Raw genomic sequence first — 115,343 nt, 5'->3', positions numbered from 1 at the left:
TCGTTACCGCATTAATAAGTCCTCCGAAAGAGGTTACAGCACCTCCATATAGAGTTCCTGCCGGTCCTTTAATAACTTCTAAACGTTCAATGTCAGCAGGATCAATCTCTCCATTAGTGGTTGCAGGAAGACCATCTACCATTGATACTTTTGTGGGAAATCCTCTAAGGCTATAGTAGAAGCTTCCGTCCCCGGAACCCCTTCCCGGACTCCCCTGCATTTTTACCATCCCTGGCACATTTTTTAAAACTTCTGAAATGTCATAAGTAATCTGTTCCTTCAGTAATTGCTGGTTGATACTCGTATAAGCCTGCGGATTTTCTAAATTCCTTAATGGCATTTTAGAAACCGAAGTACTGTCTTTATCCAAAAATTTATTTCTGCTGAAAGCATATACGGTGATTCCTTCAATAACATTGTTTTCTGTTGAAGTATAGATGGGTGGAATTTCATAAACATCTTTCTCAATGCGGATTTGCTCGCGCATCAATTCGATATCATTTAAAACCACCTGAAGAGTATATTCTCCAGGTGGCACATTATCAAAATAATATTCTCCTAAATTGTTTGTCTTTGATTGATATGAAGTATTTACTATTCTTAAAAGTGCATTTTTTACCGGCACTTTCTCAGACAGCATGACCTTGCCGTTTACCCTTTCATTTTGCTGAGCATCAATAAAATGAGGAAGTAAGACAAAAGCTAAAAGTAATATAGGGGTTTTAAATGTTTTCATGCTGTAAGTTTTGTAACAGGGGATAGTTTATTTTACCGTTTTGTGATAATGGAAATGACTCTATGTGTTCGGTGCGGACGTATTGAGGATTAATGCGCAGCTTATTTTTAATAATTTCAGTGATGGCCTGGGGATCAATCTCCGGATTGTCATACAGCACAATGATTTTTTTGTCATTGGAATTCAGGCATACAAACGTATTTCCTTCCAGCTCATTTTTAAGAATAAATTCTACCTCATCCAGATTAAGCCGTATTCCGAAAAGCTTCATGATACGTTTTATTCTTCCTGTGATAGAGTAAATTCCGTTGTCTTCTTTTTTTGCAGTATCTCCTGTACGCAGTACTGCAGGCTGTTCGTAAGAACTAAGGTCTTGAAGCGTATGGGCATAGCCTCCAAAAATACTGGCATGTGAGAACAACAGTTCATCGGTATCAGGATCTATGCTGAAATTCCCACCATATACAGGAGTACCAATAGAAGTTTCTTCTTCCAGAAGACCATCTGTGGTAAGATAAGCCATTCTTCCACCTGCTTCCGTCTGACCATACTGTGCAAAGAATTGTTTTTCAAATTCAAGGCAATACGCAAAGATGGTTTTTCTCAGCTCACCATTGATCACCCCTCCTGTATGAGTCAGGTATCGTAAACTTTGACTGTCTTTTCTGAAGAAGCCTATCCTGTTAAGGTTCTCGTATAAAAATGGAACTCCTCCCAAGGTACTGTATCCATATTCCTCCATTTCATCCCAGAATGCCTTTTGCATAATATCTTTATCCGTACATACCATTCTTCCGGCACGCATACAGTTGGTCGTAAAAATAGAAAAGCCATATACAAAATTGATGGGTACATTCAATGGTACCACATCAGATTCCAGAATAGGCATATACTGAAGGATACTCACGGCATTCTGATACAGATTTTCATCCGATAACTTAACGAGTTTGGGAATTCCTGTAGTTCCTGAAGTACTTAAAAGAAGCTTAATTTCCGGATGGATCGTAATCTCACTTTGGTAATCATCTTTCATAAAGATTTTTACCGTATCAGAGAATGCTCTGATACTATATCCTTCTACCTCATCTCTGGATGGATCAAAGATATATTTCGGACGGTATTCTGCCTCCATCCGGTCTTTGAATTCCGAATGCAGTTTCTGTCCCAATAAAGCAATCGTATGGGCTGTTCCGTAAAAATTGAGAAGAACCTCAATACTGGAGAGCTGATTGTCATTGTACAAAAAGATCAATCCTTTTTCTACAGGATTCAAGCCTAAAGACCGATACAGCGTTCCAACCGGTATGGTATTACCGGTGGAAGCATCTGTAAGCAACAAGTTCTTGTTGGCAATTACATTTTCTAAAATTTTCATATACTTAGTTTTCTACGAATACATCGTATTTTTTCATTTTTTCACGGATCTTTCCGACGTTACCCATCTCAAGGATATCATTAAAATCAAACTTGATCTGATAAAACTGCTCCAGTGCTTCTACAATAAGCAGATGGGACATAGAATCCCATTCCGGAATTTCCTGATAGGTAAGATTTTCATCTACCAATTCTTTTTTTATAGCAATTGCAGAGGCAATTATTTCATAAAACTCTTCTGTTGTGTTCATTTTAAATTTTTATAGTTTTCCATTTACCGTTTTTGAAAATCATTAGGAAAAGTACAGCCAGTACGATTTCTGAAGAAACAATAGCTGTAAATATTCCCTTTAGTTCCCATTGAAGCCTTACTCCCAGCAGATAAGCCAGAGGAAGCTGAATAATATAGAACATGATGATATAGAGAAGTGTTACCTGCATGATGTTACCGGCTGCATTTAATGCGCGGCTGATCACCATAGTGAAACCTAATAAGAGATAGGCCATGGATACCACATGGATATACTGAACGGCATACCTTGCTACCTCCGGTTCTACAGTAAAAAACTTCACGACATGCTCTGCGGCAAGCTGCCAGAACAAAGCCACTGCAATAAGGTAGCTCATATTAATGGTGCCTGCTCGCCACACTGTTTTTTCTGCCCGGATAGGATCTCCTGCTCCTAAATTCTGTCCCGTAAGAACACCGGCAGCATTTCCTATTCCCCAGGCGGGCATCGTGGCAACAGAAGCAATACGTTGCGCAATAATGTAACCCGCAAGTGCTGTCGTTCCAAAAGTAGATATGATTTTCACCATAATCAGCCAGCTGGATGTAGGAATAATATACTGAACCAAGCCCCCAAAAGCTATTTTAAGAATCTTTTGGAGCAATGGCCCATCAAAGTCAAATTTCATCAGGATATTAATGCTCGTTTTACCTGTCAACAGGATAAAAAACTGGTATAAAACTGCCAGTAGTCTTGATAAAACTGTTGCATAAGCCAGTCCCAGCAATCCGAAAGCAGGAATAAACCCTACCCCGAAAACTAGCACTACGGCAAAAACAATATTTGAAATATGACAGAGCCAAAGTGATTTCATGGCGAGATCTGCATCCCCTGCTCCTCTGAACAGTCCATTAATAGAAAGACGGAGGATGACAAGCCCGATACTGATAAAAACCAGTCGGGAAAAAGAGAGCCCATCATTTACTATCCCTGCATTGATCCCCAGGAAACCTACAATCTCTCCGGCAAAATAGCATGACAGTCCGCCAATCAGTAAGGCAAAGAATAAGGCAAGCATAATAATATAATGAGCTGTTTTACCCATGCCTTCTTTATCTTTTTCGCCTGCTCTCCTTGCGGTAAGCGTTGCCGCAGCAATCCCAAGACCTACTGCGATAGCATAAGCGAAATTGACATAATTATCGGTAATCCCAACAAGGCCGAGAACTTTATCTCCCAGTTTGGCAATAATTAAAAGATTGACACTCACAAAAACAGATTCCATTACCAGCTCCATCACCATAGGAATTGCTAAGCTAAAGATGGAACGGTTGATACTTCCGGAAGTCAGTTCGACTTTTTTTCCGGCTAAGGCTCCATAGGTAAAAACCGTTCCTTCTTTTAGTATATGCAGGAATTTCCTCATAATACAGCTACAGAATTTTTATTGGCGATCTGATACAGAGGGTTAGGCAATGCTCCATCCTTTCTTGGAATAGCAAAAGCTTTATTTTCACTGTAGCCATTATTTTTCAGACGCAGGCTATTGATATAAAACCTTTTGAACGTAGGGACATACAGATCATATTTCTCATATCTCTCCTGTAGATGAGTGTTGTCTGCTTTATAACTTTCTATGCAGTCATGCACAAGCGTCCAGAATACATCTTCTTTAAAGTTTGAATAGGTATGAAGTACATTAGACATATATCTGAAAAAAGCATCAAAGACTCCCAAAAGAATAAATAAAGGAATATTTTCTTTGTTGGAAGACTGTATCAATCCGTCTGCAAGATGAGTCGGAAGCTTTTCTCTTGCTTCTGTTGTAAGGACAATATCATCTACAAAATCTTTAATTACAATTCTTTGAGGCACTCCATTTTTCAACACGACCATAATGTTCTCGCCATGGGGAGTCACACATAAAGAATGGGTGTAATAGATATGAAGCAACGGTGTAAGATAGGCATCAAGATAACTTGCCACCCATTCTTTGATACTCATTCCTGCCTTTTCCGCAAAAGCCTGCACCAAAGGGACACCGTTATTATCTACATAAAGTAAGGAAGCCATGGTTACCATTTGTTCATCTTCCTTAAGGTAGTTTTCCGCACTTTCACGCCATAAGGCTCCCAGGAATTCATTATACTGGTAAGGAACATTGGTGATCGCTCCGTATTGTGGATGAAGGTAAGCGATAGAGGCTTCTTCTCCCAGGAATATCGTTCCTTTGGTACCAAGATAGGCATCATCCTTTATAAGGCTTTTTACCCACTCTGTAATAGAAGGAGCTATTTTCATCTGTTTTGGAGATAATCCCCGGATATTTCCTGTACTTAGGATAGAAACAGCTGTTTTAAGATATCTTTTCTTAGGATGGTCTACATTAAATAAGGTACGGATACTCTGTTGCGGGCTGTAGGTATCATTTCCTTCTCCCAGTAGAATCAGAAGTCCGGATGCAAGATCTCCAGCAAAATGAATCTTCAGCTTTTCTTCCCATTGCCACGGATGAACAGGAATAAAATGATAATCTTCCACTGATTTTCCTTCATTGACGAGTTTTTGCTGAAAATCCTGATAAAGCTGATCTCCAATCTCAGAACGGTAGAAGTCTTCTCTGTCTATATGATCTAATGATTGAAATGCAGACCTGCTGGTATGGGATGCCAACCAGATAGGTTTCAGATTTTGATCAGATTCCGGAGCAAATGCTTTCAGGTCACGGGGAGAAAATCCTAATCTGCTTTTGTTAACAATTACCCATGGATGACCGGTCATTTGATGCTCTACCGTCTGATAATCTGATGAAGCCAGATCTTTTGAGGACATCACTCCTTTAGATAAAATCATGGCATCACAGTATAAGGTATGCAAAAGCTCTTCCGTATATCTTGCCAGTGTATAGGCATCTAAATCAAATACAGATTGCATTTCCAGGAAAAATGCTGCAACATCTACAGGTACTTGCTGAGAATGGTCTGTTTTGGTGATACTGTCTGTGTCGATATGCCAGTAGTCCATCATTCTTTCCTGACCGCGGAAGCTGTATTCAATATTATCGAATCCGGTTTCCAGTTTGAAAACGGTATAGCAGGTTTCATCCTGAAAAGCAACGACAGGTTTTAACAGTTCTTCGTGCATTAATTCTGCAATGGTTTTAGCCATCAGATTTTTATTGGCCTGCAGCCAGTGTTCCTGGCTTATAGTATTATTTAAATTGGTGTTCATTTTTTAGTATTAAATTTGGGCAGTTGGTAAATCAGCATATTTTTCTACATCAAAATCCTGGAAAGCAATTTTCTTCTCAATTTTGTAATGCTCTCTTCCAAGAATATCATTGATGATGTAGGAATTACGGTAGGCAGCCATTCCAAGGTCTGTAGAAATATAGCTATGGGTATGTACTTCAGCATGGAGCACATAAATTTCGCCTCCGTTGTGATCTATAGAATAATTTCTGTTGACATCAAACAATCCGCTTGAATCTCTTTTAATTCTGGACTGTATATTTTTGAGGAATGAAGGCTCATGGTAACGATATCCGGTTCCCAGGATCAGGTAATCTGCTTCCTGCTCATAAGGAACCCCCTGTTCCAGCTGAGTAAATTCAAGATTAATAACCTCCTGATTGGTATTATCTACCCTGTTCAGCTGGCTGTTAGGAATTATTTTAAGGTTAGGATCAGCGTTGTCAATGTTCAGATCATAAATGAAATCATAAATATCATTGATCAGGTCATAGTTTATTCCCTTAAATTGGCTTTGCTGTTTGCTTAAAATATCTTTTCTGGCAGACTCTGTTCTGTTATAAAAGTAGTCTACATAGTCTGGAGACGTTAGCTCCAGAGTCAGTTTAGAATATTCCATCGGGAAGAATCTGTCCGGGCGGGAATACCATCCTAATTCGGTCTTTTCATCTCTGTTTTGAAGCAGGTCATAAAAAACTTCAGCAGCACTCTGCCCCGATCCTATAATGGCTATTTTCTTACCTTCAGCCAAAAGCTCTTCTTTTCTGTAGAGATAAGAACCCGTATGAATGATTCGGGAATCTTCTTTAGGGATAAAAGAAGGAATATGAGGCTGTGTTCCGGTACCAAGAATAAGTCTTTCCGTTTTAAAAACTACTTTTTCTTTCGTTTTTGTGTGCACTGTTGTTACCAGATAAATACCATCTTCATAGTCTATATCCATCACCTGTGTCGAAAAACGACATTGGGGAAGCTGTTCAATCACCCATTGGCAGTACCGGTTGTATTCCTTTCTTGGAATGAAGAAACTTTCTCTGATAAAGAATTTATACAGTCTTCCTGTTTCTTTAAGATAATTAAGAAGACTTAAAGGATTCGTAGGGTCGGCCATAGATACACAGTCACATAAAAATGGGGTCTGCAGGGTTACATGATCAATCATTAACCCGGGATGCCAGTCGAAACCATCCCTCTGATCCAGAAAAAGTGTTTTCAGTTCCGTAATTGGATTGGATAAAGCGGCAAGCCCAAGATTAAAGGGGCCTATTCCTATGCCAATTACATTATAAATAGTGTCATTATTCATGTTCTGTGGTGTTTGTGGTGAATTGTACGTCTTTGTTTTGAGGGAACTTTTCCCAATACCATTCCCTGTAGCAGAAATTGAGATTTGCTTTTTTATGAGGCATTTCAATTACTTTATCTACTTTAAAACCGACGTGGGCTTTATTCATCATTGATGCAAGAGAATCTACGGAACCCTCTCCTACCATTTTACCTACCTGTGGCTGTGCAAAGACATAATCCACCATAGATTGTGTAGAAGGGGAAACATATTTCTTTTTGGGATCTATAGGTGCTATAAACTGATGGGTACCGTAATCTGTAGGCAATACTTCGTAATAATCCCCAACAATGTCTCTGCAGGCCCAATAAATTTCGATATTACAGGAAGGCTCACCGTTGCTCATTACAATATAGCTGTGGGCTTCGTTACCCGGAAGCATCACACGATAGTATGTTTCAAGCTCATCAATCGGCCAGTTCATCTGCCATATCTTTACGGCATGCTCGCGATTAAACCACTCATGGAGCATTTCAAGGTCATTTTCAAGATCTATAGGCCGTATGGTAATCGTAACATCTTCCTTTTCAAAATAACGCTTAAAGAATATGTCTTTTCCCTTTGGCTGAATCAGTTGTTCTGAAAAGAAATACTCATAAAGAAGGTTGGGTACTTTTGCATAAGATACGGCTGAGGCATTTACTCCGCCATCTACGTCAAAGACTGCAGACTGCAGATTTGATTTTACAGCCCAGTATTGCTGCTCCAGGGCATAATCTGTAAGATCTGATGGTTCTGTTCTGTGAAGATCTTCGAATTCCTGATACAAAATGCTGATGAGCTGCCTTTCTTTCACCCATCCTGTTTTACCCATTGAGCTGATAAGTGCTCCCAGGTTACTCACTAAAAGATGGTGAGAAATAATTTGCATAAGACGTTCATCTCTGATGAAAAGTTCTTCAATATCAGGACAGCTTCTGATAAGCTCCTCATATTTTTCTTTGAAACTTTCTCTTAACAGATAGCCTTGTCCGTCCCTTACAAAAATGGTTTCCGGAAGGAGCTGATCATTGAGTCCTATAAGCAAATTCTGCTGATGAACTTCCGGAGCCATCCCATAATGGCTGAAGAGCCTGTTTAAAGGAGAAAGCAAAAGATGAATATATTTCTTAAACCAGGTGATCGCTGCTTGTTCAGGATCAGTTCCCAATTGATCGGCTACTTCTTTGAAAAAATGCCTGGTAAAATTGAAGCTCCCTGCCGGTTCATCCTGACACAGTCTTGCCAGTAAAAGAACTTTTTCTCCCCCTAAAAAGGGATTTTCACGAATCAGGATATTGAAGCTCTCAATAGTATTCCCTTCATACTGGACACTTAAAGTGGCAGGTTCCAGAAGGAGTTTGAAATGAGGAAAGTTATTTTCAAAAGAAGCCCTTTCATGCTGCCACCATACAGCAGAAGCATATCCTCTATTGAGATCTTTTAAGCTGTTTGTCCTTACAGATCCGGTCATCAGAACATGTAAAGAAAATTTCAGCATCCAGCTGAAATCAGGATTATAAAGACTTCTTATCGATGATGTGGCATAAAAATCATCTCCTAAGGGTCCGATATGAATGATTTGCCCGGAGCCAAGCATTTCCGGATATTCTTCCGTTGATAGAAGATATTGTGCTTCCCAAGGGTGGCATGGAACAATATAATAATCATTGATGTTTTCAAAATCGTAACTTTCTGGTATCGAAACCAATTTCTCGAATATTTCTTTCGCTGAAATTCCGGGAAGTGATTTCTCCGTGATACAGCTTTTATGAATCAGAAAATAGTCAAGCTGAAATCCCTTTCCAAATTCCGGGCTATACAAAAGTTGCTCTTCCTCAGAAAATCCCATTCTTGATTTGGTAAAAGGATGTAGATTGTGGCCTACAGGCAGCAATTGTTCGGACTCTAAGAATGAATAAGACAATTCTTTCTCTTGTTGTGAACAGCCTTCAGCGGTTAATTCCAGATTTTTCAAGCTGCTTTGAATTCTCTCAGAAAAACGGGCAAGCCCTTCTTCATTGGAAGTATCAGAAAATTCTGTATAAATTAACTCTATCAGTTTTTCCGTATCTACTTCAAATACATCCTGATTTTTATGATCTACAGCCCATACAGGAAATCCATAGTCATGAAAAGCACTTTCGGAACGATAAACAATCGGGGCAAACAGAAACAATCCGCTTTTCTTCATTTCAAATCTTAGATGCAACGGATACTTGGTATTTTGAAGTGCCTTTGCAGTAAGAAGATCATATTGAGGAACTCCCTGGTAGAGCTTACCATTTCCAAGTTCTCTGAGCATTCCGTTAAGAAGGATACGGAAAGTAATTTCCTGTGCTTTATCCCCTATTTTACTTTTCTGTATCAAAGTCTTTTCCATGCATTTTTATTTTATTGAGAATTTGATGTACATCTTCGGTCGTGGTAATCGGATTCAGGAAAGTAAATTTCAGATAGAAATTCCCATCCACTTTTGTACTGGCAACGAGAATCTCACCGCTGTAGAAAAGTTTCGTCTTAATATGTTGGTTCAAGGCATTGAGATCTTTATGATCAGGTCTTACGTAACGGAATACCAAAACGCTAAGGTCAGAATCGGAAAGAAGTTCGAAGTCTGCATCTTCAGTAATCATTGAGGCTACATCTTTTGTAAGATCTATTACCGTGTCCGTATATTCGGCAAGCTGTTCTTTACCCATCATTCTTAAGGTAAACCAAAGCTTCAATGCATCAAATCTACGGGTACTTTGTGTAATGGATTTGTTGATCTGTGCAGGGATTTCCTCTTCATCCATTTCTTTAGGATTCAGGTAATCAGCATGATGCTTAAGAATCAGGAGCTCTTTTTTATTTTTAACAATGAAAGCGCTGCTGCTGATAGGCTGGAAAAAGGATTTATGATAATCTATTGTTACTGAGTCTGCTCTTTCTATTCCGTTTAATAGATGACGGTACTTATCACTTAACAGTAAAGCGCATCCGTAAGCAGCATCTACATGCATCCAGATGTTATACTGGGCTGCAATATTGGCAATATCTTCCAATGGATCTACATTTCCGAAATCTGTAGTTCCGGCAGTTGCTACAATACCAATAGGAATATTTCCAAGCTGTTCTTCTCTTTTGATATATTTTTTCAGCAAAGCAATATCCATACGGAATCTTTCATCTGTAGGCACTTTAATAATGGCTTTTTCACCAAGCCCCATGATAGATGCATTCTTCAAATTGCTAAAATGCGATTTATCGGAAACAAAAATTCTGAAACGGTCGGCTTCTCTTGGTAACCCATCTAATTTGATATTATGATTGTAGTTCTTTTGAGAAAAGCAATCGCGCATCATCACCAATCCCATCAGGTTACTTTGTGAACCTCCGGCAGTGAAAACACCATCGCTTTCATTGGTTTGGTAGCCTAGTTGCTCAGCGGTCCAGTCAATCAGCTTCCTTTCCATAAATGTACCTCCGGCACTCTGATCATAAGTGTCCTGAGAAGAATTGATGGCACTCACAAGGATTTCTCCTGCCAAAGCCGGAATAACAACCGGACAGTTCAAATGAGCTACATACTGTGGAAGGTGAAAAGCCGTAGCATGTTTTACATAAATATCATCTACTTCACTAAGAAGTTCTTTATAATTGGAAAGTTTTTGATTAAGATCAATCTGCTGTACCATTCCTTTCATTTCTTTAGCTTCTATGCCGCTGAAAGGTTTGTCGTTTCTATAAAGAAATTCTTGTACAAGGTCTAATGTGCTGTTGACAGCATTACGATAATGATCGTAATTGTCAGGATGGAAAATATTTCCAAAATTCCCCGAAATGTGATGTGAAGGAGTGGTTACCTGCTCTTCCAGGGACATAAAATTGTTACTCATATATTTATTTGTAAGGTGATTTTTAAAATCAATAGGTTGTATGTGGTTTTTTGATATATAGATTTATATATCTGACAGTCAGGTTTTTAAATTTTACATTTTTTTACTTTTTTATTTGGTGATTCATTAAATATTCATAAATTTGAACTCGTTATTGTTATTTAGAATAATTAAAAACAAATATAAAAATTATTATTTAACGCCAAATTTTTTTTTAATGAATTCTCTAGAAATTTTAGATAACGACCGTATGACGCAGGTAAAACTGCTTCCTACAGTCATTGAGATCACATCTCAGGAACGAAGAATGATTAATGATGCAGCGGTGCATCTTCAAAGAAAATATGGTAGCTATGAAAACCGTGACTTTATAAGACACGTACATCAGTTGGCTTCTTATTTTTTACCCGAGAGAATCTTACATATAGCGGCTGATTTTGCGAGTGACTTTTCAAAAAATCAGTATGGAGCATTGGTATTCAAGGGATTAATGGATATCGATCAGGAAAGTATAGGCAGAACGCCGGCCAACTGGCAGTCTGCTGATTATTCCAAATTTGACCTTTATGGTTTTGCCTGTGCATTAATCCATGGAGCGCTCCCTTCCAAACCGGTACAATATTATTCCCAACGTAAAGGAGGTGGATTAATTCATGCCATAATACCCGATGAGAAAATGCGTGAAACCCAAACAGGATCGGGGTCTTCCACCGACCTGTATGTGCACACCGAAGATGCATTTTTGAAACATCAGGCCGACTTTTTGAGTTTTATGTATTTACGAAATGAAGAGCAGGTACCTTCTACCCTGTATTCTATCCGTTCTCATGAATCTATAGGTGAAAACTACAGACCACTTTTTGAACGTATTTATAAAATACCAAAAGATGCCAATCTGGAAACAGCAACAAACGAGGAAGATACTCTGGATTCTGTTTTGTATGGTAATTTTGAGCTCCCTTTTATGAGGTTTGATGCCGCTGAACAGCTTTTCAGCTCTACGATTAAGCAATCGGAGGACGCTCATCATTATCTGAAAGAATTCTGGGAAGAAGCAAGACACCTGATCTATTCAGATTTCACCCCTCAGGCAGGAGATGTTATTCTGGTCAACAATCATTTGTGTGCCCATGGAAGGTCTGCTTTCCGTGCTGGAGTGAGGAATATTGATGGTGTAGAATATCCATGTGAAAGAAGAATTATGCTCCGCATGATGAGTAAGGTAAGCCTGATCGATATGAGAGCGCATACCCTTACGGAAGATCCGTTCTTTGTCATTGAAGAACATCTTGGTAAAAATTTCACCGACCTATAAAATGCTTCAACAATATTTTTAATATGACTTGACAGTAATCCTTTTTAAGACCCGTTCTTAAAAAGGATTTTTTATAGAGATACTTTGTTTAATTAATTGATAAACTGCTTTATATGAACAGGCATATAAAGCAGTTTTTATTATTTAAAGTATTTATCAAAAAGAGTTAACTGATTGGATAATGATTGGCTCCAATAGGCAGGATCATGGACACCTAAAGATTCAATATACAAATGTTCTATTTTAAGTTCTGTAAGTTTATTATGAAACTTTCTGTTTTGCCCGATCATCTGAACATCTTCAGTACCACAATCAAAAATATAGCGCTGTCCGGCACCTGCCATGAGTTTTACTTTAGTGTCAGTAAGGAAAACAGGATTAAGTGATTCAAAAGGACCCAATACCTTATTCACCATATATTTCTGATAGCCCTCACCGAACGAGTTGAAATCTAAAGCACCACAAGAACTTCCAACAATACCAAATGTTTTGCTGTAGGTGACCCCGATATTGGTAGCTCCATAGCCTCCCATACTCCAACCCATAATTCCTCTGTATTTTTTTTCAGATTTTACGGGATAATTTTTATCGATGAAATCCACTAATTCTTTTCCTATAAAGGTTTGGTATTGTGAATCTTTGACAATAGGACTATCTACATACCATGAACTGTAATTCCCATCCGGCAGTACATAAATTGTTTTATATTCCTGAGCTTTCTTAACCAGATCCGGAATATCCTGCTTGATGATCCTCTCCGGATTACCACTGAAACCGTGAAGAATATATACAGATGGGTAAGTTGTATTCGGTTGAATCGTGGGGGTAATGATAATTGTTTTGATCTTTTTATTCATTTTCGGACTGAAAACTTCCTGATGAATAATTTTTTGTGCTGATCCCTGTACAAAAGCGGTAAGCACAATGACAATGTTGATTAATTTTTTCATGTTGTAAAAAATGTTTAATGAGTACTATCAGGATGGATCAGTATAAATGTAAGAAGTTTATATTTTTAAACAAAACATCTGCAATCATTATTTTAAACCGATGTATCTCTGATGATGACATGACAAAGTTGCCCCGGAAAAAATGAAAAAGCCTCAACATATGTTGAAGCTTTTATTAATTTATTTCTTTTTTAATCCTGCTGAGCTGGGTAGGTGTAACCCCTAAATAAGAGGCTATATGATGCTGTTTTAGTCTATTATGAAGCGGTTTATTTTCAAGCAGCTGCAAATAGCGCTTCTTGGCGGTTTCATATTTTAAAGACACTTCCAAAGGCTCTTTTTTCACCACCCAGTTTTTTTCTAAATAATGAATATGAAAGAGAGCCAGATCATGGTGTTTTTCCAGTAATTCCCGATAGGCTTTTACAGGATACTGAATCACCGAACAGTCCTCCAGAGCAATAATATTAAAATCGCTGGGTTCATTTTTAATAATGGCTGCAGTAGATGCTACAAAGCTGTTTTCTTCAAAGAAAATTTTGTAGATATAATCTCCTTGTTCATCAATGGTATAATAGCCGATTAATCCTGACTGTAAAAAGTAATAATACCTGGCCATACTCCCGGACTCCAGAAGAAGCTCATTTTTATGATATTGTTTTTCAGTACAAATGTCTAACAAAGCAGCGGCTGTTTCTCCGGATAAAGAATAATACTGATTGATCTGCTCTAAGAATGTTGATTTATTCATTGTTTTTTTGAAAACGCAAAAGCGTAAATTTCTTTGGAGGTGGTATATCTATCAAATTACTATTTAATCCAGTATCTTCTTCATCATTAAGTCGGTTTGCTCCTCATCTCCAAGTCTGAAAATATGTTTGTCAAATTCTACAAATCCGTTTTTCCTGTAAAAATGTAAAGCTCTCAGATTCTTTTCCCAAACTCCCAGCCAAAGGTAAGATTTCCTTAAGTGTTGAGCAGTTTCCACTGCCTGATCATATAAAATCTGCCCCACTTTTTTGCCATGATGGCTTTTTTTCACATAAATCCTTTCAATTTCGAGACTTGTCTCATCCTGAAGCTCGGTTTGTCCTTTTCCGGAATTCACTTTCAGATATCCTATGGGATTATCTTCTTCCCACGCTATATAGAAGAAAGAATCCTGAGTATTGAGTTCAGCAGTTAATTTTTGGGTATTAAAACTTTCCTCAAGGTACTTTTTCATGGCTTCTTCAGTATTATCTTCTGCAAAAGTTTCAGAAAAAGTCTGTATTCCAAGATTCTGTATGATTTCCAGGTCTTTTATTCCGGCTTTTTGGATCGTTATTGATGGCATACGATGTATTTATTGCTCTAATTTATTAATAAGATTTTTTATTTCAGGTATGCTAAGTTCAGTTTTTGTGTCTTTTTCTGTTTTTAAAATGTTTTTCAAAGCTTTAATATGGGCAGTCTTTAAAGCGTATTCAGCTTTTACTTCCTGATCAGGCATTACTCCGATATGTTCCCAATTGGTATGGCTGCTTAAAGAAGTTATTTTTCCTGCCGGAACAAGGAGTAAATATTCATTCTGGATGATAAAATGATCCACCGGATTAGCTGTTCCTTCTGTCTTTTCACCTATAACTTCAGCTAGTTTATGCTGCTGCAAGAAATAAGCAAGCGCTTCTGCTGCAGAAAAACTAATTTCACTGGTCAGGATATAGACTTTTTTATGAAGGTATTTTGTACCGGAGACATTAGATTGAGTGCTATTCATTACGGTTTTGTTTGCATGCCTTAGATAGGTAGTATAGAGATCTGTTTTTTTATCAAAAAAATAACTGCAAAATAACAGAAGCATATCGTTTTCTCCTCCTCCATTTTCTCTAAGATCAATAATCAGGGAGTTCGTGTTGGCTACAAAATTCATGGCTGCAGCTAACGTAGCTGCGCTGGCTTCAGGGGATGCAAAACCTTTAAAATTGATGTAGCCTATATTACCTTCCAACCGCCGGACACTTTCAAAACCAAAATTTTCAAGACTGTTGTGAAAATTATTTAATTTCACTTTTTCTTTCTCATCAACCAGTTTTTCAGGACTATAATTTTCAAGGTATTTAACAAAAAAATGCCCATCTTTTATATCTTTTCTTAATTTTTGGGTGAGAAGTGCTGCGAAATCTTTCTTATTCAGATTATTAAAAGTTCCTTTTTTAAGTTCACTTTGAAACAAAGAATCTACTTTTTTATAAGTTGTTGGATCAATATAGTAGCTTTTTACTTTTTCTGTAATATCAGAAAGTACGGTAGTCATATCTCCTTTCTGAGCATAAGAGAATAAAGAATGAAAAAGGAAAATTCCAACCAATAATTTTTTCATAGAAATAAGTTTAAATATTTCTGTAAAAGTATCTCAATGAAAAGAGTAGAAATTGTAAAAATGGAAACTTAGATAAAAAACCAGATATTATTTTTTTCAGTATCTACGTTGTCAAAGAACTTCCCGGGACTTATCCTTGTCAGTTCCTTAAAGTCTTTAATAAGATGCGACTGATCATAAAAAAGATGTTCATAGGAAAGCTCTGTAAGATTTCTGGATTTTTTATTTGAGATGAGCACGTTACGAAATCGTTGAATTTTCCTGAATTCGGAGGCAGGCTTAAACAGATACCGTTTGGAAATCTTATTGACGTATTGTCTTGTTATTTTATTTTTTACGGCAATTTCTTCGATGCTCAGTTCAGTTTCAAAATCAGCCAAAATAGTATAGGCCAATTTTAAATCTTTCTGGCAGAGTATTGAAAGCCAGTAATTTTCCAGCATTTCAATTTGTTTTTTTCTGTTAGGTTCTTTTAAAACAGCATTGCTGATGTCTTTAAAATCTGAAAGTTGAATATTTTCCTCTAAAGATGTACGATCATCTGCATCAAAAAAATGATAGATTCCCAAGGGTTTAAAGTAAAGAGTAACTTCATTGACAGATTGTTTATAAAAAATCTCGGTAGGAGCAGAACATCTGAAAACAAAATCAATCACTATGTTTTCTGACAAAGATCGGCTCAGCTCCATCCGTCCGTTATCTTGAGTAACGGATACATCCTGACAAGCTGATACAATACAATAATTATCCGGAAATGTAAGATACCTGACCGGCTGATGATCGTCATCTTTTTCTATAAAATAATACCCTTCAATATATTTTTTTAGAACAGGATGTACCGGCTGGTAAAAAGTAACTTTCATATAATCGGAGGTCTTAAAAAAAGAATCTTACAATAATCTTACGGACTGCTCCTTACGAAAATAATATTTTCTTAAATGCTTCAGAAGCCAAATGTACCTGTACACTCCAGTCATCAGCTGCATCACTTCCTGCATCATCAGAAATGTATTTCAGACATAGAAACGGAATATTTTCTTTTTGAGCTATAAGCGCCAACGGATAGGCCTCCATATCTACAATATTATAATCTGTCTCAGAATGGTTCATTTCAAAACTGTCACCACTTCCACAGATTCCTTCTTTTAAAGTATCCATTTTAAGCCCATACTCCAATATTGGAGGAACTCCCGATAATGGAGTTTCATACAGCTGGAAACCAAGCCCTCTCACATCCATATCCCGCTGGATAAATTTTGTACAGCATACCACTTCTCCTTTATGAAACCCTTTGCTCCCTGCTGAACCTAAATTAACAATCAATTTTGGCTTTCTAAGATGAATTTCTCTGGTCAGTTCTATAGCTGCATTGACTTTTCCAATTCCTGTTACCAATTTATTTTTTCCGTCAAATACAGTTCCCGCTTCTGAGTCTAATGCAAAAACAAAAAGGGTATCTGCAATGGGATAATGAGCTTCGTTATTAATTTTTATCATAGAAAAATGAGATGTATACCTTGTTTATAGAGTCTTACAAAGATATAATAGTTTTCTGTATTTTGTAAATATTATATAGTCTGAAACTTTTGTCTTTGAACATTAAGAATAATAAATATCAGATAACTGATTATAAAAGTAAACAAAGGAATTTCAAATGATAAATAATTACATTTTACAAAAGCCAGCATATAAATGGCAGGCCAATCATTTCACCTGCTAAAATGATCAGTAAATAAGAAATAATGGAGTCTATTCTCACACTGTTACTAATTTTGATAATCATTATTAACTGTTTTGTTAGGCCAGTTAGTAAAAATAAAAACCCGGAAAGCTATAAGCCATTCCGGGTTTGATATTGTTAGATACTGCATCCATCAGCATCGCAGGAAGCACCACTACTTCCGGAAATATCTTTAAAAGGACTTACCGTTTATTTATAAGTCTGCTGAAGTGCTTCTTCAAAAGCTTCTACCGGCTGTGCTCCAGAAACAGCATATTTTCCGTTCAGAACAAAGAATGGAACTCCGGAAACACCGTTATTTCTGGCTTCCAGAATATCCTGATTGACCTCATTATTCCACTGATCGGTGGTAACTGCCTGTCTTGCTTCTTCTTTATCAAGATCTAAACTTTCTGCAAGAGAAACCAAAACTTCCGTATCACCTACATTCTTACCATCAATAAAATGGGCAATGAACAAAGCTTCTTCCATCTCATTGGACTTGTTATATTTTTTAGCCAAATGAAGCAATTTGTGAGCGCTGAAAGTATTGGTGATCAGAGCTTTTTCAAAATTAAAATCAATTCCGGCTCCTTTTCCCATCTGGGCAACCTGGCTGATCATTTGGGTAGCCTGTGCTTCAGGAAATCCTTTCTTTTCTCTAAAGTATTCAATAGTATTCTGAGTTTGCTTGGGATCAAGACTCGGGTCCAACTGAAAGCTCTTCCACTCCACTTGTACTTCATCCTTAAAAGGAAGTTTATTCAGAGCTTCTTCAAAATTATTTTTTCCGATATAACAAAACGGACACATTACGTCCGACCATATTTCTATTTTCATTGTATGTAATTAAAATTAAGACATCAAAGTTAAGACATTTTATTAATGTAACAAAATTTATTACAGTTTATTCTTTACAAGGTAGTATAGACTGGTTTCGTTTTTCATACAGTCCTTTTAAGATCATCATGGAAAATGCAAGAAGTCCAAAAACAAGTCCGACCCAGGGCGTAAAAACAACTCCTTTTGTGATGATAATCCATCCTCCGATAGTTGTTCCTAAGGTAACTCCTAAGTTTCCGAAGGAGGTGGCCAGACTGTTGGCAAATTCTAAAGAACCGGGGGCTGCCGATATCATATAAGTAGAAGCATTCAAAAAGCTTGGTGAATAAAGGAAACCCCAAATTCCGATCACCAGAATAGTGGCTATCATATTTCCGTCTGAAACGTATAAAAGGATGGGCACTAAAATAGTTCCGGAAAGGAAAAATGCCGTTGTTCCGGGAACATTTTTATTAAGCATTTTCCCGGCAATCCAGTTGGCAAAGATTCCAATAATTCCAAAAACCAGCAGCATATAACTTATCATTGTGGTATCCATCCCTTTTGCTTTGTTAAGGTAGTCTGCAAAATAACTGTATGTAGAAAACCAGGCTGTAATCATAAAAAAATTAGTTAATGTGCTTAAGATAAAAGAAGGCTGGCTAAGAATACTCACCTGACTTCCAAAAGATTTTTTCTCCTGTACAGGCATTGACGGTAACAGAAACTGAATCGCAATCAGTGCTATTAAACTTACTGCAGTCTGAATCATAAAAGAATATTCCCATGACCAAAGACCAGAAATCCATGTAGCAAAAGGAACAGTTGTTACCATGGCGATGGCAACCCCATTAAAAACAATGCTCATCAGTCCGTTTTTTTTATGTTCTTCAGCCTGAGATACAGCTACCGCCAAAGCGGATGCTATATATACCGGCTGCAGAAATGCCGGAAGTATTCTTACCATCATCAGCAGCCAGAATGGTGGTGAAAATGAAGAAACAAATCCCGTAACCAAAAACATAAAAATAGCAGCCAGCATTATTTTTTTTCGATCAAATCCTGAGGTAAGTAAAGTCATAAAAGGTCCGGTAAGCGCAATGATCAGGGCAAAAGCACTCAACAGATAACCTGCTTTATCAATACTGATGTTATAATGTTCTGCAATCTGAGGCAGAATACCAATGACTCCAAACTCTGTTGTGATTACTGCAATAAATCCCAGACAACCTATATAAGCATATTTTTTCATAGCTGCTTTTCTGTACTCATTTTAAAATTTTGATGGGCAAATTCAGACATTTCGTTGATTGCAGATTGTGTTTCATTCAGGACTTCTCCCATATGCATAAACCCATGAACCATATCGTTATAAAAGCTTTTTTTGACAGTAACACCTGCATTTTCCATATGATCAGCAAGTTCTTTTCCATCATCAACCAAGGGATCGTGCTCTGCTAAAATAACCAGTGTCGGTGGCGTTTTTTTAAAATTTTTCAATAAAATAGGTATTGCTAAAGGATTGTTGGCCTGATCTGCAGGAAGATACCAGTTCCACGCCTGTATTCCTCCTTCTTTATTTAAAACAGGTCCATTTTCATATACTTTCCAGGAATTTGAAGTGAATGTATTGTCTGCAGCGGGGTAAATTAATACCTGAAATTTCAGCAGCTCTCCTATCTCTGTTGAAACAGCCGTTGAAAGGGCTCCTCCGGCACTGTCCCCTATGATCCCTATTTGGTTTTGATCAATTCCTAAAGAATCAGCATGATCTATTACCCATTTTACAGCATCAATATTATCATTCAGTCCCGCAGGAAAAGGATGCTCAGGAGCAAGACGGTAATCTACAAAAATAATGACAGAGCCCGTTTTATTGGCTAACTTACGAACAACAGCGTCATGAGTTTCATATCCTCCGGCAATAAACCAGCCTCCGTGTACATATATAATAGCGGATGATTTATGAGCCGTTTTTCCCTTAGGGCGGTAAATACGAATAGGAATCTGATGATTTTCCTTTGGAATATTCAATTCTTCAATCATGGTAACGGGTTCCTTTTTTCCGCTAAGCTGAAGACACATGGTTTCTAGATATTTTCGGGTATCATCTAACGGATTCTGAGCATTAAATGATTGTATCTTTTCTAATTGATTTAAAATCTGATTGATTTGTGGTGTAAACTGCATTGTTTTTTAATTTTGAATTACATTGTTTCAACAGGGAACTTTAGCGCTATCATTCCTTTACTGCTGTATTTTTTATCTTTATGGTACAAAATTAAATTTCAAACCTTACATTTGCACTGTATACAGCGAATTGTACGGTACTAACAAATTTGTAAGTAATGGGGAAAATAAAAGAAAACTCAACTAATAATATCAATAGACAATATATCCATGAATGCGATCTTACCTATGCCGTCTGTAAGATTGGGGGGAGATGGAAGCTTCTGATTCTGGATAAACTTAAAGATGGAAAACTGCGTTTCAGTGAACTTCGGAAATCCATTTCGGGAATAACGGAAAGAATGCTTACCCTGCAATTAAGAGAACTGGAGAAAGAAGGCTTACTGAAAAGAACAGTTCATGCCGAGGTACCACCCCGGGTAGATTATGAGCTGACAGATATTGCCAGAGAACTTATTCCTATCTGGAATGAGTTAAGTAAATGGGGAGGAAAACATCGGGACTTAATACAGGAACAGGTAGAACCTTAGGAATAAGCCTTACATGACGGAAGCCTAAAACTTCTTCTTATAAAAACAAAATCTCTGATCAATACTGATCAGAGATTTTTTATTATTGTATGGGTATGATCTCATTTTTTGTTGACTCTTTGACAGAAAAGAATATGAGCAATCAGTGCCAAAACACCAAAGGTTGTTCCTACAAAACAAACCCCTGCCCACTGTGCTTTCTGCCATGCAACAGAAGCCAGCCAGGTACCTAATGATCCTCCAATGAAATAAGAAACCATATACACCGTATTGAGTCTGTTTACTGCATTGGATTTTATTAAAAAGTAATTGGTTTGGTTCATAATGTGACTGGACTGTACCCCCAGGTCAACAAGAATTACACCTACAATCAGTCCCCAATAGGTTTCTCCTGCAAAATAAGTGAACCCCCAGCTTCCTATGACAATCAATAATGAATACAGGATAATCCGGTTGATATCCAGATACTTTTGCAGTTTCCCTACTTTTGCGGCAGCCAATGCTCCTACCGCTCCTGCCAATCCAAAACTTCCTACAACAGAAGATCCTGCATTAAAAGGAGGTTTTTCCATATGGAAAACCAATGTAGTAAACAAAGCACACATAGACCCGAAAGCCATTGCACCACGGAATGACGCAAGCTGAAGAATGGGCTGTGTTTTGGCAAGGTGAGCCACAGAGCGCATCAGCTCTTTATAGGTGCCTTTGAAATTAGGATGCAGTTCCGGAAGCATTTTATAAACAGCCAGCCAAACTAAAATCATTAAGCCTGCCGCAATCCCAAACATAGCTCTCCATCCCCAGACTTCCCCTACAATTCCTCCTACAAAACGGGAAAGTAGAATCCCTAATAGCAGACCGGACATGACAAGCCCGATATTGCCGGCTTTCTCCTTATCTGAAGAAAGTTCTGCTGCAATAGGAACAAATAGCTGCGGGATAACAGATGTGGCTCCAATCAATAAGCTGGCGGCATATAACATCCATAGCTGAGTGGCAAAAGTCATCCATAACAGGGAGCCAAAAACAAGAAATAAATCAATTAAAATCAATTTCTTACGATAAAATTTATCTCCCAGCGGTACAAGCAATAATAATCCCAGCGCATACCCAATTTGGGTAAGTACCGAGATCCTGCTCGCTGCACTTTCCGAAACATTTAGATCTTCAGAAATAAGGGCCAGTAAAGGCTGATTATAGTAATTGTTGGCTACTACAAGTCCGGAAATAATGGCCATCAGCCAAATTACAGTCCTTGAAATACTGTTAGAAGCGTTCTCCTGCATGTTACAAATAAAAATTAGTGTGAGTAGAAAATGATTTCGAATGACCGGATCGTATCAGATCCTTCAGAAATATATTCTTTTTATAAGAGCCCAAAGGTAATCATTTTAATAAAAGAACATCATCTATTTAATCTGTTGATACAATAGATGACTTTTCTTAAAAACAAGCTTTAATAAGGTATTTTCTGAAACATTGACCCGTTTTTATATTACATTTGTCATACACACTTATTTATGAATGATATAGATTCTAAAGAGCAGATTTTAAAGCGGTCTGTAGAAGCAAAAGAAATTTATCTCCCTCATCTTTCAGCAGATCCTGTTATTTTTGGTTTTGATCAGAATGAGCTGAAGGTCCTGCTGGCAAAAATGAATTACCGAAAACAATGGCTTCTTCCCGGAGGATATGTACACAAGGATGAAGACCTGGATGAAGCTGTACTCAGAATTCTGGAATCCCGGACGGGTGTAACCAACGTTTTTCTTGAAGAATTTGGAGTTTTTGGGAAGAGAAACAGAAGCGAGTTGTATTTTGAAGATTTTGATGACAGTCTTTTCCAGAAACAGCGGTTCATTTCAGTGGGTTATTATGCCCTCTACAATTCTTCTGAGATTAACCCGGTTGCCGACGAAATGAGTGAAACCTGTGAATGGGTTTATTTAAAACAGCTTCCGGAAATTGAGCTTGCTATGGATCATCGGGAAATCATTGACAAAGCACTGCTAACCCTTAGGGAAAAAATTTCCTATAAACCCATCGGATATAATCTGCTTCCTGAAAAATTTACACTTCCTGAACTGCAGAAACTCTATGAAGCCATATTGGGTAAAACCCTTAATCGCGGAAACTTTTACAGGAAGATTAAAAACTTAGGCATTTTAAGGAAGCTTGAAGAGCAAAGACGCGGAGGAGCCCATAAATCTCCCGACCTTTATTCGTTTGATCAGGAAAACTATACAAAAGCTTTGGAAAACGGCTTGAACAACTGGTAGACTATCAGTATAATTGCTTTTGTTGATGATTCCGATTGATGAAAAACCTTTGAAGTTGTAGAAATATTGAAGAAATTTGCAGCATGAAAATCATTCCCCTCAAAGAAGGTAATTTCTCAGCAAGCAAAACAAAAGATTTTAGTCTTTTAACAGCCGAAAATATCGATACGGCTAAAGGAATCAAAATGTCTGTACAGCCTTTTCTCATCATCACAGAAAACGACTATATCCTGTTGGATACAGGTATGGGCTGGAAAAATGAGAATGAAGTATCTGTGGTTTCTGAAATCCTGGATAGAGAAAACATCAAACCGGGGCAGATTACAAAAGTACTGCTCTCCCACCTTCATAAAGACCATATAGAAGGTGCTGTAACGGCTACAGACTATGGTTTTGAAGCTACCTTTCCGAATGCTGAAATTTATATTCAAAAACGGGAACTGGATTTTGCCATGGAAAATAAAGGAAATCCTTCTTTCGATTTCGATACCCTGGAAAAACTGATCCAATTGCCTCATATTGTATGGATGCATGAGGATAAAGGACAGATTACTGATGAGATATCTTATGAAGTAGTTGGCGGACATACTCCATTTATGCAGGTTTTCTGGATTCGTGAGAATGAAGAGACAGCTTTTTATGGTGCTGACGATCTACCACAGGCCTCCTATTTAAAATATCACCTGGCTTATAAAAGTGATTTCGATGGCAGAAAAGCCATGGAACTAAGACTTAAATGGGAAAAAGAAGCAAGAGAGAACCGTTGGAAAATACTTCTTTATCATGATCTGGACAAAGCTATTGTGGAAGTTTAAATCTAAGAAAAATGGTTTAAATTTCATTAAACCATTTATAAATATCAATCTCAGAAGGAATATTGAGTTTTTTTCTGATTCTGTTTTTCCTGTTTTGTATCGCTTTTGGGGTGACAAATATACAGGTGGCTATTTCTTTTGTCGTCATATTAAGCTTAAGATAAATACAAAAAATAGATTCAGAATTTTTAAGGCCTGGCTGTATAGCAGATAACTTTTCGAAAAAATCAGGATAGACTAATCTGAATTTACTAAGCAAACGGGGTGAGTTTGCTTTGGCAAGAGCCATAATTTCGTCTTCTACAAGAATCTTCTGATTCAAATCCTCTAAGTGGGATTCATGTTTTTTGTTTTTCATAATACGTTCTCATCTCTACTAAAGTCTGATACAACATCCTTTATGCATCAGTACAATATCTTTTTCTATTGATCAATTCCTGTTTTGAGCATTCAACACAGAAATTAAAATAATTTTTATGTATTAAAAATTTTATTTGCTTTTTTAAATACTATTCAACAAATCACCCTATTACCTTATGCTTGTTGAATGATTTTGTTAAAATATTTATAAATATGAATTTTCGTTCATTTTACACAAAGCAAAGAAAGAAAAAATGATTAAAATTCTATTAAAACAGCGTACCACATACATACCACGTTATGTTTTTAAGTAAAATATCATAACAGCTTTGTTCAGGCTGTTTCCAATTATTTATCTCTCTTTATTTTAACACAAGGTAAATGTAGCAGATTCTTGTATTCACTTTTTATGATCCTGATCAATACTCTTCAATTATATTAAGAAAAAATGAAGTTTCGTGGTAGCGGTATGGTACCACATTGTGAGATAATCAAATAAAATAGGTGTTCCTTTATTTTTTAATGCCAGATTCCGGTAACCTGTAAAAAAGGTGTTTACGTTTTAATCAAGTATAAATCACAACATATGATCACTGAAGATTTATTAATTTCTTTTGGAGCTGAAACCATAAATTATAAAGCGGGAGATCTTATTTTCCGTGAAGAGGAATATCCGATGTTCTATTATCAGATTGAAAAAGGAAAAATCAAGCTTAATAATTATACTGAAGATGGCAAAGAGTTTATCCAGAATATATTTTCTGACGGTCACAGCTTTGGTGAGTCACTCTTATTTGTTGACCGTCCTTATCCCATGAACGCTCTAGCCATGGAAAACTCCTCTATCTTCAGGATATCCAGAGAAAGTTTTTTAAATCTCATAAAAAACAATCCTGAAGTTTCACTGAATGTCTATCAATGTCTTGCGGAAAGAATGTATTATAAATATATTATGCTGTATAATCTTTCCTTTCAAAACCCTGTTTCAAAATTAAAATTACTGCTGGATTACCTGAAAAGCTATCATGATGATAAGGCTGCCTATTCATTTCAGATACCGCTTACCCGCCAGCAGCTTGCTTCCCTTACCGGATTATGCGTAGAAACCGTTATACGTACCATAAAGCAAATGGAAAAAGATAATATTCTAAAGATTGAACAACGGAAAATCTATTATTAGGAAACAAAATACCAGCAGGAAACCTCTCCTGTCCTTTAAATAACCCGTCTAATCGGACTTTAAAAAACTTTTTGTTACAGATCAAGCTGTCTCTGAAATTCCTCTACATATTTCGCAAGGTGAATTCCGTCAGCCAATCCATGATGTGCCTCAATAGAAACCGGCATGTATTTTTTTCCATCACGGATACTAAATCTTCCAAAAGCAATCTTTGGTACCGATTCTGTGGTGTTGAAATCTGTAGGATGCAGAATGGCACTGAAAGAGTTCCATGGAATAGTCGTATGTCTGATGTGGTCTTTTCCCAGTCTGTCGTTGCTTAACCGAAGTCCTGATGACTGATGTACTCCCTTTATTTCTTCCTGCAAAGCAGCATTGAATATTTCAAAATCTTCCGAGAAATGTGTAAATGAAAAACCAAAAGTTCCATCAGGCCTTCCAATAGTGCTTCCTGCATGAACGATATCAAATTGAACGACATCCCCATCTACTATTCTAAGTTTTAATTCTTCAACGGTATTGACAGCAACCATAGACTTATGGTAATAATATGCAAAGAAAGAGTATCCTTTTTCTTTAGCCGTTTCATAAGCTTTGGTACAATCCACTTCCGTTGTAAAACCAAGGTAAGGACTTGCCATCCCTGAAAAAAATTCAAAATGCTCCTTTCTGTTCCAACTTTCAATATCTACAATCTTCATTGATTTTTTATTTGCTGCAAATTTCAGAAAGTTTCTCCGGTTTTAAAAATTTCTCACTCAAAATATAATAAAAACTTAATCGATAAGGTGCCTGGTTGGTAGATTTTTTGCTTCAAAATAGTAAGAATAAAATCTCCTCTCTCATTAATAAATAAGTATGTTTAAATTTAGTGACAAAAGATTTTTAAACACCTAAGCTATTTAAGGTATATACTTTGTGTATAAGAAGTACACTATAGTTTTGTTGAAAATCAAAGATTTTCATCTTATGTGAACTTAATTGTGCAGTATTCCTTTAAACTTTCTAAAGTGTCTAAAAAAGGTTAAACAGCTTTAATGTAAACTTCTCACTGACAAACCTTATAAAGAGGGAGAACTTCATTAATCATTAAAAATTAAAATATGCAGGTAGAAACGATCGGATTTATAGGACTAGGAAATATGGGTCATCCTATGGCGAAAAACCTTGAAAAAGCAGGATTCCCACTGTCTGTTTATAATAGATCTCCTGAAAAAACAAAAGATTTCGAAGAAAAATCTTCGGTCTGTTACCAAATTCAGGAATTGGTACAAAACAGTAGTATTATATTTACCATGCTTACCAATGATCAGGCTGTGAAAGCCGTTTATGAGGAAATTCTGAATTCAGATATAAGGGGAAAACTATTTATAGATATGAGTACTATTTCTCCTAAAGCCTCAGAAGAAACTGCAGCTGCCTTGAAAATAAAAGAAGCATGTTTTATTGATGCCCCTGTAGCCGGAAGTACTGTTCCCGCCGCAGAAGGAACTCTCATCATTATGGCAGGAGGTTCTAACGACGATGTACAGCATGCCATGCCTTATCTGTTGAAAATAGGAAAATCGGTAAAACATCTGGGTGAAAATGGAAAAGGAATTGCCGGTAAACTATCCATCAACTATTTTTTATCTGCCATCTATCAGGGATTGGCCGAAACAGTTTTGCTGGCTGAAAAATTAGGAATTGAACGGACAGATATGCTGGAAATCATTAATGAAAGTGCCAGCGGAAGCGGTGCTACTAAGGTAAAAACACCATTGTTGATTGCCAATCAATATGACCCCGCATTTGCTCTGGATCTCATGTTGAAAGATATTCTTCTTGCTAAAAATGCAGGAGCCGATTTTCCTTTATCCGAAGTCTTAGTTCAAACCTATCAATCAGCTCATGATAAAGGCTTTGGTCAGGATGATGTCATAGGAATTATAAATTACCTGAAAAAATAAGATCATGGATATTCAAAACTTAAAAGGAACCCATTGGTCAGCCAGAAAAGTTGATCATATTTATATTGTCAGCCTTAAAAACCGGTCGAATATTGTTGAAGCATTAACGGATTTTATTCGGAATCAGAATATTCAGGCAGGGGAAGTTACCGGAATAGGAGCCGTAAGTGAGGCTACCCTTCGTTTCTTTAATCCTTCAACAAAAAACTATGTGGATAAAATGTTTAAAGAACAAATGGAAGTGACCCATATTTCCGGAAATGTAGCTGAAATAGAAGAAAAGATAAGCCTTCATCTCCATATTACCCTGGGAAGAGAAGATTACACTGCCCTGGCTGGCCATCTTTTGGAGGCCACCATTCAGGGAGCTGCAGAATTTATTTTTTATCCTTTACATACCAGAGTGGTAAAAGTTAAAAATCAGGAAATAGGAATTAACCTTTATGATTTTGAAAAATAGAACTTATCTTGCTTCGGAAAGCATTATTTTTGATGAAAATATTTATTTGATGTTTGAGGTCCTGCTTTCCCATATCGAAAATAAGGTTGATATCACAGAAGATCAGAAAAACCAGGTTCAGTCTTTCTTTACCGTAAAAAAACTCCGTAAAAAACAGTATCTGCTTCAGGAAGGAGATATCTGTAAATGTTTGTCTTTTGTGAGTAAAGGGCTGTTGAAATCTTATTTTTTGGATGAAAAAGGAAATGAGCACATCAATATGTTTGCTTTTGAAGGCTGGTGGATCTCCGATTTCAATAGTTTTGTTCATCAGGAAAAGGCAGTATTAAATATCGACGCCATCGAAGAAACCGAAGTCCTGATGATTACCCTGGAAAACTATGAAAAGATGATGTTGGAGGTTCCTGTCATGGATCGCTATTTCAGAATTTTATACCAAAACAGCCTGGTAACCAAAGATCAAAGACTTATTGTTTCCAATAGCTATACTGCGGAAGAAAAATACCTGCAGCTGGCCCAGAAAAATCCCGAAATGATTAAAAGAGTCCCTCACAACCTTATTGCGTCCTATCTTGGGCTGGCACCTGAAACGATAAGCAGGATCCGTAAAAAGATTTCTTTGAATAAGAATTGATCCAGATCAATTCAAACGCATGATCCAGGTCAAGCTTGCAGGTCTGTAGGCGCCGTAATTTTGTAAAATAATTTTTATAAATATTATGGAAAATACAGGAAATATTGCATTGGTAGTAGGTGCTACCGGGATTACGGGGAGTAATCTTGCTGAAGAACTGATTGCACAGGGCTGGATCACTTATGGATTATCCAGAAATATAGACAATGCTATTCCGGGACTTCGCCCTGTTAAGGCGAATCTTCTGGACGAAGAAAACCTCACTGAAGCACTGGCAGGGATCTCTCCTACCCACGTTTATTTTACTACCTGGATGCGTAACGATACCGAAGAAGAAAATATCCGTGTAAACAGCGCATTGGTAAGGAATCTGTTACATGTTTTATCTCCTAAAAAATCTGTTCAGCATGTTGCTTTGGTTACAGGGCTGAAGCATTATCTCGGACCTTTTGAAGCCTATGCAAAAGATGGAATACTGCCGGAAACACCAGTTCGGGAAGAACATCCCAGACTTTCGCTTCCCAATTTTTATTATGTTCAGGAAGATGAAGTATATCAGGCTTCTGAGAGAGAAGGTTTCACCTGGAGTATTCACAGACCTCATACTGTCGTAGGCTATGCTGTTGGAAATCTTATGAATATAGGGACCACCTTAGCCGTCTATGCCAGTATTTGTAAAGAAACCGGCAGAAAATTTATCTGGCCTGGGTCTGAAGCCCAATGGAATGGCGTATCAGATGTAACCGATGCTAAAGTATTGGCCAAACAGTTAATTTGGGCCTCCACCACTGAAACCGCAAAAAATCAGGCTTTTAATATTACCAATGGAGATGTATTCCGATGGAAATGGCTTTGGAAAAGATTGGCCGACCGGTTTGGGATTGAAGCGGAAGGATTTAATGGTTCGGTAAGACCTCTTGAAAAAGAACTGCAAAATGATCATCCTTTATGGAAAGCAATAGCAGAAAAATATGATTTGAAAGAAAATCATTTAAACAAATTATCTTCAGCATGGCATACCGACCTGGACCTTGGAAGACCTCTTGAGGTGATGTGTGATATGTCTAAAAGCAGAAAACTGGGCTTTACTGCCTTTAAAAGTACCGAAGATTCCTTCGCTGAAGTTTTTGAGAAATTAAAAGCAGAAAAAATGATCCCTTAAATAAAAAAGGAGCGAAATAATCGCTCCTTTTTTATATTGATGTGTTTTTTTAATCATGGAATTTTCACCATCATTTATTTCAAACTAAACTTCAGATGTTGTCATGCCGTATTTTCTTTTAAAGGAATAATAAAAGTGAGACAGATTTTCAAAACCAAGATCCAGATAGATATCCGAGGGCTTCTTTTGTTTATGCCTGATTAGATAATACGCTTCCTCCAGCCTTTTCTCCTTTAGCCACTGTTTGGGCGTCTTATTGAAAGTCTTATTAAAATCCCTTTTAAATCCCGAAAGGCTACGTCCTGTAAGTTTGGCAAAAGCCTCTACAGACACATTAAACATGAAATTTTTATTCATAAATTCTTTAAGGTCGATCTTATGAGGCTCTGAAAAATCAAACAGTAGATTTTTAAAATCCGGATTGCTCTGCAAGATAAGTTCTACGGCTTCCCTGATCTTCAAAATAGCCAGTCTCAGCGTTACTTCTTTTGTTTTATCAACATAAGGAATAAGAGACTGAAAATAACCTCTGAAAAAATCATCCGGTTCAAAGAATAGCTTTTGATTACCCGCAAACGGAGCATCCATCACAATTTTATTTTCTGTGGCATATTGCCGCAATGTTTCGATGTCAAGATTGATGGATATAAACTGATACTTTTCTTTTTCTGAAGGATACTTAATAGTCCGGATCAATTGATTTTTTCTGACCAGAACCACGGTATTTTCTTTAACAATGGTCTTTCCCTGATCATGAAAAGCATGGGTTTCTCCGGATATTTGAAATCCCAGAAAATGATCCGGTATAAACTCTTCATTTCCTCTGTAGGTTTCAAAAGCACATGAGTAAACCAGTTTGTCAAATATAATTTCAGAAGTGTTCTCCATGATACAAATATCTGAAATTTAAGCAATACCGGAAGCTCCTGCACCTGCAATTTCTTTATCCTCTTCGGGACTTCCGCCTGAAGAACCAATTGCTCCTATGATTTCTCCCTGAGCATTTTTAATAACGACTCCTCCGGCAATGGTTAACAGCCCGTCATTAGAATTCAGCATTCCATAGCCATGCATCTCTGCTCCCGCAATAATACTGCCCATAATCTCACTGTCAACACCAAACATAACGGCTGTCTTTGCTTTTTTTACTGCAAAATCAATCACCCCATATACACTGTCTAACCGGGCAAAAGAGACCAGATGCCCCCCCGCATCCACCACGGCAATGCTTACAGGAATATTCAGGGCTTTTGCTTTCCCGACAGCGGCTTTTAAAGCCTTTTCTGCCAGATCATAACTGATTCCCATATGATTAACTTTTTGCTGTCCATGCTTCGGCCTGAAGCTGTTTTACAAAATCCTCCGTTTCTTTCGGGTGTACATTTCTGAAATTAGAATGATCATCCAAAGCAACATTCACGATACAGTCTGCCATAGATTGAGGATCTAGCTGATGGGCCAATGATTCTGCAGTACCTTCAAAGACAGATGGAGGTGTAAAGTTGGTCTCAGGATTATACCAACGGAAAATAGAGTCTACCCCACGGTCATTAAAGCCTGTTCCAAATACTCCCGGATTGCACGTTGCAATTTTAATATCAAACTGGGCCAGTTCTGTTTTTAAGCCCTCTGCAATGGCTTCCATTGCATGTTTTGATGCACAATATGCAGCCACATACGGCACCGTCCATAATCCACCCATAGAAGTAGTAAATACGATTTTCCCCGGCTTCTTTTGTTCAATGAATTTCTTGACAAACCCCTGAGCCAGCTCCAGCCCACCAAAGACATTCACATCAAACATAGAACGGACTAATTCCAGTGGCTGTTCAGCAATAGGACCTCCTTCCATAATTCCGGCGTTGCTAATTAAAATATCAATATCGTATTTTTGATGGATATAAGCAATATCACGGGAGTTGGTGACATCCAGTTTATCAACCGTAAGATCAATCCCCTTTTCTTTAGCTTCTCTGATTAAATCACTCATCTGAGGATAAACCTGAGCTGTGGCAATTACTTTGTGTCCTTTCTTTGCCAAATCGAAAGCAGCAATCTTCCCAAATCCGCTTGCTGCACCTGTAATCAAAATTGTTTTACTCATTGTATTCTTTTTTTATGATACTACAAATTTCAATGATTTTCAGAAGGTTACTATTGTTGGAAAGTTCATTCTTTTATTGCTGAAAAGTTCATCTGATGTATTGGATAACGGTAAGATATTTTCATAGGACGGTATAAAAATAAACGGTTTATTGTAAATTGGTTAAGTTTTTGAAGCTTATTCTACAAAACCAATCACACCATTGAAATTAATCACATTTACTAAAAAAGGAATTTACTGTCCCAAGGGAAAATTTTATATAGATCCGTGGAGGCCTGTAGATATGGCAGTCATTACCCATGGACATGCTGACCATGCCCGCTGGGGAATGAAAAAATACCTTTGTCATCATTTTACAAAACCCATTCTGTATCAAAGAATAGGACCGGATATTGAATGTCAGGGTGTGGAATACGGAGAAAAAATTAATATGAATGGGGTACAGGTTTCGCTTCATCCTGCGGGGCATATTATTGGTTCTGCACAGATCAGGCTGGAATATAAAGGGTATGTAACGGTCATTTCAGGGGATTATAAGGTTCAGTATGATGGGCTGAGTACTCCTTTTGAACTCGTGAAATGCAATGAGTTTGTTACAGAAAGCACTTTTGGACTGCCTATTTACAATTGGTTAGAAGTTCAGGATTTAAATAAGAAGCTCCAAAATTGGGTGCTGAAGAATAAAGAAAATAATAAAACATCCGTGTTTATCGGATATTCTTTAGGAAAAGCGCAGCGGATTATGAAAGCTGTGGAAGGATTGGGAGAAATATATGTCCACTACTCCATTGGAAAATTGAACGAGGCTTTTGAAACCGTTGGAATCAAACTTCCCGATTATACCATAGCAGATTTTAAAGAACGTCCTAAAGAGATGGAACATGAAATTGTCATTGTTCCTCCAGCTTTACTGGACAGCAATATGATAAAAAAAATTCCTGATCCGGCAACCGCTATATGTTCCGGATGGATGCAGGTGCGTGGTGCCCGAAGATGGCGGAGTGCCGATGCGGGATTTGCCATGAGTGACCATGCAGACTGGAAGGGCCTTTTGCAGACCGTAAAAGCTACAGAAGCCGAAATTGTTCATGTCACCCATGGGCAGACTGAAATATTCTCAAAATATCTGAATGAAATTGGTATTCATGCCGATGTAGTAGAAACTCTTTTTGGCGAAGATGATGAAGAAACAGAAAAGGTAAATCAAGAAAACTCTGAAGTATGAGACATTTTGCAGATCTGATCAATGCTTTGGAAACAACCAATAAAACCAATGCTAAGATTGAGGCTATCCTTGATTATCTGGAACGTTCTCCGGATGAAGATAAGCTATGGTTTATTGCTTTATTTACAGGCAAAAGGCCCAAAAGAAATATCAACACCAATTATATGAAAGAATGGGTATTGGAAATCACCGACCTTCCATTTTGGTTATTTCAGGAATCTTATTCTTCTGTAGGAGACCTTGGAGAAACAATTTCACTGATACTTCCTCCACCTCAGGAAAAAATTGACCGTACTTTATCACAATGGATGAACGAAATTGTTCATTTAAAAGATAAAACAGAAGCGGAAAAGAAAGAATTTGTTCTAAAATCATGGAATGGTCTGGACTATACGGAACGTTTGATCTTCAATAAACTCATTGGGGGCAGTTTCCGTATTGGTGTTTCAGATAAAACGTTAATCAATGCTCTGACGAGATTTTCCGGACAAGAATCCAGTGTACTTATGCACAGTCTTATGGGAAAATGGAAACCCGATGAGGTCTCTTTTAAAGAATTAATTTCTGCTGAAAATATCAACCCGGATAATTCAAAACCTTATCCGTTCTGCCTGGCCTATCCATTAGAAAAAGAACCTCACCAGCTGGGAGATCCTCATGAATGGCTGGTGGAATATAAATGGGATGGAATACGGGGACAGATCATCCGCAGGAATGATGAAGTCTTTATATGGTCCAGAGGAGAAGAGCTTGTCACGGAACAGTTTCCGGAAATTACCGACACTGTAAAGGCCATGAAAGGCAACTTTGTTTTAGATGGAGAAATACTTGCGGTAAAGGATGGTAAAGTTTTAAATTTTAACGAATTACAGAAGAGATTGAACAGGAAAACTTTAACTAAGAAAATGGTATCAGAAATTCCTATAGAAGTATTCGTATATGACCTCCTGGAGCTTGAAAATAATGACCTGCGGGAGAAACCTATCTCCTCAAGAAGGGCCATGCTGGAAGAATTATTACTCAATGAAAATCCCGGAAATATTAGTATTTCCAGAGCTATAGATTTTCAAAAATGGGAAGAATTAAACGCTATCCGGGAAAATTCAAGGGCTGTCAATAGTGAAGGGTTGATGCTGAAACAAATGAGCTCTCCCTATCACTCCGGACGAAAAAAAGGAGATTGGTGGAAATGGAAAATCAACCCATTTACCATTGATGCCGTTTTAATCTATGCCCAAAAAGGCAGTGGCAGAAGAAGCGCCTACTATACCGACTACAGTTTTGCCGTAAAAAACGGAGATACCCTGGTAACCATTGCAAAAGCCTATTCCGGGCTTACCGATAAAGAAATCATGGAAGTCAGCCGGTTTGTGAACAAAAATGCTATTGAAAAATTTGGTCCGGTGCGGACGGTAAAAGCAGAACTTGTTTTTGAAATCGCTTTTGAAGGCATAGGATTCAGTAACCGTCATAAAAGCGGTGTAGCCCTAAGGTTTCCAAGAATTGTAAGATGGAGGAAAGATAAAACGGTGGATGAAATTGATAATCTGGAAGAAATAAAAAAATTAATACAGTAATTTGGCAGCTTTTGAACATACCAATGGGTTTACCATCATTCAGCAATGGATGACAGGTAAGGATATGTCACCTTTCAAATTCCAAACGGATACATGGCGGAAATTTGGAAGCGGATATAGCGGAATGGTGGTAGCACCTACCGGCTTTGGGAAAACATTTTCTGTTTTTTTAGCATTGGTTTCTGATTTTCTGAATCATCCGGAAAATTATAAAAAAGGCTTGCAAATGATATGGATTACTCCTCTCCGATCCTTGTCTAAGGATATTGCTAAGGCTATGCAGGAAGCCATTGATGAAATCGGGCTGGATTGGGCTGTTGGAGTAAGAAACGGTGATACAGATCCAAAACTGAGACAGCAGCAGATAAAAAAAATGCCTGAAATTCTTGTGGTAACGCCGGAAAGCCTTCATCTTCTGCTGGCACAGAAAAATAACGAAAGTTTTTTCCGGAATTTGAAAAGCGTTGTTGTTGACGAATGGCATGAACTTCTGGGCTCGAAACGGGGTGTCATGGTAGAACTGGGGATTTCGCAGCTTAGAAAGTATGTCCCCAAAATTAAAATATGGGGAATTACCGCTACCATAGGAAACCTTGATGAAGCCATGGAAGTTCTTATTCCCTATGACATAAAAAAGGTGAAAATCACCGCCAAAGAACACAAAAAAATAGATATTATTCCTGTGTTCCCGAATGAAATAGAGATATTGCCGTGGGCCGGGCATCTGGGAAATAAATTGGCCGATAAAGTAGTCCCTATTATTCTGGATTCAAAATCAACCATTGTTTTTACCAATACCCGAAGCCAAAGCGAGATGTGGTACCAGTTGCTGCTGGACGCTTATCCTGACTTTGCCGGGCAAATTGCCATTCATCACAGTTCTATTGATGCCCACCTCAGAATCTGGATTGAAGAAAACTTAAGCTCAGGAAAATTAAAAGCTGTAGTCTCTACCTCATCTTTAGATTTGGGGATAGATTTTAAACCCGTTGATACGGTCATTCAGATTGGATCGGCAAAGGGTGTTGCAAGGTTTCTCCAACGGGCCGGACGAAGTGGACACTCCCCTTTTGAAACTTCCAAAATATATTGTGTACCTACCCATTCTTTAGAACTGATTGAAGTTTCAGCTTTAAAGGAGGCGGTAAAACAAAAGGTTGTAGAACCCAGAGAACCTCAGGTTTTATGTTTTGATGTCCTGGTTCAGTTTCTGATGACCCTGGCCGTAGGTGATGGTTTTTATCCTGATGAATTATATGAAAGGATTAAAAAAGTCTATGCTTTTCAGGAAATAACGGATGAAGAATGGAAAAGTATCCTTGAATTTCTGACTATCGGCGGCCATGTTTTAAAAAACTACGAAGAATTTCATAAAATCGTCATTATGGAAGACGGCTTATACAAGGTAACTTCACGGAAAATAGCCATGCTACACCGTATGAATATGGGGGTGATTGTAAGTGATGCAATGCTGAAAGTGAAATTTATTTCCGGTGGCTATGTAGGAATGATTGAGGAATATTTTATTTCAAAACTGAAAAAAGAAGAGAAATTTATTTTAGCAGGCCGTACGCTGGAAGTAGCCATGCTAAAAGATATGACCGTATATGTAAGGTCAGCAAAAGGAAAAGCCCTGGTGCCAAGCTATCTGGGAGGAAGATTACCTCTCAGTTCCAATCTGGGACATTTTTTGAGAGAGAAACTTTCTCATGCTTTAAACCCTAAAGCTTCGGAAAAAGAACTGAAATTCCTGCATCCGCTGTTAGTGAACCAGGAAACCCACTCTCATATTCCCAAAGATGATGAGTTTTTGGTGGAGATGATCAGGAATCGTGAAGGCTATCATCTATTTATGTATCCGTTTGAAGGACGTTTGGTCCATGAAGTAATGGCTGCATTAATTGCCTACCGTATTTCCAAGCTGGCCCCAATTTCCTTTTCAATGGCCATGAATGATTATGGATTTGAGCTATTCAGCGATAAGGAAATTCCTTTGAATGATGAAAATCTTGCCTCCATCTTAACAAGAGATAATCTTATGAATGATGTGATTGCAAGTATTAATTCTGCAGAGATGGCAAGACGAAAATTCCGGGATATTGCAGTGATCTCAGGAATGGTCATCCAAAATTATGCAGGTAAACAGCGGTCCAACAAATCATTGCAAAGTTCTGCAGGCCTTATTTTTAAAGTCCTGGAAGATTATGACCCCAATCATTTTCTGATCAAGCAGGCGTATACTGAGGTTTTTAATATGCAGCTTCAGGAACAGCGGCTTGTAGAAGCATTCAAAAGAATTGAAAAGTCTGAAATTATTTTAAAGCATTCCCGCTCATTCACCCCACTCAGCTTTCCTATAAAGGTAGACAGCCTGAGACAAACGCTTTCCAGTGAAGGATTGGATGCAAGAATCAGAAGAATGCTTAAATTATAAAAAAGGGATCTTTATCATCACACTGCCTTCAATTGAGCGAAAAGCTTCTGAAATTGTTATGCTTTTTATAGTTAAAAATCTTTGATAAGTTCAATAATCATCGTACCTTAGAGTATCTTCTTTGAAGATTAAATAACGTATACATAATGGCAAAATTGTTCCTGGTCCGTCACGGACAGTCACTCTGGAATCTTGAAAACAGATTTACGGGCTGGCAAGATATAGATATTACTGATGCAGGTATTGAAGAGGCTAAAAGAGCAGCTGTTATCTTAAAAAAAGAAAAAATAGACATCGCTTTTACTTCTGCACTGATCAGAGCACAACATACCCTCACCATCATCCTCGATGAAATAGGAAAACCCAATATTCCGGTGATCATAGATAAAGCACTTAATGAACGTTCTTACGGAGAGCTTGAAGGGCTTAACAAAGCTGAAACGGCCCTAAAATATGGAGATGAACAGGTACACGCCTGGCGCAGATCCTATGATGTGGTTCCCCCGGGGGGAGAAAGCCTTAAAGACACCTACAACCGGGTAATTCCTTATTTTGAAGCTACCATTGCCCCCTTGCTTAAAGAAGGGCAAAACGTATTGATTGTAGCTCATGGAAACAGTCTCCGCTCACTTATTATGTATCTGGAACATTTATCTCCGGAAGAAATTCTGGAGCGGGAAATTGCTACAGGAATTCCTGTCACTTATATTTTTGATGAACATTTTCATGTAAGCAGAAGAGACACCTGATGTACTAACATCCCTTTCTACAAAAATAAGAGCATTATATTTTAAACTTTCAACTCATTACAAGTGTTTATAGCAACCAGAAATATTTTTATACAAAACCAGTCTTTCACCTTAACCAATCAACGGGCAGCATTTTGGGAAAAGGAAAAAGCCTTAATTCTTTCTGACCTTCATATTGGAAAGACCGCTCATTTCCGCAAAAACGGGATCGCCCTGGCCAATCATATCATGAAGAGTGATTTGGAAAGATTATCTGCCCTCATTGAATATTTCCAGCCTGAAAAGTTTATGGTAGTGGGTGATCTGCTTCATGCAGGCGATAATTCTGATGTAGATGAATTCTGTACATGGAGAAACCAGTATCCTGATATAGAGTTTTACCTTGTTGAAGGCAATCATGACCGTATTTCAAAATCTCTCGAAAAAAAACTTTGTCTCAATTTTAAAACCTCAATACTCCATATGGATGGAATTACCTTTGTTCATGATTTTGATACAGCGGTATCAGGATTTCAGATTACAGGACATATTCACCCGGGAATTATTTTAAATTCTGCAGTAAAGAGTATCAGGCTCCCCTGTTTTGCCCTTAGCAATAACCAATTATTGTTACCTGCCTTTAGCGAATTTACAGGACTGGATACCAAAAATCTTCCTAAGAACAGTAAATTTTATGTTTTTACAGATGCTGAAATTTATGAAGTTTAAAAGATAGTTTTCAATAATCAGCTGGTATATAAAACTTTAATTACAACTTGATGATCAAAATAAACAAAGACAGAATAAATCTGCCTTTGTAAAATCTCATTCCTTTCAATAAATAGGTATGTTTTAATTCTTTTTACTTAAACGGATACTGTATAAAGTAATCAATACTGTGATCACCAGGAATAACGCTCCAATCCACGGAGTACTTTCCAATCCCAGCGAAGAAGTCACAATCATACCTCCGGCATAAGACCCGATTGCAATACCCATGTTGAATGCCGCAATATTAATCCCTGACGCTACATCTTCAGTTCCCGGAAGTTCCTTCTCCGCAATCTGCACCACTAAAAGTTGCAGTCCCGGAACACTCGCAAAAGAAAGGCCCCCGAGGAAGAATAAGGTAATAATACTTAAAACCGGACTTGCCACTGTAAAATAAAATGCCAGTAAAACCAATCCCTGGGCTGCAAACATCCATAAAAGTGCCCGTAAAGGATTTTTATTGGCTATTTTTCCGCCTATAAGATTTCCTAAGGCGATGGCTATTCCATAAATCAGCAGAATAAATGTTACTGTAGACTCCTGAAATCCTGTTATTTTCTGTAAAATAGGTGACAGATAAGTAAACACAACAAATGTTCCTCCATATCCCATCGCAGTCATGAGAAAAGCAAAAATCAGACGTTTATTACCTAATACTTTAAACTGACTTTTTAAAGAAGCTGTTTTTCCGTTTTTCAAATTCTTTGGCACCAATAATACACTGGCTACAAGGCCTATAATTCCAAGAATTGAAACCCCTATAAACGTGGCTCTCCATCCAAAATGCTGGCCGATAAAAGTTCCCAATGGCACTCCTGTTACGATCGCCAGGGTAAGCCCGGCAAACATAATAGAAATAGCGGTGGCTCTTTTTTCTTCCGGCACCAGTGAGGCAGCAATAGTAGAGCCAATGGAAAAATAAACCCCATGGGCAAATCCTGTTAATATTCTTGCCAGAACCAATGTTATAAAACCTGGAGCAATAGAAGCCAATCCATTTCCGATAACGAATAACAGCATGATGGAAACCAAAAGCATTTTGCGGGGGATTTTTCCGGTTAATGCCGTTAATATAGGAGCACCAATAGCTACTCCTATCGCATAAAGGCTTACCAGTAAACCGGCAGAAGGAATCGTGATACCAAGATCTGAAGCTACTGTCGGAAGCAGTCCTACGATCACAAATTCAGTAGTTCCTATTCCAAAGGCACTTATAGTCAGTGCCCATAATGCTGCAGGAAGACCCTTTCTTTTTATAGTTTCTGATGCCGTATTGATCTGTATTTCTTTTTGATAATTCATTGCATTATAATTTTGTTGATGTTGACAATGCAAATTTCCGACGAATAATTGTATTATGAAAATTATTTAAATTCTATCAAAGTATCAGAATAATGATAGTTTTGTTTCTTAGTAAAAATTTGTTCCTTTGCAGTATACACTCAGTACTTGAATGAAAAAATCAGAAGCAACCCGCCTAAATATTCTTCAGAAAGCCTTTGAACTTATCTATATAAAAGGATATCAGACCACCAGTATTGATGAGATTATTGCTACCACCCAGGTAACAAAAGGAGCATTCTATTACCACTTCAAAACGAAAGATGAAATGGGCCTTGCTATTATCAATGAACTTCTAAAGCCTACCTTTACAAAAACTTTTGTAGAGCCTCTTCTGCAAAGCCAGCATCCATTGGACAGTATTTATAAACTGATGCATGAAGTATTGATGGATAATGAATTTTTAAAAGTTGAATATGGCTGCCCTGCCTCAAACTTCACACAGGAAATGGCCCCATGGAATATAATTTTCACCAAAGCCCTGAATGATTTGTCTGAACAGTGGGAAAATGCCATGATAGTAAGTATAAATAATGGCCAAGAAGCTGGTACCGTTAAACCAACGGTTAACGCAAAAGAAATTGCAATTTTTGTGATGTCGGGATACTGGGGAGTAAGAAACCTTGGAAAACTGGAAAATTCAAAATCAGTATATCTCATTTATTTAAAGGGACTTAAAGCCTATTTTGATTCACTTCAATAATTTTTTTAAACAAAAACATACTAACTAGTATGTTTTTATTATACCTTTGCTGTGTTCAAAAATAACAAGGCATGTATCAGACCCTTACTTTCCTGCATTCAACCTTCCGATGGCTCGTCCTATTAAGTCTTATTTATTCAATATACCGTGCTTGTAAAGGATACTTTTCAGCAGGTCAGTTTACAAAGACAGATAATTCTGTAAGACACTGGACCGCTACCATAGCTCATATCCAATTGGTTCTTGGGATGATATTTTATATTAAAAGCCCCATTGTACAATACTTCTGGAAAAACTTTAATGAAGCCAAAGCATCATTTGATCTATTGTTCTTCGGACTTATCCATATCCTAATGATGATCACTGCTGTTATCTTAATTACTATCGGATCAGCTTTGGCTAAGAGAAAATCGGAAGATCGGGACAAGTTTAAAATAATGTTGATATGGTTTATAGCTGCATTCGTTATAATTTTCATTGCCATTCCCTGGCCCTTCTCTCCTTTTGTTAACAGACCTTATTTCAGATAATTATGACAGATTTATTCAAAACTAAAATAGGACGCCTGAGAATATTGGCCATCCTTGAAGGTATTTCTTTATTAAGCTTGGTTTTCATTGCAGTTCCCGTTAAATACGGATTGAACAACCCTTCTCTTGTGAGAATGCTGGGGCCGGTTCATGGTACTTTATTTCTGCTTTTTCTATTCAATACATTGAGTGTGGGTGTAGAACAGGGCTGGAAGTTTAAAGAGACGACATGTAAAGTGATCCTGGCCTGCTTTATCCCTTTTGGAACTTTTTATATCGACAGAAAAATTTTAAGTAAACTATGAGAAATTTACTGATAGTATGCGGAATAGTTCTTACAGCATACATAATCTATAGAGTCTACCAATATCAGACTTTAGACAAAGATCTTAATCAGCTGATCAAAAAAGATGCGGTGATCCTTGATGTCAGAACGGAGAAAGAATATGCCATGGGTCATATAGACGGTTCTGTCAATATCTCTTTGGGAACAATCAGGGAGCGCTATATTGAGCTGGATCCTGAAAAAACATATATTACAGTATGCTCTCATGGTCTCCGAAGTGTAAAAGTAGAAAGTATCTTAAAAGAAAAGGGTTTCAGACATGTTTACAATGGTGGTGCCTGGAGTGACCTCCAAAATAGGATACATCAACAAAAATAATGATATCTCCCACAGAGCACATTGACTTGCGGGAGATATGAATATTTAATTATTCTTTTCTGTCAGCCAGACCACCTTCTGTTGAGATTCATGGTCCATTCCTATGATATCTTTGTACAGTTCAGGTCTGCGGGCATTAATGTATCTGAAACCGCCAGCCTGGGTAAGCTTTTCAGGAGTGATAACAGCAGATTCAAAACTATCTTCGAATGAACGGCATTCTGCAATGACATCTCCAAAAGGATCTATAATCATTGAACATCCGTTTTTCAACTGATCATCATCCATTCCAATAGGATTCGAAAAAACAATATAAGCGCCGTTATCATAGGCTCTTGCCGGAAGCCACTTCATCAGCCAGTCTCTGCCTTTCATTCCATTAAATTCTAATCGTAATGAAGTGGGATCATTTTCCCTGTTATACCAAAGTTCGGGATCTACAAAACCAGCACCCGGTCTTGTAGAAGGTGTACACATGGTAACATGAGGCATAAAAATAATATCGGCCCCCAGAAGTTTGGTTGCTCTTACATTCTCTATAATATTATTATCGTAGCAGATCAGAATACCACACTTCCATCCCAAAATATCAAATACACAGTATTCGTTGCCTGGTGTAAGGTAAGGATTGATAAAAGGATGCAGTTTTCTGTATTTGGCTTTTAGTCCCGTTTTATCAACACAGACATAAGCTTTAAAAAGGTTGTTATCTTCATCCTTTTCAAAAAGACCTGCCAGGATAGTGATATCATACTGACCTGCAATCTGCTGTAGTTTTTGAATACTTTCTCCATTGGGAATCAATTCAGCAATGTCAAGAAGCTGTTCCCGGGAAAGCTTTCGGGCAAAGGTATATCCGGTGACAGAACATTCATGGAAAACAATGACATGTGCTCCCTGAGCAGCTGCCTGACCGGCTAATTTTTCTATGATGGAAAGGTTGTACTCCTTATCTCCACTTTTATGTTCAAATTGCGCAGTAGAAATTTTGATATTCATTCTTCTTTTTTTCAGCAAAACTAGAGCATAGCATTACTGAAAAATTGTATAAAACCGACATTTTGATTTAGAGTTCAATAAAATTGACAGCCATTTTATTTTCTGTTTTTAAATATTCCTTTGGAGTGAGCCCTGTACTTGTCTTAAAGTCCCTGATCAGATGAGACTGATCTGCATATCCTGCATGATAAGAAAGACCTGTCATATTTTCATCCCCAATTCCTTTATTGATAAGACTTAAGAAGTAATGAAGCCTGGTAATACCGCTGTATTTTTTAGGGGATAGTCCCATATAATTCTCAAATTTCCTTTCCAGATGACGCTCAGAGTATCCTGTAAATTTTTCCAGCTCCCTGGATGATACAGAACCTTTATTCTGAAGAATATATTGCTGTACTCCTCTTATCAAATGATAGTCAGAACCTATTTCTGCAGACAAAAATTCAGTAAAAAAAATATTAAGGCTGTTGATTACTGATAAAGGATCTGTCCTATTGAAAAGCTTTTCCTGAAATGGATGCAATTGATCGTGTAATACATCTTCTGCAGAAATAATCTGATTTCGAATCTCCTTAGCAGAAATCTTTAAAAGGATATTGAAAAAATAGGGTTGAAATACTACAGCCAATAAGGAAAACCGGCCTTTGGAATAAAAATCCCTGTAGCTATGCAGAGCTCCATAAAAAAATGAAAGAGGCATCCGATCAACCGAAATATGGGAATACAAATTCATATTTCCCGACAGGATAAGGCCTGTGCTCCCATCAGTAAATAGCCTTACATTCTTAGGCTCCTCTTCAGAATTTTCCAAGAAGATATAATGCCTGATGAAAGGGGCCAAATGCTTGGGAGGCGAAATCTGCATCCATCAAATGTACATAAAATCTTTTTCAACTGAAATCGCAACATTTCTGAAACTTCAGAGATTGTAAAAATCTTTATCCAAATCACATTCTTTAAGGATTTTTTTGATTAAAAGATCATGTACTGATGCTGTGTTTTTCTAACGCAAAGCTTTAGTTTCATGATCCATATTTTTAGGAGCAAAGGATAGAATCAACTTCGTTGATTCGTCGAAGCCTATGGATAAGCATACATCTTCATCAGTGACGAAATCTCATCACTTTGCCCGCTTAAAATAAAGCGGAATTATTCATAAGCTTTGCGTTGATCTTTTTAATCAAAAAATAATTTCAAACTGACCTATTGAGTCTTGTCAACAAAACACATTTGATAACAAAATATATAAGAATTCCTGAATAAAATATAAACAGGATCTTACTGAAAAAAATATTTTTTTAGGCTATGGTACCACATTTTATTTCGGTTTGGTCGGGTATTTGAATGTTTTAGTGCATATTATTCATGATCACTCTATAGAATAATTTTCTTTTTAATAATCAACCAATCACTAAAATATAATACAATGTCAACACAAAATCTCACCCATCTCGAAGCGATCAAAAAGATCAAGGAACTGTCGGAAAATGCAAAAATATGTATGTTCTGTACAGAACTGGAAACCGCTCCTGTCAATTCACGGCCAATGACTTTACAGGAAACAGATGACAGCGGTAATCTATGGTTTATCAGCAGTGAAACCAGCAATAAAAATTTTGAAATAAAAGAAGACCGCAGAGTACAGCTGTTTTTCATGAATAACAGTGATGCTCAGTATCTTTCTGTTTATGGACAGGCTTCTGTGTATAAAGACAAAGCCACCATAGAAGACAAATGGTCTCCTCTGGCAAAGGCATGGTTTGACGGAAAAGATGACCCAAAGGTCACCATCATTCGTGTAGAACCCAAGGAAACATATTATTGGGATACCAAAGCCGGCAAACTGGTCAGCCTGTTTAAGTTTGTAAGCTCAGCTATTACAGGGCATAAAACGGATAACTCTGACGGTGTAGAAGGAAATGCCATCATATAATGGTCTGTCAGGACCTGAAAATACACATCAGAAGCACCTGATATAAATCCCCACAGATCTCATGAATTTCACCGAGCAGAAAAAGCTGTGAAACCAATCGAATCTGTGGGAATTGGTGTATAAGTGATACAAATTATTTGAAACCGGCTTATCCGGTGTTATCTTAACCCGCTAAGAATCTTTTTCAGCTCTTCAGACTCACTTTCTGTTAAAGGTTGTAAAGGGCTTCTCAGACTGCCACCGTCTTCTCCCAGAATACTGAGTCCAGCCTTAACCGCTCTGGGTAAGCCTTTACTGACAATAAATTTCAGAAGATCAAACTGCTGATAAAAAATATCTTTGGCTTTTCCCAGATTTCCTTCTTCAACAGCATTGTACAAACTGATATTCAATTCAGGAATAAGATTGGGAGCGGCAGTACACCAACCTCTGGCACCTGCAGAAAAAGCAGCCAATGCCAAAGGATTTGAACCATTGTAAAAAGCAACATCCTCTCCCAGCTCTCTTCTTAAATAATGCATTCTCTGAACATCCCCGGAACTTTCCTTGATCATAGTCACATTGGGAATCTCAAGCAATCTTTTCAAAAGAGCCGGAGACATATCTACTCCACTGGTTGCCGGATTATTATAAGCCATAATCGGAATGGAAATTTTACCGGCTACTGCATCATAATGGGCTACAATTTCATCATCGGTAAGTTTCCAGTAGCTCATGGGAATAATCATTACCGCATCTGCCCCGGCCTTCTCTGCAAACCGGGCGTGGTGAATGGTCTTTTCTGTAGTAAGATTGGATACTCCTACCAAGGTGGGAATTCTTCCTTTTACCTGTTCTATAGTAGCTTCTGTAACGGCTTCCTTTTCCTCATCAGATAAATAAGGCATTACTCCGGTACTTCCTAAAGGAGCAAGCCCATGGCTTCCGGATGTAATCAGTCTTTCCACCAAGTGTTTGAAAAGAGGAATATTCACCTTTTCATGGTCATCAAAAGGAGTAATCGGATAGGCAATTATCCCTTTAAACGGAACATTTTTCATACTTATTTTATTTAAAATTAGAAATGACGACGATCAAACTAAAGGTCTCTACCCTCTTCCTCTCTTAATGCAACCCCTAAATTCTGCAGTTGGGGTGCATTTTCACAGGCAATGTATTTAGCCGGTTCTGTATCGCTTAGATTCTGATGTTTATGCCATGCCCATGAAGGAATATAAACGGCATCTCCGGCTTCCCAATGTACTCTTTCATCTTCCACTTCTGTCCACCCTTTACCTTCAATGACATACAACACCGTTTCGTAGGTATGACGGTGCCTGTTGGTCTGTTGACCGGGTAATAAACCTCCAATAGTCATACTTACATTCTTACTGGGAAGATCAACAAAAAAAACAGGATGTTTTCTTTCAGTTGAAAACTGATTGTGTTCGCCTGCATTTTCTACATTTTTATGGATTAAATGACTTGGCTTTGCATATTTTGGTCTTGCAAAAGTTTCGTGGAAATCTTTAGAACTGAATTCTTTTTTGTTCATGATTTTAAAATTATAATGGTTTCGTGCTTTATTGCATGACAAAATTATTCTATATTTGGACTGTTTAAATGATTCAGTTTTTACATAAATAGATAGTCCAGATGTTACGACCTTGGAAATTAGAATTTGAAATTAACAGAAAGCTTGATAAAGCAGTCTATCTGCAGATTGCGGATAGTATTATTACTGATATCCGTTCTGGAAGGCTAAAACCCGGAGATGCCCTTCCCGGCAGCCGGAATTTAGCAGCTTCACTACAGATTAACAGAAATACTGTGGTAGAAGCTTATCAGGTGCTGATCAATGAGGAATGGGTTATTTCTAAAGAAAGAAAAGGAATTTTTGTATCGGATCAGCTGCCTGCTTTACAGCATAAAAGGGCACATAAAAGTATCGGCAATCAGGATCAGCCTATGAAGTCAGGAGGAATACTGATTAATTTTGATGATGGCCATCCGGACAGTAAAATTGCCCCTGTAACGGAACTGGCCAGAGCATACAGACAGATATTCAGTATCAAGGCCAAATGGCAGATGATGGGTTATGGAGATGAACACGGAGATATAGAGTTCCGGAATATGATTGCCAAAATGCTGAACCATCAGCGTGGTATGCAGATCCATGATCATGAAATATCCATTACCAGAGGGAGTCAGATGGCCATGTTTTTAACTGCTCAGAGTCTTTTAACCTCAGGTGACCAGGTGATTGTAGAAGATCCCGGATATCAGCCGGCCTGGCAGGCTTTTGAATATGCCGGAGCGACATTACTCCCTGTTTCTGTAGATAAAGAAGGAATCAATATTGAAGCTATTGAAGAACTTTTAGCTCAGCATAACCGCATAAAAGCAATCTATATTACCCCTCACAGGCAGTATCCCACCACCGTTACCTTAAGTTTATCAAGAAGGTTAAGGTTAATAGAACTCTCTAATCAATATAATATTACGATCATTGAAGATGATTATGATAATGAATTTCATTTCGGATACCGCCCTATCCTTCCTATTTCAAGCTTTCCGGAGCTCCGGCATTATGTGTACATCGGAACACTGAGTAAGGTAGTAGCACCTGCATTAAGGATTGGCTATCTGGCAACCAAAAACCAGGAGTTATTAAAAAAAATTGGCAGCCTGAGAAAGATTATTGATGTTCACGGAGATGTTATCATGGAACAGGCGGTTCTTCAGCTTATCAAAGAAGGAGCTGTAAAAAAACACATAAAAAAAGCAACCGTTCATTATAAAAGTAAAAGAGATTTTACGTTTAGTATTTTGAAAAAGTACATGACGGATGTTGCCGACTTTACATTGCCTGAAGGTGGGCTGGCATTTTGGGTTGTTCCTAAAAAAAAGTTGAACTGGGATCTGGCAACCGCTGTATTGCTTGAAAGAAATATCAGAATCATTCATCCTAAACAATACAGTCAAAATGATGTCAATGGCTTTAGATTGAGCTATGGTGCACTTACAGAAGAACAGTTGGAGCAAAGCATACAGGTTATTTCTGAGGTCCTGACCTCGCTTTCTCAAAAAACATGATACGTAGAATGCTATCATACATCAGTCTATATGAATCTCAACATTGCAAATATTTAAAACACATGAGAACACTTTAGCAAGTTTAAAATAATAGCACATAAGTAAGTGCACTTAAGAAGAAAATCAAAGATTTTTTAAAATTTCAGTGTACTTTATATGCGCAAAGCTGGAAACTTTAATAACTTAAGTGGTTAAAAACTTTTGTAACTTTTGTGGTTACAAAGAAAGTTTTAATCCTAGGGTTGGATTCCTACGGAATGACAAACATACCCATAAAAAATAAAATCCCGCTTAAAACGGGATTTTTATATTTAGTTTTTGATAAACTTAGCATTGAGCTCACCTATTTTATAAAAATAATTCCCTTTAGGAAGCCCTTCAACATCAATAGAAACAAGATTTTCTACAGAGCCGAAAGATTTGTTAAGAACAAGTTTACCGGACATATCATAAATTTCTACTGTATGGGAACCGTTTAAAGGATTCATAATGTTAAGAGTCTTCTGAGCGGGTATGGGAAATGCTGAAATTTTACTTTTAGCCTGAACCTCTCTGGCAGAAAGTGATGTAGTTGGTAAATTATATATTTCAGTTGAATCGGTTTCCTGATTGAATAGTCTCAGCTTATTGGTATTGGTGGTGGCATCGTGATAGATATTAATATCATACTCATCGCTAAACCGATAATTGGGACCAAACTCATGCAATACATTTCCGTCCTCACTGTAAATACGTATGATGTATTCTCTTTCGGATGTTGTACTGTTATATCTTTCAAATGTAACGATGATTTCCAGTTTATTATCGGTATTGAAAATATTTTTAGACAGCACAAAATTGTTTTTATACTGGTCTATAAACATAGAATATCCTGCCGGTACAGAGGGCGTAAACTGCTTATATAGGGAATAATCAGCTTTGTAGATCTTAACCTGAGTAATATTAAATCCGGTAGAATAATAAAAGGTCTCATTGGTATTGGTATAGACTTGAAGATTTTCAGAACTGAAATTTTTGCCGAGTGTTATCTGACCAAAAAATAAACTTCCGGCAGCCATTGCCAGTGTTACTATAAACTTTTTCATAGGTATTGATTTTTAAACACGACAAAGGTATACTCCGCAGTAAGGACTACCTTACGGAAATCCGTATGGAATGGGGAATTCTAAGGACATGTATACCATTCAGATATTAAAATAAAAATCCATCGACCGCCTGTGTCAATGGATTTTTATGTATACGAAACCTGTGTACTTCAAATGATACATACAGGTGAACGAATCTGATCATCTAAAAAGCGGTTATTCCACTTCAAAAATCGCCTGAATTTCAACGGAAGAGTTTACAGGAATAGAAGACGCTCCCAACGTTCCTCTGGCATGCTTTCCTTTTTCTCCAAAAACCTCAACACTAAGATCCGAAGCAACATTCATCAGCTCAGCATGTTTGGTATAATCATCTTTGGTATTAAAAATTCCAGTAAGCTGAACACATTGTTTTACCCGGCTTAAATCTCCTCCTACAGCTTCTCTCAGCACAGACAGAACATTCAACATGGTAACTTTGGTCGCCTCTTTTACCTGCTGTTCGTTCACCTCAACTCCCAGTTTTCCGGGATTAAGTATTTTTCCGTCTTTTAAGGCTACCTGATTGATAAAAACAAGGTTTCCGGAACGGACAAACGGCTGGTAATTTCCGGCAGGTTTGGGAACCTGTGGAAGAACAATATTTTTTTGTTTTAAAATTTCATTGAAATCCTGGTGGTTTTCAACAACAGGTGCCCCTTTTTTTGAATGCGTATCCTTTAACGCTAAAGCCACTTTTGCAAAATTTTTCCCTTGCAGCTCTGCCAGATGGCGCTCCCCTTTTGTAGGTCTTTCCACATCTTTTAAAGAAGCCATACTGGTCACTCCTAAGACTGTATTTCCCTGTGGGATCGCTTTGTTAAGTTCTTCGGTACCACGGATTCCGTTAGAGACCAAAACCATTCCATGTACGGCAAGACTGTTCCAGAATGCCTGAAGGGCAAGCTCTTTTCCGGCACCACTTCCTGCAGACATAAAAACCGTTGCAGGAACTCCTTCCAATGCATGACTGGTCCAGAGCTGAACTGTTTTAGATAAAAACTCACTCATTCCGGTGCTTATGTTTCCAAAATAAACAGGAGAACCAAAAGCAATTCCATCATAAGTACCAAGCTCATCTACTGTTGCTACCGGTATGTTTTTAAAAATCGGGTTTTGGGATGCCTTGACTAGCTTAATATAGGGAACTGCATTGTTTTCGCTTTCAATTCCTTTAGCTATTTCCTTAGCCAGTTCATAAGTTCCTCCATTATCCGAATGGATGAGGACCAATACTTTAGCTTTATTCTGTGCCATGATGTTGATGGTGTTAAATAGTAAAATTAAAATAAAAAAAGAACATATTTTTTTCATTCTGAATAAGATATAAGTTTATAGTACAAATTTAGTATTGTCGTTTTTATTAAATTTGCCAAAAAATATATACAAAACGTCAATATGAAATGTGGACTGATTGAGAAAACAGAAAGCCAGTTTGTAGATACCATAGAAAAAGAAGCTTATGTATGGTGTGAAAAAAACTGGAAACACGACGAATATGAACATGTACATAACCGTGCCCAGCTTACATTCGTAGAGGAAGGCTACCAGTATTTTCATATTGACCAGAAAATCTATCTTGTTCCACAATATCATGTGATCTGGGTTCCTTCGGGAAAAGCACACAAAATAACTTCCGAAGCAAAGACGGTGAACCTGATGCTGTTTTTATTTAAATCTGTTTTTGATGATGAATTTTACCAGCATGTTCAGGTATTTGCTGTTCCGCCCGTTCTTAAAGAAATGCTTCTCTATGCCTCAAAATGGAACCAGTCGCTGGTGGAGAATGAAGAACAGGATATTTTCTTTAAAGCTATTTTAAAAAGCCTTCCCAATTTTTGCAGGGAGAGCAATGGACTGGAAATTCCCGTTCCTATGGATACAAGACTGATCCCTGTTTGTAACGATATCAACTCCAATTTTAAATACAACCTGGATATTGATGCTTTGGCAGAAAAAGCACAGATGTCGGTAAGAAGTTTACAGAGAATCTTTAAAAATGAAACAGGAATAACATTGCAGAAATACCTTCAGCTGACAAGGATTCTTAAAAGTATTGAACTTATAGATACCCGACAGTTTACGTTGAGTGAGGTAGCCTATAAAGTAGGTTATCAAAGTCTTTCCGCATTTACTACGTCTTACTTTACGGTAATGAAAGTAAAACCGAAACTGAATAAAAATATAAAAAGTGAGGAGCAAAAATGAGTCTATCATCAACACTGATAATTAGATTTTTCCAATTCGGTGCTTTATTTTAAAATTAAGATTCTGTTCAGCTCACTTTTAAAACATCCTAAAATAAATTCTGTATAATATAACTGAGCGTTCAGAGCCTGGGTTTTGGGATGCAGTTCAAGTTTTTTAGTGAGGATAATCTCTCCTTTATAAGAAAATGAGAAATATGCAAAGATTCTATAGGCAGAACTTCGGATGGGTGTAGAATAGCCTGTAGTAGCAATGGACCAATCAGATTCATATAATTTGGCAACCTTTAAAGCCATCGTTTCGGCAATATTTTCCGAAACGCAGTCACAGTCTTCTGCTTCCTGTTGGTTTACTTTTAATAATCTCACTTTTTCAGGTAAGGTATAAGTAGTCATCCCCCCTTTATAAAACAAGGAAGCACTGGGCATCTGTGAGAAAGCCAACTGAAGACATCCTGATGTAACGCTTTCAGCCACCGAAATGGTTTCACCGATAGTCATCAGAGACTGGCTTATATATTCAAGAAGATTCTGTTGAAATTCCATAGTACTGTATTTTAAATGATTGGGTTAAAAAAATTGAATATCAGAAGAAGAAACACAATAAAAAGCTGCCGAATAAAACTGCAGCTTTAAAAATGTAAACAATACTTAAATGTGATGTGAAGGATATTTTTACTTATGATGGTATACATCTTTTCACTTCCAGATTTTAGGGCTTTTTTGCTTTCCTTTATACTTTATGATCAGTCTCCAGTATAGCAAGCAGTCTGTTGATACACTCTTCTTCTTTTAATACTTTATAGTAAGCCGTTTTAGCATACAAGGTAAAAGAAGGTGACTCCATTCTTATCTCAGCATCTCCTTCTCTTTTATCCATTATGCTTTTAGTATGAAACTCACGGATATGAAGGATATATTCTTCTATATAATGGTCTATAACTTTCTTGAAAATGTCACATTTTGCATTGTTCTTTACCCTCTCCAGCGACTTGATGAGAAAAGCAGTAACTCCATAGGAATTGATTATCCGCGGAAATAGGGATTCATTCTCTATGGCATTATTCTTATCATTCAATCCGGAATGCTGTAAAGTCTCATTTTCAAATATCATATTCAAACAGGGTTATTAGACATCTTGTTATTATTCAAATGTACTTCTATATAACTCACATTTTTATGATTTGAGTCATATACTTAGAATATCATATAGTATTCCCTTCCTTTTTAATTGATTATCAACTTTAATTACAAAAAAACTTAAAAGTAGTAAGTAAGCAGATTTTAAATAAAAAAAAGATAGATACCTTTTCAGTATCTATCCTATTCAAGAGAGTTGGTGCAGATATCACTTGCTATTTCGCAAATTTCTTAGTCCCGGCAACACATAAAATTACCCCTATTGTAACTCCCAGCATTCCTATACTTACCTGCTCATGAAGAAGCCATGCAGCCAATGCCAGACCAAAGAATGGCTGAAGCAGCTGTAGCTGACCTACTGTTGCAATACCTCCCTGCGCCAGGCCTTTATACCAAAATATAAAGCCAATAAACATGCTGAAAAGAGAAATATAAGCCAGACCAAACCATCCCTGAAAACTCACATTCTGAATATCCTTAGGAAAATAAATAAAAAATAAAGGAATCATAATTGGCAATGCCAGCACCAAAGCCCAGGAAATCACCTGCCAGCCCCCTAAAGTTTTGGAAAGTTTAGCACCTTCAGCATAGCCCATACCACATAAAATAACCGCAAGAAGCATCAGAATATCACCAATGGGAGAAGCCGATATTCCTTGTGAAACTGCATATCCAATTACGAGCAAGCTTCCTACAATGGAAAACAGCCAAAATACAGGATGAGGCCTTTCACCACCACGCAAAACTCCAAAGATTGCTGTAGCCAAGGGAAGCATTCCAAGAAACACAATAGAGTGTGCCGAAGTAAGATATTGAAGAGCCAATGCAGAAAGAAGCGGAAAGCCTACCACACAGCCAAGGGAAACCAAAAGTAATGGCACCAGATCTTTCTTAACAGGACGTTTTTCTTTACCAAGCCATAATACAATAAGAGCTAGTACTCCTGCTACCGCTGCACGAACAATCGTTACAAAAGTAGGACTCATTTCCATCACCGCTAATTTTGTTGCTGGTAATCCACCACTAAATAGCACTACGCCAATAAAACCATTAATCCAACCGCTTATATTTTCATCTTTTGATAATTGTTTTGTCATCATTTTATTCAAACTTTTAATTAATGGTTCAAAATTAGAAAGGTAAATTCAATAAACACAGTCCCAGTTTTGTATATTTGCATGAACACAGTTTAAAAAAATGAGCAGAGAATTTTTATATACAGAAATAGCAGACGGTATCGCCAATCAAATCAGAAATGGTGTTTTAAAGGCTGGAGACAAGCTTCCGTCCGTAAGAATGCTATGCAGTGAACATCAGGTAAGCATGAATACTGCAAAAAGGGTTTTCCTGGAACTTGAATCTCAGTCACTGGTTGAATCAAAACCTCAATCCGGTTATTTTGTAAGCCAGCTCCTATCTGTAAAACTCCCGTTGCCTGAAGTAAGCCGCCCTTCTCTAATGGCGAATAATGATGAACCGGATGAGCTGATCAGTAAAGTATATGAAAATATGGGACGTAAAGATCTTACTTTCTTTTCTATCGGTATTCCCTCCGGAGGTCTCCTTCCTCAGGCTAAGCTTAAAAAGGAAATTATCAATGCAACACAGGAATTAAAAGACGGAGGCACAGAATATGAAGAACTTCAGGGAAATCTTAAACTCAGAAGGATGATTGCGATACGCTCTTTACAATGGGGCGGAAACCTTAATGAAAAAGATCTTATCACCACCAACGGGGGAATGAATGCCTTATCCTTCTGTCTTATGGCCTTAGGAAAACCCGGAGATACTATTGCCATTGAAAGCCCTTGTTATCCGGGGATTTTACAGCTGGCCAACGGATTGGGATTAAAAGTACTGGAACTTCCCACCCACCCTACAACAGGAATCGAAATTGAAGCCCTAAAAAAACTTATTCCAAAGATTGATCTGTGTCTGTTGATTCCCAACTTTAACTCTCCTCTGGGAAGCTGTATGCCTGATGAAAATAAGAAAGAAGTCGTACGAATTCTTTCTGAAAATGATATTCCTCTCATTGAAGATGATGTCTATGGAGATCTTTATTTTGGAGCTTCCCGGCCCAAATGCTGTAAATCCTTTGATAAAGATGGAAGTGTCCTCTATTGTAGCTCAATATCCAAAACATTAGCTCCAGGTTATCGTGTGGGATGGATTGCTCCCGGAAAATATAAAGATAAAATACTCAAACTTAAACTCCTGCACTCTACTTCTTCTATTTCTATTGTCAATGAAGCGGTAGCCAATTTCCTGAAGTCGGGAAGATATGAGAAACATTTGCAGCAGCTCCGCAAAACACTGCAGACTAATTACCAGAATTATGTGCAAACCATTGCAGAATCTTTTCCTGAAGGCACCAAAACAAGCCGTCCGCAGGGAGGATTGTCTCTGTGGGTAGAATTTGATAAGAAGATCCGAACTACAGAACTCTATGATCTCGCGATTAAGCAGAACATAAGTATTGCTCCCGGCAGGATGTTTACCTTTCAGGAGCAGTTTGAAAACTGTATGAGACTTTGTATCGGACTTCCATGGTCGGAAGAAACCCAGGCAAAACTCAGACAGATCGGAACTCTTGCAAAAAAGATTTAATACTTGTTATTTATTATCCGGAACGAAATTTTTTCTCGCCAGTTCTTTTCTTACACGGCTTAAACTCTCGGGAGTAATCCCCAGGTAAGAGGCAATCATCCATTGAGGGACTCTCAGCAGCAAATCAGGATACATTTTGATAAACTTCATGTATCTTTCTTCTGCTGTTTCACCCAGTAAAGAATTGATCCTGTTCTGTAAACTCCGGATATGCTTCTGCAGCAAAAAATCACTTCGTTCAATACTGTTCGGAAATTGCTCTACCAGTTTATTGAAGAAATCAGGATGGAGAAAAAGCACTTCGGAATCTTCCACCGCTTCTATATAATAATTGGATTTCTCATTAAAGTATAAACTGCTTCGGTCAGAGATCAGCCAGCTTTCAGGGGCAAACTGAATAATATGTTCCTTTCCGTTTTTATCAATGGAATACATCTTAATAAGCCCTTTTTCTACAAAGAATATATGCCTGCATATTTCACCGTACTGAAGCAGAAACTGATTCTTAGGAATTTTCTTTGCTTCATAATGCAGACTGCAGGTGTTCACATTTTGAATAGGAACATTTAATACTTTGGCTAAATAATTATTAATATTCTTCATTATATAATCTGGCTTAAAGAAATATCCTCGTGCGAAGCACTTTTAACGGACTTTCCGTTCTCTATAATGATGAGCTGCGGGCTTTCATGTCTTACTTCAAGATCCTCAGCAATTTTATTTGAAAGAGCTCTGTGAGCTAACAGATCCAGATAGTATAATTCTACTTTCGGATCTGAATTTTCAACTTCTTTTTCAAAATTCTTTAAAACAGTCCTGCTGATAAAGCAGCCTGTTGAATGTTTAAATACAGCTATTTTATGGTGGTAAGAACTCTCAATGGCTTTCGCCAGATCTTCTTCAGATTCTATCTTCTTCCAGAAAGATTTTTGATCAGGGGTTTCGCTTTTTCCACCGAATATTTTATCAAAAAAACTCATACATTAAATTGTTTTAAATGATGATCAAGATGTTTATATTCTAAAAATTTCCAGTCTTTTTCAGTCATGTTTCCAAATAGTCTGTGATGGTCCGGCAGCTCTTTATGTATACAGGCCTTCCGGAACGCCTCCAGCGTTTTCAGTAGATTGGTTTTTGATTCATCAAAATCACACTCAAAATTAACGATTAGTTTTTGAAAAGTAGGCATGTTTCTGGGAATTCCATTATTGAAAACATACATTTCTATTTTCGTGACGATCCCAATTACCCTGAAAAAAGGATTAATACGCGGAAGCTCAACCCTTTTTAACGCCACCTGAAGAACGAGATCACAATGTCTGAACATTTGACACACGTTCATCTTTCCCCATTTTCCTTGGGAATTTTCAGATAATTTGGAAATCCGGTCTATAATTTCCTCGAAATAAATGGGATTATTAAAGCTTTTTTTCACCAACCTTTTTCTTTCTTCAGATTTTCGATATGGGCAAAATGGTGGTCACAATGCCATGCATATAAAGCAAGACTGCTTCTCAGGTCGTAATTCCGATGGTGCTCCGGATGATGAAAAGTTCGCTCAAACTGTTTATTGGTAAGACTTTTAAGAAGAACAACCCATCTTTGGTGAGTTCCTTTCAATATTCTCATCGCCGGTTTTACAGGCATATGAAAGCTGTCCTGAAGCTCAGCCCATTGAGCCTCATCATAAGGTTTAATGGTTGGGTTATCTTCTGTAAGCGCCAGTTTAAACCGAATAAAACTATTCATATGACTGTCTGAAAGATGGTTTACAAGCTGTCTTACCGTCCACCCTCCTTCTCTGTACGGAGTATCCAGCTGATCGTCCGTAAAGTGTTCAATGAGGTTTTTCAGTCTCCCGGGAAAATCTTTAATCACCTTGATATACGTATCCAAAGTCGTGTCACAAATATTTTCCGGAACTTCAAACTGTCCTATTGGAAATTTTTTGTTCTCTAAATCACTCATTGCTCATAGTTTTAATTTTTAATATGGCCTATTTGTCCGATAATTCGGTTTTAGACAAATTTTTAGGTTTGTAAATGTATCAAAATTCGAGAAATCTATATATGAAAAAAGCGTTAATTGTATTTATTCCAAAAGATATCTTCACTGAATAAAAAAAAGCTCCAATTCTATAAAATTGAAGCTCTGTTTATTGTAATGAAGGTATTAATAGCCATGCAGATCAATACCCTCTGTTCTTTGTAAGGTCACTTTTTTCCCCATTTTCTTCTGAATTACCCGGAAATGCTGCAGTTCATCATCCGTCAGAATAGAAATAGCAGTACCTTTTTCGTTGGCACGGCCAGTCCTACCGATACGGTGAATATAGTCTAAAGGCGAACGCGGCAATTCATAATTGATCACACAAGGCAGAGACTCGATATGAATCCCACGACCAATTAAGTCCGTAGCCACCAAAATCTGGGCTCCGTTTACTTTAAATTCCTCTAAGTTGTTTCTACGGGCACCTTGTGACTTCTGGCTGTGAATAGCCACTGCTTTAATTTTATTCTTTTTAAGTTTCTCCACCAAATTATCGGCAGATCTTGTAGAGGACACAAAGATTAAAGCTTTTTCCACTTTCTTTTCTTTGATCAGATATCGTAAGAAAGGGCCTTTATTTTCCGGAGAAACATGATATGCCAGCTGTTCAATATGATCAATTTCAACTTCCTCTTTTTTTATTTCAATAATAGTAGGATTAATGGATAAACGTTCTTTCATTTCAGAAACTTTATCATTTAAAGTTGCCGAAAACAAAATTGTCTGTTTTACCACAGGCATTAAACCGAAAAGCTTATTCATTTCTTCCCCAAAGCCCAGCTGAAACATTTTGTCCGCTTCATCAATTACCAAATGCTGAATACCTGAAATACTCAATGCATTATGATCAATTAAGTCTAATAAACGCCCCGGAGTAGCGATCAGTACTTCCACTCCAAACATTCCCTTCATCTGTGGATTTATAGAAACACCTCCATAAACAGCCATTGTACGGATTTCCCGCTTCAGGTTTTCTGTAAAAGCTCTAAACACTTCATCAATCTGAATAGCTAATTCACGCGTAGGAACCAATATGAGAACCTGAACATTACGGTCTTTTTTAACTTCTGCATTCTGCAATTTTTCTAAAATAGGCATTACAAAACAAGCTGTTTTCCCGGAACCTGTCTGTGCAATTCCCATCAGATCTTTACCTTGCAGGATAACAGGAACAGCCTGCTCCTGAATAGGAAATGGTTTTAAATACCCCAGTTTGTTAACAGAACGAATAATATTGTGTGATAATCCTAAAGACTCAAATGACATAAAAATACTTATTTACTGCAAAGATAAGCTATTGAAATTTGGTTTACCCTTCGAAACAGAATACCTGTAGACAAAGTTTAATTATTTTAAATGCTGCCCCTTCATTCTATCAGTTTAAAAAAATATTTTGCCGATTTGTCCGATAATTCTATTTTGGACAAATTTTTGCCTGTTAGTTTTGTAAATTTATCAAAAATTCGAGAAATCTAAATATGAAAAAAGCGCTAATAATAGTCGATGTACAGAATGATTTTTGTGAAGGCGGATCACTTGCAGTACCTGGATCTGGAGAGATCATTCCTTATATCAACCTTTTGATGGAGGAAAATGAATATGACCAGATTGTTTTGACGCAGGATTGGCATCCTGTAGGCCATAAAAGTTTTGCAAGCAGCAATAATAGAAAAGTTGGTGAAAGCATTATTTTAAATAGTGTTCCCCAGTTTATGTGGCCGGATCACTGTATCCAGGGAACTTTCGGAGCAGAATTCCATAAAGATCTGAACAGAGATAAGGTAACCCATATCATACAGAAAGGAAAAAATATTGAAATAGATAGCTATAGCGGTTTTCAGGACAACAACCATTTTATGAAAACCGGATTGGATGATTTCTTGAAATATCACGATATTCAATTGGTAGAAATCGTTGGCCTGGCAATGGACTACTGTGTGAAATTCACTTGTCTGGATGCTGTTGCCAATGGATATGTTACCTGCTTACATTTTAACGGAACCCGTGCTGTAAATGTAAAACCTGATAACGGCAGAGATGCTATCTATGAAATGATTGAGAAAGGGGTAACCGTACTGGGATAGTTCTAAATCAAGCTTAGACAAAAACATAAAAAACGCACAGAATAAACTTCTATGCGTTTTTTTATGCAGTATTTAAAATTACAATTTAAAAACAGAATAAAGCATGAGCCAAAGCCCACAGCTCATTATTCAACATTTTTTAAAGCATTTTAAGGTTATTTACTTCCTGTTCTGTAAGAATTCTCCAGTGTCCTCTCTTAATATTCTTTTTCGTTAATCCTGCAAACATTACTCTGTCCAGAGCCTCTACTTCATATCCTAATCTTTGGAATATCCTTCTGATGACACGGTTCCATCCAATATGGATTTCAATTCCGATTTCATTTTTCGGCTTACCTTCAATATATGAAATTTGGTCCACAACGGCGATCCCTTCATCAAGACGGATCCCTTCTGCAATAAGACGTAAATCTTCACCTGTTAATTTCTTATCAAGTGTTACATGGTAAATCTTTTTAGCATCAAAAGATGGATGCGTCAATTTTTTAGTCATGTGTCCGTCATTGGTCAACAAAATAACCCCTGTTGTAGAACGGTCCAGTCTTCCAACCGGGAAAACTCTGTACGGAGATGCATTAGCAACAAGATCCATTACCGTTTTTCTGGCTTTATCATCTTTCGTTGTAGAAATATATCCTTTAGGTTTATTCAAAAGTACATATACAGGCTTTTCAGGAGTAATGTTCTGACCGTCAAAAACTACTCTGTCGGTTTTTTCTACCTGATATCCCATTTCTGTTACCACCTTACCGTTCACTTCCACCAATCCTTGCGTGATCAGTTCATCAGCTTCTCTTCTGCTGCATATTCCGGAATTAGCAATATACTTATTAAGACGGATGCTGTCTTTATGAACGTCTTTTTCAATTTTATTCAGTCTTCTCTTCTGTACAAAAGATCTTGCTTTGTCTTCATTTCTGTCATCACCACTGGATGGTCTTCTACCATACTTTAAACTGCCTCTTTCATACTTATCTCTTGCATCAAAACTTCTGCTTCCTCTTTTAGGGGCAGATTTTCCAAAAGATTTTCTTTCGAAGCTCTCACTTTTATTAGTAATGTAAGGTTTTTTCTCAGATTTTGAGCTACCCTCAGCCCCTGAGCCTTCAAAGCTTTCTGTATTTTTATTGAAAGGTTTTTTATCAAATTTTGAATTGGACCCTTTATGTTCCGGACCTCTCTTGTCTCCATCTTTAGAGAAAGATTTCTTGAAAGGTTTTGATCCTGAGGAATTTCCAGATCTAGAAGCACGAGAATCATCAGAGCTTTTTCGTGTTGAAACTCTTGGTCTTTTTGGTCTGTCTGAATTATTGTTATCTCTGCTCATTCTAAAAATTTCTGCAAAGATAGTAATTTAGTTACGAGTTAAAAATTAAGAATCATAACTTTGCAATATAGTTTACTTTTTAACTTTACAAAAATTTGAAGATGATAACAATATTAAATGACGATTTCTCTCAGTTAAACGAATTTCTGCATGAAAAATCTTTCAGTAAAATTTTTATTTTAGTGGATGAGAACACTCATGAATACTGTCTTCCCATTCTCTTAGGAAATATGGAAACAGATCTGGGATTTGAAATTCTGGAAATTGAGGCGGGTGAAGAAATGAAAAATATTCAGACCGCTAATCAACTTTGGGAAATTCTTACGGAGATGCAGGCGGATAGAAAAGCATTGGTCATTAATCTTGGTGGTGGTGTGATTACCGATATGGGGGGATTTGTAGCATCTACTTATAAAAGAGGAATACAGTTTATTAATATCCCTACTACCCTTTTATCTATGTGTGATGCTTCTATTGGAGGAAAAACAGGTATTGATCTGATGCATTATAAAAATATGGTAGGTACTTTTGCTTTCCCGGAACAGATTTTTATTTTCCCGAAATTTTTAGAAACATTACCGTTCAAAGAATTAAGAAGCGGATTTGCAGAAATGCTGAAACATGGACTGATTGCTGATAAAGCCCATTGGGAACAACTGATTCAGATTCATAAGCTTGATGTAGAAACGGTAATTCCGCATATCCAGACTTCAATGAATATCAAGCAGGATGTGGTAGAGAAAGATTTTCACGAAAAAAATATCAGGAAAACCCTGAATTTCGGTCATACAATAGGTCATGCTGTTGAAAGTCTGTGCCTGCAACAGAAAAACCCTATCCTTCATGGAGAAGCGGTAGCTATGGGAATGATTTGTGAATCCCGTTTAGCTTATCTTGAAAATCTTATTTCTGAAGAAGACTCTCAGGCTATTATTGAAAATATCCAGAGATACTATCCTTATTTAGATATCAGTGATTTTAAAGATGAAGATATTACTGCATTATTAATGAATGATAAAAAGAATACGGATAGTAAAATCAATTTCTCGCTCCTTTCCGAAATCGGAGCATGCAATTATGACTATCAATGCAGTCAGAAAAACATCCTTAACTCCTTACATTTTTACAGAAAATTGAATGATGCCTAAGCATTTTTTGCTCATTTTCATAAAAACACCCCCTTTTTTTGAGTTTATTTTTTGATAAAAACCACTCATTCAAACAAATGTTTATTTAATTTTTCAAACAATTGAAAATCAGTTATATAAATTTCAAAACCGCTTATTAAACAGGCGGTTTTTTTATTGATTTTAAGGGTGAAAAATATTTTTGGCAAGCAATTTGAAAGATACTCTGCGTTCAACTGAAAATGTTGACAGTAGTAAAATTTAAAATTAAGAAAGAGTAAATATTAAAAAATTAAAGTTATGAAAAAGTTAGTTTTAGGATTAGCAGTAACTGCAAGTACATTAGCGTTCGCACAACAGCAACCTACTACCAGTACAAATCCGGTAACATTCGGGGTAAAAGGTGGAATGAACGTATCATCGCTTTCTAATGGAGCAGATTTAAGTGATTCAAAATCCAAAATCGGTTTTAATGCAGGTGTTTTTGCTAATATTCCGTTAGCAAGTTCATTCAGTGTACAGCCGGAGGTTATATATAATGATTTAGGTTCAAAAGTAACAAGAGAATTTTCATCAGGAGGTAATACCTTCAGAAATGAGTATTCAAGAAATTTAGGATATGTTGCAGTACCTGTAATGTTCCAATATAATGCAACTCCTGAATTTTTCCTTGAAGCAGGTCCTGAATTCGGATTCCTAGTAAGTGCTAAGGATAAATTTAAAAATTCAACCAACAATAATAGCAACACTCAAGTAGCTACCCTTAATAAAGATGACTTCCAAACATTTAATTTTGGTATTGGTATCGGAGCAGGTTATTATTTCACACCTAACTTAGGACTTACAGCGAGATATACAGCAGGACTTACAGATATTTATAAAAACAATTCTGGGGATGCTGTTAAAAACAATGTATTCCAGGTAGGATTAGCTTATAAATTTAAATAATTCATAAGTAGTTTCACATTCAACAAATTTTGTATCAATAAAAAAGGTCAGATTAATTATAATCTGACCTTTTTTTATTTAGAATTCTAAAATTATGTTAAAAAAAATAGCTCATTATTATTTAAAGGCTAAAAATATATCTATTATTCGTGTTTAAAAAACATTGGAATATGAGGCCTACACTAATGATTAGCAACAATTTCATATTATTTTTATTTTTTTGGCACGCCGTTTGATAATAAACAAAATGTTAAACAAAACTTAAAAACTATTAAATAAATACTTATGAAAAAGATTCTTTTAGGCCTAGCCCTTGTTGCAGGTACATTTACTTTCGCTCAGAAAACTTCTACTACTTCTAATTCACCAATCAGATTCGGTTTAAAAGCTGGTCTTAATATTTCTAGTATTTCTGGCGACGATACGAAATCAAAAGCAGGATTTTATGGTGGAGTTTTTGCAAATATTCCTGTAGCACAGGATTTCTCTGTACAGCCGGAGGTATTATACAGTGGAATGGGTGCAAAAGCTGACGGAAATAGCGATATGAAAATTAATTTAGATTATATCTCTGTTCCGGTAATGTTTCAATACAATGCACTTCCTAATCTTTACTTAGAAGCAGGACCTCAGTTCAGTTTCTTAATTAATTCTAAATTCAAATATCAATCTAATTCTGTAGACGTTAAGGATTCATTTAAAACTTTTGATTTTGGTCTTGGTCTTGGAGCTGGATACTACTTTACTCCTAATATCGGAATTAATGTAAGATATGTTGCAGGTTTATCTGATATCATTAAAGACAAACCTAGCGGTTCAGACTCTTCTAAAAACGGAGTGTTCCAGGTAGGATTAGCTTATAAATTCTAATATAAGCTTAGCATAGCTAACAAATTTTTATATTCAATAAAAAAGTCAGGTTATTTATTTAGCCTGACTTTTTATTTTCAGTATTCTTTGGCAAGGAATTTGCAAATAGACTTAATACTTGTACCATTATAATGTTTCTGAATTATAATTTTATTTCATTTGAAAAATACGTTTTCAGCCTAATAATCAAATTCCATATTATTTAAGGATCAACTCTAAAAACAGTATTGAACAAATTTTCAGAAATATTCAGAAATACGTTTCTGTACACTCATTAGTAATACATTTTGATTTCAATAGAAAAGGTCGGATTTTATTTTAAGTCTGACCTTTTCACTTTTATATGAGTCCCATTCTTATCATACCCAATGAGTGCAGACAACATCTTATTATACGTCAGATTCATTTCAATTAATCAATCCTTCGCAGCCTTATCCTATCAGGCTTCTAATCTTACTTTTCCTATTGCATATAAACACTAATAGCATAAATGTTTGTCCCACCAATACAAACTACATTACTAGTGTCATCTGTGAAAATATCAGTGTTATTTGTGGTTAAAAAAATGGCTCAATGCATCCATCCTCTTATACTAATGCAAGGATGCTCCCTATATTTTAGTATTGTAGAGCTGCTTTTTATTCCGGTCTGCAGAAAGTATTTTCAGCATCAGGTATAAGTACATATGGCATAAGCATACAATCGCCACCCCATTTGACATAATAAAACAATATTCATATTAAAGGGACATTTTTTATGTGAAAGAATTTTAACTTAAAATTTATCATAAATATCAAATTTACATTGAAATATTTCACATAAAGAAGGATATAAATGTTGTTTTTTAAGTACGAAAACATCCCGCATCTATTTGTTAATCAGCGTTTGAGGAGTTTGGCAAGCATTTTGCAAAATAATGAAGCAAATAGTAAAATTAAAAAATAAAATTATGAAGAAGTTATTTTTAGGACTGGCATTAACAGCCGGGACATTGGCTTTTGCTCAAGAAACACAACCTGTAAATACTGTAAGCACAACCTCTCCACTTAAAGCAGACGTTCAGCCTATTAGATTTGGTATCAAAGCAGGTGGAAACTCAGCTTATTACAGTCAGCAAAGTTTTGGTTTCAACAGCCAAAAATTAGGATTCCATGCAGGTGCTTTCGTTAATATTCCAATCTCTAAGCAATTCAGCTTCCAACCAGAGGTATTGTACAACCAAATGGGTGCAAGAGATGTAGCTTATTCAACAGAAAATACTGTGGGATCAACAACTATTAAAACGAAGGGACAGGATAAACTAACAATGAATTATATTTCAGTTCCATTAATGGTTCAAATGAGACCAATGGATAAGTTTTATATTGAAGCTGGACCAGAATTCAGTTATTTCATCAATGGAAAAAATAAAGGTGAATCTACGATTTCAAGCACTACAGGAGGTGTTACTACCACTAAGACAGAAACTCACTCTGAAGATGTAAATAAAGACCAAATTAACAAATTCAACTTTGGATTAGGTCTTGGTCTAGGATATGATATTACGTCTAATATCGGTATCAATGCAAGATATGTAAATAGCTTGACTAAAATTGATAAAAGCAGACCGGCTGCTGAAAACAACAACAGAGTTTTCCAGTTAGGGGTGAACTATAAATTTTAATTAAAAAACAACCAATTTTTTAACTCCCAGATGCAGTTTTCTGCATTGTAAAAATGGCCGGAATTTTTTCCGGCCATTTCTATTTCTATTATATAAACAAAAGGAAGTACTATTCAAATATCCGTGGATCATCACTGATCACTCCGTCTATTCCCATACCCTTCAGCTCCTTTAGTCTTTCTTTGGTATTAACAGTCCATGGGATTACCTTCATGCCCAGTGCATGACATTCTTTGACTAATTCAGCAGTGACAAGACTCTGATCAGGGCTGTAAATGGTAGGGGTAAAGCTTAAAAACTTCATATCTCCAGCTACACCACTCAAATGATTAGGATATAGTCTGAATTTCTCTACAGGTACATTTTTGAAATAATACCTTTGCTGTTCCAGCTTTTTGTCATCCACTTTTTCTACCAGTAAAGCAGTCATTATTTTAGGATATTCCTTATGAAGGATTTCCAGTGTTCGGGGATCAAAAGACTGGATAATAACCCTATCCTGGATGTTTTTCTCTACAATAATCTTCATCATCAGTTCTACAAATTCTTTTGGTTCCGGATGAAAGATATGATCTGAGAAAGGGCGTGTTTTAGTTTCTATATTGTAAAAAGGTAAAGGTCTTTTCAGCTCACGGGCATAGCTTTCACATGCATCTATAACCTCTGAGAAAAGAGGTTTCTGAGCCTTCATTTTCTTCTGATCAGGATAATTGTTCAGTTTTTTCAAGCCTATATCAAATGTTTGAATCTTTGCATAAGGCATCTCATAAATTTTATAATAAAAGCCGGAGTCTTTCGGGATATAGGTTCCATCAGGTTTTGTAACCAATTCAGGAGAAAGAAAAGCATCATGGGAAAGAATTACTTTTTTATCCTTTGTGATGGCTAAATCCATTTCCAGCGTGGTAACATTCATTTGTAAAGCATTTTTCATGGCCGGGATGGTATTTTCCGGAAATAGTGATTTCCCTCCACGGTGTGCCTGCTTATCAAAAGACTGGGCGTAATACAGCTGAGTCATTGCGAGAAAAATCCCTGTAAAAAATGTGCTTTTCATATCTTCAAACTTTAATCCAACAAAATTAAAACTTGCTTATAAAGAATATGATACAGGAATATTAAGCTTTTGCTACATTTATATCAATAAAAAGGGCCAGGTAATGATACCTGACCCTTCTATTTTTATTGTCGATACAATTAATTGAATAATTCTACCTCCTCTCCTTTTCCTACCGGATATTCTTCTGTAAAACATCCAAAGCAGTGGTTAGAAGATCCTAAAATTTCTTTCAGGTTTTCGGTACTTAAAAATTCTAAAGAATCTACTCCTAAATAATTTTTAAGTTCTTCCGTAGTCATATTAGCAGAAATTAAATCATCCTTTGAAGGGGTATCAATTCCTAAATAACATGGTGCAATAATAGGAGGAGAAACACTTCTGAAATGAATCTCTTTTACACCTGCATCTTTCAGGATTTTAACCAACCTTTTAGAGGTTGTCCCACGAACGATAGAGTCATCAATAATAACAACCCTTTTATCTTTAATTTCAGAAATAATCGGGTTTAGTTTCAGGTTAACCACTCTTTCTCTCATTTCCTGAGTAGGAACGATAAAACTTCTTCCAATATATCTGTTTTTGATCAATACAGGACGGAAAGGTATTCCTGAAGCCTTTGAGAACCCAATAGCAGCTGGTACTCCGGAATCCGGAACACCAATCACAATATCAGCATCTACAGGAGCCTGTTCCCAGATTTTCTCCCCGGATTTCTCTCTGATTTCGTAAACATTGATATTTTCTAACGTAGAATCGGGTCTCGCAAAATAAATATATTCAAAAGAACATATCCTTTGTTTTCCTTTAGCCTCATCCATCATATAAGAATGAAGTTTTCCAGGTTCGTTTTCATTGGTATAGATAATTTCTCCCGGAAGAATATCACGAACATATTGAGCTCCCACTGCATCTAATGCTACAGATTCTGAAGCCACAACATAAGATCTCTCGTCAATAGCTCCTAAAACCAATGGACGGATACCGTTGAAATCTCTGAATGCAAAGAATTTATTTCTGGTCATCCCTACCACAGAATAGGCTCCTTTGATCTTCTCCATCGTAGCTTTTATTGCGCCACGAAGTCCCAAATCAAGGTTTTTCTGGATCAGTCTCAAAATCACTTCAGAATCTGAAGTAGCTCTGAAAACCACCCCTTCAGCCTCCAGTTCATTTTTCAATTCTCTGGCATTGGTAAGGTTCCCGTTGTGTGCTATAGAAAGTATAATCTGGTCATATTCGTTTTTTGCGAAAAATGGCTGAAAATTATATTTCTTTTTATCTCCTGCTGTCGTATAACGGGTATGTCCGATTGCAGAATTTCCCATAAAAGCTTCAGGTTCCTGAATGTCTTTATAAACGTCCAAAACCAAGCCTTCATCCTTCATATTGGTAATCTTTCCATCTTTAAGAACGGAAATACCACAAGCTTCCTGGCCTCTGTGCTGTAAAGCAAAAAGCCCGAACTGTGAAAGAGAAAATGTATCCAGATCAGTATCTGAATACATTCCAAAGATACCGCACTCCTCATTGGGAGCATCCAGTCTTTCTTCTTCCTGTGTTCTGAAAAGATTTCTACCGTAGGTTTGGTCTTTAAACTGTTTTAAATATTCACTTTTATGAATGTCTAAACTTTTCATTTCTATTTTTTCTAATTGTAGATCTTAGAAGTCAGATTTCAGATTGTAGACTAAAAGCTAACTTCAGTGTTGATTTTGTTTTAACTAACAAATATTCCAATGCTAAAAATCTAGCATCTGAGGTCTAACATCTGAAATCTTACTTCGCCAGTAAATTTTTCAATCTGTTATAGATCTCCACATAAGCTTCAGTAACTTCTCCCAAGTCTCTTCTGAATCTGTCTTTATCCAATTTCTTCATCGTGTCTTTATCCCAAAGTCTGCATGTATCAGGAGAGATTTCGTCCGCTAAGATAATCTCACCGTCTGAAGTTTTACCCAATTCGATTTTGAAATCAACAAGGATGATATTTATTTTGTCAAACAGGTCAATCAGGATTTCGTTGATATCTGAAGTAAGTTCATACATCTCGTCAAGCTCCTCATAAGTAGCTGCACCTAAGAAAACAGCGTGGTGATCATTGATAAGCGGATCTCCTAACTCGTCTTTTTTGTAGCAAATATCAAAAATTGTTACCGGAGACTTGATTCCTTCTTCCACTCCTAATCTCTGTGCCATACTTCCTGCAGAGTAGTTTCTTACTACCATTTCCAATGGAATAATAGACACTTTTCTTACTAATTGCTCTCTTTCGTCTAATTGTTTGATGAAATGAGTTTTAATCCCTTTTTCATTTAAATATTCAAAGATAAGGGTTGTGATGGCATTGTTCATCTCCCCTTTCAGGTCAACCTGGCCTTTCTTTTGAGCGTTAAATGCTGTAGCATCGTCTTTAAAACGCACTACTACTTCTTCAGGATTATCAGTAGCAAATACTTGTTTCGCTTTACCCTCGTACAACATTTCTTTCTTTTGACTCATAATTTTACTTTCTAAATTGTAGTTAGATTTATTGATTTATTTAATTATTATTCCTGTTAAGACAGCCAGTCCAAAACTTAAGAGTGTACCTATAAGTACATACTCTGTCAGTTTTCTCTGTTTTGCCTGTGCAAGATCACTGAATCTGAAAACAGACTTGGCAGCGACCATGAAGCCCACACCTTCCCAGTGATTCACCATAATAAAAGTGAAAACCAGCAGGCGTTCTAAAATTCCGATATATTTTCCGGCACTTGATAAAGATTCGGTTTGTATAGCATTCTGTGCATCAGGAACAGGAGTCCATGATGATAATAGTATTTTAATAAAAATAGAAGCTGGGGTTGTTAAGAACAGAGCCGCCATAATGATTTTTAAAAACTCCTGGTTTCCTAAAAAGCTGAAATCAAATTCCCGGAAATAAAAAGAAGCTCCTGCAATCACTATAATATGCAGCAACTGGTCTATGAAAAACCACGTTTTCTTTGTTTTAATTGTTTGAAAGCTCAGTTTTGCGGCATCAATTATGAAATGAGATCCCCCAATCAGAAGGGCTACCCACCAAAGTTGTAAATCCCAAAGAAAAACAAAGCTTAAAACAGTGTGAATCAAAACATGGAAGTATAAAAACTTACTTTTTAGTTTATAGTTTTCCTTATCTGCAACCCATGAATCTGGCTGAAGAACAAAATCTCCGAGTAGATGTGCCAATATGAGTTTTATAAAGATCATGCTATAGTTCTGAGATTTTCTTTCTGAAATACTGGTTCGTTTCAACAATAAGCTCATAATTGGCTCGTTTCAGTCTCTGGCTCACCGAAGACTGTGAAATAGCAAACTTCCTGGCAAGATCTTCCTGGGTAATATCCTGGTTCATGATCATTTCGTGGATGATCTCTGAGGTAGCCATAGTCCAGTTATCAAAATCTTTTGACGACCATTTTAACAGAATATTCAGGTCTCTGTCTACAGAATCATTGGAAGTTTTAATGGCAACGGTATGGCCGTCACTCTTCAGATCATTGAGCAGTCTTCCGGAATTTACGTAAGCTGTACCATTAGATTCAGTGATTTTCTCAGACGAGAAACTCTCTTCACCAATCCCTATGGCCATTCTTACATCTAAATTTTCCTGACTTTTAATAATAGATTTTATGGCTAGAAAATGCCAGAAAACGTCATCGATATTACACTTAAATTGAAATTCATCACCTCTGTAGATTTCCCATACTTGAGGAGCGCTTCCCCAATTGTCGAGAAGATTCTTAAGCTTGGTAATCCAAACTTCGGTATCCGCATGCTGTGAATTTATAATATCTCCGGTAATGACCGCTATCATACTGCAAATATAAGCATAATTACTTATAAATAAAAAATATAAGCAGAAACACTTATAGATATTGATTATTAGTGAATCTGCTTATATCAATTATATAGTAAACATAAGGTTTTTAACGTTTTAAGCCGTAGTAAAAAAATACGAAAACGAAAAAAATCTTTTACATTAAAATTTTTCTTGCGGTTTATTTTTTAATAAATTGGTGCACCTGCTCGTCAAGTCTCAGGAAATAAGAACCTGTTGGAAGAGTCTGTACGGAGATGTTCTTCTTACTTCTGAAGGGGTCTTTCTCCGTGTAGATTACTTTTCCGGAAAGATCTATAATCTGAGCCGTTTTTACCGCTTCCGTTTCACCGCTTACAAAAAGGTTGTCATGTACCGGGTTCGGATATATGATAAACTTTTTATTTACCGTGATAAGTTCTGTGGTTGATAATGTACCTCCTAAATTCTGGCAGTAATCAATCGGGTAAGAATCCCATTCACTTATATTAAATGTATTTGTTGGCTGATTGGCGGAAGCTTTTCTGTATAAAGAAACATCTTTTAGTACTGAAGAGTTATTCTGTCCTACAACGCCCAATGCATCTACTGTGGAAAATTTATATCTCAGCTCAATATAATTATATCCATAAAAAGTCATCTGAGGAGCAGCCGTTACAAGTTTCGCCTGTTCTTTTGTATAGCAGGAAAAAGTGGCTGAAGGATTCAAAACAACAAATGTCTCATTATCCTGAACAGTCCCTTCCATTTCAAAAGGAGCTGGAAAATACAGGTTATTACCGCTTCCTTGAAGCTGAATAGATAATCTGTAATCACTTAAATTCACGGGATGTCCGGTTTTATTGGTGATTTCAAGAGCTTTATTACCATTCGTTGATCCTTCAATATATTTTGAAACAAAAAGATCTTTAGCATAAGAATCGGAAGCCAGGGTGGTTACAGAAACAACATTAGTATCCGGAGAAATAAGATAACCGCTATCATATGCTTTTACCGTATAGTTATAAGCAGTAGAAGGTGTAAGATGATCGATGATGACCGATGTCCCTTTTGTGGCAGCCACCAAGGTACCGTTTTGATATACTTTATAGCCAAGTACATCCGCATCAGGACTGGGTGACCAGCTTAAATTTACAAAATAGGCACTCGTTTGTGTAGTTGTTAAGTTGGATGGCGCCTGAGGAGCTACAGCGTCCGGCGTTTGATTCCAGATTACATTCACCCAACCAGGATTATCTATAAACGGATTTCTGTTTTTCTGAATAGCATATACCGCATTATTTCGGTCAATTTCCCTTTGCGATACAGGATCCTGCTGATTCCATTGTTGAAGCATAGCCATATAAGCCGGCTCAAACGCCCTCTCTTCCGTACCGTCAAGTGCATTAGCGTCCGAAGCAGGATTAGCATTGGTATTGTATTTAAAAGTTCCCAGCTTTCCTTCATACCTTACAGCAAAATACAATAAAGACCTGGCCACATCTCCTTTAAACTCGTCAATAGGTTCGTACACATAGCCTGTATAAGGCAGATTAGGAATGACACTTCGTCCGATTTTAGAAGTATTTGTGAATGTATAAGGTATATTAGCCGGTACTGTGGTAGAAATCCCATAAGGATAATTACTTCTTAACTGATTAATTTTCGCATCGGTTGGGATTACATAGAATAAATCAGAATACATTGGATAATTACTGTTAAATGTACTCTGAGGCATCATATGCTCTCTATTATACCCCATTCCTTCTGCCCCGGACGATGCGATCAGCTGACCGGATGTATATTCATAGGCATCGGGCCCGGATGGAATCTCCGAATAAATATCCAATAGATAAGTAGTATTCGTAGCATCATGGTCATAATATTTATCAAGATCAGTCTGATTATAGTATCCGGAAAGGTCACCATAATGCCAGCTGATATTCTTTTCAGAAATTATATCATGGAGCTTTGATTTCAGAGCATAGCCCGTTAATCCGGACGTTCCGTTGTAATATCCAGCAGGGGCTTGTGCAGAAATATAAGAGGAAATTAAAATAATAGGAAGTAGAAGTTTTTTCATACCATAAAAATTGGGAAGCTAAAATAGCAAAATAAAATACGTAAAAGATTCAATATTTTATTACGAAAATATTAATTTTTAAAACATAAAAAATTGAAAATTAAAAGATTGAGGCTAAAGCAGCATGACTAAAATAATTTCTTTGGCTTTCCGTCAATTTATTTATCTTTGGGAACTAACTATTATCTATATGAATACAGAGACTATTGACAACATCAAAATGATAGCGGAGACAGCTAGAGAATTTGCAGAGAAGAATATCCGACCGAATATTATGGAGTGGGATGAAAGCCAAACATTCCCTAAAGACTTATTCCACCAACTTGGAGAAATGGGATTTATGGGGGTTGTAGTTCCTGAGCAGTACGGCGGTTCCGGTTTGGGTTATCATGAGTATGTTACTATTCTGGATGAAATTTCCCAGGTAGATCCATCGATTGGTCTTTCTGTAGCAGCGCACAACTCTCTTTGTACCAACCATATTTACGAATTTGGAAATGAAGAGCAAAGACATAAATGGCTTCCTCAGTTAGCTTCCGGAAAGGTAATCGGAGCTTGGGGATTAACAGAACATAACACAGGTTCAGATTCAGGAGGTATGTCTACTACAGCTGTAAAAGACGGTGATGAGTGGATTATCAGTGGAGCAAAAAACTTTATTACCCACGCTATTTCAGGAGATATTGCTGTGGTAATGACAAGAACAGGTGAAAAAGGAGCTAAAAACAATTCTACAGCTTTTGTGTTAGAAAAAGGTATGCCTGGTTTTAGTTCCGGAAAAAAAGAAAATAAATTAGGGATGCGTGCATCTGAAACTGCAGAACTCATTTTTGATAACGTACGTGTACCGGATTCTCACCGTTTAGGCGAAGTAGGTGAAGGTTTCAAACAGGCTATGAAAATTTTGGATGGAGGTAGAATTTCTATTGCCGCTCTAAGTTTAGGTACAGCAAGAGGAGCTTATAAAGCTGCTTTAAAATATGCTAAAGAAAGACACCAATTCGGAAAACCGATTTCAGATTTCCAGGCAGTGAACTTTATGCTTGCTGATATGGCTACAGAAATTGATGCTGCTGAACTTCTTATCCAAAGAGCATCTACTCTTAAAAATGCTAAACAGAAAATGACCAAAGAAGGCGCTATGGCAAAGCTGTATGCTTCTGAGGCATGTGTAAGAATTTCTAACAATGCCGTTCAGATCTTCGGAGGGTACGGATATACCAAAGACTTCCCTGTTGAAAAGTTCTATAGAGATTCAAAGCTTTGTACTATAGGTGAAGGGACTTCTGAAATCCAGAGACTGGTTATCGGAAGAGATATTACAAGATAATTTTAAAACACGCAATACAAATGATTAAACAGGCACTTTTAGGTGAGTTTCTGCATGAAGCTGAAAACACCAGAAAAATTTTAAAAGCAATTCCTGACAGCGCTTTAGACTGGAAACCGTCTGAAAAAAACTGGACAACCGGCCAGCTAGCCTCACATATTGCAGAAGTCTATAACTGGTACCCCTCTACTTTCAATCAGGATACGTTTGATATGGGCAAGTATGAGTATGACAAAGGGGATATTTCCAAAGCTGAAAATATTCTCGCAAAATTTGAAGAAAATGTTGCTAAAGCACAAAAAGTATTGGAAGATTCTGACGAAAGCACCTATTTCAACGAATGGAAAATGGAAATGAACGGAAATGTTCTCTTTCCTCCTTCACCGAGAATCCAGGTAGTTAGAGGCTTTTTGTATAATCATTTATACCACCACAGAGGTGAGCTCGTTGTTTATTTAAGATCAACAGGTAATAAAGTTCCCGGACTTTACGGGCCTACCGCTGATGATAAAATGTAATTAAAACTTAATTTTATTATTATAATTAAAACGACATGCACAATTATGCATGTCGTTTTTCTTTATTTACACCCTATTGACGAATCATTTCAAACATATTCAATGTATTGCATAATATATTGAACAGATATTCTAAATTTTTCATAAAAATTTTTGTTTTTCGTAATATAATTTTTATTAGCTTTGATATTCCACAATTAAAATTAATATTTAATATGAAAAAACAATTAACACTGATTGGAATGCTTCTCATCACGGGTGTTTCTTTCGCACAGACAGATCGTCTTTGGTCTGAGGGTTCAAGAAAAAGTGCATCTGAAATCTTTGAAAACAAATCCAGCATCAACAACCCAAAAGTTTACAGCCTGGATATCAATGGATTAAAGAATGCTCTTGCAAAAGCACCTAAAAGACTGGCTGTCGGCGAAAAATCAGAACTCATTATTTCTTTTCCGAATTCTGAAGGGAAAATGGAAAATTTTAAAGTGAGGGAAAATTCCAATTTTGCACCTGAGCTTGCTGCAAAATATCCGGATATTAAGTCTTACGTAGGAGAAGGACTTGGTGATTCTACTTCAACAGTCTATTTCAGCATCTCTCCGCTCGGGTTATCTTCAATGGAAGTGTATGGTGATAAATCTGCTGTATTCATTGAGCCTTACTCTAAAGACCTTTCCACTTATGTTGTGTATAGAAAATCTGACAAAAAAGATGATCTTAGCAAATTCGAATGTTCAGTCATAGATGTAGCACAAAAAGGCGCTGCCAATGCAGGCCTTGCGGCAAGACCTAATGCCGATGACGCTAAATTAAGAACATTCAGGCTGGCATTATCCTGTACAGGTGAATACACTACGTATTTCGGAGGGACAAAAGCTCAGGCCATAGCCGCCATGAACAACACAATGACCCGTGTAAATGGGGTCTTTGAAAAAGATTTCGCAGCAAGAATGGTCTTAATTGCCAATAACGATGCTGTAGTATACACCAATGCTTCTACCGATCCTTATTCTGCAGCTTCAGGAATGAGCAGCTGGAATTCTCAATTACAAAACACTCTGACTTCTGTAATTGGTGAAGCCAATTATGACGTCGGACACCTGTTTGGAGCTTCAGGAGGTGGAGGAAACGCAGGTTGTATCGGCTGTATCTGCGTTAACGGCTCCAAAGGAAGCGGTTATACTTCTCCGGCAGATGCTATTCCTTCAGGAGACAATTTTGACATCGACTATGTAGCCCATGAACTAGGTCATCAATTCGGTGGAAATCATACATTCTCCATGAGCAACGAAGGGACAGGAGCCAATATGGAACCTGGATCAGGATCAACGATCATGGGATATGCAGGAATCACAAGCCAGGACATCCAGCCGCATTCCGATGCTTTCTTCCATGCCATAAGCATTCAGCAGATCACCAATAATATTAAAGCTAAAACCTGCTCTGTAAACACAAGCACTGGAAACTCAATTCCTACCGCTAATGCAGGACTGGATTATACCATTCCAAAAGGAACTCCTTTTGTGCTTACAGGAACCAGTACTGATGCTGACGGAGATGCTTTAACTTATATCTGGGAACAGATGGATAACGCTTCCTCTTCCCAAACCGGAGCAAGCTCTGCGGCCAGTGCTACAAAAGCATCAGGTCCTAACTTCAGATCATGGGCACCTACAACAGCGCCTGTGAGATATTTCCCAAGAATGGCTTCTATCTTAACAGGAGCAACCACCACAGCAGGTTCAGAAATTACTGTTGAAGCCCTTTCTTCAGTAGCCAGAACATTAAACTTCAGATTTACAGCCCGTGACAACAGAGCCGGAGGTTCCGGAAACAATTCCGACGACGCTGTAATCACCGTTAACAGTACGGCTGGACCATTTGCAGTAACTTCACAAAACTCAGCAACTACTTACACCGGTGGCAGCTCTCAGACCATAACATGGGATGTTGCAGGAACTACTGCAAACGGTGTCAATACCGCAAATGTAGATATCCTTTGGTCAACCAATAGCGGAACTACCTGGACTACCCTATTGGCAGGAACTCCTAACGACGGCTCTCAGGCTGTAACGATTCCTAATGCATCTACCAGCACAGGAAGAATTATGGTAAAAGGTGCTAATCATATTTTCTTTGATGTAAACAATGCAAACATCACAGTAAATGCAGGTTCAGGAACTCCTGATACTGTAGCTCCTACTGCACCTACCCTTGCTGCTTCAGGAACTACTTCCACCACCACTAACCTTTCATGGTCCGGTGCTACAGATAACGTAGGCGTTACAGGCTATGATGTATATCAAGGTGCTTCATTGATCGGTTCTTCTGCTTCTACAACCTATACCGTAACAGGATTAACACCATCCACAACATATTCTTTCTCTGTGAAAGCTAAAGATGCAGCAGGAAACGCATCTGTTTCAAGCAATACGGTAAGTGTTACGACACTGGGAGGCGGAACAGTTACTTACTGCTCTTCTTCTGCATCCAATACAGCTGATGAAAGAATCGGTAATGTAAAATTCGGAACGATTAACAATACTTCTACAGGAACTGCCGGTTATGAAAACTTCACTTCAGTTTCTACCAATGTTACAAGAGGAAGTGCTTATACTATTTCTGTAACTCCGGTTTGGACTTCTACAGTATACAGCGAAGCTTATGCGGTTTATATCGACTACAACGGAGACGGAGACTTTACAGACAGCGGAGAATTAGCATGGTCTAAAACAGGTTCTACGACAACTCCTGTTACCGGATCTATTACTATTCCTGCAACAGCTACTCTAGGATCAACAAGAATGAGAGTAATGATGAAATACAGCTCTATTCCTACTTCATCTTGTGAAGCTTACACGTATGGACAGGTTGAAGACTATACATTGAATATTGTTTCTTCCGGAAAAGGAGAACTATCCAATACAAAAGATCTGATCACAGACATCAAACTTTACCCTAACCCTGTAAGAGACATCCTATATGTTTCTAATACAGCATCTGAAGATTATAAAATCTTTGATATGGGAGGAAAATTAGTTGATTCCGGAAAACTTCAAAGAGGTTCTGTAAATGTAGGCAACCTTATCAAAGGTGCATATACCATCCAGGTTGGAGAATCATCAAAACGATTTATTAAAAATTAGTAATTATTAAAATTAAATTAATGTGAAAAACTGTTCTGTATAGAACAGTTTTTCTTTTTCCTTCTATTATATTAAATATTTTTCATTTAATCACAATTTATATTATCAATAATCGAAATATTCTATAGTAATATTAAATTTTAAACAAAGATTTTTTCATTAGATTTGGGATAACATAAATACAATTACACTTTTATATGAAAAAACAATTATTGATGATGGGAATGCTTGTACTATCAGGTTTTTCCTTCGCACAGACAGATCGTCTATGGACTCAGGGGTCAGAAAAAACCTCTTCACCAGTTTTCGAAAACATGATGAATATCGAGAGTCCGAAAATTTACCACTTAAATATCAATGGATTAAAAAATGCCCTGGTAAACACTCCTAAAAGATTGGCAGCAGGCGAAAAATCTCAGATCATTATTTCTTTCCCAGATGCAGAAGGAAAGATGGAAAAGTTTAAGGTAACAGAAAATTCGAACTTTGAACCAGAACTAGCAGCAAAATACCCGGATATTAAATCATATATCGGAGAAGGAATAGAAAACCCCGCTTCAACGGTTTATTTTAGCATCTCTTCTTTAGGGCTTTCTTCTATGGAAATTTACGGAGATAAATCCGCCACTTTCATAGAACCCTATACTAAAGATTTATCTTCCTATGTGATCTATAAGAAGTCTGACAGAAAAAACTTAAGTAAATTTGAATGTACTGTATTGGATGCAGCGCAGAAAGGTACTTCTACAGCTATTGCCGCCAGGAATGCTAATGACTCCACACTGAGAACATTTAGACTGGCGTTATCCTGCACAGGAGAATACACTTCCTATTTCGGAGGAACAAAAGCACAAGCCTTAGCGGCGATGAACAATACCATGACCCGTGTAAACGGTGTTTTTGAGAAAGATTTTGCCGCAAGAATGGTTATTATTGCTAATAATGATACTATTATTTACACCGATGCTTCTACAGATCCTTATTCGGCTCCAAGCGTAGGAACAGCTTTAAGCAATGCTAATAATACAAAAGGCTGGAATCTACAACTGCAAAATACACTGACAAATGTTATAGGAAATGCAGGCTATGACATTGGGCATTTATTTGGCGACTCAGGAGGTGGAGGTAATGCAGGCTGTATTGGCTGTATTTGTGTAAACGATACATCATCTACTACTGATAAAAATAAAGGGAGTGGCTATACCTCCCCAAATGGCACCCCACCATCTGGAGATGCTTTTGATATTGATTTTGTAGCTCATGAAATGGGACATCAATTCGGCGGGAATCATACTTATTCGTATGTAAATGAAGGCACCTTGGTTAATATGGAACCAGGATCAGGGTCTACCATTATGGGGTACGCAGGAATCACCAACCAGAATGTCCAAATGAATTCTGATGCTTTTTTCCATGCTATAAGTATTGAACAGATTACCAATAATATTAAGGCAAAAACCTGCTCTGTCAATACACCTACAGGAAATTCAATTCCCACCGCCAATGCAGGATTGGATTATACCATTCCTAAAAGCACACCGTTTATGCTGACCGGATCAGGAACTGATGCAGATGGAGATTCCCTTACTTATATCTGGGAGCAGATGGATAATGCTTCATCTACTCAAACGGGAGCTAACTCAGCTGCAACAGCTACAAAAACTTCAGGACCTACATTCAGATCCTGGACGCCAACAGCGTCACCGCTAAGATATTTCCCTAAAATGTCTTCAATTTTAGCTGGATCTACTACCACTGCAGGTTCTGAAATTAATGTAGAAGCATTATCTTCTGTTGCCCGAGCATTAAATTTCAGATTTACCGTTCGCGATAACAGAGCCGGAGGAGCCGGAAATAGCTCCGATGATGCAAAGATCACAGTGAATACTAGTGCAGGCCCCTTCAATATTACTTCACAAAATACTGTGGTTTCGTATGCCGGAGGGAGTACACAAACCATTACCTGGAATGTGGCAGGAACTACCGGCAATGGTGTAAACACCGCCAATGTAGATATTCTTTGGTCAACCGACAACGGAAATACCTGGACTACCCTATTGGCAGGAACTCCCAATGACGGTTCGCAGGCTGTGACGATTCCTAATGCTTCTACTACATCAGGAAGAATTATGGTAAAAGGAACCAATCATATTTTCTTTGATGTGAATAATGCTAATATTTCGGTAACTGCTACGACTGCAAAATCCGTGACTGAAGCTCCAAAAGAAACATCAGCAGATATGAAACTATATCCGAATCCTGTGAAAGATGTTCTAACGATTTCAAATACGAATACCGAAGAATATAAAGTCTTTGATATGTCCGGAAAACTGATACATTCAGGAACACTTCAAAGAGGTACTGCCAATGTAAGTAACCTTATAAAAGGAGCCTATATGATTCAGATAGGAGAAACAACAAAACGATTCATTAAGGATTAATCACCTTAATTTTAAAATTAAACGATGGGAAGACTGCTCTTTTACAGAGCAGTCTTTTTTATATTCAATTTCAAATACAGATCTCAAAATCTGTCATTTAAGTAAAATATTATTCAATAATATATTTATCAATGCATTTAATTTACATATAATTAATTTTTATTAAATAAAATAAGCAATATTCAGGTTTTTTAATTTAAATTTATCACTCAATATTCTTTATTATTGTACCGTTTGCCCAACCCGTATTTGAGGGAGCCGAAAAATCGCTTCACCGATTGCTCATAGTGCTTCTTTTGATGCCTTTTCTTTGATGGGAACTGATTATCATGTCTTTAAAAGCCAGTCTCAACAGCCATTATTGTTCATGAAAATATCCTTAAAAAATGGATTCTACCAACACATTCAAACAGGCATTTTTATCTAAGCAGCACTGTACAGTCCCGATAATACTTTATAAAATTTTACATAATTAAAATTATTTATATGAAACATTTATTTAAGTACATCTTTCTTTTATCATTCACTTTTTTTTCAGTTGCCTGTAGTTCAGACAATGATGAAGAAATAGACACCAATCCCGTTAAAATTGTATTCTACAAAAATGCTGATGATTTTGCATTAACCTACGACGCTTCGGGAACCGTAAATCAAAACATGAGAAACCAGGCATTTGATCTGTACAAACAGGGGAAGTGGACTGAACTGGAAGCTCTTTTTAAAGCCAATAATCTGAACGGAGGATGGCCGCCTGCTAACGGTGGTTATAATATTGTTGATGATGTTCCCATTGTTGCAGGACAAAAATTTGACCGATACAGCGGTGCTGTTGGAAATTATGATGGAACGGGAATTCCTACTTTAGGAGGCAGTTTTACAAGTCCTATCATCAATGGATATGTATATACTTTTACCCAAAGAGCATTAAACCAACCAGAAAACAAATATGATTTCTATTATGAAATAGATGTTTTGAATAATTTACTATCTTTCAAATCCCAAACAGCAGATATTATTCCCTGGTTTAATCAGGCTGGCAATGGAAAACAAACCATGTGGAAAATTCCCATTGACATCGCCACAGGATATCCAAAAACATGGAATAAATTAGCTGAAGAGGGATATATAAAAGTAACTATTAAAAAAAGTCCAAGCGGGAAATACAATAACCTGGCGGGTACCGTTATCCAGTAATAAATAAATTCAGATGTATTCAATATCAAAGAAAATAAGTATTGGTAAAAAAGCTCTTGTTCAAAAGGATTTTTTCACAAATAATGAAACAGTTCCTTCTGCGGTTGTAAAATTCATATGCTGTGAATGCAACCATGAAAATACAGTGGAAATTATCCCTTACCAATCAGGATTTCCCATTCTTCAAATGTATCATGAAGAACCTGTATTATCCAGAAATGAATTATTAAAAAATGGAATGTTAAAGGAAACCGTACCCGGAATGCAACATTTCGGCCCTTTAACGGTCAACAATCTGCCAACCCTATATTTTGGAACCAGCTGCCGAACCTGCTATTCGAAATACCTCTGTGTATTTGGTTATGGTGAAAAACAACCTGGATTAACAATTTTAGATATCTCAGGAATCTGGAAATATGAAGAGTTAAAATAATGTATCTGAATACAACCAATGAATTTTCAGCTATAATCCACAACTAAAATTGTGGATTTTTTATGGTTACTAGTTTGATGGCTGTCAGTTTAGTAAGATAAAATTTTCCGCATATATCTTCAGTCTGTAGAGAATAGAATACGGTTCTTCTTTCCCCTTCATTAACACATTTTACGCTGTACATTTTACGCTGTACATTTTACAATTTCCAAATCGTTTTCTATCTTTGTCGTAAATAAAAAAATTCATGGATAAAATTGATAGTCTGAACCAAGTAGCAGAATTCCATACTACTTTCAAAGCCCCTATTTTAGATACCCCACAAATCCCTTCTCCGGAAAGATGCAACCTTAGAGTAGAACTTCTTCAGGAAGAATTAAATGAGCTGAAACAAGCAATTGCAGACAACGACCTTGTGGAAATTGCAGATGCACTTTGTGATCTTCAGTATGTTTTAAGTGGTGCCGTGCTTGAATTTGGACTTGGCAACAAATTTGTAGAGCTATTCAACGAAGTTCAGCGTTCCAATATGTCTAAAGCTTGCGATAATGAAGAACAGGCAAAGGAAACTGTTGAGTTTTATAAAGAAAAGGAAGTAGAATCTTTTTATGAAAAATCTGGAGAGAAATTCAATGTTTACAGACAGGCTGATCATAAAGTATTAAAAAACAAATACTACTCTCCTGCTGATTTAAAATCAATCATTGAGAAATAACATATGAAAAAATTTATTACTAACATTGTTGCCTTTTCAAGCATCTTTCTAGCTGCCCAGCAATTCAGCGCTCAAAAAGTAGTGGTCAACCGTGAGGTTGAAACTCAGAATGACGGGAAAATGCTTTTGGGACATCAGCTGAAAGAACAATTCCTGAAAGCTCCTTATGCCGACTGGTACGTAAAGGAACATGATGAATATTCTCTTGATCCCAAAGCCATCAGTGAACTTAAAAAGGAAAGACTGGGTTCTTGTGACATTATTGTTTTTATGGGAACATGGTGTGAAGACAGCCACAGAGACATCCCAAGACTGATGAAAATATTGGAGGAAGTAAGTTTCCCGGACAGCAAGCTGACCATTATAGCGGTAAACCGTAAAAAAGAATCTCCTACAGGGGACGAAAGTCTTTACAATATCCAGAAAGTTCCGACCATCATCCTTAAGAAATATGGGAAAGAAATAGGAAGAATCGTAGAAATGCCTACTTCGGGATATATTGAAAGGGATTTAGCAGAGATTTTGAAAAAGAATGACACATCTGTAATCAAAGAAATTTTTAAATAGATTTGAGAAATTATAAAACAATTTTATCATTTGTAGCAGGCGCAGGGGCTATGGTGCTTCTGTTTTTCGGGCTTAAGTCCTGTCTGAATCTTACTAATAAAACGGAGAAGTCGGATTATTATATCCTGACCAACCAGATTTCCAAGATGAATAAGATGGTGGTCATGGAACAGAATACTTCCAGTATGCAGAAGACCAAAATGGGTTATGAAGTATTCGGAAAAGAAGTTTCAAATAACAGCATCATTACCTATACCAAAACCACAGCACAGGTTTCTTATGATCTTAATAAGATGAAGATTGAGGTAGATTCCATTAACAAAAAACTGGTAATCACCGAGCTTCCTGACGCAGACATAAGAATTACACCCAGTGTTGAAATCCAATCTTTGGACGATTCCTTTTTTAATAGAATTACCGAAAAAGACATTAAAAATGTAACGGAAAAAGCTAAACAAACTGCGATGAAGTCTATTGATCAAAATCAATTGAGAAGTGAGGGACGCAAACAATTAATGGAAAATCTTAATAATGTTTTTGTTTTGGCAAAGGCTTTGAATTATACCATAGAAGATAAAACCGGAAAGATCGGTCTTCTAGGACTCTAAAAATTCAAGCTATGGACTCAAAAGGAAAAATCAATAAGAAAGAACCTGCCAATACTGCAGAAACCAAAAAGCAGAATGAGGATTTCCAAAACATTCCTGCTTCATCGAAAAAGAGCAATCCACCTGAGATTGATAAAGAGGATATTCAAAAATCATCTAAAGGTAAATCAGGAAAAACGGATAATACAAAAGAATAAAGTACAACCATTTTATTTGTACGGAATACAATTGAAAGGTCCTGTCTCTAATGAGGCAGGACCTTTCTTCTAACTATCTAAATGAACTTTTTGTAACTAACTATACGATGGTGGACTTTCCGATCTTTACATTTTCAAAATTGTAATAAGATTTTTCGGAATATTTAATATGATCTGCAATAAAGCTTCCGACTTCACTTGTAGAATAATACTGCTTGGTATTAAGATCAATGGTAACATATTTATTTTCAATGGCATGCTCTACAGATTGTCTTAGCTTATCTGCAGCGGCCTGTAAATTAAGATGATCCAACATCATGGCAACGCTAAGAATAGAAGCAATAGGATTGGCAATCCCCTTGCCTTTTGCCTGCGGATAAGAACCGTGGATAGGTTCGAACAATGCATTTTTCTCACCAATGGAAGCTGACGGAAGCAATCCGATAGATCCTCCGATCACACTAGCTTCATCAGAAATAATATCACCAAACATATTTTCAGTTACAATAACATCAAACTGTTTAGGGTTAAGAATCAGCTGCATTGCTGCATTATCTACAAACATATAATCCAAGTGTACATCCGGGTATTCTGACGCAATTTTCTGACAGATCTTTCTCCAAAGTCTTGAAGTATCCAATACATTGGCTTTGTCAATAAGGGTCAGTTTTTTATTTCTCTTCTGAGCCTCCTGAAACGCCATATGGGCAATAGGAAGAATATCTTCACGGCTATATTTGCATACGTCATAAGCATAGGCCCCTTCAGGATCCGTAAATTTTTCACCAAAATAGATTCCACTTACCAATTCTCTGAAGATCTGAATATCTGCCCCTTCAATGATTTCTCTTTTAAGCGGACTTTTGTCAATCAGCGAAGAATAAGTTTTCAAAGGTCTGATATTCGCAAATAAGCCCAGCTCTTTACGAAGTTTTAAAAGTCCCTGTTCGGGTCTTACTTTAGCTTCAGGATTATTATCGAAAACAGGATCACCGATTGCTCCAAAAAGAACGGCATCAGAATTTCTACAGATCTTCAGCGTTTCTTCGGGTAAAGGATCTCCGGTCTTAAAAATAGCCTCTGCACCAATCAATCCATATTCAAACTTAAATTCATACTGAAAGACTTCAGCAATGACATCCAGTATTTTTATACTTTCTTTAATGATCTCAGGTCCAATTCCGTCTCCGGGAAGAACCGCAATTTTAAAATACTTGTCGCTCATTTTTCTTTTGTGTTTTTAATTCAAATTCTTGTATCACCTGTTTTCTGCTGATTAAAAAATCAATATCATCATAGCCGTTCAATAGGCATATTTTTTTGTAAGAATCAATTTCAAAGGTTTCGGTTGTATCTTTAAAACTGATGGACTGCAGCTCTACATCAATGGCAATTTCATTATTGGGATTTTCAGTGATTCCCTCTAAAATTTCTTTTAAAAACTCTTCAGAAACCTTTACCGGAAGGAGCCCGTTATTTAAAGCATTTCCTTTAAAAATATCGGCAAAATAGCTTGAAACAATGACTTTAAAACCATAATCTGTTAAAGACCAGGCTGCATGTTCTCTGCTGCTTCCGCATCCAAAATTATTTCCTGCCACTAGGATTTCCCCTTCGAACTTTGGATTATTCAGCACAAAATCAGGATTAGGTTCTCCTGACTGGATATTGTACCTCCAATCTCTGAACAGATTTTCTCCAAATCCTTTTCGGTCTATGCTTTTTAGAAATCTGGCCGGAATAATCTGATCGGTATCTATATTTTCTGCCGGCAATGGTACTGCTCGGGATTTTAAAACAACTAATTTTTGCATGTACTTTTTAATCTGTTTAGTTTAAACTTTCAAAAGCAGAAATTCTGCCTTCTATGGCTGCTTTGGCAGCGGTAAGCGGGCTTGCAAGAATGGTTCTGGCTCCCTGTCCCTGCCTGCCTTCAAAGTTTCTGTTTGATGTGGATACACAATATTCCCCTTCCGGAATCTTATCATCATTCATGGCCAGACAAGCTGAACATCCGGGTTGACGGATCTGAAATCCGGCCTCATTGAAAATTTTATCCAAACCTTCTTCATAGATTTGTTTTACCACCTGCTGAGAACCCGGAACAATTAATGCCTGTACAGTTTCAGACTTGCTTTTTCCTTTGATATATTGAGCTGCAGACCGGAAATCCTCTATCCTTGCATTGGTGCAGCTTCCGATGAATACATAATTAACTTTAATATGGGAGGGAGCCTGCCCTGCCTTTAATCCCATATAGCGTAAAGCTTTTTCTTCCGATTCATTCTGAGGAACCGGAATAAGCTCACGGATTGAGATCCCCATTCCTGGATTTGTTCCATAAGTGATCATGGGATAAATTTCTGAAGCATCAAATGTCAGTTCTTTATCAAAAACAGCTTCTTCATCTGTTTTTAAGCCTTTCCAATACGCTACTTTTTCTTGCCATTCTTCACCTTCCGGAGCAAAAGCTCTTCCTTTTACATACTCAAAAGTAGTTTCATCAGGAGCAATCATTCCTCCTCTGGCCCCCATTTCAATGCTCATATTACAAACAGTCATCCTTCCTTCCATAGACATTTCTTCAAATACGTTTCCGGCATATTCACAGAAATATCCCGTTCCGCCATCTGTTCCTATTTTTGAAATGATATAAAGAATCACATCTTTAGGCAGAACATTCTCATTCAATCTGCCGTTTACGGTAATTCTCATCGACTTGGGCTTGTTGAGTAGGAGACATTGGCTTGCAAAAACCTGAGCTACCTGGCTTGTTCCTATTCCAAAAGCAATAGCTCCAAAAGCACCATGTGTGGAAGTATGGCTGTCTCCGCAAACAATACTCATACCCGGCTGGGTAATTCCTAATTCGGGAGCAATGATGTGAACAATCCCCTGATATTCGTGCCCAAGGCCGAACAGTTTTATGTTATTTTTCTCACAGTTTTCTGTCAGTTGCTGAACCTGATTTCTGGACAATTCATCCCGTATTGGTTCTTCCTGATGAAGTGTTGGTACGTTATGGTCTGCTGTTGCTACAATCTGTTCCGGTCGGAAAACTTCAAGATTTCTGGATTCAAGTTCTGCAAAAGCCTGAGGGCTGGTTACTTCATGAATCAGGTGTTTGTCAATATAAATAATCTGAGGTCCGTCCGGAATAGTTTCCACTACGTGTGCATCCCAAACTTTATCAAAAAGTGTCTTTTTATCGTTCTTCATTTTTATTTTATCTTGATTTTACATCAAACCTATCCTATTTTTCGGTTGAAAGTCTCTATAATTCTGCTTAAATCGTCGTTCCCAATCTCTTTTTTAAGATCTGCCACTTTTAAAAACTCCTGATACAGATAATCGAGTTCATTTTTAGTCACATCATAGCCAATATGTTTAAATCGGTAAGCCAGTGCCGAACGTCCGCTTCTTGCCGTAAGAATAATGGAAGATGTACTTACTCCTACTTCCTCAGGATCAATGATTTCGTAAGTTTCTCTGTTTTTGATCACACCGTCCTGGTGGATTCCTGAGCTGTGGGCAAATGCATTAGCTCCTACAATGGCTTTATTGGGCTGTACAGACATTCCCATAAGATCTGAGACCATCAGGCTCATTTCATTCAGCATTCTGGAGTTGACATCGGTATGAAGATTAAGATCTTTATGCTGTTTTAAAATCATGACGACCTCTTCCAAAGCGGTATTTCCTGCTCTCTCTCCTAAACCGTTGATTGTACATTCTATCTGACGTGCTCCGTTCATTACTCCTGCAATAGAATTAGCGGTTGCCAATCCTAAGTCATTGTGACAATGGCATGACAGCACTGCCTTTTCAATTCCTTTTACATTTTCACGCAAATATTTTATCTTCTGGCCGTATTCTTCCGGCAGGCAATATCCTGTTGTATCAGGAATATTCAAAACCGTGGCTCCAGCCTTGATCACGGCTTCACATACCTGGGCCAGATATTCATTATCGGTTCTCCCGGCGTCTTCAGCATAGAATTCAACATCTTCCACATAAGTTTTAGCATATCTTACCGCTTCAGCAGCACGTTCCAGAATATCTTCTTTTGTGGAGTTGAATTTATATCTGATGTGAGATTCGGAAGTTCCGATTCCCGTATGGATTCGCGGTCTTTTAGCGAATTTCAGTGCTTCAGCTGCTACATCTATGTCTTTTTTATTGGCTCTAGTGAGTCCACATACTTTAGCATTTTTTACGAGTTTTGAAATTTCTGAAACAGATTCAAAATCTCCGGGACTGGAAATTGGAAATCCCGCTTCAATGATATCAATCCCTAGCTTATCAAGCCTTTCAGCAATAATCAGTTTCTGTTCCGTATTCAGTTTACACCCCGGAACCTGCTCCCCATCTCTCAGTGTGGTATCAAAAATTTCAATTTTTTCGGAATTCATAAATGAAGTTTTTTACTTAATTTTGGTTCAAAACTACAGCTTGAAATATTTTCAGGGTTTTATATTTTGAAAAAAATACAATATTCAATAATGAAATAAACAGCTGTATATATTTGATAATTAAAGTTTTAAATTATAAAAATTTACAATGGCAGAATTGCAGAAAGATTTCTTGTTTGTACTGGTAAAGTCATTGACCACCTCCGAAAAACGTCAGTTTAAGTTGTATGTCAACCGTCTCGGTATTAATGTAGATGCCAAATTTCTTCTTTTATTTTCAGAAATGGATAAGATGAAAGAGTACGATGAAAGCATTATCATCGAGAAAAAAATTTCAACGAAACAGCAGCTTTCCAATCTGAAGGCTCACCTCTATAAACAGATCCTGGTGAGTCTCCGCATGAACCCAAGCCACCAAAACTATAGAATTCAGCTTAGGGAGCAGCTCGACTTTGCCAATATCCTGTATCAGAAAGGTCTTTATAAGCAAGCTTTGAAAATACTGGACAAAACAAAGCAAAGTGCCCTGGAACTGGATGAGAAAAGTATAGCTTCCGAAATTATAGACCTCGAAAAAGTAATTGAATCTCAGTTTATTACCCGAAGTATTGAAGGACGCGCTGACGAATTGATCAGGCAATCTCAGGAGATAAGCAGACAGAACCGGTATACGACAAAGCTTTCCAATCTTTCACTGAAACTGTACAGTGAAATGCTTACTCATGGCTATATAAAAAATGATCTGGACAGGGAGGAAGTTCTTGAGTTTTTCAATTCCCAAATCAAAAATATCAGGCTTGAAAAACTGAATTTCACCGAAAAACTATGGTACTTTAAAGCGCATGTATGGAAAAACCAGCTGTTACAGGATTATAAATACACCCTGAAGTATGCTTATCAGTGGGTAGACTTATTTCATAAAAATCCTGAAATGATCTATAGTCATCCGGTTTGGTATATTAAGGGAAATACTTATCTGCTTAAAATTTTGTTTCTCTATGGAAATATAGATATTCTGGAAGACCATTTTGAAAGTTTTAATAAAGTAGTCAATGCCGAGAATTTTGCCCAAAACGAAAATCTTCAGTCGCTTATTTTTCTGACTCACTATAATACCTTGATGAATATTCATTTTGTAAAGGGCGAGTTTTTCACCGGGACAAAACTTATTCCTGAGATTGAACTAAAAATGGACAAGCTTCGGGAAAGAATTGATGAACACCATTTTATGATTCTTTATCTTAAGATGGCGGCGATGTTTTTTGGAAGTAAAATGTTTAAAAAATCCATTGATTACTCAATGAGGGTGATAGAATCAAAAGGAAATGTACAGGAAGATTTGCTGTTCCATACCCGGATTCTGATATTAATGGCTAAGTATGAATCAGGAAATGACGAAGATTATGATGAATTTGTGGCTTCTACATTGAAATTTGCCAAAAAAATGAAGAAACCGGAAGTTTTCCATTTCGAAAGCATTGAATTTTTTAAAAATCTGAATAACCAGGTTTTAGATCAACAGCAAAAAGCTTTTAAAACTTTTGACAAAAAACTGGAGGAATTTTCCAACAACGAATATTACAGAAGGTCATTATTTTATATCGATATTCACGGATGGATAAAATCTAAAGTTCAACATGTGGATGTCATTGAGATTATTAAGCAAAAAGTGAAATACAAAAGAAAAAGCTAACGGATCATTTACTCAATGCAGACCAGAGAGCGTGATAGAAGTCGATTTTGAGAGTTTGTATTCCTGCAGAATGATATTTTCAGGTATCATTTTATTCAATGAGATCCACAGTATTTGTCATTCCGCAGGAATCTAAGTATAGCTATTATTTATACATATTTTCTATAAACTGTAAAGCATTCTTATGGCTGATTTTTTCTACCAGTTCGGCAGAGAATCTTTCTTCAATTTCTTTATTGATGGATGGATACACTGAGGCATTAGAATGTTCAGGAAAGAAAAACGGATGGCGGGGTGTATCCGGATGGTCTTTCCAGTAGAAATAGTCTGCTCCATATGCTATGCTGTCTGCTCCACCCAGATCAAGCCCATATTGGATGTGTTCATATAATCTTTCCGGCTGTTCAAGATCAACATAGTCTTTGATAAAGTTAAGCCCAATAAGTCCTTTCCTTCTGATGACTTCTTTAGCCAGTTCATCGGGAAGATTCCTGTTGTTCTTATAAACACTTCTATAATTGGAGTGGCTAGCCAAAATAGGAATAGAATAATTCTTCTGATCGATATAGGTAAAGATATCATAAGCCAGCTGATCGCTTGTATGGGCCAGGTCTATGGCAATTTTTCTGTCAGCGATATAGTCGATTAATACTTTTCCATCGTCTTTTAACCCTGCTTCTGCACTGTTTCCACCTCCAAAACGGTTTTCTAAATGGTGAGTAATTCCAATATAGAATACTTTCTGTGTATTTTGGATTATATTTTCAAGCTTTTTAAACCCGGAGTCCAGGCTTTCATTTTCTTCACAGAAAGCTGATGCATTTTCAATGGAAGCGATAACTCCTACCCTGTCTTTGTTTTCAGACGATTGATAATTGTCGTCATTAAAAAGGAAAAAGTTTTCATTTTTAATGAGTTCTGAAAATAGTTGGCTTTGCTGTAGTCCATACCCAGTACTGCCATCTCCCGTTCCTGCATATATGGCCATCACCTGGAGTTTTACATTTCCCTGCTTCAGATAAGGCAGTGAGCAGCCAATTTCCTTATCATCAAGGCTCACATTTGAATTGAGCAGATAATACAACAGATCGCAGTGCAGATCAATATTTATAGTATTCATAGTAGAAATTATATTGTGATTTTCATGTATTTATGATGAGGATTCATACCCCATCTCTATTTCTCTTATTTCCGGACCTTTAAAAATACTATTATTAATCAGTAAAATTTATATTTTAAATGAGTTCACAACATTTAAAATATCTATTATTTTAATATGTTTAATCAAAAATATTTTTGCAGATAAAAAGCCTAATATACCATTTACAGGCATGAAACAGCATAATTCCCCCGGATGAAAAGCCGAAAGTAAAACTGAGTCCATCCAAAACCGGTGAAATCTTTTACATTTTTATATTAATTATCATTCTAAATAGGTGCTGATGTAGTATTTTATCTAAAAAATGCGTATTTTTGCATCTTAAAATTTCTTAGTAAACAATGATAAAAATTACACTTCCAGACAGTAGTGTCAAAGAATTCGAGGGAGCAGTTACTCCCCTAGATGTGGCAAAATCTATAAGCGAGGGATTGGCTAGAAATACCATTTCCGCAATTGTTAATGACAAACAAGTAGAAATAACCACACCTATAACCACGGATTCTACGGTACAACTATTGACCTGGAATGATGATCTTGGAAAGAAAGCTTTCTGGCATTCTTCTGCGCACCTTTTGGCGCAGGCTATCCTTGAGTTTTATCCTAATGCTAAGTTGACTATTGGTCCTGCTATTGAAAGCGGGTTCTATTATGATGTTGATTTCGGGGATGAAAGCTTATCTGAAAAGGATTTTGAGAAAATTGAAAAGAAAGTTCTTGAAAATGCCAAGAAAGGGTCAACATTCTCTCTATATCCGGTTTCTAAAGATGAAGCTTTAAAAATCTACGCAGACAATCCTTATAAAGTAGAATTGATCTCTAATCTTAACGATGGAGAAATCACTTTTGTGACTCATGATAACTTTACGGATCTATGTCGTGGTGGACACATTCCTAACACAGGAATTGTAAAAGCTGTTAAGATTTTAAATGCAGCCGGAGCATACTGGAGAGGAAATGAAAAGAACCCTCAGCTAACAAGAGTATATGGTATTTCTTTCCCTAAGCAGAAAGAACTTACTGAATATCTTGAAAGATTAGAAGAAGCTAAAAGAAGAGATCACAGAAAATTAGGTAAAGAACTTGGGATTTTTGCATTTTCTGAAAAAGTAGGAGCCGGTCTTCCGTTATGGTTACCAAAAGGGACTGCTTTAAGAAGAAAATTGGAGAATTTCCTTAGTGATGCTCAGAAAAAAGGAGGTTATGAATTTGTAATGTCTCCACATATCGGGGCCAAAGAACTCTATGTAACTTCAGGACACTGGGATAAATATGGAGCAGACAGCTTCCAGCCGATCAAAACACCTAACGAAGGAGAAGAGTTTTTATTGAAGCCTATGAACTGTCCGCACCACTGTGAGATTTATAAAACTTCACAATGGAGCTACAGAGATCTTCCTAAAAGATATGCAGAATTTGGAACTGTTTACAGATATGAGCAAAGTGGAGAACTTCACGGATTGACAAGAGTTCGTGGATTTACTCAGGATGATGCTCACCTTTTCTGTACTCCGGATCAGCTTTCTGAAGAATTTGAAAAAGTAATTGATTTAACTCTTTATGTATTTAAATCTTTAGGATTTGAAGATTTTGTAACACAGGTTTCCTTAAGAGATCCTGAAAACAGAGAGAAATATATCGGTTCTGATGAGAACTGGGAAAAGGCGGAAAGTGCCATTATCAATGCGGCTCAGAAAAAAGGTCTGAAAACGGTTGTTGAATATGGTGAAGCTGCGTTCTATGGTCCTAAACTTGACTTCATGGTTAAGGATGCTTTAGGAAGAAAATGGCAGTTGGGAACAATTCAGGTAGATTATAACCTACCGGAAAGATTTGATCTTCACTATATTGGAAACGATAATGAAAAGCACAGACCGGTAATGATTCACAGAGCTCCTTTCGGTTCTATGGAACGTTTTATTGCTATTTTATTAGAAAATACTGCAGGAGACTTCCCATTATGGTTAAGCCCTGATCAGTTTATTATTCTACCAATCAGTGAAAAATATGTAGATTATGCAAAAAAAGTTTCACAATTTTTGGAAAATCACGATATTAGCGGTCAAATTGACGACAGAAATGAGAAGACGGGTAAAAAGATCCGTGATGCTGAATTGAAAAAGATCCCATTCATGCTTGTTATAGGAGAAAATGAAGAAAATGAGGGAACTATTTCTGTAAGAAGACGTGGTGAAGGAGATCTTGGAGTAATGAAAATGGAGGATTTCGTTTCTTACTTCAAAAAAGAAGCAGCAATATAAATTTAAAATGAAAAGATGGAAGGGTTCAAAAAATGAATGGAATCTTTCGATCTTGATATCTTTAAATCAATTAAATTAAGTAATTAACCAATAAAATTATAATACAATAGCACAAAGATTTAACAACAGGGGCCCACAAAGACGTCCTGTACAAGAGGACTTACACTTAATCAACGATAAAATTCGTGTGAGAGAGCTTCGTTTGGTGGGCGATAACGTAGAGCCGGGAATTTATCCAATTGACAAAGCAAGACAAATTGCTGCGGACCAGGAATTGGATTTAGTAGTAATTTCTGATAAGGCTGAACCTTTCATTGCAAGAATATTAGAATACAAAAAGTTTCTATACGAGCAAAAGAAAAAACAAAAGGAATTAAAAGCTAAGCAAGTAAAAGTAGTTGTGAAGGAAATCCGTTTTGGACCACAGACAGATGATCACGATTATGAATTTAAGAAAAAGCATGCTGAGAAGTTTCTTGAAGAAGGTTCAAAATTGAAAACCTACGTATTTTTTAAAGGACGTTCGATTATCTTTAAAGATCAGGGTGAAATCTTACTTTTAAAACTGGCTCAGGAACTGGAGCATGTTGGTAAAGTAGATCAGTTACCTAAGCTTGAAGGAAAAAGGATGATTATGATGATGAGTCCTAAAAAACCAGCAAAATAATTAAGTCATTTATCTTAATATAAAAACCTCAAATTACTTTGAGGTTTTTTTTATAATAAAATTTTCATGGATAAGTTTTATGAGACATAGGAAGAGATCATTGATGCGGATCAATCGTCAAAGTTGGGGAGACTAACCTGTGCAGTGTACTTCATACAAAGGTTTAGTATCTGATGCTATATGTGTAAGAGACAGCTTTATTGGCTCCTTCCTACCTGTATAGCTTACTTACAAATAAAATGACTATATATATGATTTTGTGTTTTTATACAAGCAGATCATTTTATATGTACGTTTCTTTCGAATACCTAAGGATCCTCCCTCAACTTTTAAGACTGACCCGTTGATCCATACTACTCTCCTGCTAGGATCAACTGTTCATCTTCAAAAATAGATATATGCGGTTGTATTATCCTTCAAAATTACCACAGTCGTGTTCTTTGAAAAGCGGTAACGCTTTTTTGGTGGTAAAATATCTGGATACTCTTTTATTATGTAATTCCAGTTTTTCACCTTCTACGACCAACTCGTAAACGGGTGCTTTATCTATTTGCGTTACAGTATAAGTTCTTTCAGCTGTTTTTAAAACGGTTTTACTTCCTTCGGTAGAGAATGAGAACTTATCAATTTTAAAAGTATCATGTTCATCACAGATATTGGTCCATACCATTTTATCCTTTGTCACAGATAAGCTTGCTAAATCGCATGAATAACAGTTACCCGAGAACTCTATACCATATTTTTCATACACATTTGTACTTTTGCTATCCAATACATCAATAGGAATTAATACTGAAAAATCATCCGGTATATCTGATTTTGGTATTGTATTCTTTTCTGTATCAGATGTAGAAACTGTATTGACTTTTACCTCCGTAGCATCTTCTTTTTTGTCCACTTTTTTTTCTGTAGCAGGTGAACAAGAAGTTAACAGACTTAGCATCACTGAACAGTTGATTATTATATTTTTCATTTATATAAAAATAATTTACAACGCTTAATTTATCGTTTGTAAAATTGATCAAAATTTACCATTCAATATATCCCTGTTTTCAGCCATTTATTCCCTGTATCAGGCAATTTTGTTGGTCACAACCCTGAATACTGATACCTTTGGCGAAAAAAATATAGAAATGAAACCCTTATCACAATTCTTTATATCCTCTATGGTTGTTGTTTTTGTGGGATGTAATCCACAGAATAAAACATCAGAAACGCATAAACCGGAAGCTGAAGTTACACAGAAAAACATAACATTTGCTGATTTTAAAAAGATAAAAGGTGTAGATAATGTACAGGATGTACCCTTTCAATTATTTACCAGGCTGGATTCTGTAAGGTTTTTTGTAGCTCCAGATAAAGATGCAGCGCATTTGAAAATAGCTTACAATAAACTGGATAATTATTATGGATTTGAAGAGTTTGATGACTTCTACTCTATTCATTACAGCATTAATAATAATATTTCGAACAGCATTGAAGCTTTTGTTTTGAAATCAGAATTCACTGCAGCATTTGACTTGACTTTACAAGGTGTTGATCTTTATGAGATCAGAAGCAGTGTATTTAAAAAGTCTCAGGATGTAAAAAATAAATCGTTCAGTACGTATGGTACCATAACGGAAGTCTCTGAACAGGAATTTAAAACAGCCTCTAACAAACGAATCGATGAAGTTTTAATAAAAGATCCACATGTGATCCTGGAAGGTAATAAATGGCTATACATCAATAGCACAACAGAAAAAAAACTGATTACACAACATGAAAATGTATCTACAGAAGACGGACTCTTATCCTATGAATATATAGGAGTATCCCCTTACCTGTATTTACAGGTTTTCAAAGAAAGCTCAATGGAGACTTCAGATACGTATTATTCTTTTTATAATGTAAAATCTACAGCCAATTTTCAACTCTTTACAGCGGGTTATCCACAGATTCTTCCCAAGAAAAACTGGATTTCCTATATTGTTTCAAACAATGATGTGGGAAGCGATTTTGCAATCAGTACATATGTAGCAGAAAGCTATAATCTTGAAGACCTTTTGTATGTCAACTTTACTAAGTTCAAAATAGCCGATGGCACAAAAGCTTTTTGGGCGGATGATGAAACCTTTTATGCCGAAGTTTATCCTACCAATTCAGCTTCATCAAATGGCAAAAAGCAAAAAGCGGCTTTCATAAAAATTAAGCTGAAGCCTGATCTGTTTCGAATGAAAAAAAAGTATTATAACCCTTATAGCAATTGGCCCAACTAGGAAAGAAGTAAGATAAAAACCCCTGAAACCAGCCAGTGTTTATGGAGGTAAAGTACAATATCTTTGCAGCAGTTATTTAAAGATATACAATGAAAAAAATAAGTTTAACCATTCTTTTTTCTTTACTCAGCTTAATGGCTTTTGCACAATCGTTAAAAGTAGTTATTAAACAGGACGGAAAAGTAATTGAACCGGTCAATGATGTTTATGATCTGAAAAAGTCACCTTTTATATTTGAGTTTACGGCTTCCAATCTTGAAGGTTTTTTAGTGGGAGCAACGACCAATAAGGATATTTATGCAGGGGCTCTAGGACTTTTCAATACTGAAGTTCCCTGGTTTCAAAGTACAGGTATGGCAGAGGAACTGTATAACAAGGACAAAGAACTGTTTTTAATGGATCAGGCACCATCATATTGGTATTATACAGATGCAAAAGATCACAGATTTGATAAAACCCCTAAAGGAAACTCAAAACAATGGACGGCTACGCGTACTATTACGAGGCTTTATGACATCATGGTGGCCCAGCCTGTCAATTTAAAAGATTTTGACGAAAGAGTCTATCTATTCATGTATGAGCCGGTATATAACGACGAATATGATTTAACAGGAAAGAAAAATCTGTTCCAGGCTGTGCTGAGATTCAAAGATTAATAATTGAACACCTAATTTTAAATTTATATAGAAAAGGTCTGCTTTTACGATGTAAGCAGACCTTTTTGCTGGTATGAATATGAATCAGTTTCCAAAAATTGAATGCAAATTATTTACGCTGAATTTTATAGACGCAAAGGTTTTATTTTTAGCAATGTATTATTTTAAGGGAGCAAAGCAGTGAATTAATAAAATTGATTCTTTTTAAGCGAACGTTTAGCCAGCAGCTTTGCTACCCATTATTCGATGATCAAACCGTGTTCTATGGCCAGTTTAATAGCTGAACTAAGATTAATTTTGATAAGATTTTTTCGGTGACTTTGTTTGACCTTTCCAACCCTACTACAGCCAACGTGTTAGTTTTTCAACCTGAAAGTACTTCTCTTATTTTCTTTTATCGGTTGATAAAATAGCATAACCATAATTATCTGACCACCCAGATTGTAAAGGAAGTAATTTTCGGGTATGCGCTTCTCTTAGCATGCCGACTTTTTCTAAAACACTTATGGAGCCAATATTCTCAACTGCACAGCCAGCTTCTATCCTGTGAAGTTTCAAATTTTCAAAACCGAAATCCAGTATTTTATTTACACTTTCTGTTGCATATCCTTGATTCCAAAATTTATAATGGAGCTGAAACCAGATTTCAGCGTTTTTATAATGTTCTTTTCCCAAATTAATTCCAATTAATCCAATAAATGTATCTTCATTAATCAAATTAACTGCGAATGTCAATTTTTTGGCTTTTTCCTTATTGTTTTCCATCATCCATTTTTTCACCTTTTCTTCGGTTTCCTGAATGTTTTTTGGGACTTCTGAAGTATTAAACCGGGCCGTTTCTTCTAAGGATTGCAATTCGAAAATGTTTTCAATATCATTTGCTGAGATAAGATTTAACTGTAATCTTTCTGTTCGTAAATTTATGTTCATGTTTGTTTTCTAATGTTATACATGCCATTTTTATAAAATGTGACACCGCGTAAAAAGCACTAACCAAATTGAACGAAATTTAGTTTCACCTCAAACCCTATCTGATTTTTATTTTATAAATGCCTTGTATTTCCGATGAAACGAACTTACAAAAAAAATGATGGAATGGAAAACAGTGACAGCTCAGAAACCGGAATATTTCAATTTACAACTCCTGGTTGTCTCTGTACCTCAATCTTACTGACACCTGTAGAAAAAATCAACTAGAACATGATAAAAATACTGTTCATACGGCCAGTACTGGAGCAATGAGAATATGATGTAACAGGAAAGAAAAAGGTCTGCTTACGTTGTAAAAGCAGACCTTTTTGCTGGATGATATGTTATTCGATAATCAATCCGTATTCTATGGCTAGTTTAATAGCTGAACTAAGATTAGACGTTTGAAATTTTTCGATAAGATTTTTTCGGTGACTTTCTACGGTGTGTGGACTGATAAAAAGCTTTTCCGCCATTTGATTGGTGGTAAGTCCTTTCGCTGCTTCGGCTAAGATTTCTTTTTCTCTTCGCGTTAATTTTGGAACCTGGTGTAAGCCATCCGATGATTTCTTCTCCAAAACAGACCTGGTTTGTGAGCATAAGAATCGGTCACCGGAATAGACGGTACTGATACCTTCCAGAATTTCGGAAACTGAAGCATTTTTTTGAATATACCCCAAAGCACCTTCGGACAAGGTACTGTTAATCACGGGCAGTTCATTGTGAACGCTAAGCATAATAATCTGAAGGTTTTCGTACTTCTTCTTTAAAGGTTGTATAAGTTCTATGCTGTTGGTATCTACCAGATTGATGTCCAGCAGCAAAATATCGACAGCTTGTTTTGCCAGGCCGGCATTCATTTCTGAAACGCTTTTGAAACAATCTACAACATCTATCGTATCGCTGTTTCCTAAAATATTTTTCAACCCTTCTAATAGAAGTGGATGATCATCTGTTATGGCTACTTTTATCATGTCTAATCAATAGGAATTTGAAGTTCTATACTGGTCCCAATATTTTGTTCGGAGGTGATATTCATCGTTCCTTTTAAAAACTGGACTCTTGATTCTATATTGTGAAACCCTGCTGTTTTTCTTACGTTTAAGCCTGCAAGGTCAAAACCTTTACCGTTGTCTTCTACTGTAAGATTCAATACATTTTCTTCTTCACTTATCTGAATAATAATTTCGGAAGTATCAGCATGTTTTATGGCATTGTTCACCAATTCCTGGATGATTCTGTATAGGATCAGTTGCTTTTCCTCTGATATGGAATTGGTGTAATTAATAAATTCTGTGTGGATCTCTAATGTGCTATTGGACACGCGGGAAGCAAACTCCTGAATGGCTACTTCCAGACCATATTTCATTAATAAATCGGGCATTAAATTATGCGCTACACGTCTCAGCTCCTCTACAGCACCATCAATCTGGGTAATGGATTTTGAAATTTCATCTTCTATACTTTCGGATTTTTGAGGGTCTAAAGAAGACAGCTGAAGTTTAGTTCCTGAAAGCAAGCCGCCCAATCCATCATGAAGATCACGGGCTAAACGGCCACGTTCCTGTTCCTGCCCTTCCAACAACGCAGTAAGTGTGGATATTTTTGAATTTTGTTTCTCTTTCTCCATGGCTAAAGCATGCAATTCGTCTCTTTGCTTCATTGATTTTGCACGTTGTTTATACGCATAAAGCAGTAAGATGATCAAAACGATAAAAATGAAAATAAAAACAATGTAATAGGTATTGATCTTTTCTTTGAATGTCAACAGCTTTTTAAAGTTGTTGATATCATTGTTTTTCTGTTCGGTTTCTAACTTTGCCAACCGAAGTTGCTGTTCTTTTTTCTCTGATTCCAATTCTGAAAACTTCAGTCGCTCTCGTTGATTTTCTTCCACTAATTTTAAGTTGTTATAAACCTGCTCACGTTGTGCCCGCACTATGTTGATCAACTTAATTTGCTGTGCTTTTTTATCACTTTCCAGCTGTAATTTTATATACTTCTGTTCCTGCCGTTCTTTGTCGAACTGAGATTCTAACCTTTTGGTAATATCCAGTTTTTCCTGATCATAAATACTTTTGTATTTGTTGACATAACTTTTATAATAATTAAGGGCTTCTTTGTAATTGCCTTGCTCTTCGCTAAGTTGGGATAAAGATTCAAGAATAGATAATTCTATATTATGATCTCTAACCGGGCTTTTTCCGATTTCCATAGAAGCTTTCAGAAAGTAAGATTTTGCTAAATCATAGTCTTTATCCTGTACAGCTAACTCTGCTAAAATACCAAATGAGGAAGCTATATGAATGGCATCACCGGTTTCCAGGCTCAAGGTATTGGCTAATTGAGCATATTTCATCGCCTTATCTTTATCAAAACCAGTATACAGATTGGCTAAATTGATGGCTGCATAGGAAAGGTTCGTCTTGTTGAGCATAGCCTCTTTATTCTTGTTGAAAGTCGCAATAGACTGCAAATAATACTGCTCTGCTTTATTTCTCAACCCTACATCCGATGGATTTTGACCGTATTTTTGTTCATATACATACCCCATGCGCATATAGGCATCGAAGATAAGATTGGGGTCATGCTGTTTGGAGGCCAGCAACAAAAACTGCTTACTGTATTTTTCTTCCAGCTGGTATTCATTCAGGTTGGAATAAATAGTGGATAATTCTTTGGCTGTATTACCAAATCTTCCGTACAGTGTAGAAGTCGTTGGTGAGTTTTCATAGTATTGAATAGCTTTCAGATAAGCGGCAACTGCATCGGTCGTTTTATTATTACGTATCAGAATCCACCCTTTTGCATATTGAAAATAACCTTTAGCTTCGTTACTGTTCGTTTTTAAGCTATACACATTGGCCATGTCAAGACTTTTCAAAGCTTCAGTTCCTTTCTTATCAAGTCGATAATTCATAGCTTGAACAGCATACAAGATGGTGGCATATTTCCCATCAGCTTGTTTTCTAGCAATGGAAATACTGGTTTCCAAAACCTGGTAAGATTTTGATTTTAAGTTATGTAAAAATAATGCTTTCGCGTATTTGGGAGCCAGATCCAACTGCTCTATTGTTTTATTTGAAGCATTGTTATATTCCCTCTCTAATTGGCTTACAACATCCTGTGCCTGAGCAAAAAAAGAACAAATAAACAAAGTAAATATAAATAACAACCTGTACATCAAACCCTTAACTCTATTAAATTTTAGTATTATAAAGAACGTAAATATAGGCAAAATACCAGCTAGTCTATTTCGAAACCATGCTGTTCAGCGAAAGATTTCCACTTCTGAAATTTCTTATCATTTTTAAATGTCGGATCTTCTCCATAGAAGTACACCAGGCGTTGGGTGGCATATTCATAGGCGCTGTAAGCATTAGCTTGCTCGTAGTACTTAATGGCTTTTTTAAAATCTGATTGTATACCCATCCCATGTTCGTAGATAATGCCATAATAGATGCCTGAATAAGACTGATCATAGTCTTTCTTCAGATACACCAAAAGATTTTTGTAATCTCTTAACTGATAATAGATTTCTGAAATTTTATCGTAATTATAGTAGTATTTTTTCTCGGCCTTTTGATAGAAATCCAAAGCTTTATCGTAATCCTGTATGACATCCTCTCCGAAATAATACAGATCCCCTAGGTTGGCTAGCGCCATTCCGTCACCAAGCTCAGCACTTTTCTCGTAGGCCCGAATCGCTTTTTTGATATTCAAAGAATACCCTATTCCATTGTGATACAAAGCGCCTATATTATTCCAGGCTACGGGATGATTTTGTTGTGCTGCTTTCTCGTAACAGTCAATCCCTTTCTGTGGGTCAAACAACACTTCAATTTCAGGATCGGTGAATAATATACCCATTTCTACCCAGCTATCAATGTCGTTTCTTTGAGCAGATATTTCAAACAGACGCAATGCCTCCTTATAATTTTGATTTTCCTTTGCGTCAAAAGCCATTTTTTTAATGATTTCAACATCCATGAACTGTTCGGAACTGCTGCCGGCACTATCTTTCCAACGAGTATAAAAGGAATTAAAGTATTCTAAATCTTTTCCCCGAAATGAATACCGATCCAGATAAATAGATCCATACTCAGCCACCTCTACCACCTGAATGCTTCTGTCTTCATTGATTCTCAACATATGTTCACCCTGATACAGAAACAGCAAGCCTTCATCAGCTCTATAATTCAAAGGATTAGAAATATAATCATATAATTTTTCTGACAAAGCATTTTCAAAATCAAACAATTGATACCCTTCTTTCTTTTGAACCGATAAAAACCCATTTTCCAAATAATGGATCTTTTTAATTTCGGAATGAGGAGTAATTAACCAACTTTCATTGTCTGCATCGAAAAGTCCCAATCCGTTTTGGACTTCCAGGGTAAACACATTGTTTTTATATCCGATACTCGATTCTGCTTTTACTTTGGTAATATGTTCATTTTCTAACAGAAACTGATGTTTTAAGGTATTATAAATCTTCCAGTTTTTGTCTTTGCGAATCGCCAGTGTTTCAAAATTATCTATTAAAATCAGTTGATCTGCTTCATCGATTATAAGATTACCCTTTTCATCTATCAGTCTGCCTTTTTTGTCAAATTTGTTCGGTTTGATCCAGAAACAGGTACTGGCATTTAGGATACTATCTTCTACAAAATCACCCAGATAATTTCCTTCTTTCGTATAATATCTGCGCTTGCGGGTTCCTTTTTGTCTGGTAAAAAACAATTCCGGAAAGTAATCATATTCATAAGGCGTTTCACTGTCAACGGGAAGAAGAAGTCTGCTTTCATCGTCATAAACTCCAAATTTCCCATCTTTTTCTACCCCTAAAAATCCATAGGTCAGTTTTTCGATTGTGCCATAATCAGCAGGAACCAACCAGGTTTTTGAATAGACTTTTAAAATCCCCGATTTGCCGTTCACTTTGACCTCTCCTAAAGGTTCCTGTGCAAAATCGAACACATCAAAAGCATCTTCATATATTGGAGGAACCAATTCTTTTCCATCACTCTGCAGGTAACCGAACCGCTCACCTTTTTGAATTACTGATATGCCGTAATTATAGTCTGCTTCAAAAATTTCATCATATATGGCCGGAGCTAAAATAGCGCCTTTTGCGTCCTTCAGTCCAAATTTTCCACTTTCTTCAAATACAGAAGATGCTACTTTCTTATAAGCAAGTTCCTCAAAATAGCCCAATCCGTAATTGATCCAGTCGGTTTGTAAAATATCGAGAAATGACGAGTAACCGTATGGTGAAAACAAAGAGTCTAATAATGAAAGATTCTGAGTTTCTACTGCTTTTTTATACAGTTTATTTTTCTGCTGAATCTCTACCAGCCATTCCTTAGCCTGTACTTTATGCTTTTCTTCGTTCATATTAAACACATCCGTTGCATTCAGTACGAAGGAATCATACGGTAATGCTTCCAGGAACTCAAACATTGTATTGACAGGTTCGTAGTAAGCTTTTTTGTAGTGCAATTGGTAGGTATCAGCCAGTAAATTGAAGAAGTAGCGCAGGCGAATAATTCCCTGTTCTTTATTAGAGAAAAACTCAACGCCTTCCACTTTGATGTCTTCTGCAATAAGTGGGTACAGCAATAATGGAATTTCATAGTTCCACTCCCCTAAATAGGTATCGAACGATTGATTTGTTTTCTGATCGTAATTGTATAGATAAATACGGTGTGCCATTAGATATACTATGTGTGGTTTTAACAGTTATAATACGCTTCAGGAATTTCAACTGATTTTTTTGTCATTTGCTCCAATTGCCCAGCAAACTGGTCGAAGAAATAAGTGTCTTCTATAAAAACATACAGATAATCTTCGGTTGTAAGATGAACCATAAAATCGGCATATCCAGATCCTTTTGCGGGAAGAACGTTCTGAAGTGTAAAATATGTAATTTTTTCAAGGTCTAAAATCAATGCTGTATCTGTTCCTGCAAATCCAATTTTATGATTAACACTGTCGAGCCAGATACCACTTTTCTCTTTCAATAATTCTTTTACTTTTAGTGGAATATGCTTTACTCCATCATTATCAATATATTTAACATTTATATCCAATTTATTGGGGAATGATAGTAATCCGGATATTTCCATCACTTCTTCATATTCTTTATTTTCTAAAAAAGACTTGTATTCACGCTTGTTATAGAAATGAAGCGATGTACTTCCATCGTCATAAGCATACTCTTCATCATAGGTATAACAAATAGAAGCATTTATACCATTGGCCAAAGCAAATTGCAGATAACATTGGTCATCTCTTTCATAACCGTATTGATTAATATCAACATCGTCATCAATCCAGAGTTCGCGTAGTTTTTTGTAGCTTTTATCGGTATTGGTTTCATCGTACAGATCTACGAAAAACTCCTGTACAGGACGATTAGTACTGACGTTTTCTGCATACACCTCCAATTGATCAATAAGGATACCTTCTATTCTGACCGGATATTTGAATCTTAAATATTGAGCGCCAAAATCGGTAAAATAAGCTTCTATACAACCCAATGCTTCCAATTGCTCGTAAGTAGTGTCCCAGGATATCATCTGTTTAGGCTCTGTATATACTTCGTAGCCAAAATCACCATCATTCAGATACTCGTCCAAGATCTGGTAATTCTGAAGCATTTTTTTTGCCCAAATTTTCACTTTCTCATCTTCTTTTCTAGCTTTACATACGGCAAAAAAAGTTTCGTCATCAAAACGAAATCTATCCGACAGTTCGTGATATACTTCTCCAAACCCCTGTAATTCAGTAGATATATAGTGTTGGTGATCTGCAAAAACAAACAAAAAAGGCACATTTCCTAAAATCTGTGCGTAAGCATATTTTAATGATTGAATGTTTGCATTCTCAATATTACCATGATCTTTATAAAAAAGTATATCTCCTTCTGTCCAGATTTCTTTATTTTCCATTTACTGTTTCTCTTACTATATTTCACAAAGTTGAATTTTCTGTCAGATTAAGTGTATTCTAAACAAATGACGGCTTTTTTAAGCTCTTTGTCATAAAATAAATATAACAGATCTGCTGCTGAATTCTGGAAATCATAGCCTTCCATACATCCGATATAATCCATTAATGTATCATCATTTTTATAAGGTTTTTCAATCAGGTTATCTGCACCAAAGTGAGTTTCTTCTACAGGAAGAGAGGCGGTATTCAGCTCATCAAAAACTTCATACACTTTCTTTTGCAAACGTTCCTCTGCATATTCTGAGTAATCATCTTTCTCCAGATCTTCAACCGTAAGCTTACGCAAACGTTCTAAACGACGGATATCATCTACCATTAAACCTGGCCGATAACTGTCTTTATCATAAAGCTTATTGTGTTTTTGGTAATATTCTTTTTTCAATTGATACATGGCTTCATTCATATTGTATTCAATTTCTAAATCGGAATAACTGTTCCCATAATCTTCCGGAGAGATCTCGGTATGGGCTGAAAAATAGTTCCAGTCTGCATCAAATTTGTATTTGCCTTCCATTACATCAAAACTAAACATATCTGATTTAGTATATTCTGTATGATATTCCGGTTTATTTTCCCCAATACAGCCATCGTAAATTTCCTTTACAGAAACAATATGAAGCCATTGATCTTCTGAGGGATTAATAATTTTTAAATTAATTGAACAAATGGGAAGAAAATATTTTTTATGATTTTCGATATCATCATAAAATACGTCTTCATATTCCGGGAAAATTTTTATTAAATCTTTCATATTATTTTCTTAAGTCTGTTTAAATGTTACCACAAAAGTCACAAAAGATTTTTAAACACTTAAACTATTTAAGGTATATACTTTGTGTATAAGAAGTACACTAAAGTTTTGTTGAAAATCAAAGATTTTCATCTTATGTGAACTTAATTGTGGTAAAATCCTTCTCGCCTATCTTTCATATTATACTGAAATTTGACATTTGAAACTTCTTCTTATTAAATCTATCATTTTATTTTCTTATAAGTTTTAGCTGTTCTCCTTCTTTTGCAAGGTTAAAAGACATGACTTTGGATGGTTTGAATGTTTGTGTAGGCAAGTCACAAAATTCAGATTTTCTAATGCTATCGACTTCCATTTTTATCTGGTTGGCTTCCGTAAAATAATATCTGCCATGTATCTCTGTGAAGCAATCGTTTCCACATTGCCATGCATCATAGCTTTTGAATTTTTCTTCATCCAAAAAGTTTACCGCGTGAAAGTTGAAGATCAATGCAGTATCTCTTGGAGACATATAATAGATTTTTCCACCATCCGGAATAATAAGTCCTCCTTCATTCACAATCCACTCCGTATTTTTCAGATAATTCTTGAAATTTGTTTTTTTTCTTTCAGGTTTCTTGCAACTTAAGATCATTACCAAAATGATGCTCAAAAATGAGAAAACAAAAGTATTTTTCATTGTAGCTTAGTTTATCATTGCTTATTCAGTTTTCTCCAAAGCCCATATTATCATTTTCAAGTATTTAAATTTTGGGAAAGAAATTAAAGCTCTGTTGGGCAATAAGCTTTGGTTTTGTCGCTGATGTATCATTGATCCGTTCTTCATATAATTCTATTCTTATGATTTTAATATCATTAGGTATTTTATAGGTTTCATCTTTTGTGTAATTATATCCCAGCACATCAGCACTTTCTTTACCAGGAACTTTTTTGATTTCCACGTAATACTTCAGCGTAACAGTATTCCCACTTTGCGCTCCCCTTTCAAAACGAATTTTTCTCACCTGATGAATGGAATGTCCACTGGAACTGATATTTCCCTGTATACGAAATGCAAGTGTTCCGGCATTTTTGGAAAGCATAAAAATGAGGGGATCAAGGCGTTCAGTAACTTCCTTTCGAGTGGTATACGTATGTGTTTTACCTGTTTCAGGAATTTCTTTTGTAACCTGTTTGGGCTCACTATAAATACTGGAAATTTTTAATTTTTGAGCATTTGTTTTACAGCCAGACAGCACTAAAAATGAAGTTAAAATCATGAGGTTTTTCACCGCTTTATTTTTAAATAAAGATAATTAAAGGAGGCGGACATAAATATCCCTGATAATGGTGGTTTTTTAATAGCTCTAGTTTATTTCTTTTTTGGCATCTTTCAACAGTTTTTCCGCTTTCAGTCTTATTTCTTTAGACAATAATCTGAAATTCTCATCCTTTACTTCCCGATACTGATCTTCTTCCTGAAATGGAATCCAGCCGGTAATTTTTGATTTCGAAAATGTTTTCTCACCTAAACTTGTATATACAATCACTTTCAATGGTTTGGCATCCAATCCGTCTGATTCTTCAAAATAAGTAAGATAAAACTCAGGAAAACCATCTTTGTCTGCATCTCCAATTTCACAGAAGTTAATCATGTACCGAGGCTGCGCTAATCCTGCTGCAAAATCTTTAAAGGTTATTTTTGGAAGTAATCCACCATGATCCTCCAGAAAAATACCTGAGTGCAAATCTTTTGGATTTTCACCTAAATAAGTAGGATTTTTAGCTTTGCTTTCGTTCAAAAACCAAATATAACTCCCATGATTAGGGACAAATGATTGTACAATCATTACCGGATTTCCTGATAATGGATTTCCAACCTCTTCCATAATCTCCTTGTATTTTTTATCTGAAGAAAAATATACTCCTGTCCTCATTTGAGCAAATGATAGTACACTCACAATACAAGCAGCAACAGGTAATAGCTTTCTAAAAATCATAGTTTTTCAATGTTTTATTTAATTCTCTTTGTATTCTTTTCCGGAATAAATATCAATATAATAATATATATTTTCCCTTGAATTAAGTTGAACAGTTACCAGCCCATCCGAATTAATAGACCTGTACCCTTTTGATCCGATATTCTTTTTATTCTTCTGATCATAAAGTATGTACAGACCGTCTTCCTCTTTTTGCAGCGCATACATCTGTTTTTCAGCATCCAACACTGAGATGTCATGGTATTCAGGTTTTATCTCCCAAGTCTTTGTTTTGCTATTCCACAGTCCCATGGTTCTCAATTTTTTTTCATCTTCTATTCGGATAAAGTATGTATCATTCATGCCTTGATAAGAATTTATCTTTCCAAATTTCCAGTTTTTGTCAATAAACTGGGTGGGTAAGATCATTTTTCTATCGGGCCAAACCATATTTCCAACCTGATCCAGAACTTTAAAACTGTATGTATCAATGGAATCTGTCACATTTCCTTTGGTATCAATATACAGCCAGTCATACGCCCAAATATCGTGATCATAATTAAAAACACCCAACAGAAAATAAGGTGAATTGGTTATAGAATACACCAAAGAAGTTTTTTTGATGAAATCAATCTGCGAAGCTGTTGCTTTTATAATTTCTTTAGGAAACACTTTTTCGTATTGTGGAAAAGGGTAAACATCATTGGTCTTACTATCCAGTAAAAGCTTAGGGATTTCCGGCTCATAGCGTTCTTTATTAATATCTTTCAGTAGTATAGTTTCCCTCCCAAATTGAAGTGAAAGAGTTTCAGTACCTTTCAATCCGCTGTGAATAGCTTTTTTCTGCCCCAGTTCATACATTGAAAAATTGACATTTGAAGATTTGAGAAATCGTTTGTTCTCTAACAACTCAGCAATATTATTTTCGATTTTACTTAAACCATTTTTTTTGATTTCATAAAGAGTTCCATTCCAAAATAGGTGGTTTTCATCTACAGCGATAAAATCGAGATAATAATTATCCTCTAAGTAGGGAATGTCTTCATGAAGTAAGACTTGTTTACTTTCTAAAATTCCAATCTCTATTTTATGATAAGTCTGTTCTTTTTTAATGCCACTTCCCATGATATTCCAGTCCCATTTCCAGACAGGCATTTTCTTTTCATATTCAATATCTCTTTTATAAAAGGTAAGTCCATTTACTACATTTAAATTGATTTCGCTGGTTGAAAAATCCAAAACAGTTTTTCCATTTCCATCGATGACTGCATATTCATTTTTTCCATTTCCAACAACTGCAAAACCTGTAGCGGTAAAAACTGATGCACTTCGAAATTTTTGATTCGTAACAGGTTTTAAGCTTGTTTTATCTACATAGACAAAATCATTCTGCCCGGTTAAAAACGGAATGGCATGTGTTGCCTTGGGTTTTGAAGGAATCCATGGAGAGTTATCTTTCCTTTCCTGTGTGCACGCTGTCACTGAAGTCAACATACAAAATATACTGAATGCTATTATTTTCATACTTCAAAATTCAATTCTTCTTAATGAATCAATATTAAAGAGAAGTGAAGAATAAAACAATCCCGATTATCAGCTATATTTTAATGTTGGATTCCATTGCTTTGCATTTTTATCAATATATTATCCTAGATCAATGTATTGTGAATATTTTCCGTATAAATTTGTGAATGTAAAAAATAAAATACATTATTAATTTATTAATCATAAAAAACAAACAATGAATACACTTACATTAAAAGACGGAACAGAAATTTACTACAAAGATTGGGGGAAAGGACAGCCTGTATTTTTTCATCACGGATGGCCACTTTCCAGTGATGATTGGGATGCACAAATGTTTTTCTTTTTAGAACAAGGATATAGGGTGATTGCCCACGACAGAAGGGGCCATGGAAGATCTGAACAAACCCCTTATGGACATGATATGGACACCTATGCTTCTGATGTGGCGGAAATTGTTGCCGCTTTGGATTTAAAAGACGTCATCCATGTGGGACATTCTACAGGAGGAGGTGAAGTGATCCGATATGTAGCAAAGCATGGTAACGGAAGGGTTTCAAAAGCCGTTTTAGTAAGTGCAGTAACTCCTATCATGGTTCAGAATGAGAATAATCCCAATGGAGTTCCTATTTCAGTTTTTGATGATATCCGAAATAATACGGCTAAACACAGACAGCAGTTTTTTATAGATCTTACTTTCCCTTTCTATGGATATAACAGAGAAGGAGCTAAGATTTCTGAAGGGATTCAGAGAAACTGGTGGCGTCAAGGAATGAATGGTTCTATCAAAGCCCATTACGATTGTGTTAAAGCATTCTCTGAAACTGATTTCACCGAAGATCTTAAAAGTGTGGACGTTCCTGTTTTGGTAATGCATGGCGAAGATGATCAGATTGTACCATTTGAAACTACTGGGAAAGTAGCTGCTACCCTGCTTAAAAACAGAAAATTAATTTCTTATCCAGGTTTTCCCCATGGGATGCCTACCACAGAAGCTGAAACTATTAATAAAGACTTATTAGCGTTTTTTCAGTCATAATTTGAGCTAATAATGTTGGGGAGAAACTATGAAAAATGTAGATTTCCGACAGAACATATCATAAAAAGACCGTTCCAGTAGGGGCGGTCTTCTTATTTACTACGATAAAATCACAGATTATAAAAGTTGGAATTGATTTTTTTTGTATCTTTGCACACTATTATTCCTAATGTCCTTAGGAGTATCCAAAACAGATATTGATAACAAAAACAATAAAAAAGCAAGACAATGCCAAAATTAAAAACGAAATCAGGTGCTAAGAAACGTTTTGCTCTTACCGGTTCTGGTAAGATCAAAAGAAAAAACGCTTACAAAAGCCACATCTTAACTAAGAAAGAAACTAAGCAGAAGAGAAATCTTACTAGCACTTCTTACGTAGCTAAAGTGGACGAAAAAAGCGTTCAACGTCAATTAGCAATTAAGTAGTTTTTATAAATCTATATTCGGTTTATAAGAATTCAAACAAATTCATCATTTTAACCCTGGAACGGTGCTAACAAGAGCAACATATGTTGCCGCCCTTTTCAAAAAAACAATTTAAATTATGCCAAGATCAGTAAATGCGGTAGCTTCAAGAGCTCGCAGAAAGAAAATTTTTAAGCAAGCTAAAGGTTTTTTCGGTAGAAGAAAGAACGTTTGGACTGTAGCTAAAAACGCGGTAGAAAAAGCAATGCAATATGCTTACCGTGGTAGAAAAGAGAAAAAGAGAAATTTCAGAGCACTTTGGATCACTCGTATCAACGCGGGAACTAGAGAGCACGGAATGTCTTACTCTCAATTTATGGGAGCTCTTAAAAAGAACAACATTGAGCTTAACAGAAAAGTTTTAGCAGATTTAGCAATGAATCACCCTGAAGCTTTCAAAGCTGTTGTAGATCAAGTAAAATAATGTAGAATACTATTTTTGTTATCAATATAAGTCCCGGGTTTTCCCGGGATTTTTTTGTTTGCTGTCCTATAGTCCTTCCACTCTTTGTATGATTTTAATTACACTCATCTACCATATATCCCTATATCGATAACGAATAACCAATTAAAATAGAATAAACAATACGGATCAATAATACCAAATGATAATTAATTAGTATATTAGCAATCAAAAAATAATTTGATTGAAGAAATGAAAAAAATTGCCGTTTTTTTATTTACATCTGTAGCGTTACAAAATATTGCTGCTCAAAATCTTATCCAGGCTTATAAAGACAGAGCCGACATGGTTACCCAGGCCAATATCAGTAACAACCTTCAGGAGTTTTCCAATCTTGGAGTAAAAACCACAGGTTCAACCGCTAATACCGATGCTTTAAACTGGCTTAAAAACAAATATCTTTCTTATGGATATTCCTCAAGCCAGATGGTTGAAGATCCTTTTAGCTTTGGAAGTACAAATTCTAAAAACCTGGTGATCACCAAAACAGGTACGGTGTATCCGGATAAATACATTATTATCTGCGGGCATTATGATACCATTGTAGGACCGGGTGTCAGTGATAATGGCAGCGGGACTTCTATTCTTTTAGAAGCAGCCAGAATATTAAAAGATATTCCTACAGAATATTCTATCAAATTTGTTCATTTTTCAGGTGAAGAACAGGGACTGAAAGGCAGTTATCATTACGCCAATACTGTAGCTTACCAGGGAAATACCCGGAAACTGGATATAAAGCTGGTTTTAAATATTGATCAGGTAGGAGGTCAGATAGGAAATTTAAATAACAAGATTACCTGCGAAAGAGATACAGGTGGAATATCCAGTAATAATGCAGCTTCTAATACTGCGACACAGGAACTGGCGGTATGTACCGGACTCTATTCTCCTCTCCAGACTTCTATTTCTTATGCTTATAGCTCTGACTATATTCCTTTTGAAGAGAAAGGATATACTATTACCGGATTTTATGAGTATATCAAAAGTGAAAATGAGCATAGTACGGATGATAATCTGACCAATATAGATCCTGTGTATGTTTTCAATGTGGGGAAAGCTGCTGTAGGCGCATTGCAGCATTTCGCTGTTGCCAGTACCAGCAATAACAATAACTTACAGGTGAATGAAGCGCCTGCTAAGGATCCGTTACAAAATATCAGAGTGTATCCAAATCCTGCCAAGGATATGATTACAGTAGAAACAGAAAAGATTAAACAGTTTAGCATTGAAATCAATGATATGGCCGGACATGTGGTTTTGAGTTCTGAAAATCAAAATAGAATAAATACTTCAGCGCTTCAAAATGGTGTTTATACCATTACCATAAAAACAAGTGCGGGTAATCTGACCAGAAAAATAATCATTGAAAAATAAGTCCTATCAACCGTCATACATCTTGAAAAAATATATTTTCATTGTGTACTTCTTACCTATATAATATATCAAAAAATGAAAAAAATCGCTGTTTTTTTATTTACTTCTATCATTATTCAACATATTGAAGCACAAAGCTTTATTCAATCATATAAAGACCGTGCTGATGCTGTTTCTCAAACCAATATCATTAATAATCTTCAGAATTTTGCCAGTTATGGGATAAAAACGACAGGTTCAACAGCTAATACAAATGCTCTGAACTGGTTAAAAAGTAAGTATACCTCTTTTGGCTATACCGCCGGTCAGATAGCAGAAGATCCATTCAGCTATGGCAGCACAGGATCAAAAAACTTAGTGATTACCAAAACCGGAACCGTTTATCCAAATAAATACGTAATTATCTGCGGACATTTTGATACAATCAATGGACCAGGAGTCAATGATAATGGCAGTGGTACTTCCATTATCCTGGAGGCTGCCAGAATATTGAAAGATGTTCCTACAGACTATTCTATTAAATTCATTCATTTTTCAGGAGAAGAGCAAGGGCTTGTAGGAAGCTATCATTATGCAGATAATGTTGCGTACCAGGGAAGTGCCCGTATGCTGGATATTAAAGTAGTCTTTAATCTGGATCAGGTAGGTGGCGTGATGGGAAATAATAACAATATCGTTTATTGTGATGAGGATCAGGGAGGAATGACCAGTAACAATGCAGCTTCTACCCTAGTAACACAAGAGCTTAGAAATTGTACAGCCCTCTACTCACCACTTCAAACCGCTGTAGATCCTGCTGAAGCTACAGATTATATCCCTTTTGAGCAAAAAGGATATACCATTACCGGTTTTTTTGAAAGAATAAGAAGTAGTTATCCACATACTTCCAGCGATACATTTAACAATACAGATCCCGTTTATATTTATAATATCGGAAAAGCTGCCGTGGGAGCATTACAGCATTTTGCTGTTGCCAGTACTTTGTTAGGAACTCAGGAAAATGTTTCAAAAAATCCACTTGAAGCCGTAAAAATATATCCCAATCCTGTAAAAGATATCATCAATATTGAGCTTCCTGATTCTAAGATAAAAAATTTCAGCTTTGAAATCACTGACTTTCCCGGACGTTCAATTCTAAAAACGACTAACGAAACAAAAATTAATGTTTCCCACCTGGAAAATGGTGCTTATCTTGGAATTTTAAAAACCGCTGATCAAACTGTGGTAAGAAAAGTTATGATTATGAGATAAATTTCATTCAAAATACCAGCTTTTAGCATACAAAGCCCTTTGAACTGTTTCAAAGGGCTTTTCATTGATCGTATTTTCAAATTTAACAATAAAGCTCACAAAATACCGACAGAGACATGATAAGTTCCGCATAACAAAATTGTATAAAATTTATTATATTTTTAAATTATTAAACACATCGTTGTGATTTATTTACTACATTCGTATTTACAAACCATTATATATAATATGAAAAAAATCACAACATTTTTATTGACTTCATTGGTCATACAGAGTATCGGAGCTCAATCTTTTATTCAGGCTTATAAAAACAGAGCTGATATGGTTACCCAAGCCAATATTACCGCCAATCTTCAGGAATTCGGTAATTTAGGTATAAAGACCACCGGCTCACAGGCAAATAACAACACGCTGACCTGGATTAAAAATAAATATACCTCTTACGGATATTCTGCCAGCCAAATTGTGGAAAGTTCCTTTACGTATGGATCATCGAGTTCAAAGAACCTGATCATTACCAAGACAGGAACTCTTTACCCTAACAAATATGTTATTATCTGCGGACATTATGATACCATTAATGGTCCGGGGGTTAATGATAATGGCAGTGGTACCTCTATTATCCTGGAAGCTGCCAGAATATTGAAAGATGTTCCTACAGAATACTCTATTAAATTTATTCACTTTTCAGGGGAAGAACAAGGGCTGGTAGGCAGCAGCCATTATGTGAATAATGTTGTGTACCAGGGAGGTGTCCGCAAATTGGATATCAAACTTGTCTTTAACCTTGACCAGGTAGGTGGTGTAAAAGGGAATAATAACAATACGGTGTATTGCGACGAAGATCAGGGTGGAGTTTCCAGCAATAATGCCGCTTCTGCTGCAGTTACCCAACAACTTAGAAATTGTACAGCACTCTACTCACCTCTTCAGACCGCTGTTGACCCTGCCGAAGCCACGGACTATATTCCTTTTGAACGAAAAGGAGAAGTGATTACGGGGTTTTTTGAAAAAATAAGAAGTAATTACCCACACACCTCTAAAGACACCTTTGCTAATGTAGACCCTGTTTATGTTTATAATATTGGAAAAGCTGCTGTAGGTGCTTTACAACATTTTGCAACAGCCTCAGTATCTTCAGCCAATAAGCAAGCTCCGACCAACACTCTGGAAGATGTAAAGATCTACCCTAACCCGGCTAACGATATTTTACACGTTGAGCTTCCTTCTCCAACCACTAATTTCAGCTTTGAAATGACCAATCTGGTAGGAAGATCATTACTTAAAACAAATAACGAAACCAAAATCGATGTCTCCACTCTTCAAAAAGGAATGTATATCGGCATTTTAAAAATAGGTGATCAGACCCTAGTCAAAAATATATTGATTGACAGGTAAAATGTAATTATACTTTTGAATATAAAAGCAAAAGCCAACTTATGAAAGTTGGCTTTTGTTATGATGATTATTTTTTCTTGTAGAATAGCTATATCGTATTTGCAGTAGTTCTTATTTCGACACTTAATACTTATAAGATTTTATTGTACCATTTCTATAAACATGAATGCTGTCTTCATTCTTATGCTTGACTATGCTATCGTTTTTTGAAAACGACTGTATTCATACATATTAAATTCTAATCTCTTTTTATTATTTAACATTAAAACAGTCACTCCGTGATTAGAATAATCTCTATACATGCTATCAATTTTACCCGAAAAAGATATCGTTACATTCTTTTCCTCCATACTTTTAGATTCCTTCCTTAAATTATCTTTATAAAAGAAATATCCCAAGACAGCCAAGCAAAATGCTATGGCTCCCGGTATTTTAAATCCTACATTTCTACTGACCACTTTCTGTAATTTTTAATAGCTCATGGCTGTGTTATATTTTTTTGTTCTTCTGCCTTTAACCATGTTATAATTTTTTTTTTTTTTTTGGGGGGGGGGGATAAATAATTAGAGCATTGAAATCCAATGTCCTAATTATAACTTAGTAATACTTAAAATGTATTTTTTAATGAACCTACATAAAGACTTAAGATGAGTAATCCAAAAAATGAAATGATGGCATAACTAATTACTAGAATGTCAGCTATTATTTTTGTTGTTTTACTAAAATCTTTTACTTTCTCTTTAATTTCTTCATACGAAGTAAATTTCCAATATCTCAAGCTCATTAATAAAATAATTGGTAAACAATAAATTATTACTATGTATTTATTCGAAGGTAAGGTGTTCATATCATAAAAATGATCTAAAAAAATCAATACAAATATCAAATTAAATGAAAGTAAGGAACAAGCTCCTATAATCCCCGAAGCTTTATGTGTCCCATCTTTTTCAAAATGATGGTAAAAATTAGTTATCTGATAGTATAAATAATCAATGAGTATCATATATTTTTGGAATTATAATAATTAGGGCATTGAAAATTCAATGCCCTAATTTTAGCCTAACAATTATTAAAATGTATTTTTTAATGATCCTAAATAAAGACTAAAAAATATAAACCCTAACAATGAGATAATAGCATAAATAATTAATAGAATATCAGC

Annotated in this window: 110 protein-coding genes (1 of these 110 running past the window's edge); 48 read left to right on the top strand and 62 right to left on the bottom strand. The window is 36.5% G+C overall.

Features of this window, described 5'->3' with window-relative positions; translation table 11 throughout:
- The 8 genes in view from JML65_RS08925 to JML65_RS08890 are tightly spaced (at most 9 nt apart) and all read right to left on the bottom strand, a layout consistent with a single transcriptional unit that may run on beyond the window.
- Window positions 1–736: the 5' portion of a TonB-dependent receptor gene (locus JML65_RS08925; RefSeq protein WP_202270582.1), read on the bottom strand. 1,709 nt of this gene lie to the left of the window's left edge; the window shows 736 of its 2,445 coding nt (coding positions 1–736); it begins with the start codon at window positions 734–736; its stop codon lies off the left edge, out of view.
- Window positions 723–2,111, bottom strand: coding sequence for an AMP-binding protein (locus JML65_RS08920; protein WP_202270581.1), 1,389 nt, complete (start codon window positions 2,109–2,111; stop codon window positions 723–725). Before JML65_RS08920 ends, JML65_RS08925 begins: the two co-directional genes overlap by 14 nt.
- Window positions 2,112–2,115: 4 nt before the next feature.
- Window positions 2,116–2,361, bottom strand: a complete 246-nt coding sequence (locus tag JML65_RS08915) for an acyl carrier protein (protein WP_084084248.1) — start codon at window positions 2,359–2,361, stop codon at window positions 2,116–2,118.
- Window position 2,362: 1 nt separating this feature from the next.
- A complete protein-coding gene (locus JML65_RS08910) occupies window positions 2,363–3,766 on the bottom strand; it encodes an MATE family efflux transporter (RefSeq protein WP_202270580.1) in 1,404 nt (467 codons plus the stop codon).
- The gene (locus JML65_RS08905) at window positions 3,763–5,571 is read right to left on the bottom strand and encodes an IucA/IucC family protein (RefSeq protein ID WP_202270579.1); all 1,809 of its coding nucleotides are present in this window, start codon (window positions 5,569–5,571) and stop codon (window positions 3,763–3,765) included. The genes JML65_RS08910 and JML65_RS08905 overlap by 4 nt, the downstream gene beginning before the upstream one ends.
- Before the next feature lie 9 nt (window positions 5,572–5,580).
- Complete coding sequence (locus JML65_RS08900; protein ID WP_047496560.1) at window positions 5,581–6,897, bottom strand: lysine N(6)-hydroxylase/L-ornithine N(5)-oxygenase family protein; 1,317 nt, start codon at window positions 6,895–6,897, stop codon at window positions 5,581–5,583.
- Entirely contained in the window at window positions 6,890–9,298 is a 2,409-nt protein-coding gene (locus JML65_RS08895) for a GNAT family N-acetyltransferase (RefSeq protein ID WP_202270578.1), read from the bottom strand. Before JML65_RS08895 ends, JML65_RS08900 begins: the two co-directional genes overlap by 8 nt.
- Window positions 9,270–10,796 carry a pyridoxal phosphate-dependent decarboxylase family protein gene (locus tag JML65_RS08890; RefSeq protein WP_047496564.1) on the bottom strand — a complete coding sequence of 509 codons (1,527 nt, stop codon included), beginning with the start codon at window positions 10,794–10,796 and terminating at the stop codon, window positions 9,270–9,272. Before JML65_RS08890 ends, JML65_RS08895 begins: the two co-directional genes overlap by 29 nt.
- A gap of 217 nt (window positions 10,797–11,013) precedes the next feature.
- On the opposite strand from JML65_RS08890, the gene JML65_RS08885 reads away from it, so the two are divergent.
- A complete protein-coding gene (locus JML65_RS08885; protein ID WP_115917877.1) occupies window positions 11,014–12,111 on the top strand; it encodes a TauD/TfdA family dioxygenase in 1,098 nt (365 codons plus the stop codon).
- Window positions 12,112–12,251: 140 nt separating this feature from the next.
- Here JML65_RS08885 and JML65_RS08880 read toward each other — a convergent pair whose 3' ends face one another.
- From JML65_RS08880 to JML65_RS08840, 9 genes are all read right to left on the bottom strand, one after another.
- Entirely contained in the window at window positions 12,252–13,061 is an 810-nt protein-coding gene (locus JML65_RS08880; protein ID WP_202270577.1) for an alpha/beta hydrolase, read from the bottom strand.
- Between the two features lie 175 nt (window positions 13,062–13,236).
- Window positions 13,237–13,812: a Crp/Fnr family transcriptional regulator gene (locus JML65_RS08875; RefSeq protein WP_202270576.1), complete on the bottom strand. Its 576-nt coding sequence runs from the start codon at window positions 13,810–13,812 to the stop codon at window positions 13,237–13,239.
- Window positions 13,813–13,875: 63 nt separating this feature from the next.
- Entirely contained in the window at window positions 13,876–14,397 is a 522-nt protein-coding gene (locus JML65_RS08870) for a GNAT family N-acetyltransferase (RefSeq protein ID WP_202270575.1), read from the bottom strand.
- Window positions 14,398–14,406: 9 nt separating this feature from the next.
- On the bottom strand, window positions 14,407–15,423 hold the full coding sequence (locus JML65_RS08865; protein ID WP_115917885.1) for a S41 family peptidase: 1,017 nt from the start codon (window positions 15,421–15,423) through the stop codon (window positions 14,407–14,409).
- A 68-nt stretch (window positions 15,424–15,491) separates the two neighbouring features.
- The gene (locus JML65_RS08860) at window positions 15,492–16,286 is read right to left on the bottom strand and encodes a helix-turn-helix domain-containing protein (protein ID WP_202270574.1); all 795 of its coding nucleotides are present in this window, start codon (window positions 16,284–16,286) and stop codon (window positions 15,492–15,494) included.
- Window positions 16,287–16,338: 52 nt separating this feature from the next.
- Entirely contained in the window at window positions 16,339–16,920 is a 582-nt protein-coding gene (locus JML65_RS08855) for a nucleosidase (RefSeq protein ID WP_084084259.1), read from the bottom strand.
- 433 nt (window positions 16,921–17,353) lie between these two features.
- A complete protein-coding gene (locus JML65_RS08850; protein WP_237390817.1) occupies window positions 17,354–17,983 on the bottom strand; it encodes a DsbA family oxidoreductase in 630 nt (209 codons plus the stop codon).
- Window positions 17,984–18,050: 67 nt separating this feature from the next.
- Entirely contained in the window at window positions 18,051–19,217 is a 1,167-nt protein-coding gene (locus JML65_RS08845; RefSeq protein ID WP_047492779.1) for an MFS transporter, read from the bottom strand.
- A complete protein-coding gene (locus JML65_RS08840) occupies window positions 19,214–20,155 on the bottom strand; it encodes an alpha/beta hydrolase (RefSeq protein WP_115917891.1) in 942 nt (313 codons plus the stop codon). Before JML65_RS08840 ends, JML65_RS08845 begins: the two co-directional genes overlap by 4 nt.
- 158 nt (window positions 20,156–20,313) lie before the next feature.
- Between JML65_RS08840 and JML65_RS08835 the strand changes: the two genes are divergently transcribed.
- On the top strand, window positions 20,314–20,685 hold the full coding sequence (locus JML65_RS08835; protein ID WP_047492773.1) for a winged helix-turn-helix transcriptional regulator: 372 nt from the start codon (window positions 20,314–20,316) through the stop codon (window positions 20,683–20,685).
- A gap of 101 nt (window positions 20,686–20,786) precedes the next feature.
- Here JML65_RS08835 and JML65_RS08830 read toward each other — a convergent pair whose 3' ends face one another.
- Window positions 20,787–21,971: an MFS transporter gene (locus tag JML65_RS08830; protein WP_084084264.1), complete on the bottom strand. Its 1,185-nt coding sequence runs from the start codon at window positions 21,969–21,971 to the stop codon at window positions 20,787–20,789.
- Window positions 21,972–22,205: 234 nt separating this feature from the next.
- Between JML65_RS08830 and JML65_RS08825 the strand changes: the two genes are divergently transcribed.
- Both JML65_RS08825 and JML65_RS08820 read left to right on the top strand, forming a co-directional pair.
- The gene (locus JML65_RS08825) at window positions 22,206–22,964 is read left to right on the top strand and encodes an NUDIX hydrolase (RefSeq protein ID WP_047492768.1); all 759 of its coding nucleotides are present in this window, start codon (window positions 22,206–22,208) and stop codon (window positions 22,962–22,964) included.
- A gap of 83 nt (window positions 22,965–23,047) precedes the next feature.
- Window positions 23,048–23,779, top strand: coding sequence for an MBL fold metallo-hydrolase (locus JML65_RS08820; RefSeq protein WP_047492763.1), 732 nt, complete (start codon window positions 23,048–23,050; stop codon window positions 23,777–23,779).
- A 16-nt stretch (window positions 23,780–23,795) separates the two neighbouring features.
- Here JML65_RS08820 and JML65_RS08815 read toward each other — a convergent pair whose 3' ends face one another.
- Entirely contained in the window at window positions 23,796–24,137 is a 342-nt protein-coding gene (locus JML65_RS08815) for a helix-turn-helix transcriptional regulator (protein ID WP_052188711.1), read from the bottom strand.
- A 588-nt stretch (window positions 24,138–24,725) separates the two neighbouring features.
- Here JML65_RS08815 and JML65_RS08810 point away from each other — a divergent pair.
- Window positions 24,726–25,319, top strand: a complete 594-nt coding sequence (locus tag JML65_RS08810; RefSeq protein ID WP_202270573.1) for a Crp/Fnr family transcriptional regulator — start codon at window positions 24,726–24,728, stop codon at window positions 25,317–25,319.
- Between the two features lie 74 nt (window positions 25,320–25,393).
- On the opposite strand, the gene JML65_RS08805 is transcribed toward JML65_RS08810, so the two are convergent.
- The gene (locus JML65_RS08805) at window positions 25,394–26,020 is read right to left on the bottom strand and encodes a chloramphenicol acetyltransferase (protein WP_202270572.1); all 627 of its coding nucleotides are present in this window, start codon (window positions 26,018–26,020) and stop codon (window positions 25,394–25,396) included.
- A gap of 402 nt (window positions 26,021–26,422) precedes the next feature.
- On the opposite strand from JML65_RS08805, the gene JML65_RS08800 reads away from it, so the two are divergent.
- The 4 genes from JML65_RS08800 (at window position 26,423) to JML65_RS08785 (ending at window position 29,524) form a co-directional block, all read left to right on the top strand.
- Entirely contained in the window at window positions 26,423–27,268 is an 846-nt protein-coding gene (locus JML65_RS08800; RefSeq protein ID WP_202270571.1) for an NAD(P)-dependent oxidoreductase, read from the top strand.
- Window positions 27,269–27,272: 4 nt separating this feature from the next.
- Entirely contained in the window at window positions 27,273–27,728 is a 456-nt protein-coding gene (locus tag JML65_RS08795; protein WP_202270570.1) for a PPC domain-containing DNA-binding protein, read from the top strand.
- Entirely contained in the window at window positions 27,718–28,362 is a 645-nt protein-coding gene (locus JML65_RS08790) for a Crp/Fnr family transcriptional regulator (RefSeq protein ID WP_237390816.1), read from the top strand. Before JML65_RS08795 ends, JML65_RS08790 begins: the two co-directional genes overlap by 11 nt.
- Before the next feature lie 85 nt (window positions 28,363–28,447).
- Window positions 28,448–29,524, top strand: coding sequence for an SDR family oxidoreductase (locus JML65_RS08785; protein WP_202270569.1), 1,077 nt, complete (start codon window positions 28,448–28,450; stop codon window positions 29,522–29,524).
- An 84-nt stretch (window positions 29,525–29,608) separates the two neighbouring features.
- Here the strand turns inward: JML65_RS08785 and JML65_RS08780 are convergent, their stop codons facing one another.
- The 3 genes from JML65_RS08780 to JML65_RS08770 are packed head-to-tail and all read right to left on the bottom strand — an operon-like array spanning window position 29,609 to window position 31,628.
- Window positions 29,609–30,412 (bottom strand): helix-turn-helix domain-containing protein, encoded by an 804-nt coding sequence (locus JML65_RS08780; protein WP_202270568.1) that lies wholly within the window; start codon window positions 30,410–30,412, stop codon window positions 29,609–29,611.
- 18 nt (window positions 30,413–30,430) lie between these two features.
- Complete coding sequence (locus JML65_RS08775) at window positions 30,431–30,832, bottom strand: GlcG/HbpS family heme-binding protein (RefSeq protein ID WP_047492749.1); 402 nt, start codon at window positions 30,830–30,832, stop codon at window positions 30,431–30,433.
- Between the two features lie 4 nt (window positions 30,833–30,836).
- Window positions 30,837–31,628, bottom strand: a complete 792-nt coding sequence (locus tag JML65_RS08770) for an SDR family oxidoreductase (RefSeq protein ID WP_047492747.1) — start codon at window positions 31,626–31,628, stop codon at window positions 30,837–30,839.
- A 202-nt stretch (window positions 31,629–31,830) separates the two neighbouring features.
- On the opposite strand from JML65_RS08770, the gene JML65_RS08765 reads away from it, so the two are divergent.
- From JML65_RS08765 to pdeM, 5 genes are all read left to right on the top strand, one after another.
- Window positions 31,831–32,853, top strand: a complete 1,023-nt coding sequence (locus tag JML65_RS08765) for a ligase-associated DNA damage response exonuclease (protein WP_202270567.1) — start codon at window positions 31,831–31,833, stop codon at window positions 32,851–32,853.
- Window positions 32,850–34,430: an ATP-dependent DNA ligase gene (locus JML65_RS08760; RefSeq protein WP_202270566.1), complete on the top strand. Its 1,581-nt coding sequence runs from the start codon at window positions 32,850–32,852 to the stop codon at window positions 34,428–34,430. Before JML65_RS08765 ends, JML65_RS08760 begins: the two co-directional genes overlap by 4 nt.
- Window position 34,431: 1 nt before the next feature.
- Entirely contained in the window at window positions 34,432–36,864 is a 2,433-nt protein-coding gene (locus tag JML65_RS08755) for a ligase-associated DNA damage response DEXH box helicase (RefSeq protein ID WP_262896492.1), read from the top strand.
- Window positions 36,865–37,010: 146 nt separating this feature from the next.
- Complete coding sequence (locus JML65_RS08750; protein WP_047492737.1) at window positions 37,011–37,613, top strand: 2,3-bisphosphoglycerate-dependent phosphoglycerate mutase; 603 nt, start codon at window positions 37,011–37,013, stop codon at window positions 37,611–37,613.
- Window positions 37,614–37,676: 63 nt separating this feature from the next.
- Window positions 37,677–38,321, top strand: a complete 645-nt coding sequence (gene pdeM / locus JML65_RS08745) for a ligase-associated DNA damage response endonuclease PdeM (protein ID WP_047492734.1) — start codon at window positions 37,677–37,679, stop codon at window positions 38,319–38,321.
- Between the two features lie 123 nt (window positions 38,322–38,444).
- On the opposite strand, the gene JML65_RS08740 is transcribed toward pdeM, so the two are convergent.
- The gene (locus JML65_RS08740) at window positions 38,445–39,665 is read right to left on the bottom strand and encodes an MFS transporter (protein WP_202270565.1); all 1,221 of its coding nucleotides are present in this window, start codon (window positions 39,663–39,665) and stop codon (window positions 38,445–38,447) included.
- A 151-nt stretch (window positions 39,666–39,816) separates the two neighbouring features.
- Between JML65_RS08740 and JML65_RS08735 the strand changes: the two genes are divergently transcribed.
- From JML65_RS08735 to JML65_RS08720, 4 genes are all read left to right on the top strand, one after another.
- Complete coding sequence (locus JML65_RS08735; RefSeq protein WP_202270564.1) at window positions 39,817–40,407, top strand: TetR/AcrR family transcriptional regulator; 591 nt, start codon at window positions 39,817–39,819, stop codon at window positions 40,405–40,407.
- A gap of 71 nt (window positions 40,408–40,478) precedes the next feature.
- Window positions 40,479–40,937 (top strand): hypothetical protein, encoded by a 459-nt coding sequence (locus JML65_RS08730; protein WP_202270563.1) that lies wholly within the window; start codon window positions 40,479–40,481, stop codon window positions 40,935–40,937.
- A gap of 2 nt (window positions 40,938–40,939) precedes the next feature.
- Window positions 40,940–41,242 carry a DUF3817 domain-containing protein gene (locus JML65_RS08725; RefSeq protein WP_202270562.1) on the top strand — a complete coding sequence of 101 codons (303 nt, stop codon included), beginning with the start codon at window positions 40,940–40,942 and terminating at the stop codon, window positions 41,240–41,242.
- Window positions 41,239–41,601: a rhodanese-like domain-containing protein gene (locus tag JML65_RS08720; protein ID WP_047492723.1), complete on the top strand. Its 363-nt coding sequence runs from the start codon at window positions 41,239–41,241 to the stop codon at window positions 41,599–41,601. The genes JML65_RS08725 and JML65_RS08720 overlap by 4 nt, the downstream gene beginning before the upstream one ends.
- Before the next feature lie 45 nt (window positions 41,602–41,646).
- On the opposite strand, the gene JML65_RS08715 is transcribed toward JML65_RS08720, so the two are convergent.
- A complete protein-coding gene (locus JML65_RS08715) occupies window positions 41,647–42,600 on the bottom strand; it encodes a nitrilase family protein (protein ID WP_202270561.1) in 954 nt (317 codons plus the stop codon).
- A 67-nt stretch (window positions 42,601–42,667) separates the two neighbouring features.
- Window positions 42,668–43,465: a helix-turn-helix domain-containing protein gene (locus JML65_RS08710; protein ID WP_202270560.1), complete on the bottom strand. Its 798-nt coding sequence runs from the start codon at window positions 43,463–43,465 to the stop codon at window positions 42,668–42,670.
- A 561-nt stretch (window positions 43,466–44,026) separates the two neighbouring features.
- Between JML65_RS08710 and JML65_RS08705 the strand changes: the two genes are divergently transcribed.
- The gene (locus JML65_RS08705; RefSeq protein WP_202270559.1) at window positions 44,027–44,533 is read left to right on the top strand and encodes a pyridoxamine 5'-phosphate oxidase family protein; all 507 of its coding nucleotides are present in this window, start codon (window positions 44,027–44,029) and stop codon (window positions 44,531–44,533) included.
- Between the two features lie 158 nt (window positions 44,534–44,691).
- Here the strand turns inward: JML65_RS08705 and JML65_RS08700 are convergent, their stop codons facing one another.
- Window positions 44,692–45,573, bottom strand: coding sequence for a dihydrodipicolinate synthase family protein (locus JML65_RS08700; RefSeq protein WP_202270558.1), 882 nt, complete (start codon window positions 45,571–45,573; stop codon window positions 44,692–44,694).
- A gap of 38 nt (window positions 45,574–45,611) precedes the next feature.
- On the bottom strand, window positions 45,612–46,067 hold the full coding sequence (locus JML65_RS08695) for a cupin domain-containing protein (protein ID WP_115917919.1): 456 nt from the start codon (window positions 46,065–46,067) through the stop codon (window positions 45,612–45,614).
- A 101-nt stretch (window positions 46,068–46,168) separates the two neighbouring features.
- Here JML65_RS08695 and JML65_RS08690 point away from each other — a divergent pair, with 101 nt between their 5' ends.
- A complete protein-coding gene (locus JML65_RS08690) occupies window positions 46,169–47,608 on the top strand; it encodes a PLP-dependent aminotransferase family protein (protein ID WP_202270557.1) in 1,440 nt (479 codons plus the stop codon).
- Window positions 47,609–47,919: 311 nt separating this feature from the next.
- Here the strand turns inward: JML65_RS08690 and JML65_RS08685 are convergent, their stop codons facing one another.
- The gene (locus JML65_RS08685) at window positions 47,920–48,693 is read right to left on the bottom strand and encodes a T9SS type A sorting domain-containing protein (protein ID WP_202270556.1); all 774 of its coding nucleotides are present in this window, start codon (window positions 48,691–48,693) and stop codon (window positions 47,920–47,922) included.
- Window positions 48,694–48,909: 216 nt separating this feature from the next.
- Window positions 48,910–50,046: an Atu1372/SO_1960 family protein gene (locus tag JML65_RS08680; RefSeq protein ID WP_202270555.1), complete on the bottom strand. Its 1,137-nt coding sequence runs from the start codon at window positions 50,044–50,046 to the stop codon at window positions 48,910–48,912.
- An 84-nt stretch (window positions 50,047–50,130) separates the two neighbouring features.
- Here JML65_RS08680 and JML65_RS08675 point away from each other — a divergent pair, with 84 nt between their 5' ends.
- Window positions 50,131–50,940: an AraC family transcriptional regulator gene (locus JML65_RS08675; RefSeq protein ID WP_202270554.1), complete on the top strand. Its 810-nt coding sequence runs from the start codon at window positions 50,131–50,133 to the stop codon at window positions 50,938–50,940.
- Between the two features lie 44 nt (window positions 50,941–50,984).
- Here JML65_RS08675 and JML65_RS08670 read toward each other — a convergent pair whose 3' ends face one another.
- The 3 genes from JML65_RS08670 to JML65_RS08660 all read right to left on the bottom strand — a co-directional run bounded on the left by JML65_RS08670 (window position 50,985) and on the right by JML65_RS08660 (window position 53,179).
- Window positions 50,985–51,485 (bottom strand): CinA family protein, encoded by a 501-nt coding sequence (locus tag JML65_RS08670; RefSeq protein WP_047492693.1) that lies wholly within the window; start codon window positions 51,483–51,485, stop codon window positions 50,985–50,987.
- A gap of 187 nt (window positions 51,486–51,672) precedes the next feature.
- Complete coding sequence (locus tag JML65_RS08665) at window positions 51,673–52,053, bottom strand: hypothetical protein (RefSeq protein ID WP_202270553.1); 381 nt, start codon at window positions 52,051–52,053, stop codon at window positions 51,673–51,675.
- 241 nt (window positions 52,054–52,294) lie between these two features.
- Window positions 52,295–53,179 carry a DMT family transporter gene (locus tag JML65_RS08660; protein ID WP_202270552.1) on the bottom strand — a complete coding sequence of 295 codons (885 nt, stop codon included), beginning with the start codon at window positions 53,177–53,179 and terminating at the stop codon, window positions 52,295–52,297.
- Window positions 53,180–53,276: 97 nt separating this feature from the next.
- Here JML65_RS08660 and JML65_RS08655 point away from each other — a divergent pair, with 97 nt between their 5' ends.
- On the top strand, window positions 53,277–54,689 hold the full coding sequence (locus tag JML65_RS08655) for a PLP-dependent aminotransferase family protein (protein WP_202270551.1): 1,413 nt from the start codon (window positions 53,277–53,279) through the stop codon (window positions 54,687–54,689).
- 6 nt (window positions 54,690–54,695) lie between these two features.
- On the opposite strand, the gene JML65_RS08650 is transcribed toward JML65_RS08655, so the two are convergent.
- The 5 genes from JML65_RS08650 to JML65_RS08630 all read right to left on the bottom strand — a co-directional run bounded on the left by JML65_RS08650 (window position 54,696) and on the right by JML65_RS08630 (window position 58,004).
- The gene (locus JML65_RS08650) at window positions 54,696–55,292 is read right to left on the bottom strand and encodes a Crp/Fnr family transcriptional regulator (RefSeq protein ID WP_047492680.1); all 597 of its coding nucleotides are present in this window, start codon (window positions 55,290–55,292) and stop codon (window positions 54,696–54,698) included.
- Window positions 55,292–55,669: a bacillithiol system redox-active protein YtxJ gene (ytxJ, locus tag JML65_RS08645; protein ID WP_202270550.1), complete on the bottom strand. Its 378-nt coding sequence runs from the start codon at window positions 55,667–55,669 to the stop codon at window positions 55,292–55,294. The genes JML65_RS08650 and ytxJ overlap by 1 nt, the downstream gene beginning before the upstream one ends.
- Window positions 55,666–56,124 (bottom strand): DUF1569 domain-containing protein, encoded by a 459-nt coding sequence (locus JML65_RS08640; RefSeq protein ID WP_284461052.1) that lies wholly within the window; start codon window positions 56,122–56,124, stop codon window positions 55,666–55,668. Before JML65_RS08640 ends, ytxJ begins: the two co-directional genes overlap by 4 nt.
- Window positions 56,121–56,657: a YfiT family bacillithiol transferase gene (locus tag JML65_RS08635; RefSeq protein ID WP_047492672.1), complete on the bottom strand. Its 537-nt coding sequence runs from the start codon at window positions 56,655–56,657 to the stop codon at window positions 56,121–56,123. Before JML65_RS08635 ends, JML65_RS08640 begins: the two co-directional genes overlap by 4 nt.
- A 204-nt stretch (window positions 56,658–56,861) precedes the next feature.
- Window positions 56,862–58,004 carry a DEAD/DEAH box helicase gene (locus JML65_RS08630; protein ID WP_047492669.1) on the bottom strand — a complete coding sequence of 381 codons (1,143 nt, stop codon included), beginning with the start codon at window positions 58,002–58,004 and terminating at the stop codon, window positions 56,862–56,864.
- Between the two features lie 212 nt (window positions 58,005–58,216).
- On the opposite strand from JML65_RS08630, the gene pncA reads away from it, so the two are divergent.
- On the top strand, window positions 58,217–58,822 hold the full coding sequence (gene pncA, locus JML65_RS08625) for a bifunctional nicotinamidase/pyrazinamidase (protein WP_047492667.1): 606 nt from the start codon (window positions 58,217–58,219) through the stop codon (window positions 58,820–58,822).
- 139 nt (window positions 58,823–58,961) lie between these two features.
- On the opposite strand, the gene JML65_RS08620 is transcribed toward pncA, so the two are convergent.
- Complete coding sequence (locus JML65_RS08620) at window positions 58,962–60,149, bottom strand: pseudouridine synthase (RefSeq protein ID WP_115917932.1); 1,188 nt, start codon at window positions 60,147–60,149, stop codon at window positions 58,962–58,964.
- Between the two features lie 101 nt (window positions 60,150–60,250).
- On the opposite strand from JML65_RS08620, the gene aroB reads away from it, so the two are divergent.
- The 4 genes from aroB (at window position 60,251) to JML65_RS08600 (ending at window position 64,757) form a co-directional block, all read left to right on the top strand.
- Complete coding sequence (gene aroB / locus JML65_RS08615; RefSeq protein ID WP_202270549.1) at window positions 60,251–61,297, top strand: 3-dehydroquinate synthase; 1,047 nt, start codon at window positions 60,251–60,253, stop codon at window positions 61,295–61,297.
- A gap of 279 nt (window positions 61,298–61,576) precedes the next feature.
- Window positions 61,577–62,224 (top strand): porin family protein, encoded by a 648-nt coding sequence (locus tag JML65_RS08610; protein ID WP_202270548.1) that lies wholly within the window; start codon window positions 61,577–61,579, stop codon window positions 62,222–62,224.
- A gap of 285 nt (window positions 62,225–62,509) precedes the next feature.
- Complete coding sequence (locus JML65_RS08605) at window positions 62,510–63,094, top strand: porin family protein (RefSeq protein ID WP_202270547.1); 585 nt, start codon at window positions 62,510–62,512, stop codon at window positions 63,092–63,094.
- Window positions 63,095–64,043: 949 nt separating this feature from the next.
- On the top strand, window positions 64,044–64,757 hold the full coding sequence (locus tag JML65_RS08600; protein ID WP_202270546.1) for a porin family protein: 714 nt from the start codon (window positions 64,044–64,046) through the stop codon (window positions 64,755–64,757).
- 109 nt (window positions 64,758–64,866) lie between these two features.
- On the opposite strand, the gene JML65_RS08595 is transcribed toward JML65_RS08600, so the two are convergent.
- The 6 genes from JML65_RS08595 to JML65_RS08570 form a co-directional block, all read right to left on the bottom strand.
- Window positions 64,867–65,814, bottom strand: a complete 948-nt coding sequence (locus JML65_RS08595) for a glycerophosphodiester phosphodiesterase family protein (protein WP_202270545.1) — start codon at window positions 65,812–65,814, stop codon at window positions 64,867–64,869.
- Window positions 65,815–65,954: 140 nt separating this feature from the next.
- Window positions 65,955–67,454, bottom strand: a complete 1,500-nt coding sequence (gene purF, locus JML65_RS08590; protein WP_047492654.1) for an amidophosphoribosyltransferase — start codon at window positions 67,452–67,454, stop codon at window positions 65,955–65,957.
- A gap of 139 nt (window positions 67,455–67,593) precedes the next feature.
- Window positions 67,594–68,316, bottom strand: a complete 723-nt coding sequence (gene purC, locus JML65_RS08585) for a phosphoribosylaminoimidazolesuccinocarboxamide synthase (RefSeq protein ID WP_047492651.1) — start codon at window positions 68,314–68,316, stop codon at window positions 67,594–67,596.
- 36 nt (window positions 68,317–68,352) lie between these two features.
- Window positions 68,353–69,048, bottom strand: coding sequence for a DUF3307 domain-containing protein (locus JML65_RS08580; protein WP_047492647.1), 696 nt, complete (start codon window positions 69,046–69,048; stop codon window positions 68,353–68,355).
- A 1-nt stretch (window position 69,049) separates the two neighbouring features.
- On the bottom strand, window positions 69,050–69,655 hold the full coding sequence (locus JML65_RS08575) for a SatD family protein (RefSeq protein WP_047492643.1): 606 nt from the start codon (window positions 69,653–69,655) through the stop codon (window positions 69,050–69,052).
- 184 nt (window positions 69,656–69,839) lie between these two features.
- On the bottom strand, window positions 69,840–71,720 hold the full coding sequence (locus tag JML65_RS08570; protein WP_202270544.1) for an endonuclease: 1,881 nt from the start codon (window positions 71,718–71,720) through the stop codon (window positions 69,840–69,842).
- A 190-nt stretch (window positions 71,721–71,910) separates the two neighbouring features.
- Here JML65_RS08570 and JML65_RS08565 point away from each other — a divergent pair, with 190 nt between their 5' ends.
- From JML65_RS08565 to JML65_RS08520, 10 genes are all read left to right on the top strand, one after another.
- Entirely contained in the window at window positions 71,911–73,050 is a 1,140-nt protein-coding gene (locus JML65_RS08565; protein ID WP_047492802.1) for an acyl-CoA dehydrogenase family protein, read from the top strand.
- Between the two features lie 20 nt (window positions 73,051–73,070).
- Window positions 73,071–73,568 (top strand): DinB family protein, encoded by a 498-nt coding sequence (locus tag JML65_RS08560; protein ID WP_047492637.1) that lies wholly within the window; start codon window positions 73,071–73,073, stop codon window positions 73,566–73,568.
- Between the two features lie 215 nt (window positions 73,569–73,783).
- A complete protein-coding gene (locus tag JML65_RS08555; protein ID WP_202270543.1) occupies window positions 73,784–76,714 on the top strand; it encodes a reprolysin-like metallopeptidase in 2,931 nt (976 codons plus the stop codon).
- A 197-nt stretch (window positions 76,715–76,911) separates the two neighbouring features.
- Window positions 76,912–79,155 carry a zinc-dependent metalloprotease gene (locus JML65_RS08550; protein WP_202270542.1) on the top strand — a complete coding sequence of 748 codons (2,244 nt, stop codon included), beginning with the start codon at window positions 76,912–76,914 and terminating at the stop codon, window positions 79,153–79,155.
- Between the two features lie 486 nt (window positions 79,156–79,641).
- Window positions 79,642–80,349, top strand: a complete 708-nt coding sequence (locus JML65_RS08545) for a glycohydrolase toxin TNT-related protein (RefSeq protein ID WP_047492628.1) — start codon at window positions 79,642–79,644, stop codon at window positions 80,347–80,349.
- Between the two features lie 13 nt (window positions 80,350–80,362).
- Window positions 80,363–80,782, top strand: coding sequence for a hypothetical protein (locus tag JML65_RS08540; RefSeq protein ID WP_202270541.1), 420 nt, complete (start codon window positions 80,363–80,365; stop codon window positions 80,780–80,782).
- 247 nt (window positions 80,783–81,029) lie between these two features.
- Window positions 81,030–81,497 carry a nucleoside triphosphate pyrophosphohydrolase family protein gene (locus tag JML65_RS08535; RefSeq protein WP_084084299.1) on the top strand — a complete coding sequence of 156 codons (468 nt, stop codon included), beginning with the start codon at window positions 81,030–81,032 and terminating at the stop codon, window positions 81,495–81,497.
- Between the two features lie 3 nt (window positions 81,498–81,500).
- Window positions 81,501–82,064 (top strand): TlpA family protein disulfide reductase, encoded by a 564-nt coding sequence (locus tag JML65_RS08530; protein WP_202270540.1) that lies wholly within the window; start codon window positions 81,501–81,503, stop codon window positions 82,062–82,064.
- Between the two features lie 2 nt (window positions 82,065–82,066).
- Window positions 82,067–82,672 (top strand): DUF4230 domain-containing protein, encoded by a 606-nt coding sequence (locus JML65_RS08525; RefSeq protein ID WP_047492616.1) that lies wholly within the window; start codon window positions 82,067–82,069, stop codon window positions 82,670–82,672.
- 11 nt (window positions 82,673–82,683) lie between these two features.
- Window positions 82,684–82,869 carry a hypothetical protein gene (locus JML65_RS08520; RefSeq protein ID WP_081989147.1) on the top strand — a complete coding sequence of 62 codons (186 nt, stop codon included), beginning with the start codon at window positions 82,684–82,686 and terminating at the stop codon, window positions 82,867–82,869.
- Between the two features lie 100 nt (window positions 82,870–82,969).
- Here JML65_RS08520 and leuB read toward each other — a convergent pair whose 3' ends face one another.
- Genes leuB through JML65_RS08500 form a run of 4 tightly spaced genes read right to left on the bottom strand, consistent with a single transcriptional unit; the run spans window position 82,970 to window position 87,281 of the window.
- Complete coding sequence (gene leuB / locus JML65_RS08515) at window positions 82,970–84,094, bottom strand: 3-isopropylmalate dehydrogenase (protein ID WP_202270539.1); 1,125 nt, start codon at window positions 84,092–84,094, stop codon at window positions 82,970–82,972.
- A complete protein-coding gene (gene leuD / locus JML65_RS08510; protein ID WP_047492608.1) occupies window positions 84,075–84,683 on the bottom strand; it encodes a 3-isopropylmalate dehydratase small subunit in 609 nt (202 codons plus the stop codon). Before leuD ends, leuB begins: the two co-directional genes overlap by 20 nt.
- A gap of 16 nt (window positions 84,684–84,699) precedes the next feature.
- Window positions 84,700–86,088, bottom strand: coding sequence for a 3-isopropylmalate dehydratase large subunit (leuC, locus tag JML65_RS08505; protein ID WP_047492605.1), 1,389 nt, complete (start codon window positions 86,086–86,088; stop codon window positions 84,700–84,702).
- 29 nt (window positions 86,089–86,117) lie between these two features.
- Complete coding sequence (locus JML65_RS08500; RefSeq protein WP_081989143.1) at window positions 86,118–87,281, bottom strand: 2-isopropylmalate synthase; 1,164 nt, start codon at window positions 87,279–87,281, stop codon at window positions 86,118–86,120.
- Window positions 87,282–87,429: 148 nt separating this feature from the next.
- On the opposite strand from JML65_RS08500, the gene JML65_RS08495 reads away from it, so the two are divergent.
- Window positions 87,430–88,974 carry a hypothetical protein gene (locus tag JML65_RS08495; protein WP_084084303.1) on the top strand — a complete coding sequence of 515 codons (1,545 nt, stop codon included), beginning with the start codon at window positions 87,430–87,432 and terminating at the stop codon, window positions 88,972–88,974.
- Between the two features lie 145 nt (window positions 88,975–89,119).
- Here JML65_RS08495 and JML65_RS08490 read toward each other — a convergent pair whose 3' ends face one another.
- Complete coding sequence (locus JML65_RS08490; RefSeq protein WP_202270538.1) at window positions 89,120–90,094, bottom strand: dipeptidase; 975 nt, start codon at window positions 90,092–90,094, stop codon at window positions 89,120–89,122.
- Between the two features lie 380 nt (window positions 90,095–90,474).
- Between JML65_RS08490 and thrS the strand changes: the two genes are divergently transcribed.
- Together thrS and infC are read left to right on the top strand one after the other, a co-directional pair.
- A complete protein-coding gene (gene thrS, locus JML65_RS08485) occupies window positions 90,475–92,394 on the top strand; it encodes a threonine--tRNA ligase (protein ID WP_047492595.1) in 1,920 nt (639 codons plus the stop codon).
- Between the two features lie 106 nt (window positions 92,395–92,500).
- Entirely contained in the window at window positions 92,501–93,061 is a 561-nt protein-coding gene (gene infC / locus JML65_RS08480; RefSeq protein ID WP_081989141.1) for a translation initiation factor IF-3, read from the top strand.
- Between the two features lie 409 nt (window positions 93,062–93,470).
- Here infC and JML65_RS08475 read toward each other — a convergent pair whose 3' ends face one another.
- Complete coding sequence (locus tag JML65_RS08475) at window positions 93,471–94,034, bottom strand: hypothetical protein (RefSeq protein WP_084084306.1); 564 nt, start codon at window positions 94,032–94,034, stop codon at window positions 93,471–93,473.
- A 160-nt stretch (window positions 94,035–94,194) separates the two neighbouring features.
- Here JML65_RS08475 and JML65_RS08470 point away from each other — a divergent pair, with 160 nt between their 5' ends.
- Window positions 94,195–95,319, top strand: a complete 1,125-nt coding sequence (locus JML65_RS08470; protein WP_202270537.1) for a resolvase — start codon at window positions 94,195–94,197, stop codon at window positions 95,317–95,319.
- Between the two features lie 89 nt (window positions 95,320–95,408).
- Window positions 95,409–95,975, top strand: coding sequence for a hypothetical protein (locus JML65_RS08465; protein WP_047492588.1), 567 nt, complete (start codon window positions 95,409–95,411; stop codon window positions 95,973–95,975).
- A gap of 384 nt (window positions 95,976–96,359) precedes the next feature.
- On the opposite strand, the gene JML65_RS08460 is transcribed toward JML65_RS08465, so the two are convergent.
- The 10 genes from JML65_RS08460 to JML65_RS08415 form a co-directional block, all read right to left on the bottom strand.
- Window positions 96,360–96,905 (bottom strand): GNAT family N-acetyltransferase, encoded by a 546-nt coding sequence (locus JML65_RS08460; RefSeq protein WP_047492829.1) that lies wholly within the window; start codon window positions 96,903–96,905, stop codon window positions 96,360–96,362.
- A gap of 383 nt (window positions 96,906–97,288) precedes the next feature.
- Entirely contained in the window at window positions 97,289–97,918 is a 630-nt protein-coding gene (locus JML65_RS08455; RefSeq protein WP_047492832.1) for a response regulator transcription factor, read from the bottom strand.
- A gap of 2 nt (window positions 97,919–97,920) precedes the next feature.
- Window positions 97,921–100,128, bottom strand: a complete 2,208-nt coding sequence (locus JML65_RS08450; protein WP_202270536.1) for an ATP-binding protein — start codon at window positions 100,126–100,128, stop codon at window positions 97,921–97,923.
- 62 nt (window positions 100,129–100,190) lie between these two features.
- Window positions 100,191–102,659 (bottom strand): tetratricopeptide repeat protein, encoded by a 2,469-nt coding sequence (locus JML65_RS08445; RefSeq protein WP_202270535.1) that lies wholly within the window; start codon window positions 102,657–102,659, stop codon window positions 100,191–100,193.
- Window positions 102,660–102,679: 20 nt separating this feature from the next.
- Window positions 102,680–103,897 carry a hypothetical protein gene (locus JML65_RS08440; protein WP_202270534.1) on the bottom strand — a complete coding sequence of 406 codons (1,218 nt, stop codon included), beginning with the start codon at window positions 103,895–103,897 and terminating at the stop codon, window positions 102,680–102,682.
- 47 nt (window positions 103,898–103,944) lie between these two features.
- Window positions 103,945–104,709: a hypothetical protein gene (locus tag JML65_RS08435; RefSeq protein WP_202270533.1), complete on the bottom strand. Its 765-nt coding sequence runs from the start codon at window positions 104,707–104,709 to the stop codon at window positions 103,945–103,947.
- 229 nt (window positions 104,710–104,938) lie between these two features.
- Window positions 104,939–105,388, bottom strand: a complete 450-nt coding sequence (locus tag JML65_RS08430; protein ID WP_202270532.1) for a hypothetical protein — start codon at window positions 105,386–105,388, stop codon at window positions 104,939–104,941.
- 64 nt (window positions 105,389–105,452) lie between these two features.
- Complete coding sequence (locus JML65_RS08425) at window positions 105,453–105,980, bottom strand: hypothetical protein (RefSeq protein ID WP_317194042.1); 528 nt, start codon at window positions 105,978–105,980, stop codon at window positions 105,453–105,455.
- 75 nt (window positions 105,981–106,055) lie between these two features.
- Entirely contained in the window at window positions 106,056–106,688 is a 633-nt protein-coding gene (locus tag JML65_RS08420; protein ID WP_202270531.1) for a hypothetical protein, read from the bottom strand.
- Between the two features lie 18 nt (window positions 106,689–106,706).
- The gene (locus JML65_RS08415) at window positions 106,707–108,191 is read right to left on the bottom strand and encodes a hypothetical protein (protein ID WP_202270530.1); all 1,485 of its coding nucleotides are present in this window, start codon (window positions 108,189–108,191) and stop codon (window positions 106,707–106,709) included.
- A gap of 217 nt (window positions 108,192–108,408) precedes the next feature.
- On the opposite strand from JML65_RS08415, the gene JML65_RS08410 reads away from it, so the two are divergent.
- From JML65_RS08410 to JML65_RS08385, 6 genes are all read left to right on the top strand, one after another.
- Window positions 108,409–109,230, top strand: a complete 822-nt coding sequence (locus JML65_RS08410) for an alpha/beta fold hydrolase (RefSeq protein WP_202270529.1) — start codon at window positions 108,409–108,411, stop codon at window positions 109,228–109,230.
- A 228-nt stretch (window positions 109,231–109,458) separates the two neighbouring features.
- On the top strand, window positions 109,459–109,656 hold the full coding sequence (rpmI, locus tag JML65_RS08405; RefSeq protein ID WP_047492860.1) for a 50S ribosomal protein L35: 198 nt from the start codon (window positions 109,459–109,461) through the stop codon (window positions 109,654–109,656).
- Window positions 109,657–109,774: 118 nt separating this feature from the next.
- Complete coding sequence (gene rplT, locus JML65_RS08400) at window positions 109,775–110,119, top strand: 50S ribosomal protein L20 (protein ID WP_034694451.1); 345 nt, start codon at window positions 109,775–109,777, stop codon at window positions 110,117–110,119.
- A gap of 231 nt (window positions 110,120–110,350) precedes the next feature.
- Window positions 110,351–111,532 (top strand): M28 family peptidase, encoded by a 1,182-nt coding sequence (locus JML65_RS08395; RefSeq protein WP_202270528.1) that lies wholly within the window; start codon window positions 110,351–110,353, stop codon window positions 111,530–111,532.
- Between the two features lie 75 nt (window positions 111,533–111,607).
- A complete protein-coding gene (locus tag JML65_RS08390; protein ID WP_202270527.1) occupies window positions 111,608–112,783 on the top strand; it encodes a M28 family peptidase in 1,176 nt (391 codons plus the stop codon).
- A gap of 228 nt (window positions 112,784–113,011) precedes the next feature.
- Window positions 113,012–114,181 (top strand): M28 family peptidase, encoded by a 1,170-nt coding sequence (locus JML65_RS08385; protein ID WP_202270526.1) that lies wholly within the window; start codon window positions 113,012–113,014, stop codon window positions 114,179–114,181.
- Between the two features lie 607 nt (window positions 114,182–114,788).
- On the opposite strand, the gene JML65_RS08375 is transcribed toward JML65_RS08385, so the two are convergent.
- Window positions 114,789–115,184 carry a hypothetical protein gene (locus JML65_RS08375; RefSeq protein WP_202270524.1) on the bottom strand — a complete coding sequence of 132 codons (396 nt, stop codon included), beginning with the start codon at window positions 115,182–115,184 and terminating at the stop codon, window positions 114,789–114,791.
- Window positions 115,185–115,343: the final 159 nt, after the last annotated feature.

The organism is Chryseobacterium sp. KMC2 (assembly GCF_016756935.1).
Taxonomy (GTDB): Bacteria; Bacteroidota; Bacteroidia; order Flavobacteriales; family Weeksellaceae; genus Chryseobacterium; species Chryseobacterium rhizosphaerae.
The sequence above is the reverse complement of the archived record's forward strand: the minus strand, read 5'-3'. Positions and strand labels throughout refer to the sequence as shown.

What these genes read in the sequence shown, in the direction of transcription:
- JML65_RS08770 (WP_047492747.1), bottom strand. Translation starts at nt 31,628, where the DNA reads ATGAGTAAAACAATTTTGATTACAGGTGCAGCAAGCGGATTTGGGAAG.
- ytxJ (WP_202270550.1), bottom strand. Translation starts at nt 55,669, where the DNA reads ATGAGTTTTTTTGATAAAATATTCGGTGGAAAAAGCGAAACCCCTGAT.
- JML65_RS08465 (WP_047492588.1), top strand. Translation starts at nt 95,409, where the DNA reads ATGAAAAAAATAAGTTTAACCATTCTTTTTTCTTTACTCAGCTTAATG.
- JML65_RS08495 (WP_084084303.1), top strand. Translation starts at nt 87,430, where the DNA reads ATGGCAGAATTGCAGAAAGATTTCTTGTTTGTACTGGTAAAGTCATTG.
- JML65_RS08680 (WP_202270555.1), bottom strand. Translation starts at nt 50,046, where the DNA reads ATGAAAAAAATATGTTCTTTTTTTATTTTAATTTTACTATTTAACACC.
- JML65_RS08600 (WP_202270546.1), top strand. Translation starts at nt 64,044, where the DNA reads ATGAAGAAGTTATTTTTAGGACTGGCATTAACAGCCGGGACATTGGCT.
- JML65_RS08630 (WP_047492669.1), bottom strand. Translation starts at nt 58,004, where the DNA reads ATGTCATTTGAGTCTTTAGGATTATCACACAATATTATTCGTTCTGTT.
- JML65_RS08890 (WP_047496564.1), bottom strand. Translation starts at nt 10,796, where the DNA reads ATGAGTAACAATTTTATGTCCCTGGAAGAGCAGGTAACCACTCCTTCA.
- rplT (WP_034694451.1), top strand. Translation starts at nt 109,775, where the DNA reads ATGCCAAGATCAGTAAATGCGGTAGCTTCAAGAGCTCGCAGAAAGAAA.
- JML65_RS08850 (WP_237390817.1), bottom strand. Translation starts at nt 17,983, where the DNA reads ATGAAAATAGAAATATGGTCGGACGTAATGTGTCCGTTTTGTTATATC.
- JML65_RS08610 (WP_202270548.1), top strand. Translation starts at nt 61,577, where the DNA reads ATGAAAAAGTTAGTTTTAGGATTAGCAGTAACTGCAAGTACATTAGCG.
- JML65_RS08800 (WP_202270571.1), top strand. Translation starts at nt 26,423, where the DNA reads ATGCAGGTAGAAACGATCGGATTTATAGGACTAGGAAATATGGGTCAT.
- JML65_RS08795 (WP_202270570.1), top strand. Translation starts at nt 27,273, where the DNA reads ATGGATATTCAAAACTTAAAAGGAACCCATTGGTCAGCCAGAAAAGTT.
- JML65_RS08650 (WP_047492680.1), bottom strand. Translation starts at nt 55,292, where the DNA reads ATGAAGAATATTAATAATTATTTAGCCAAAGTATTAAATGTTCCTATT.
- JML65_RS08865 (WP_115917885.1), bottom strand. Translation starts at nt 15,423, where the DNA reads ATGAAAAAATTATTGGTTGGAATTTTCCTTTTTCATTCTTTATTCTCT.
- JML65_RS08820 (WP_047492763.1), top strand. Translation starts at nt 23,048, where the DNA reads ATGAAAATCATTCCCCTCAAAGAAGGTAATTTCTCAGCAAGCAAAACA.
- JML65_RS08735 (WP_202270564.1), top strand. Translation starts at nt 39,817, where the DNA reads ATGAAAAAATCAGAAGCAACCCGCCTAAATATTCTTCAGAAAGCCTTT.
- leuD (WP_047492608.1), bottom strand. Translation starts at nt 84,683, where the DNA reads ATGCAAAAATTAGTTGTTTTAAAATCCCGAGCAGTACCATTGCCGGCA.
- JML65_RS08805 (WP_202270572.1), bottom strand. Translation starts at nt 26,020, where the DNA reads ATGAAGATTGTAGATATTGAAAGTTGGAACAGAAAGGAGCATTTTGAA.
- JML65_RS08660 (WP_202270552.1), bottom strand. Translation starts at nt 53,179, where the DNA reads ATGATGACAAAACAATTATCAAAAGATGAAAATATAAGCGGTTGGATT.
- JML65_RS08915 (WP_084084248.1), bottom strand. Translation starts at nt 2,361, where the DNA reads ATGAACACAACAGAAGAGTTTTATGAAATAATTGCCTCTGCAATTGCT.
- JML65_RS08595 (WP_202270545.1), bottom strand. Translation starts at nt 65,814, where the DNA reads ATGAAAAGCACATTTTTTACAGGGATTTTTCTCGCAATGACTCAGCTG.
- JML65_RS08835 (WP_047492773.1), top strand. Translation starts at nt 20,314, where the DNA reads ATGGGGAAAATAAAAGAAAACTCAACTAATAATATCAATAGACAATAT.
- JML65_RS08500 (WP_081989143.1), bottom strand. Translation starts at nt 87,281, where the DNA reads ATGAATTCCGAAAAAATTGAAATTTTTGATACCACACTGAGAGATGGG.
- JML65_RS08665 (WP_202270553.1), bottom strand. Translation starts at nt 52,053, where the DNA reads ATGATATTTGAAAATGAGACTTTACAGCATTCCGGATTGAATGATAAG.
- JML65_RS08860 (WP_202270574.1), bottom strand. Translation starts at nt 16,286, where the DNA reads ATGAAAGTTACTTTTTACCAGCCGGTACATCCTGTTCTAAAAAAATAT.
- JML65_RS08855 (WP_084084259.1), bottom strand. Translation starts at nt 16,920, where the DNA reads ATGATAAAAATTAATAACGAAGCTCATTATCCCATTGCAGATACCCTT.
- JML65_RS08560 (WP_047492637.1), top strand. Translation starts at nt 73,071, where the DNA reads ATGATTAAACAGGCACTTTTAGGTGAGTTTCTGCATGAAGCTGAAAAC.
- JML65_RS08910 (WP_202270580.1), bottom strand. Translation starts at nt 3,766, where the DNA reads ATGAGGAAATTCCTGCATATACTAAAAGAAGGAACGGTTTTTACCTAT.
- leuC (WP_047492605.1), bottom strand. Translation starts at nt 86,088, where the DNA reads ATGAAGAACGATAAAAAGACACTTTTTGATAAAGTTTGGGATGCACAC.
- JML65_RS08720 (WP_047492723.1), top strand. Translation starts at nt 41,239, where the DNA reads ATGAGAAATTTACTGATAGTATGCGGAATAGTTCTTACAGCATACATA.
- JML65_RS08695 (WP_115917919.1), bottom strand. Translation starts at nt 46,067, where the DNA reads ATGAACAAAAAAGAATTCAGTTCTAAAGATTTCCACGAAACTTTTGCA.
- JML65_RS08450 (WP_202270536.1), bottom strand. Translation starts at nt 100,128, where the DNA reads ATGTACAGGTTGTTATTTATATTTACTTTGTTTATTTGTTCTTTTTTT.
- JML65_RS08520 (WP_081989147.1), top strand. Translation starts at nt 82,684, where the DNA reads ATGGACTCAAAAGGAAAAATCAATAAGAAAGAACCTGCCAATACTGCA.
- JML65_RS08885 (WP_115917877.1), top strand. Translation starts at nt 11,014, where the DNA reads ATGAATTCTCTAGAAATTTTAGATAACGACCGTATGACGCAGGTAAAA.
- JML65_RS08555 (WP_202270543.1), top strand. Translation starts at nt 73,784, where the DNA reads ATGAAAAAACAATTAACACTGATTGGAATGCTTCTCATCACGGGTGTT.
- JML65_RS08655 (WP_202270551.1), top strand. Translation starts at nt 53,277, where the DNA reads ATGAGCAGAGAATTTTTATATACAGAAATAGCAGACGGTATCGCCAAT.
- JML65_RS08895 (WP_202270578.1), bottom strand. Translation starts at nt 9,298, where the DNA reads ATGGAAAAGACTTTGATACAGAAAAGTAAAATAGGGGATAAAGCACAG.
- leuB (WP_202270539.1), bottom strand. Translation starts at nt 84,094, where the DNA reads ATGAGCGACAAGTATTTTAAAATTGCGGTTCTTCCCGGAGACGGAATT.
- JML65_RS08635 (WP_047492672.1), bottom strand. Translation starts at nt 56,657, where the DNA reads ATGAGTGATTTAGAGAACAAAAAATTTCCAATAGGACAGTTTGAAGTT.
- JML65_RS08545 (WP_047492628.1), top strand. Translation starts at nt 79,642, where the DNA reads ATGAAACATTTATTTAAGTACATCTTTCTTTTATCATTCACTTTTTTT.
- JML65_RS08415 (WP_202270530.1), bottom strand. Translation starts at nt 108,191, where the DNA reads ATGAAAATAATAGCATTCAGTATATTTTGTATGTTGACTTCAGTGACA.
- pncA (WP_047492667.1), top strand. Translation starts at nt 58,217, where the DNA reads ATGAAAAAAGCGCTAATAATAGTCGATGTACAGAATGATTTTTGTGAA.
- JML65_RS08410 (WP_202270529.1), top strand. Translation starts at nt 108,409, where the DNA reads ATGAATACACTTACATTAAAAGACGGAACAGAAATTTACTACAAAGAT.
- JML65_RS08430 (WP_202270532.1), bottom strand. Translation starts at nt 105,388, where the DNA reads ATGAAAAATACTTTTGTTTTCTCATTTTTGAGCATCATTTTGGTAATG.
- JML65_RS08580 (WP_047492647.1), bottom strand. Translation starts at nt 69,048, where the DNA reads ATGATCTTTATAAAACTCATATTGGCACATCTACTCGGAGATTTTGTT.
- JML65_RS08540 (WP_202270541.1), top strand. Translation starts at nt 80,363, where the DNA reads ATGTATTCAATATCAAAGAAAATAAGTATTGGTAAAAAAGCTCTTGTT.
- JML65_RS08435 (WP_202270533.1), bottom strand. Translation starts at nt 104,709, where the DNA reads ATGAAAGATTTAATAAAAATTTTCCCGGAATATGAAGACGTATTTTAT.
- JML65_RS08920 (WP_202270581.1), bottom strand. Translation starts at nt 2,111, where the DNA reads ATGAAAATTTTAGAAAATGTAATTGCCAACAAGAACTTGTTGCTTACA.
- JML65_RS08570 (WP_202270544.1), bottom strand. Translation starts at nt 71,720, where the DNA reads ATGAAAAAACTTCTACTTCCTATTATTTTAATTTCCTCTTATATTTCT.
- JML65_RS08780 (WP_202270568.1), bottom strand. Translation starts at nt 30,412, where the DNA reads ATGGAGAACACTTCTGAAATTATATTTGACAAACTGGTTTACTCATGT.
- JML65_RS08470 (WP_202270537.1), top strand. Translation starts at nt 94,195, where the DNA reads ATGAAACCCTTATCACAATTCTTTATATCCTCTATGGTTGTTGTTTTT.
- JML65_RS08845 (WP_047492779.1), bottom strand. Translation starts at nt 19,217, where the DNA reads ATGAAAAAATATGCTTATATAGGTTGTCTGGGATTTATTGCAGTAATC.
- JML65_RS08870 (WP_202270575.1), bottom strand. Translation starts at nt 14,397, where the DNA reads ATGCCATCAATAACGATCCAAAAAGCCGGAATAAAAGACCTGGAAATC.
- JML65_RS08455 (WP_047492832.1), bottom strand. Translation starts at nt 97,918, where the DNA reads ATGATAAAAGTAGCCATAACAGATGATCATCCACTTCTATTAGAAGGG.
- JML65_RS08825 (WP_047492768.1), top strand. Translation starts at nt 22,206, where the DNA reads ATGAATGATATAGATTCTAAAGAGCAGATTTTAAAGCGGTCTGTAGAA.
- JML65_RS08440 (WP_202270534.1), bottom strand. Translation starts at nt 103,897, where the DNA reads ATGGAAAATAAAGAAATCTGGACAGAAGGAGATATACTTTTTTATAAA.
- JML65_RS08535 (WP_084084299.1), top strand. Translation starts at nt 81,030, where the DNA reads ATGGATAAAATTGATAGTCTGAACCAAGTAGCAGAATTCCATACTACT.
- JML65_RS08605 (WP_202270547.1), top strand. Translation starts at nt 62,510, where the DNA reads ATGAAAAAGATTCTTTTAGGCCTAGCCCTTGTTGCAGGTACATTTACT.
- JML65_RS08830 (WP_084084264.1), bottom strand. Translation starts at nt 21,971, where the DNA reads ATGCAGGAGAACGCTTCTAACAGTATTTCAAGGACTGTAATTTGGCTG.
- purC (WP_047492651.1), bottom strand. Translation starts at nt 68,316, where the DNA reads ATGAGTCAAAAGAAAGAAATGTTGTACGAGGGTAAAGCGAAACAAGTA.
- JML65_RS08690 (WP_202270557.1), top strand. Translation starts at nt 46,169, where the DNA reads ATGTTACGACCTTGGAAATTAGAATTTGAAATTAACAGAAAGCTTGAT.
- purF (WP_047492654.1), bottom strand. Translation starts at nt 67,454, where the DNA reads ATGAAAAGTTTAGACATTCATAAAAGTGAATATTTAAAACAGTTTAAA.
- JML65_RS08460 (WP_047492829.1), bottom strand. Translation starts at nt 96,905, where the DNA reads ATGAACATAAATTTACGAACAGAAAGATTACAGTTAAATCTTATCTCA.
- JML65_RS08490 (WP_202270538.1), bottom strand. Translation starts at nt 90,094, where the DNA reads ATGAATACTATAAATATTGATCTGCACTGCGATCTGTTGTATTATCTG.
- JML65_RS08730 (WP_202270563.1), top strand. Translation starts at nt 40,479, where the DNA reads ATGTATCAGACCCTTACTTTCCTGCATTCAACCTTCCGATGGCTCGTC.
- JML65_RS08675 (WP_202270554.1), top strand. Translation starts at nt 50,131, where the DNA reads ATGAAATGTGGACTGATTGAGAAAACAGAAAGCCAGTTTGTAGATACC.
- JML65_RS08390 (WP_202270527.1), top strand. Translation starts at nt 111,608, where the DNA reads ATGAAAAAAATCGCTGTTTTTTTATTTACTTCTATCATTATTCAACAT.
- JML65_RS08530 (WP_202270540.1), top strand. Translation starts at nt 81,501, where the DNA reads ATGAAAAAATTTATTACTAACATTGTTGCCTTTTCAAGCATCTTTCTA.
- JML65_RS08475 (WP_084084306.1), bottom strand. Translation starts at nt 94,034, where the DNA reads ATGAAAAATATAATAATCAACTGTTCAGTGATGCTAAGTCTGTTAACT.
- JML65_RS08840 (WP_115917891.1), bottom strand. Translation starts at nt 20,155, where the DNA reads ATGCAGTTTACACCACAAATCAATCAGATTTTAAATCAATTAGAAAAG.
- JML65_RS08760 (WP_202270566.1), top strand. Translation starts at nt 32,850, where the DNA reads ATGAGACATTTTGCAGATCTGATCAATGCTTTGGAAACAACCAATAAA.
- JML65_RS08385 (WP_202270526.1), top strand. Translation starts at nt 113,012, where the DNA reads ATGAAAAAAATCACAACATTTTTATTGACTTCATTGGTCATACAGAGT.
- rpmI (WP_047492860.1), top strand. Translation starts at nt 109,459, where the DNA reads ATGCCAAAATTAAAAACGAAATCAGGTGCTAAGAAACGTTTTGCTCTT.
- JML65_RS08565 (WP_047492802.1), top strand. Translation starts at nt 71,911, where the DNA reads ATGAATACAGAGACTATTGACAACATCAAAATGATAGCGGAGACAGCT.
- aroB (WP_202270549.1), top strand. Translation starts at nt 60,251, where the DNA reads ATGATAACAATATTAAATGACGATTTCTCTCAGTTAAACGAATTTCTG.
- JML65_RS08620 (WP_115917932.1), bottom strand. Translation starts at nt 60,149, where the DNA reads ATGAGCAGAGATAACAATAATTCAGACAGACCAAAAAGACCAAGAGTT.
- JML65_RS08395 (WP_202270528.1), top strand. Translation starts at nt 110,351, where the DNA reads ATGAAAAAAATTGCCGTTTTTTTATTTACATCTGTAGCGTTACAAAAT.
- JML65_RS08900 (WP_047496560.1), bottom strand. Translation starts at nt 6,897, where the DNA reads ATGAATAATGACACTATTTATAATGTAATTGGCATAGGAATAGGCCCC.
- JML65_RS08905 (WP_202270579.1), bottom strand. Translation starts at nt 5,571, where the DNA reads ATGAACACCAATTTAAATAATACTATAAGCCAGGAACACTGGCTGCAG.
- JML65_RS08445 (WP_202270535.1), bottom strand. Translation starts at nt 102,659, where the DNA reads ATGGCACACCGTATTTATCTATACAATTACGATCAGAAAACAAATCAA.
- JML65_RS08875 (WP_202270576.1), bottom strand. Translation starts at nt 13,812, where the DNA reads ATGAATAAATCAACATTCTTAGAGCAGATCAATCAGTATTATTCTTTA.
- JML65_RS08550 (WP_202270542.1), top strand. Translation starts at nt 76,912, where the DNA reads ATGAAAAAACAATTATTGATGATGGGAATGCTTGTACTATCAGGTTTT.
- JML65_RS08715 (WP_202270561.1), bottom strand. Translation starts at nt 42,600, where the DNA reads ATGAATATCAAAATTTCTACTGCGCAATTTGAACATAAAAGTGGAGAT.
- JML65_RS08375 (WP_202270524.1), bottom strand. Translation starts at nt 115,184, where the DNA reads ATGATACTCATTGATTATTTATACTATCAGATAACTAATTTTTACCAT.
- JML65_RS08750 (WP_047492737.1), top strand. Translation starts at nt 37,011, where the DNA reads ATGGCAAAATTGTTCCTGGTCCGTCACGGACAGTCACTCTGGAATCTT.
- JML65_RS08575 (WP_047492643.1), bottom strand. Translation starts at nt 69,655, where the DNA reads ATGATAGCGGTCATTACCGGAGATATTATAAATTCACAGCATGCGGAT.
- JML65_RS08815 (WP_052188711.1), bottom strand. Translation starts at nt 24,137, where the DNA reads ATGAAAAACAAAAAACATGAATCCCACTTAGAGGATTTGAATCAGAAG.
- JML65_RS08740 (WP_202270565.1), bottom strand. Translation starts at nt 39,665, where the DNA reads ATGAATTATCAAAAAGAAATACAGATCAATACGGCATCAGAAACTATA.
- JML65_RS08420 (WP_202270531.1), bottom strand. Translation starts at nt 106,688, where the DNA reads ATGATTTTTAGAAAGCTATTACCTGTTGCTGCTTGTATTGTGAGTGTA.
- JML65_RS08880 (WP_202270577.1), bottom strand. Translation starts at nt 13,061, where the DNA reads ATGAAAAAATTAATCAACATTGTCATTGTGCTTACCGCTTTTGTACAG.
- JML65_RS08775 (WP_047492749.1), bottom strand. Translation starts at nt 30,832, where the DNA reads ATGGGAATCAGTTATGATCTGGCAGAAAAGGCTTTAAAAGCCGCTGTC.
- JML65_RS08810 (WP_202270573.1), top strand. Translation starts at nt 24,726, where the DNA reads ATGATCACTGAAGATTTATTAATTTCTTTTGGAGCTGAAACCATAAAT.
- JML65_RS08670 (WP_047492693.1), bottom strand. Translation starts at nt 51,485, where the DNA reads ATGGAATTTCAACAGAATCTTCTTGAATATATAAGCCAGTCTCTGATG.
- JML65_RS08710 (WP_202270560.1), bottom strand. Translation starts at nt 43,465, where the DNA reads ATGCAGATTTCGCCTCCCAAGCATTTGGCCCCTTTCATCAGGCATTAT.
- thrS (WP_047492595.1), top strand. Translation starts at nt 90,475, where the DNA reads ATGATAAAAATTACACTTCCAGACAGTAGTGTCAAAGAATTCGAGGGA.
- JML65_RS08700 (WP_202270558.1), bottom strand. Translation starts at nt 45,573, where the DNA reads ATGAAAAATGTTCCGTTTAAAGGGATAATTGCCTATCCGATTACTCCT.
- JML65_RS08705 (WP_202270559.1), top strand. Translation starts at nt 44,027, where the DNA reads ATGTCAACACAAAATCTCACCCATCTCGAAGCGATCAAAAAGATCAAG.
- JML65_RS08725 (WP_202270562.1), top strand. Translation starts at nt 40,940, where the DNA reads ATGACAGATTTATTCAAAACTAAAATAGGACGCCTGAGAATATTGGCC.
- JML65_RS08685 (WP_202270556.1), bottom strand. Translation starts at nt 48,693, where the DNA reads ATGAAAAAGTTTATAGTAACACTGGCAATGGCTGCCGGAAGTTTATTT.
- JML65_RS08785 (WP_202270569.1), top strand. Translation starts at nt 28,448, where the DNA reads ATGGAAAATACAGGAAATATTGCATTGGTAGTAGGTGCTACCGGGATT.